Origin of the sequence: Aurantiacibacter sediminis, from assembly GCF_016019885.1 — a bacterium.
Lineage (GTDB): Bacteria > Pseudomonadota > Alphaproteobacteria > Sphingomonadales > Sphingomonadaceae > Alteraurantiacibacter > Alteraurantiacibacter sediminis.
In genome coordinates this window covers 115,344-225,761 of record NZ_JAEANY010000003.1, presented here as the reverse complement: position 1 = coordinate 225,761, position 110,418 = coordinate 115,344, and the positions used below count along the sequence as shown (strand labels likewise).

The following is a 110,418-nucleotide window of genomic DNA, read 5'->3' as shown; positions in this document are numbered from 1 at the left end:
ACAGTCCGTCCATCCAGTCCGGGATCACTGCACCGCATTGGCCAGCGAACTTGCGCGCCTGCGCGACATTTGTCACCGGAAGGATGCCCGGCACCATTGGTGCGTCGATCCCATTGGCTTTGCAATTGTCGGAGAAGTCGAAGAATTTCTCCGCCGAGAAGAAGAACTGGGTGATCCCGCGCGATGCGCCTGCATCGATCTTGCGCTTCAGATTGTCGAGGTCGGCCTGCGGGCAGTCGGCATCGGGATGCGTTTCGGGATAGGCGGCGACTGAAATCTCGAAATCGGCGACTTCCTTGAGGCCGCTTACCAGCTCTGCTGCATTGGTATAGCCATCGGGATGCGGCACGAAAGGCGCACCCGGCTCGCCCGCATCGCCGCGCAGGGCGACGATATGGCGCACGCCTGCTTCCCAATATGCTTCGGCGATTTTCTGCGTTTCGGCCTTACTCGCATCGACACAGGTCAGGTGCGCGGCGGCGGGAATGCCCGTTTCTCTGATGATGCGCGCGACAGTGTTATGCGTGCGTTCTCGCGTGGAGCCGCCTGCGCCATAGGTAACGGAAACGAACTCCGGGGCGAGCGGGGCAAGTTCCTGCACCGCATCCCACAATTTCTCTTCCATCTTCTCCGTCTTGGGCGGGAAGAATTCGAAACTCACGTCGATATCGCCCGGCAAGCCGGAGAATAGCGGCGTCTCGCGTGAGCGGCGCTTTTCGCGGGCTTCGTCCAGCGTGGCAGCACCGGGAAACGGCGCGATAGGAGGGGCGGCGCTCATCAGGCGATCTCTCTTTCTTTGGGGGCGGGGTGCGCGATACGGGTCGCGGACCAGATTTTGACAGTCAGTTCGCGGCCCGGCACTTCGACCGGGTCGGCCGGATCGAAACCGGCTTCGGCCAGCAATTTGGCCATGGTGGCATCGGCAAAGCCAAGGCGGGCATGAGCGTGGCGGGTGCGCAGTTCATCGAGCTCGTGGCGCGCCAGATCGACCACGGCGATGCGGCCACCGGGGCGCGTGACGCGCGCAGCCTCTTTCAGCGCAAGCGCGGGATCATGGGCAAAATGCAGAACCTGGTGCAGCAACACGGTATCGAAGCTGGAAGCAGAGAAAGGCAGGTTTGTGAAATCGCCTTGCGCCAGCTCCACCTTGTCCGGCGCGATAGCCTGCAGGCGGGCGCGGGCGACGCGCAGCATGTCGAGGCTTTTGTCGAGCGCGACGATATGGCTCGCATGGGGGGCCAGCAGTTCGGTTATGCGCCCCGTGCCGGTGCCGATATCGAGCAGATGCCCGATCGAAGCCTCGGCGAGGGCGGCAAGCAGGGCCTCCTCGCTCGCCTTCTCCGGCCCGTGGATTTCGCGCAAAGTGTCCCACTCATCGGCATGGCGAGCGAAGTAGCGGTCCGCCTCCTTCTCCCGTGCATCGCGAATGGTGGCGAGGCGGTTGCGATCCGATTTCGACTGCTCGGCAAATTCCGCATCCTCGCGTTCGGCGGTGGCGAGTAACCGGTTCACAGCATCGCTGATCGGGCAGGGCGCAGCTTCGCGCAGGAAGACCGAATTACCTTCCTTGCGCCGCTCCACCAATCCGGCATCCACCAGCCGCGCCACATGCTGAGAAACGCGCGGCTGGCTCTGGCCGAGCACCTGCGCGATTTCACCGACTGCCAGTTCCATCTGCGCAACCAACCGCATCACGCGCAGGCGCGAGCTGTCCGAAAGCGCACGAAGGGCAGGCTCGATCTGCATGGACATAAGCATATAACGAAATTGTTATATGGCGGAAGCGCGAATGTGATTTCTTTTGAAACTTCCCGCAGTTGGTGCGTCAGGCCTAAGCTCCTCTTGGCTCAATCGCGCGTGCAGGAATGCTCAGGGTCACGCTCGTGCCATCGCCGCTGGTTGTCACAGCGATTTCGGCATTCAGGCGCGAGGCAAGATCGCGCACGATCCGCGCGCCCAAATTGCCCTCCTTCGGCCACGATGAGCCTTCCGGCAGGCCGGCACCATCATCGCTGACGACAAGACACACTGTCTTTTCGTCCGATTGCCACAATCGCACTTCCACAATGCCGCGATCTTGCTCATCAAAGGCGTGTTGCAGCGCATTGGTCAGCAATTCGGAAACCAGCAAGCCCACCTGAGAAGACGCGTCCAGCGATGCATCGAGCCGGTCGGTCTGCATGTTGAGGCGAACTTCGCTTTTGCCATCGAGCATATTGAGCGCGCTGCATACGCGCGAAATGTAAGCGCCAAGGGCTATCGTACCGCCTTCAAACTTCCCGGTGCGGGTGAATTCGTCATACAGTAAGTTGAGCGCTTCGACCCGATTCGCGAGCACTTCCAACGCCGATTTGGCATCGCGGGTTTGCTTTGCTTCCATGCGGATGAGCGCCAGCAGCATTGCGAGATGGTTCTTCACCCGGTGCTGCACTTCGCGCAATGACTCATCGAGTTTTGCCGCGCGGGCGGTGGCGCTGCTATCTTCAGGGCAGACCGTCTGAATGCCAAGGAAGTGGGTTACATTGCCATCATCGTCATTGAGCGGAACGATCATCAGCCGATTGATGAATTTCTCACCATCCGAACGGTAATTGACAATGTCTGTGGTGATTTCCTGGCCGTCATCGAGGGCCTGGCGGATTTCCGCACGCGTTTCAGGATCGGTGTCTTCACCCTGAAGAAAACGACAGTTCCTGCCGATGATTGCATCACGGTTGAAGCCCGTCATCCGCTCAAACGCGCTGTTGACGTAAATCAGCGGCTGATCATCCAGCTGCGCATCGGCAATCACCAGTGATACAGGCAGATCCTGCATCGTACGGGCGGATATACCCGCAGGAAGATGCTCAGCAGCATTCTCCGCGCGCGCGACACGTTGCGACTTCTCTGACATTACGATCCCTCATTCGTCCGCCATGAAATCTAGGATGATCGGCTTCGAAACGAAGCATGGTCTTTAGACTATATTAGACAAAGCTGTAAGGGTCGATATCGACCCCCACGCGCACTCCCGGCGGATGATCCACCTGGCGCAGCCAATCGCGGATCACCGCCTGCAAATTCGCCGTACGCCGCGCGTTCAGCAACAGGCGGTAGCGGTAGCGATTGCGCAGCAGCGCGAGCGGCGCGGGGGCGGGCCCAAGGATCATCACATCATCAAGGAAAGGCCGCGTCGTGCCGATGCGATTGGCGGCTTCGCGCGCTTCGGAATCATCCTCGCTCGAGACGATGATAGCGGCCCAGCGACCGAATGGTGGCGCGCCCGCGTGACGGCGGGACTCTGTCTCGGCCTCGTAAAATGCATCGCGATCACCCGCTTCGAGAGCGGCGATGACTGGCGCATCGGGGTGGCGCGTCTGGATCAGGACTTCTCCGGGCTTTGAGCCGCGCCCTGCGCGACCGGCGACCTGCGCTACCTGCTGGTAGGTCCGCTCCGCCGCGCGCAAATCTCCGCCTTCGAGACCCAAATCAGCGTCTATCACGCCTACCAGCGTCAATTCGGGAAAGTGAAATCCCTTCGTGACCAGCTGCGTGCCGACGATAACATCGATGGCCTTTGCCTCGGCCTGGGCGACGAACTCCGCTGCTTTCTCCGGTGAATTGATCGTGTCCGACGTGACAAGTGCCACACGCGCATCGGGCAGGATTTCGGCGACTTCATCCGCAATGCGTTCCACACCGGGGCCGCAAGCGACGAGGCACTCCTCTTCGCCGCATTCGGGGCATCTTTCCGGCGGTTTGGTCTCATGCCCGCAATGATGGCAGGACAGGCGTCGGCTGAGCCGATGCTCGACCAGCCACGCGCTGCAATTGGGGCACTGGAAGCGGAAACCGCAATTGCGGCACAGCGTCAGGGGAGCATAGCCGCGGCGGTTGAGGAAGAGCAGCGATTGCTCGCCTTTCTCCAGCCGGTCCTCCAGCGCCGCGCGCAGGGGTGCAGCGATCCATGCGCCCCGGCCGGGCTGCTCCTCGGTCAAATTGACCAGCTTGATCGTCGGCAGAGTTGCCCCGCCATAGCGGCTGGGGAGCACGAGTTTTTCGTAGGTTCCGCTATCCGCCATATGCAGGCTTTCGAGCGCCGGTGTGGCGCTGGCGAGCACGACCGGGATCCTCTCGAAATGGCTGCGCATCACCGCGACATCACGGGCGTTGTAGCGCACGCCGTCTTCCTGTTTGAAGCTGATCTCATGCGCTTCATCGACCACGATCAGGCCGAGATTGGCGTAGGGCAGGAACAGCGCCGATCGCGCGCCGACAACCACCTGCGCCTCGCCGCTCGCAATCGCCCGCCACGCACGGCGGCGCTCGGTCGATTTCAGGCTGGAGTGCCAGACGATGGGAGCGGTGCCGAAGCGATCCTCGAAGCGGCTGAGGAAAGCTTCGGTCAGCGCGATTTCAGGGAGCAGAACGAGCACCTGCCGGTCCTGTCTCAGCGCCTGCGCCACAGCTTCAAAATAGGTTTCGGTCTTGCCCGATCCGGTCACCCCGTCGAGGAGGAATGGCGCAAACTCCTCGGCCTGCACCGCCTCCACCAGCCGCGCGGCGACGGCCTGCTGATCTTCGCTGAGTTCGACCACGGCATGACCCGGCGCGGCGCGGGGGTAGGGGCGGTCGACATCGACTTCGACCGGCTCCAGCACGCCTTGGTTGACGAGACCGCGCAGCACGCCTTCCGACACGCCTGCAATCCCTGCAAGCTCCCGGATAGTCGCCTGTTCGCCTTCGAGGGCTTCCAGCGCCGCCTCGCGCTGCGGTGTCATCCGCTCTGGCATGCCGCCGGAAAGGCGATATTCCGTCATCGTGGCCGGACCACGCAGCGCGCCGCCGCTGGAAATTACCATTCGCGCGACTGCTGCCATCGGGGCGATGTAATAGTCTGCCGTCCATTCGATCAGCCGTCGCAACTCTGCGCGGATCGGCGGAACGTCGACCAGACCCAGCAGCGGGCGCAGTTTTTCATCTGGCACCGAATGAGCCGGAAGTTTCGCCTCCTCCCATACAATGCCCATGATCTGGCGCGGCCCCAATGGTGCAACGACCACGCTGCCATATTCGACCGACATCCCCTCCGGCACGCGATAATCGAGCGGACCAAGCGCGGCGTTCATCACCAGTAGTCGGGCACGGTTTATGGACATTGGCGTTATATGGGCAACGCCCCCACGTGGCGGCAAGAAGAGGAATGGGATTATGACCGAATTCGACATCGACAATGCGAAAACCAGCCGTCGTCGCTTTATGGCAGGCGCGGGTGCGACTGGCCTGCTGCTGGCGCTGCCCGCATGCCAGGGCTTTGGCGGTTTCAGCCTTGTCGATGCGGTGCGCCGCTTGCTTTATCTCTCCAGCGAGCGCGCTTTCGCTCGCATGCTGCAGCCGGGCGGTTTCTGGGACGAACAGGTCGCTACGATTGGGCTGGAAAATCTGGTCGGATCGCGCGGCGGCGTTGTCGCCAACATACTCACCTCGACCCTTTTCAAGGACCGGCTCGAAGATGCCTTTGCCGATATCGCCATCGAAGGGGCGGAGCGCGCTGCGCCCATCGTCACCGATGCGGTACGGGTGATCGGCATTCAGAACGCCGTGGCGCTCATTAACGGCGGCCCGCGCGCAGCCACCAGCTTCCTGCGGGACGATTTAGGGCTGACACTGGTCGAAGCGATGATCCCGGAGCTCGGCCAGGCCATGCGCATCGCAGAGGATCCGCTGGTTGGCGAATTGCTCGCCGGCATCACCGGTGTCGACGTTCGCGGCGTGGCGCAGAATGTCTCCAACCGCATCGACAATGCGATCTGGAACGAGATCGGCTTTGAAGAAGCTGCCATCCGCGCCAATCCGCGCGAAACGAACGATCCGCTGCTGATTGGCGTGCTGGGCGGCGGCAGCCTGCTCTAAGGTCAGATCAGAAAGAGAATTCGATCCCGATGAGCGGCGCATGGCCGATTTCGTCCGGGCCGTCTTCAAAATCCTGCTGGCGGAGATAGGTGAGGCTCAGCTCCAGATTGTCGCTAACTTCATAGCCGACGCCCACCTGCGTGCGAAGGCCTGTAATGCCGGTATCGCTGGTGGGGCTGTTGCCGCGCAGGGTCCAGAACAGCTCTGCATCCGCGCCTGCGCTCCAGCGACCGTCATCGCTTAGCGGAAACGCCACACCTGCGCGGGGACGAAGGCGGAGGCCCATGCGCCCGTCATTGCCATCGACGAAGCGTTGCTCGAGCCGCAGCCGACCGCGAAATACGCCGTAGCTCGCCGAAAGCTGCTGCATGGTGCGCAATTCATCGCTGCCGCCATCGTTGAAACGCTGCTCGACAGCGCCGGCGAGCGTGAGGTTGTCGTTCAAGTCCTGCTTGATCCAGCCGCGAAAGAAATAAGTGTCGACCCGGCCATTTTCGGAATCGCGGAAACGCTGGGCAGTTTCCAGCTCGAAAGCGGTATCTTCATCGATGCCGACTTCGACCGATGGATTGAGCCACAGCTCAAAGTCCTCGTCCGCTTGGGCATTCGCTGCCGAGGGGAGAGCAATCACCGCTGCTGCGGCCATGAGGTAAGTCTTTTGCACAGTGATATCCTGTTACATGGTACAAGTTAGCCTATGATACAGTCGAGCGTGCGACCAGTTCCCGACTCACACGGACCACTGGCCCCTTGCGCAGCGCGCTGCGTGCTTTAGCTAGCCCCTGCACATGGCCGATGATTCACCACTTGACGATTTCAAGCTCGCCCTGACCGGCGCGGCACGAGCAATCGCGCGCGATGCAGAGGTGGAAGTGGGCTTCACCGCCGATGCCGCGAGCGAGCAGGGCAAGAGTGCGCGGGTCCCCATGCCGGGGCGCAATGTACCAGCCGCCGATGCCGAATTGGCGCGCGGCTATGCCGACAGCTTCGCGCTGCGCTTGCGCCACCACAACGCCGCGCTGCACATGCGATCCCGCCCTGCAGAGCCCGATGCGCGCGCCTGCTACGACGCCATCGAGCGCGCCCGGTTCGAGGCACTTGGCGAGCGGGATTTTGCGGGCATGCGCGATAATCTGGCCGCCATGCAGGATCGCCGCGTTGCCGCCAGCGAGATTTCCCGCGCGCAAAGTTTCGAAGATGTGCCGATGCACACCGCGCTCGGCCTAATGCTGCGTGAGCAGCTGACCGGCCAGCCGGTGCCTGAGGCAGCGAAGGCCGGTGTCGATCTGGTGCGCGAACATATCGAAAGCCGCACGGGCGACGATTTTGAACGCCTGTCCGAACTGCTCGACGATCAGACCGCTTTCCAGAGGCTCGGCCTCGACATGCTGCGCCATCTCGACATGGTGCCGCAGGAAGCCGACCCCGAGGACGGTTTCGACGATGACGAGGGCGACGAAAGCGAAGACGCCGACGAGGACGAAACGCCCGAAGATCAGGATGGCGATAACGACGCCTCCGACCAGCCCGAAACCCGCGCCGAAGGCGCCGATGGCGAAGAAGGCGAGGGCGAGGAGCAGGACGAGGCCACGGGTGACGAAAATCTGGCCGAAGGCGAACCGGGCGATGACGGTGAGGAGTTCATGCTCCCCCAACGCCGCAACGCGCCTTGGCAGGATCTGCCCGAAACCTTTGAATACAAGGCCTTCACCACCGAATTTGACGAAGTGGTTGAAGCCGAAGACCTGTGCGATGTCGAAGAACTGACGCGTCTGCGCGCGTATCTCGACAGCCAGCTCGCCGGATTGCAGTCCGTGGTGACCCGGCTTGCCAACCGCCTCCAGCGCCGCCTGATGGCGCAGCAGAATCGCAGCTGGGATTTCGATCAGGAAGAGGGTTTGCTCGATGCCGCCCGCCTTGCGCGCGTGGTCGTCAGCCCTGGCCATTCGCTCAGCTACAAAATGGAGCAGGAGCAGGATTTCAAGGACACGGTCGTCACCCTGCTGATCGACAATTCCGGCTCCATGCGCGGCCGCCCGATTTCCATCGCCGCGATCAGCGCGGATATCCTCGCGCGCACCCTGGAGCGGTGCGGGGTGAAAGTGGAAATCCTCGGTTTCACCACCCGCGCGTGGAAAGGCGGGCAGGGGCGCGAGAAATGGCTGGCCAATGGTCGCCCACCCAATCCCGGCCGCCTCAACGATTTGCGCCACATCATCTACAAAAAGGCCGACGAGCCGATGCGCCGCGCGCGCCGCAGCCTCGGCCTGATGATGCGCGAAGGCCTGCTGAAAGAGAATATAGACGGCGAGGCGCTGCTCTGGGCCCACGAACGCCTACTCGCCCGCCCGGAGGATCGCCGCATCATGATGGTGATTTCCGACGGCGCGCCGGTGGACGATTCAACGCTCAGCGTGAATACCGCCGGATATCTCGAAAGCCACCTGCGCAAGGTGATCGAATGGATCGAGAAGCAAAGCCCTGTCCAACTCGTCGCCATCGGCATCGGCCATGATGTCACCCGCTATTACAAACGCGCCGTGACGATCATGGACGCCGAGCAGTTAGGCGGCACGATAATCGAGCAGCTGGCGGATTTGTTCGAGGTGGAGTAATGCAGGCCCCGGATATCTCCCACCTTTCGCCGGACCTTGTAACGCAAATTAAGAAATATCGCAGGATGCGTCGAGAGACGAAGAATTCTGATACGCGATGGACCTTACTAATAAAGGAGCTGCGCGCGACCCATGGCTGCAGCATCCTTGAAGCGGAAACCATTGCGTTGTCGTACGACCACCTTCGTCGGTGGGTCGAAAAGTCGATCAACACGCGCCAGAAATGCCGCAAGCAAGCGTTGGCCCACATTAGCCTTAACGGTGATCAATCACTGATTCTGCGCGAAGGCGACAGTTTCGTGTTTCGAATCCCGAAGCCGTGAGTAACACTCTCCGTCATTCCCGCGCAGGCGGGAATCCAGCTTACTCACATATGCGCTCGGCATCGAAGGAAAGCTGGACCCCCGCCTTCGCGGGGGTGACGAAATGAACCGGGATAGGTCCATGAAGACCGGCACCATCTTGCAGACTGTGAATCTAAAACAATGAAAAAACTCCTCCTCCTCATCGCCGTCGTCGGTCTCACATTTCTCGGCTGGTATCTCGCCTCGCCGTGGTGGGCAATGAAATCGCTTGCCGATGCCGCGCAGGCGCAGGACATTGCCGCACTTGAGGAGAAGGTCGATTTTCCGGCCCTTCGCGCTTCGGCCAGTGAGCAGATGAATGAGGAGATTGCTCGCCGCCGTGGGCAGAACGGGGCGCTGGGCGAGTTGGGCGGCGCGCTGGCCGAGCGGATTGGCGATGCAGTGATCGATCGGACGATTACACCAGAGTCTGTCAGCGGCCTCGTCGCATCAGGCTCGCTCGTCGTCGGCGTCTTGCCGCAGCGGCTGCGCGGTCAGGAACTGAGCTGGGACATCGAACGCGAAGGCTTCCAGAACTTCCGGGCGATAGGCACTTTTGAGGACGGCACTGAGGGGCCGACGCTCATCTTCCGGCGTGAACAGCTTGGCTGGGTGGTGACAGGCTTCGACTTGCCTTAAGCCGAAGCGCGCATCCAGCGCTTGGGATCGCCTTTGGCAAGCTTGCTCTGGATCAGCCAGATCGCGACGCCGTAAATCGCTGCGTTGACCGCTGCGAAAGCAATCCAGAACTGCGTCATGGTTTCAAACGGCGATACCACCAGCCAGCGCGGGTTTGTGGCCATCTGGCTGAATCCGGCCATCAGCAGGCCGGCATAGGAATAGGCGAGATGGATCTGGTGTGCGCGCAGCCATTCGATGTCGCGGGTTGAGCGCCATTTCAGGATCGCCCGGATGCCGAAAGCCAGCGAAATAAAGCCGACCAACACGAAAACATGAAAGAAGCCAAAGCGCGTGCCGAAGAATGGCATGACTGTCGCTTCAACCGGCACGACGGAAACAACGGTAATGAACATGGCCGCTATATAGCTGGCGCCAATCGTGCGGTGGAGCTTTGTCCCCTTGCGCATCAGGAAGATCGCAGCGCCTGCCACGATGGCGTAGCAGGCCGTGACGAAGTGGATCAGAACGAGTGGCGACAGATCTGCGAGCATGCGGTCCTCCATGTGTATTAATAACCTAACACAGCGAGCCGAATGGCGCAAATTCTCTTTCCTACACGATGGAGCATCATCCAGTTCGGCCCAATGTCTGCGGCCTGCACCCATCCGGTTGAAAAGCTTCAAAACCTGCAGCAAAATTGGGCCGGCGCTTTTTGCTCTCAGGACACTGTCACACCTGTCACACCCTGTTGGATTACCCAGCCTGGTCGAGGTTCAGTTTGCTTCGCCCGGCCTTGTGTAAATCAGCCATGCCACCACGGCGAACCAGCCTACCATCAGCACGGCGAGGCCGCGTTCATAAAGGCCGTCCCAGCTGGTGGGGATCACGAACAGCAGCGGTCCGGCGATGATCCATACTACGGCGAGGATACGCATGGCGGGCTTGATCCAGTCGCGCCTGTCGGCAAGCCCGTCGGATGTCAGCCAGATGGTCGCAGGGAAGAGCGCCCCGATCGCATAGACCAGATAGCGGTGGATGTCCGGCAGCCCGAAGGGGCGATTATACGCCTCGTAACCGGCGACCAGAGCGATAACGATGGCGAGGGCGAAGAGGGTGAATTGGCCCAGCCGCCAGTCCCATCCATCCGCTTTCCAGCGCCACAGGCCTGCAGCAATCAGGATGGCAGATCCGGCAAAAGCATACAGCCCCGCATCGACCAGCCAGTCATACTCCCCACCGGCGGCGGAATCGCTGATCGTGTCGCGGATCATGCCGACATGGCCGCTCAGCAGCGTGCCCGACAGATCGGCGATGATGACGAGTATGCAGCCGAGCAGGCCGATCAGTCCAAGCCCCTTTGCAAGATCGTCGTCGCGCCTATCGGCTTCGGTCTGCTGCATGTACTATGTCTCCGGTTGAAATGGATGCGGTCATGGCGCAAGAGCGCCTGCATGAGCGACACTGACTTACGCCTGTTCAACTCCCTAACGCGCGAGATCGAGCCTTTTATCCCGGTCCATTCCGGGGAGGCGCGCGTCTATACCTGCGGGCCGACGGTCTACAACTACCCGCATATCGGCAACATGCGCGCCTATGTCTTCGCCGATGTGCTCGGGCGGACGCTAAGCTGGAAAGGCTACAAGCTCACCCATGTGATCAACATCACCGATGTCGGCCACCTGACCGACGATGCCGATGCGGGTGAGGACAAAATGGAGAAGATGGCGGCGGAGAAAGCGCAGTCGATCTGGGACATCGCCAAGCACTACACCGAGGCATATTGGGCCGATGTGAAGGCGCTGAACATCCGGCAGCCTGCCAAGTGGTCGGTCGCGACGGACTACATTGAGGAGATGCTGGGGTTCGCCGAGAGTATCGCCGACAAGCATTGCTACGAGCTAGAAAGCGGCCTCTACTTCGATGTGTCGACGGTCGAGGACTACGGGCGGCTGGCCCGCGCTGTCACGGAAGAGGGTGAGGGCCGGATCGAAACCGTCGAAGGCAAGCGCAATGCTGCCGACTTTGCGATCTGGCGCAAGACGCCTGCGGGCGAAACGCGGCAGATGGAATGGGACTCCCCCTGGGGAAAAGGCGCTCCCGGCTGGCATCTCGAATGCTCGGTGATGGGTGAGAAGCTGCTCGGCTTCCCTTTCGACATCCACACCGGTGGTATCGACCACCGGGAGATCCATCACCCGAACGAGATCGCGCAGAACCAGGCCTTCTGCGGCTGCGGCGGGCTATCCGAAGCGACCAATAGCGGCGCGAAGATGTGGATGCACAACAACTTCCTCGTCGAACGCTCCGGCAAGATGAGCAAGTCCAGCGGCGAGTTCCTCCGCCTCCAGCTGCTGATCGACAAGGGCTACCACTCGCTCGCCTACCGCATGATGTGCCTACAGGCGCACTATCGGAGCGAGCTGGAGTTCAGCTGGGAAGGGCTGGAGGCAGCGCTCGTACGGCTTAAGCGGATCGTTATGGCAGTCGAGCGGCTGTCCGATGCCGAAGCGCAGCCCGAAGCCGAACATCCCAAATTCGCGCCGATGCTCGCCAAGTTCGAGGAAGCCATGGCAGACGACCTCAACACGCCGATCGCGCTTACCGCGCTGGAAGAGGCGCTGGCGGTCAAGAAGGTGGATGCCGGGATCAAGCGCGCTGTGGTGGAAGCCATGGATGCCGTGCTTGGCTTCGACCTGTTTGCGCTCACCCGCGCGGACCTGCGCATCCGCCCCAAGTCAGCAGAGATCACCGAAACGGAGATTGAGGACATGCTCGCCCGCCGCAAGGAAGCGCGCGCGGAGAAGGACTTCGCCACTTCCGACGCGCTGCGCGATGAGCTTGTGGCCAAGGGCGTCGAAGTGATGGATGGCGACCCATTGGGCTGGGAGTGGAAACTAAGCTGATGAGAGAAGGTTGGTAGGCCATGAGTGAGACGTCAAACGCATCGCAAAAAGCCTCCGACCTGTTCATCGAATGCCTGGAGCAGGAAGGCGTGGAGTACATCTTCGGCGTGCCCGGGGAGGAGAATCTCGACTTCCTGCAGAGCTTGTCCAAGAGCGACAGCATCAAGCTGGTGCTCACACGGCATGAGCAGGGCGCAGGCTTTATGGCGGCGACCTATGGTCGGCATACTGGCAAAACCGGCGTCTGCCTCGCAACTCTGGGGCCGGGGGCGACCAATCTGGTAACGGCGGGTGCCTATGCCCAGCTCGGCGGCATGCCCATGCTGATGATCACCGGGCAAAAGCCGATCAAGACGAGCAAGCAGGGCCGCTTCCAGATACTCGACGTGGTCGAGATGATGGGGCCGATCACCAAATACACACAGCAGCTCGCCGCGGGTGACAACATCCCGAGCCGGGTGCGCGAAGCCTTTCGTCTGGCAGAGGAAGAGAAGCCGGGGGCCGTGCATATCGAACTGCCGGAAGACATCGCTGAAGAGCAGTGTTCGGCTCGCCCGATCCCCGCCTCTGTGGCGCGTCGTCCCTCTGCCGAGCACAAGGCTGTGCGGCAAGCGGTCGAAGCGCTCGAAGCGGCGCAGCGTCCGGTGCTGGTTATCGGCGCAGGCGCCAATCGCAAGATGACGAGCCGTATGCTTCGCCAGTTCATCGAGAAGACCGGAATCCCCTTCGTCACAACGCAAATGGGCAAAGGCGTGATCGACGAGCGCCATCCGCTGTTCCTCGGTTGCGCCGCACTCTCCTCAGGAGACTTCGTGCACCGCGCGATCGAGGCGAGCGACTGCATCGTCAACATTGGCCATGACGTGATCGAAAAGCCGCCCTTCTTCATGGAGCGCGGCGGAGCAACAGTCATCCATGTCTCTTACCGCACGGCAGAGGTGGACCCGGTGTACTTCCCGCAGATCGAGGCGATCGGCGACATCGCCAACGCCATTTGGCAGATCAAGGAAGACATCGTCCCGCAGGGCAAATGGGATGCGAAATCGCTGACCCACTATCGCCGCGCGGAGGAAGAACACGCGAACAAGCTGAAAGAGGATGATCGCTTTCCGATCTTCCCGCCGCATCTCGTTCGGCAAGTGCGCGAAGCCATGCCCGAAGACGGTATCATCTGCCTCGACAACGGCATCTACAAAATCTGGTTCGCGCGCAATTACACAGCCTACTTGCCGAATACAGTACTGCTCGACAATGCACTGGCGAGCATGGGTGCAGGGCTGCCGTCAGCAATGATGAGCGCCATGCTCTATCCCGATCGCAAGGTCATGGCGATCTGCGGCGATGGTGGCTTCATGATGAACAGCCAGGAACTGGAAACCGCTGTGCGGCTCGGCCTGAACCTGACCGTGCTGATATTGCGCGATGATGCGTACGGCATGATCCGCTGGAAGCAGGCGAATATGGGTTTTGAAGACTACGGCCTCAACTTCGGTAATCCAGATTTCGTCGACTATGCCAACAGCTACGGCGCGATCGGCCACCGCGTGGAGTCGACAGCGCATCTTGCTGAATTGCTGGCACATTGCTGCGAAACGCCCGGCGTGCACGTGATCGATTGCCCGGTCGACTATTCGGAGAACGACCAGATCCTCAATCACGACATCAAGGAACTCAGCAAGAAGCTGTGACTTGAAGGGGAGAGGAGTTCCCATGCCCCAGCTCAAAGACACTTACCCGCTCTATCTCAACAACAAGGCCGAGCAGCCGAACACCGATCTCGAAGTGATCGACAAATACACTGGCGAAGTCGCATTCCGCGTCGCGCAGGCTGATCCGGAGATCATCGACAAGGCCATTGCCGGCGCGGTCGCTGCGGCAGAACCGATGGCGCGGATGGCGAGCTATGAGCGCAAGGCTGTGCTCGATCACTGCGTAAAGAGGTTCCGTGAGCGGTTTGACGAGCTCGCCTATGCCCTGTGCGTCGAAGCGGGTAAGCCGATCGGCGATAGCGAAGGCGAAGTCACAAGGCTGATTGATACCTTCCAGATTGCTGCCGAGGAATCGACGCGCATGTATGGCGAAGTCATGCCGCTCGACATCAGCGAGCGGGCCAAGGGCTATCAGTCGATCTGGAAACGCTACCCGGTCGGCCCATGCAGTTTCATCTCGCCTTTCAATTTCCCGCTCAATCTCGCCGCGCACAAAGTCGCTCCTGCCATCGCAGTCGGTTGTCCCTTCGTGATGAAGCCGGCGAGCAAAACCCCTCTTGGCGCGCTGATTATTGGCGAAATCCTCGCCGAGACGGATTTGCCCGAAGGCGCATTCAGCATCCTGCCGGCAAGCCGCGATGGCGCAGCCCTGTTTACCGAAGACGTGCGGCTGAAAATGCTCAGTTTCACAGGGTCTCCCGCCGTAGGTTGGGAGCTTAAAACCAAGAGCGGCAAGAAGAAAGTCGTGCTCGAACTCGGCGGCAATGCTGCCGTGGTGGTCGATCATGATGCCGATCTGGAGGACGCGCTTGAGCGGATCGTGTTCGGTGCGTTCTACCAGTCCGGACAAAGCTGTATCGGGGTGCAGCGCATCCTGGTCCATGAAGATGTGTACGAACGGTTCAAGGAGATGCTGGTCGAGAAAACGAAGACGCTGAAATCGGGTGACCCGAAAAACCGTGACACCTTTATCGGCCCGATGATCTCCGAGGGTGAGGCACAGCGCCTGAAGGGCTGGATTGACGAAGCTGTGGCGAATGGCGCGTCACTGCTGTGCGGTGGCGGATGCGAAGGCAATATGCTCGAGGCAACGCTGCTCGAAGGAGTCGATCAACACGCGCAGGCGTTGAACGAGGAAGCCTTCGGCCCGCTCGCGATCCTCCAGCCTTTCGCCACGATGGACGAAGCGCTGGAAGAGGTGAATCGCAGCGAGTTCGGCCTGCAGGCCGGCATCTTTACCCGCGATCTGTTTCACATGTTCGACGCGTGGGACCGGCTCGAAGTCGGCGGGATCGTTATCAACGATGTGCCGAGTTACCGCGTCGACAACATGCCCTATGGCGGCGTGAAGGATTCGGGTCTCGGCCGCGAAGGGATCCGCTTCGCGATGGAAGACATGACCGAGATCAGGAATCTGGTGATCCGGCGGACTTGAGCCTCATTCCTCTCCCCCGCGGGAGAGGAGGGAGCCGCGAAGCGGCGGAAGGAGAGGGGGCGGCTAGGCAACATCCCCCTTTCAACTTTGACTAGGCAGCGAGCTGCCAAGTCTTCGTTTCTCTCCCGCAAGGGGAGAGAAGCCTGTTCATCCGTCCTCCAGCAGCAATATCTCGCACGTCACCACCATGCGCGGCGGATCGAGTACGTGATCGACTTCGGCAATGTCCGCGTCGGCCACCAACTGGCCGGGGATCGCGAATTCGTGTTCGGGCAGGAATGCGATGAAGCACTCACCCGCATCGACGGCCTCTTCACCGACAAACTCCATTTCCACCCGGTGGCGGGCACCGGCGAATGTAATGCTCGCCCAGCTTTTCTCCGAATGGGTGAGGATTGCCCCTTGATCCTTGGCGAGTGCGCACAGCGCAGCGGCCAGTTTCTCGCGCGGACCCTTGCGCGTGCGCGGTGGTTTTGGCGGCTTGCGATCAGTATGCACCTGTGGTCTCCCGATATTCGTTCATGAAATGTTCTACTCGTTTTTCCGTGCGAGAGCGGGGAATGCGCCCGTTGCGCAGATCGAGCACGAAGCGCGGATCGCGCGCGGCGAGGCGGCCGAATTTTGTCGGCGGCATTCGGGTGTGGCGGAGAAAGACTTCGATCTTGCGGATGAGCATGCGTGTGACCCCTCACAGCTGACATTGAACTACTCTGCCAGCGACTCAGCGCCGACTCGATGGATATAAAACAGCGCGTGAAATCCTACTTGTCTAGGAAAAATACATCGTGTAGGAAGAATTTGTTCATCACGATAGGAAATTGCCATGAGTTCACGCGAGAAACTGGCTGCCGCGGCCAAAGCGAAGGGCAGCAGTCTTGCGGCACTTTCCCGCATGATCGGGCGGAATGGTACGTATCTTCAGCAATATATTTCAAAGGGTAGTCCCAAGAAGCTGGAGGAAGAGGACCGGCGCAAGCTGGCTGAATTTCTCGGGATTCCGGAGAGCGAACTGGGGGCTCCCAAGGATAAATCCTATACACCAGCGAATCGCGGCGATTGGGTGGAAGTACCCCGGCTTGAGGTGGATGCATCCGCAGGGCCGGGCGCGGTCGCTTTGCAGGAAGATGCCTTCGACGCCTTCCGCTTCTCGAAGAAATGGCTGGCCGAACAGGGGCTCGACGGCGCACAGCTATCGGCGATCCGCGTAGTGGGGGATTCGATGGAACCTCTGCTGCGCGAAGGCGATGAAGTCCTCGTCGACTGCCGCGAACAGCCGTTTCGAGATGGTGTCCATGTCGTGCGCCTGGATGACAGCCTCCTCGTCAAACGCGTCGCTAACCAGGGGGCAGGGCGCTTCAGCCTGCTCAGCCAGAACCTCGCCTACCCGCCAATCCAGGTGAAGGCAGAGGATTTCGAAGTGATCGGCCGCGTGGTTTGGAAAAGCGGGCGGGTTTAATCAGGCTTCAGCTTAAACCCCGTGTGGCTCGGCTCGAATCCCAGCCGCTCGTAAAACCTGTGCGCGGCTTCGCGTTGGCGATCGCTGGTGAGTTGGACGATGCAGCAGTCGCGCGCTTCGCACTGCGCAATCGCCCAGCGCACCATTTCTTCACCAATGCCCTGGCTGCGAAATTCTGCGGCGACGCGGACGCTTTCGATCTGGCCGCGCCATGCACCGCGGCGCGAGACGCCCGGAATGAAGCTTAGCTGGAAGCTGCCTACACGGCCGCCATTTCGCTCGGCAATCAGTAGTCGATGGTTCGGGTCGGAAGTGATCGCCATAAACCCGTCGCGCATCTGTACTGCGTGATCCTTGCGAAGGGGATCGCGGGCCGCTGTAACCTCATCCGCATCGCCAAGCGCGGCGATGAATTGGAGGTCGTCCAGCGTGGCATCGCGAATGATCAGGGCGCTCATGACGATGCTTCTACGCTTGCAAGCGCGCCGCGTCACCGCCATTTGAACCAGCATGAGTAATCAAGCTGCCATCAATGCCGTTATCGTGCCTGTCACACCGTTTCAGCAGAACTGCTCGCTTGTCTGGTGCACCAAGACCATGCGCGGCGTTCTGGTCGATCCGGGCGGAGAGCTGGAGAAGCTCAAGGCGGCGGTCGCCAAGGCCAGCGTGACGCTCGAGAAGATCATCCTCACCCACGGCCATGCCGATCACTGCGGGCAGGCAGGCATGCTGGCGAAGGAACTGGGGCTGCCTATCGAAGGGCCGCATGAGGCCGATCGCTTCTGGATTAGCCGCCTCAATGAAGATGGCCCGCGCTTCGGCATGCAATGCGAGGTGTTTGAGCCGACGCGCTGGCTTGACGATGGCGACACGGTGAGCTTTGGCGAGGTGATGCTGGAAGTCATCCATTGCCCCGGCCACACGCCCGGCCATGTGGTGTTCTTCCACCGCCCGACAAATTTCGCCTTCGTTGGCGACGTCATCTTCAACGGCAGCATCGGCCGCACCGATTTCCCGATGAGCGATCACCAGAGCCTGCTCGATGCAATCACACAGAAACTTTGGCCGCTGGGCGACGCAGTGACCTTCGTACCCGGCCACGGCCCGACGAGCACCTTTGGCAAAGAGCGGGAGAGCAACCCCTTCGTCGGCGATTCGGCGATGGCCCGTCACTGACTAAGGCGTCTGACAGCAAGCTCCCACCCCTGATCGAAAGGCAATTTGCATTGCGCGAGCTTTTGATCTAGTAATTTCGGACATTACAGAAATTACTAAAGGGGCGGATCATGCGATCACTGAATGCAGCACAGTCAACGACGAGGGACAGGTGTGAGGTGAACTGCATTGCATCCGATGTCGGTGCTGACGCCGTGCAGGGCAGGGTGCGTTGGGATCCCGTGCATTCTTTGTGGAATGGCGGGATGCTGCTTGTCGCTTTGATGTTCGGCCCACAAACGTTCAGCTTGGGCGCCTTTGCCATTTTCGCCCTTCTTTCCGGCGCCTTCATACTACTTGGCCATTCGCTCGGCTTTCACAGGCTGCTCATCCATCAGAGTTTTAGGACGGTTGAGCCATTGCGGTATTTCCTGATTTGGTGCGGTGTGTTGGCAGGGATGAGTGGCCCGCATTGGATCATCAAGACCCATGATCTGCGGGATTGGGCTCAGCGCCAAGCGAAATGCCATCCCTATCTCTCGCACCGCTCACCAATCTGGAAAGACGCCTGGTGGCAATTACACTGTCGGCTCGAACTAGAAAGGCCGCCGCAATTCGATCTCGGCGAAGTCGGCAATAACCGTTTCCTGCGCTTTCTCGAAGCTTCGTGGATGCTCCATCAGCTACCGCTGGCGCTGCTTCTGTTCGCTATTGGCGGCTGGGGCTGGGTCGTTTGGGGAATTTGTGCCCGCGTTGCGATAACTGTCCACGGCCACTGGCTTGTCGGCTATTTCGCTCACCGAAAAGGTCCGCAACGCAACCTGGTGCGCGATGCCGGTGTTCAGGCTCACGATGTCCCGTGGGCGGCTATCCCGACGATGGGGGAGGCTTGGCACAATAACCACCATGCCTATCCGGGATCAGCAAGGATCGGGATTTATCCGGGCCAAAGCGATTGGGGGTATGCGTTGATTGCGTTTCTGCAAAAATGCGGTCTTGTCTGGGATGTGTGCCTCCCCAAGGATATGCCCGACCGGAAGCGCTCGCTCAAAGCCGTGCTCTAAATCAGCTTCACGCCCGCAAGAATTGCCGCGATCGCCAGCCCCAGCGTCGGGATGAGCGTGCATAGCATGCCGATCATCCGCAGCATTCCGGCCTTGTCAGAATTCAAACCGATCGCGTGAAACACGCGTCCGATTAGAAATAGGCCAGCCGCAACGCCGAGCAGCCAGCCCGAATGGGCGGTGATTTCCAGCACGAAGACCAAAAGCAAGAACAGCGGAGTGTATTCGGTGAAATTGCTGTGCGCACGCATGGCTCGCTGCAGGCTCACATCGCCGCCATCGCCGTGCGCGATACTGCCTTTCTGCCGCGCACGCCCGCAGCGCCAGAAATGCCAGAGATTGATCAGCGCTGCGATTCCCGCGCTCAGCAGGGTAATGTGAAGGTCCGGCATTGCGTGCTCCCGATTCGAACTCAATTGCAGCCTTAACGCTGTCCGCAATGCTTGCAACGCTCAGAAAAATCGGTATAGCGCGCGCCTTCGCCGTATCCTGCGAGATTGTTCTCCGCCGCGCTTGCGCGGGTGGAAGCCATCGCCTAGGGCGGCATCCAACAGTTTTAATCAGTTTACAGGAACAGGTGCCGCCATGGCTGTCCCTAAGAGAAAAGTTTCACCGCATCGCCGGGGCAATCGCCGGGCTCACGATTCGCTTAAGGTTGAGGCATTCCACGAATGCTCAAACTGCGGCGAGCTGAAGCGTCCGCACATGCTTTGCAATGCCTGTGGCCATTACAATGGTCGCCAGGTTATTGAGCCCAAAGGTCTTTAAGACTTCGGCATTGGATAGGAGCGTTAGCGCATGAGTCTGCCGCGTATCGCGATTGATGCGATGGGCGGCGATGAAGGCGTGCGCGTAATGGTGCATGGCGCTGCCGAGGCGCGGCGTGACCATGACAAGTTCCGATTCCTGCTGGTGGGTGACGAAGCGCGGATCAAGTCTGCGCTCGATGAGCATCCCGGCATGGCTGCGGCCAGCGAAATCCTGCATTGCGATGAGGTCGTGGAGGGCGATGAAAAGCCCAGCCGCGCCATTCGTCGTGCCAAGACTACAAGCATGGGCTTGGCCATAAATGCCGTAAAAGAGGGCAACTGCGGCGCTGCTGTCAGCGGCGGCAATACCGGCGCGCTGATGGCGATGAGCAAGCTCGCCCTGCGCACCATGCCTGGCATCGATCGCCCCGCGCTTGCTGGCCTGATGCCCACCCTCGGCGAGAATGACGTGGTCATGCTCGATCTGGGTGCGAATACGGATTGCGATGCACGCAACCTCATCCAGTTCGCCATCATGGGCGCTGCCTATTCACGCATCGTGACCGCCAAGGCAGAGCCGCGCGTGCGGCTCCTGAATATCGGAACCGAGAGTATCAAGGGCACCGACGATCTGCGCACCGCCAGCCAATCGCTGCGCGATGCGACGGGCCTCGCGCTTGAATTCGATGGATTTATCGAAGCGGACAAGATCAACCGCGGCGAAGTCGATGTGGTCGTGACCGATGGATTTTCCGGCAATATCGCGCTGAAAGCGATCGAAGGCTCCGCGCGCTTCGTGACCGATTTGCTGAAGACCGCCTTTACCAGCTCGTTGCGCTCAAAGGTCGGCTTCCTCGTCAGTCGCCCGGCGACCGAGCTGCTGCGCCACCATCTCGATCCCAATAATCACAATGGCGGGGTGTTTCTCGGCCTCAATGGCGTGATCGTGAAATCGCATGGCAGCGCCAATGCCAAGGGCGTGGCCAATGCCGTGCATGTCACCGCGCGCCTGCTGGAGGATGACATCACCACCCGCATCGCTGCCGATCTTGCCGAAATGGGCGAAGACGCCTTGCGCGAAACAGGCAATGGCCACAGCTCTGGCGACGAGCCAAAGGCATGATCCGCTCTGTCATTCTCGGGTCCGGTTCGGCGCTGCCCAAGCGCTGCGTCAGCAATGCGGAGCTTGCCGAGCAGGTCGACACGAGTGACGAATGGATCCGCGAGCGGACCGGCATCACCCAGCGTTATATCGCTGGCGAGGACGAAACGACCGGCACGCTGGCGACGGCGGCAGCGCAGGCGGCACTCGATGACGCGGGCGTTTCTATCGGCGATATCGACCTGATTGTGCTCGCCACTGCCACGCCTGATCGCACATTTCCCGCCACCGCCACACAGGTGCAGGCGGCGCTTGGCGGTAAAGGCTTCGCTGCGTTCGATGTTGCGGCTGTCTGTTCGGGTTTCCTATATGCGATGGGCACGGTGGACTCGATGCTGCGCTCCGGCATGGCGAAGTGTGCGATCGTCATAGGCTCGGAGACCTTCAGTAGGATCCTCGACTGGGAAGATCGCACCACTTGCGTTCTTTTCGGAGATGGTGCTGGCGCCATGGTGGTCGAAGCGCAGGACGTTGCGGAAGACGGGCCGGGCCTTCTCGCCACGCGCCTTCACGCAGAGGGTGAGCATTGCGACCTTCTCTATGTCGATGGCGGGCCGTCCACCACGGGTGAAGTCGGCAAGCTGCGCATGAAGGGGCGGGAAGTTTTCCGCCATGCCGTGACCAATCTCTCCAGCGTACTGGTCGAGGTGCTGGAGGATGCAGGACACGTTCCGGGCGACATCGACTGGGTGGTTCCTCATCAGGCAAACCAGCGAATTCTGGACGCCACTGCCAAGAAGCTTGGACTGCCGCTTGAGAAATTGGTGGTGACAGTCGGACAGCATGCGAACACGTCTGCAGCTTCCGTTCCGCTCGCCTATGACGTGGCGCGCCGGGATGGGCGGATCAAGCAAGGCGACCTAGTGATGCTGGAAGCCATGGGCGGCGGCTTCACCTGGGGCGCCAGCCTCTTGCGCGTCTAACCCTGCCGCGAGAGCAGAATTTTTCCCCATCATCACCTGCCTTTACCTTGCTTTCGGGCTGTGACCTGCGCATACGGAACAAGGGTCGCTAGTATTGAGAAGGAAATGTCATGGATACCATGCGCTCCGTTGGCACTTTGACGCGCGCCGATCTGGCTGAGACGATCAACCACAAGCTTGGCTTTTCGCGGGCCGAAAGCCTCGATCTTGTCGAAGCCATTCTCGCCAAAATGTGCGATGCCATGTCGGATGGCGAAAACGTGAAGATTTCCGGTTTCGGAAGCTTCGTTTTGCGTGACAAAAAAGAGCGTATCGGCCGCAACCCCAAAACGGGCGTTGAAGTGCCGATCACACCGCGCCGCGTCATGACGTTCCGTGCCAGCCACAAGTTAAAAGACAGGATCGCTGACGCCGGATGAGCGACAGCGCCTCCTCCGGTCCGCTGTTTGAGGACGGCAAGGCGGAAGGTGCGATGCGCACCATTGGGGAAGTCTCCGCCGCGTTCGGTATCAAACCCCATGTGCTGCGATATTGGGAGCAGCAATTCCCGAGCCTCAATCCCTTGAAACGCAGTGGCGGCCGGCGGCTTTACCGTGCTGAAGATGTGGCCATGGTCGAAACGATCAATCGCTTGGTCAATGAAGAAGGCTACACGCTGAAAGGCGCTAAAAAGGCGATTTCCGCTGCGAAAGCCGGAGCGACAGGCGCAATCCTGGAAACGTCATCTGCGCTGGCTACACCGCCGAAAGATCACGCAGTGAGTGATTTGGAAAAGGCGCAAGATCAGCAGCTGGACGTGAAGCAACAGCTCCGCCAGATCCGTGATCGGCTGGCAGCCGCGCTCGACTGAAATTTTCCGAAAACTCAGCCTGAGACAGCGTCCAGCATCGCCGCGACACTCGGCTGGGCGTGCAGGATTCGGCGATGGCCGAGCCCGTTGAGTGGCCTCAGCGTCACCTGCTCGCCAAGGCTTGCGAATTTCTCCGCCGCATCGAATGCTACCTCGCGATCGTCACGCGAATGCAGGATGGTGAGAGGATTGGGGCAATCCGACAGCAACAAGTTTCCATCCATCGCATCAAGATCGACGCCAAAGGGCTGCACCAATCGCTTCTCGAATTCGGCCTGCGCCTCGCGCGAAAGTCCAATCGCGCGGGAAAACTGTTCGGTCACATCCGCCAATCTGTTGGGAGAAGCGATAAAGAGCAGGCGCGTCTGGTCGGTAAGCCCTTTTGACAGGCCGCCAGCGATCGTCATCGTGGTGACAGGCCCACCGAAACTGTGCGCAATGATCTGGTCGATCGGGCCGTGCCGGTCTGCAACGGCAATCATAGCGAGCACGCAATCCATCAATTCCGCGCGCCGCCCGCTCGACTTGCCATGCGCAGGCATATCGAATGCGACAACATCGTACCCACGCTCGCAAAGGGCGGGGATCGGCGCAGTCATGAAGGCAGAGGCGCTCGTCCAACCATGCACCATCATGACGGTGCCGCGCGGCTTGGGTGTGGCTGCGGCGAACCGATAGCTGGCGATGCGATAGCCGTTGACCCACATGTCGGTCCGCTCCGCTTCAGTCAGTTTTGCCTGCGCCTTCCTCGCCAGCCTTTTCTCCGCCTCTGATCGGATGGCGGTGGGAAGTGGGTGCGTGAAGAGGAAATGCGCAGCCTTGCCGGCGGCGGCGGGGCTCGCCGCCGAGAGCTTTTGAAACAAGGGAGGGAGCTTGGCCTTCATATTGCACTCTGTGATAACAGCGTTATCGCATTGCGCATTCAAGTGTACTCGTCAAGAGCGGAGGCAGAGGTCGGCGAAATGCCGGTTAGGCGAAGGCAGGGAATGGAAAGCCGCAATACACTCATCAAAGCTGCGGCAATCGCGATCGAGGAAATCTCGATCGAAGGACTGACGGTCCGAGAAGTTGCCAAGCGCGCCAAGCAATCGACCATCGGGATTTATCGCAATTTCAACGGAAGGGCGGGATTGCTGGACGCGCTTTTCGTGCAGGGCTTCGAACGGTTGGGGACCGCTGCTCGAGAAGCGGGAAAACGAGAAAGCGATCCGCGAGAGGCCGTTTTGGCCGCAGTCCGCGAATACCTGCTGCTCGCGCGCAAGCAGCCGCAGCATTATCGCCTGATGTTCAATCCGCAAACGACGGGATATGCCCCCTCGTCAGAAGCGCGGACAATCGCGCTCGCCAATTACGAGTTTTTTGTTGCACTCGTGGCAAGGCTCGAAGACATCGGGAATGAAGCGCGCCGCATTGCTGCGGATCTCGTCGCGATGGTTCACGGCCATGTCGTGCTACGCGGCCAGAATTTCGGCCCGGATATGGAGCCGCAGGAATGGTCCGCACAGATCATGCGGCGGGTGGAGCGGCAATTGGACTTGCTGCAGTCGAAGACGGCCTAGCCCTGTGGGCCCAGTTCAGGATCCAGGTCTCGGGGACGGGCGAAATGCACCAGTTTCCCGCAACCGCTCTCGAGCTCCGACCAGTCATCGATGTCGAGCTCAAACACCGCAAAGGCGGCGGTCGGATATTTGCGCATAACCTCTTCGAACAGTTCATCCTCGCCTTCGGTCGGCACGAGTGTCAGCGCAAGTTCCTGCAGACCCGGATTGTGCGCCGCGACCAGCACGGCATCGGCGTCGCCCGCATTCTCGCTTACCAGTGCCATCAGCGTTGCGGCATCGCCCAGATAGGCTTTTTCTTTATAGGTCACGGGCATATCGAGCTCGCTAGCTTCAAGCGTTCGTTTTACGCGTTCAGCAGGGCTAGCAACCATCAGATCCCACTTCGCGCCGTGCTGGCGAATGTGATCGCCCATCAATTTTGCGCCCTTGCGCCCGCGATCGTTTAGCCCGCGGTCAAAGTCGCGCAGGGACAAATCGTCCCAATCGGATTTTGCATGACGCAGCAGGCCCAGGCGTTTCACGCTTGACGTTCCTCTTTCTCGATCCCTGCCTTGCACGAAACACCCGCTGCCACGCGTTGTAAAGCTTCATCTAGCGAAAGCCGGGTGATGGACACACCTACAGGAAAAGCGGTGAGCAGGCGGCTTGGGAAAGCGGGTGAGAGGACGATGAAGTGACCGCGATCATCCCGGCTGCGGATGAGCCGACCGAAAGCCTGTGCAAGCCGTCCGCGCATGATCCTGTCATCATAGGCGGAGCCACCTTGCGCTGCGCGGCGTGCGCGGTGGAGAATGCTGGGCTTGGGCCAGGGCACCTGCTCCATCACGACGCAGCGCAGCGATTCTCCCGGCACGTCGACACCATCGCGCAGGGCATCGGTGCCGAGCAGGCTGGCGCGCGGATCATCGCGAAAAATGTCGACCAGCGTGCCGGTGTCGATAGGATCAACATGCTGGGCGAACAGCGGCAATCCTGCGCGCGCCAGCCGGTCTGCGATGCGACCGTGTACGGCGCGCAGTCTGCGGATGGCGGTGAATAAGCCGAGCACGCCTCCGCCCGACGCTTCGATGATGCGCGCATATGCTCCTGCGAGGCCCGCCAGATCGCCTTTCTTGACATCGGTGACGATCAGCACTTCTGCGTTGCTGGCATAATCGAACGGGCTTTCGGCCTCGGCAACGCGCGGTTGCACTTCGATATGCGGAGCGCCGGAGCGGGCAATCGCGCTTGACCAGTCGCGACCCTCGGCGAGGCGGTCCGTCAATGTGGCGCTGGTGAGCATTACGCCATGAGCGCCTTCCAGCACGGTGTTGGCAAAGGGCTTCATGGGGTCAAGGAAGTGCCGGTAAAGCCCGATATCGAACTCGCGGGCATCGCCGCGTTCGACTGCCAGCCAGTCGACGAATTCAGGATCGGCAGGTCCGCCCAATCGGCCCAGCAAGGATTCCCACGCGGCGAGTGTGTCGATGCGCCAGCTGAGCGAGAAGCGCGCGCCTTCTATCCGCGCCCGTCCTTGTCCGTCGAGCCAATCGGGTGCTTCTTCCAGCATCGCTTCCAAGCGTACGCCCAGTCTGATGAGCGGATGGCGAATTGCGGCGAGAGCTTGCGCGGCGGCCTGTGCCAACTCGACGAAATTGCCTTCGAGCCCCGCGGCCTCTGTCTCGATGCCATATCCTGCATCCGCAGCGCCGCTTTCGTCGCGGGCATAGGTTATCGCGCGCACGGCTGCGAGCAGCGTTTCGATCTCTCCCGATGGCGCGTTTTCAGCGATGCGGCCGAGCCATCCTTCGGAGGGGAGGACGTGAGCGGCTTCGCGCGCCGCTTCGATCGCTTCACCGCCTGCCTCGTCATAGCTTGCCACGTCGGCGAGCCGGGCGGATAGGCCGCGCCGCCGCCCTTTTGAGCCGCGTTCGGGCCCGATGATCCAGCGCCGCAGTTCGATGGCTTCCTGCCCGGTCAGCGCGGCAGAGAAGGTGCTGTCAGCGGCATCGAAAACGTGATGGCCCTCGTCAAAGATGATGCGCGTCGGGCGCTGCGCATGGTCGCGCCCGCGCGCGGCATTGACCATCACCAGCGCATGGTTCGCGATCACAAGATCGGCCTGCGCGCTCGCCCTTGCGGCGCGTTCGATGAAGCATTTGCGGTAATGCGGGCAGCCTGCATACACGCACTCGCCGCGTTGATCGGTCAGGCTCTTGATGGCGCGGTTGCGAAACAGCGTACCCAGCCAGCCGGGCAGATCGCCGCCAATCATGTCGCCATCCTGCGTGAAGGCGGCCCACCTTGCGACCAATTGCGCGAGAATCGCAGCACGGCCGCCAAAGCCGCCTTGCACGGCGTCCTCCAGATTGAGCAGGCAGAGGTAGTTTTCGCGGCCCTTGCGCACGACGACCGGACGCGAGCCATCGGGCCGCTCTTCCGGCCACGCGCGGCGGCTTTCCGCCCGGAGTTGGCGCTGCAAATTCTTGGTGTAGGTGCTGACCCAGACAGTGCCCTGCGCCTCCCGCGACCAGAGAGAGGAGGGGGCGAGATAGCCCAGCGTCTTGCCAATCCCGGTACCCGCTTCTGCCAGCAGAACGTGCGGCCGCGCCTTCTTTTCGCGCGGCGCGAATATGTTGCCCACTGCGCTCGCATAGTCCCGCTGACCGTCTCGCCGCTCCGCAGCAGCGCCCGTAAGCTCCTCCAATTGGCCGAGGATTCGATCCTCGCCTAATGTCAGCTGGGCAGGCTGCGGCCTTTCCGGTGCTTCCTGCCACTCGGGCAATTTGGAAAAGAGCCATTTCTCTGCCGTTTTGGGCTGGCGGATATGCGGCGCGACCACGGGCGCCCATGCCCAGCGCAATTTGGCGAGCGATTGCAACACGCTACATGCCCCCTCGCGCTCTGCCCAGTCTTCGACTTCACAATGCTCAAGCAATTGTGCGGCGGCCAATTGCAGAAATTCGGGGACTTGCGCGCCGTCCTCCGGCTCCTCAAGGTCCAGAGCATGGGCGAGGCCCTTGGGCGTCGGAACGCAGAATTTCGCTGGATGTACAAAGGCGAAGAGCTCAAGCAGGTCGAGACCGGACAAATCCGGATAGCCAAGCCGTGTGGCGATCAGCGGAGCGTTCATGATCAGATGCGGTGTATCGGCAGCAGCCATCACCGCCTGGCCTTTGGACAGTCCTTCGGTTTCGCCATTGGCCGCACGATGCCAGCTGCCTGCGTGGCTGGCGTGCAAAGCGGGAAGGGGAAGCGGCTGTAGCGGCATCGGATCCACTATCGGCGATGAGAACGAATTGTAAACATTGCTCTGCCAGACAATCGGTGAACAGATGTGGCAAGGAGGGATTGGCCATGCGGAAATTCATGATGTCTTTGGGAGCCTTGGCTGTATTTGCTGTGCACACGGCGGCTCCTGCACAAGGGGATCAGCAACGATCACCCGAGCAGGTAATCGCCAGCGCCACGGCGGCCTATCAGGCGCGGGATCGCGCGCGCTTCGTTGCCCACTTTGCCGATGATGCGATTGTCGATGCGAACGGCTTCAGCTTTCAGGGCAGGGCGCAGATTGCCGAAGCCTACGCGCAGAACTTTCGCCCCGATGCACCGACCGTGCGGGTGGTCGATCGCGAAGCTTATGGGAACCGCGTGATCGACACGGTCGAATATACCGAACGCGGGCAAGTCTATTGCTGCACGGTCACCGCCTATTTCGTGGAAGACGGCCAGATCACCTACGCCCGGGTTACGATGTAAAAGCGCCGCCTGTCGCAGCGCAGACGCGATCCATCGCACCTGTGGGCGTCGCCTTCGGCGGATGAATATTCGTTCAGGATATTCTGCGCTCGCTGCGCTATGGCGGTTGCCATGAGTTTGCGACCAATATTCTGGGCCATGATCCTTGCAGTCCTGCCAAACGCGGCGACGGCGCAAGACGCGCCTCTTCCGCAGAGCAGCGCGACGCCTATCACGCCCGCAATTCCGAGCGATTTTCAATTGCCGCCGGGTGAGGGCGAGTCTCAGCAACAGCCTCAGGCAAGGCCGAGCGCAGCAGCAAACCCGATTGTCCAGGAATTGCCCGCCCAGCCGACACCAACGCCGACCGCGGCTCCCGAAGCCGGTAGTCCTGCGCGACAGGAGCCGGTCCAGCAAAGCGCCGATGAACCCGTGACTGCGTCGGAGCCGGTTCAAGTCACGCCGCCAGAGAGCGAGGGCTCCGCGCCGTCACCAGCACTGCCGCCGGAGACACCTGCGCCGACTGCCGACGCAGCTGCAAACCCAGCCACCGCCGAGGCATCCGAAGCGAGTGGCAATTCGCTCTGGTTTGCGCTGATCGGATTGATGGCGGTGTTGGCGCTCGTAGCTTTCGCATTCATGCGGCGACGGAGGACAGATAAACAAGTTCCCGTGAGAGAAGCTGAAGCGCCTTTAACCGAAACCCCAGAGCCTGCTTCCGCCTCTCGCAAGGACGAGCCAGCACCTCCGGTCAGGCGGGAATATGATCCAGCCACTCTGGTATCGATCAAGCCCCGGTCTTCGCAGCCTCCTCAAAGAGCTCCCGCGCCCACGACGAAGCCTACCTCAGATGGCTTGGTCTCCACTAATCTTGCAGCCAAGCTTCGCGAGCAGCGCGCAGCCTTGGAACGGGCGGAGAAAGCGCAGAAGGAGCGAGCAAAGCCCGCGCGCCATACGGTCAATCGGTCAATCTCTTTCGATTGGTAGCGCTCAGCCGGAACTCTTCTCATTGTCGCCCATCTGCTCGATCCGCAGGGGTTCCGGGAACATGTTGGTGACGATGGGGAAGGGGATCCCGATTTCTGCAGCGTCGAGGCTCTTTTTGATCGCCTTGATCGCCTCGCTCTTGGTCTGGCGCAGATCGCGTGCTGCCGATTGCGCATACCACTGGACGAGGAAGTTGATTGAGCTGCCGCCGAATTCCTGCGCGTAAACAATTACCGGGCGATCCTCGACCACGGCATCTACCGTAGCCATCGCATCGTAGATCGCCTGCTGCGCCTTTTCGAGATCGGCGTCGTAAGAAACACCCACCACGACCTCGTTCCGGCGCACCGTGTCATCGGTAAGAATTTCGACCGGGTTCTTGAACAGCATCGAGTTCGGCATCACGGTCAGCTCATTGGAAAGCTGGCGGATATAGGTTTCGCGCAGGGTGATCTTCTCGACCTTACCCGTGACGCCTTCGCATTCGATGAGATCGCCGATGCGCATCTTCTCGCGCAGCATGATCAGCACGCCCGCGAGGAAATTCTCGAAGATGTCCTGAAAAGCGAAGCCGATCGCCAGCGCGCCGATGCCTAGACCTGCGATCAATCCTGCGGGCGTGAAGCCCGGGATTGCGACGATTAGTGCAAGGACAAGGCCGCCAATCCAGATAAGCAACCGCACAAAAGTTTGGATCAGCTGGCGCAGATCTTCGCGAAGCTCTGTCTTGCCGATGATCGCATTGGCGATGCGCAAAGCAAACCGTGCCACGATCCATGTAATCAGCAGGACGACAATCGCGATTGCGAGATTGGGCAACAAGGCGACGGCACCATTCCACATGTCCATCACATTGCTGCGCAGAATTTCGATATAATCCAAAGGAGACCCCATTCATTATCTTGTTTTGCGATCAACGTGATTTTGCGGCGAGGGTTCCGAATCGTTTCGCACTTGCGAAATCGCTTCCTTTGGGCAATGCGCAAAGCATGACTTTCAGTACCGATCTCATCACCGCTGCTCGCAATTCCAAGGCCTGGCCCTTTCAGGAGGCTCAGCGGCTGTTCAAACGGTATCGTGACGGCAAGCCCAGTGGTGAACCGGTACTGTTTGAGACCGGCTATGGCCCATCGGGCCTCCCGCATATCGGCACATTCCAAGAAGTGCTGCGCACCACGCTTGTCCGCAAGGCTTACGAGATCGTCGCCTCTGATGAGGATGGCAATCCTGCGCCCACTCGGCTTGTAGCTTTCAGCGATGATATGGACGGCCTGCGCAAAGTGCCGGACAATGTGCCGAACAAGGCTCTGCTCGAGGGAAACCTCCACAAGCCGCTGAGCCGCATCCCCGACCCGTTCGAGAAGTATGAAAGCTTTGCCGCGCATAACAATGCGATGCTGCGCGAATTCCTTGATCGCTTTGGCTTTGACTATGAATTCATCGCGGCGAGCGACAAGTATAACTCTGGTGCTTTCGATGATGCCCTGCGTGGTGTGCTGCGCAACAATCAGGCGATTCTCGACATCATGCTCCCGACGCTGCGGGCCGAGCGCGCGGCAACCTACTCGCCGATCATGCCGATCAGCCCTGCGACAGGACATGTGTTGCAAGTGCCCGTCGAAGTCGTCGACGCCGATGCGGGCACGATCCGCTTCACCGATGAAGACGGCGCGGTGATCGAGCAGAGCGCGCTCGGCGGCATGGCCAAGCTGCAATGGAAAGTCGATTTCGCAATGCGCTGGGTGGCCCTTGGCGTCGATTACGAAATGTACGGCAAGGACCTGACCGATACCGGCATTCAGTCTGGTAAGATCGCCAAGGTGCTTGGCGGTCGTAAGCCTGAGGGCCTGATTTACGAGCTCTTCCTAGACGAGAAGGGCGAGAAAATTTCCAAGTCGAAGGGCAATGGCCTGACGATCGAAGAATGGCTGACCTACGGCACTGAAGAGAGCCTGGGCTTCTACATCTTCCCCAATCCCAAAAGCGCGAAGCAGCTGCACACCGGCGTGATTCCGCGCGCGGTCGATGACTATTGGCAGTTCCGTGAGCGCATTCCGGATCAGGATATCGACAAGCAGCTCGGCAATCCGGTGTGGAACCTGCTGCGGATCAAGGATCCCACCGGTTCGCAACCTCCGGTCGGGTCGGGCGATACGCTGCCCGTCACCTATGGCCTGCTCCTCAATCTGGTCGGCGTGCTGGGCGCAGAGGCGGACAAGGATCAGGTGTGGTCCTATCTCGGCAATTATGTCGAGAACGCCGATCCCGAAGCGCATCCTGCTCTAGACGTGCTGGTGGACCGTGCGCTCGCCTATAACCGCGATTTCATCGCCCCGACCATGGTCAAGCGCGCTCCGGAAGTCAATGAGGCAGAGGCGCTCAAGGCGCTCGATGCTCGTCTTGCCGATGTGCCCACCGATATGCCTTCCGAGGACTTGCAGACCATCGTTTACGAGATCGGCAAGGATCAGACATTCGGTTTCGACAACCTGCGAGACTGGTTCAAGGCGCAGTACGAGACGCTGCTCGGCTCCTCACAAGGACCACGGATGGGCAGCTTCATCGCGCTTTACGGTGTCGAGAACACGCGCAAACTGATCGCCGAGGCTCTCGCGCGCTAGGGGCGGCCTACGTCCAGGTTTTGGTGCGATACCACTTGGTAATGATGTATTTGCTACCCTGCTGAACGGGGCGGCCCGCATGCATTGTCATCGGATTGGTCGTTCCATCGGGCTTGGCGTTGTTCCATGCGAGCAGCACACCGGGTTTGGGCTCGATCGAGATGCCGATATCGATGAAATCGGTCGTCCCGCCGGCTTCGACATCATTGAGAAAGACCATGGTAGTATAGCTGCGCTGTCCGCCGCGGCTCATTTCGTGTTCCCAATAGCTGGTGTCCGGGTGGAACCAGTCATGATGCGGCTGGAATTCTTGCCCGGGCATATAGCGCTGGCCCTGGATCGTCTCACCGAATTCGGATTCTACGCCGATCAGATCGTCAATCCGGCGGCTGATCTTCTTTACGAAGGGATCGTAGGGATCGACATCGCCGGAATAGCTGGTGCGGTATCCTTCCGAATAGTCGATGTCGAACACGACGCTGGGCCGCGCGGTGGCATCGATCAGCTCCATCATCTTCGCGCATTCGGCAGGCGTCATGAAATCGCCCACGGCGTAAAGCTCAATGTCGTCCGCAGGCACTTTGTAGGCAGCCGGATTGTCCGACAGCCGTTCACGCACGCGCCTGCCGATGCTTTTCAGCCCCGGCTGATCGGCGTTGGGCGCAAATTTGCTTTGCTTCGTTTCGCTCATCTTGCTGACAGCCATTCCATTGCCGCCGTCTGTAGGCAAGCCTCAATTGTGGGATGAACGCGAAACCCCCCGCTGCTTGCGCAACGGGGGGCTCTTGCCGGCCACTCGCTCCGGCAATCAGTTGATAGGCCTTACCAGAAGAAGTCGTGGATCACGTCGACCACTTCACCGGTGTAAATGTCCACCAGCACCACATCGTCATAGTAGCGCACCCAGCGATAGGGGCCGTAGACGTCTGGCAGGCGATAGCTCCACGGATCGTTGATCCAGTAGCGATCACCGAAGAACAGGCGATCGAGGAAGAACCCGACATTCAGTCGGCGATAGCGATACCCGCGATAGGGCGCGTAATACCGGCCGAGGCTGAAGTGGCTGCGATTGTTGTAACGATACCGGTTCCAGTTATAGCGGCGGTTCTGCCGCCAATTATGCCTGTTCCACCGGCGATAATCGCGCCGAGCTTCACGGCGACCCGCACGGTAGCCATCGCGATAATTGTAGCGATCCCGGCGGTAGTCGCGACCATCGCGGCGGTAATCGCGACGATCCCGATAGCGGTCACGGCGGTAGTCTCCGCGCTGATCACGGTAGCGATCGCGGCGGTCCGCGCGCCTGTCACGGCGATAGTCTCCGCGCTGGTCGCGATAACGATCACGACGGTCGGCCCGGCGGTCCCCGCGGTTGTCGCGGTACCGATCACGACGGTCGGCCCGGCGGTCCCCGCGGTTGTCACGATAGCGATCTCGCCGGTCGGCGCGGCGATCCTGGCGAGCATCGCCGCGGTTCGAGCCGACGCTATCACGGACACGTTCGCCAACGGCGCGCGCCGGAGCGACAGCGGCAGGACGCCTCATGTCCGGCTCGGCATTGCGGCGGCGTCCACCACCATTGCTGTCTGCACGGCGCTGGCGGGGCGCAGCGCGTTCGCCGCGATCTCCTCGCCTGTCATTGCGGGCATCGCGATTGCCACGTCGGCCTTCACCGCGCGCACGATCGCGTCGCCTGTCCTGTCGATCAGCGCGATCCCCGCGCTGTTGTTCTGCCGCGCTCTCAGCGCCTAAAGCAGACGCCGCTGTGGCCGGAGCCAGAGGCGCCAGCATCATGACGCCGATCGCAGCAAGGCCGCTTGTTTTCAGTAAGTCAGCGAGTCGCATTGCAACATCTCCTCGTGTTGACCAATGCCGCTGCGAGTGTCGCGGCCCCAGTTCGTTCGTGTTGCTCACCTTTCTACAGGACCGGCCTGACCCGTAACTGAACCGCGCTGTTGGGGCTTTGTTCATGTTTAGGACTAGTTTGCTGAACCGAATGAAGCCTTGCCCTGCGCTCTCACAGCAGGCAGGTGTCGCCGGGTGCAGGAGACATTCGAACAGATCGCCGACGACATAGCCAATCGGCTGGAAGAGGCTGCAAGCAGCCGCCACAGCCCGATGCACACGCCCGTTGTCGCGACAGCGGATGCCGATGCGCGGGTGATGGTGCTGCGCGCTTTCGACCGCGCGACTGACACGCTGCGCTTCCACACCGATGCGCGTTCGCCCAAATGCTCTGTAATCGGCGATGGGGCGCCGGTCGGCGTTCTGCTTTATGACAAGGAGGCGAAGATCCAGCTGCGGTGCCGCGGCACCGGCCGGATCGAACGCGACGGCCCTATCGCCGATGCGGCATGGGAAGCGAGCACCAACTTCGCGCGCCGCTGCTATCTGGGCGATGGCCCGGGCACGCAATCCGATGAGCCATCGAGCGGCCTTCCCGACTGGATCGAAGGCCAGCAACCAACCAACGATCAGGTCGCCCCGGCGCGTGAACACTTTGCTGTGCTGCTGGTAACGCTTGCGGAAGTGGACTGGTTCTTCCTCAGCAATGATGGACACCGCCGGGCAGTCATCAACATGAACAGCGGTGTAGGACGCTGGATCACTCCTTAAGCGTGCCTTATCAACGGTTTGGAGCCAGGGGGTGTGACAGGTGTGACAGTGTCCTGACGGGAAAAATCGGAGCGGCGTGCTGGGAGCAAAATTCAGCTTTGTCGCTGGAGATTTGGGCGAGTGTTCTTTCATGAGGCCCTGCATTGAGTGCAGCAATCCTTCTGTAGGAAAGTGCGGTGTTGCAAATAGACGGGAGTTTCGCTGAGGAGCGGCAGGGGGTAAGCACCGCGCATATGGCAGGCGCTCGCACGACATGATCGATGAGGACGAAGGTGGCGGCTTTGGCCGGAAGGCCGCAGGCATTCTCGCTGCGGCTTTAGTGACGCTCGGCATCCTTTTTGCAGGTGCCTATTTCGTCGATCCGAGCGCAACGCGGGAGCGGCTGGGTCTTATTCCTGAGCTCGACGTGCCCTATGTGTCTTCCCGCCCGCCTACCGTGCAGGCCATGCTGGACATGGCCGATATCGGACCGGACGATTACGTTATCGACCTGGGCACGGGCGATGGGCGCATCCTGCTTGCGGCTGCCGTGGATCGCGGGGCAAGCGGGCTGGGCGTCGATCTCGATCCGGCGCTGGTGGAAGAGGCGCGGAGCCGGGCCGAGAGCCTTGGCGTTGCCGACCGGGTGAAATTCCGTGAGCAGGACCTCTTCGATACGCCGCTCGATCAGGCCGATGTCATCACCATGTTCCTGCTGCCGAGCGTTAATATGGATCTGCGCCCGCGCCTGCTTGAGCTGACGCCCGGCACGCGCATCGTCAGCAATCGCTTCGATATGGGGGACTGGCCTGCGGATGAGGAGCGACGGGTCGTGGGCTATCCGGTTTACTCATGGATTGTGCCCGCCGATGTGGCCGGACGCTGGCTGGTGAAGATCGGCGAGGGTGAGCTTACGCTTAATTTCGAACAGGACTACCAGACCGTGCGTGGCACGGCGCTGCTCAATGGCGAGAATGCCCCGATGACTGCCGAGTTGCGCGGCGATCGGTTGAGCATCCTGGTGAGCACCCCCGACGGTGAAATCTTGCTGGAAGGCCGCGTCGAGGGCGACGCCATATCTTTCATCGGCGGCGCGGATTGGACTGCGAGCCGCCAGCGATAGCCTGCGTCACGGACCCAAAACCTAACCTATGCGTAGAAATTGCAACTGTATAAGGAGGCGATTTTGGCAGCAACTCATCCCTATATTCCGCGCGTCACGCTGATTTTCGATTTCGACAAAACCCTCGCCAGCGACACTATCGATGCCATGTGCGCCGTCTGGGGGATGGAGCGCGAGGAGTGGGAAGAGACATACAACACGCCGCTCGGCGACAATTGGGACGGCATTCTGAAGCGCGGTCAGGCGCTGATCGATTGCGGGCGCGATCGCGGCGAATTGCTGAGCCGCAAATTCTTTGACAAGGCCGCAAACGAGATCGCGCTATATGACGGCGTGCTGGATGTGAAAAAACATCTCTCGGCCGTGGCTAAGGACATCTTGCCGGAAATCGAAGTGGAGCTCGTGATCCTGTCCTCCGGCTATATCGAAATGATCGAGCGGACCGAGGTCAACGACGTGTTCGATCGTAGCTGGGCAGGGAGCTTCTATTTCGATGCGGATGGCAATGCGGTATGCATGAAGCGGATTATCGGCCACCCGGAAAAGGCGCGCTATATCGAAGCGCATGCCAAGGGCCTCGCCCTGGATGTCGCCAATTCGCCGCAAGTCAACGATCCCGATTTCGAAGAGGCGGACATGCACGTGCCGCTCGATCAGGTCGTCTATATCGGAGATGGGTTGAGCGACCTCGACGCCTTCGGTTTCATCACCAATGCAGGCGGTCTGGCGGTAGCAATCAATGAGAGCGCCCGGTTTGATTTTGCGGAAGAGCAATTGCCCGATGAGCGGGTGGATAACCTAGCCGCGCCCGATTTCACCGAGGGATCGGAATTGCTCGAAACCCTGAAACAGGCGACGCGCAGCGCGGCCGCACGGGCGGCGCTCAGGCGATTATCCGAAGGTGAGTGAAGCATCGGCCTCGCGCGGGCCGAGATTTAGAATGCGAAAGGGGAGGCCCGAAAACCTCCCCCATCAGCTTGAAATCAGGCGGCAGCCTTGATCTCGCGCAGGGTCACATCGAAAGTGATGTCTTCACCGGCGAGCGGGTGGTTGCCATCTGCCTTCACCGTTTCCTCGCCAACTTCGAGAATGGTGAGGATCACCGGCTGGCCGTTGGGGCCCTGCGCCTGAAGCTGCATGCCGGGCTGCGGGGCGGGCTCTGCCGGAAGATTGGTGCGCGGCAGGTCGACGATCGCGTCGTCCCGGCGCGGGCCGAAGGCATTGTCGGAAGGGATGGTGACCGTCTGCTCGTCACCCACGCTCATCGAATTGAGAGCTTCTTCGACCTGCGGGAAAATCTGGTTTTCGCCGAGCTTGATGTCCTGCGGACCCGTCTGCTCGGTATTGCCGACGACGGTGCCGTCGGTCTTCTTCACGGTATAGTCGATGGTTACAGTGTCGCCGCTGTTTGGGGTAGTCATGGAATTCCTTCGGATTTGGCGTTCGCGATGCTGAAAAGCACCGACAGATACACGCACCCGCGAACCGGGCGCCTCACCACGCTATGTGGGGACGGGGGCGGGGGGAGTCAAATTTGCCCTGTGATGGAGTAAGTTCGTCTGAAAACCGGAGATTCGCAGCTTCTTGCGGTGAACTCAAAAGCCCATTGACGGGCCGTGCAGACGCGACCTACGTTTCTCATATTGCGTCACGAATGGAAGAACATGGAATTCGATTTTCTACATGCGGCAATCGCCGCTGTCTTGATCGCAGTCGCGGTCTTCTTGATCCGCCGGAATGACGAGCCTGGTGCTCATCGCAAATGGGATTGGCGGATTTTCTTCGCTACACTGGTAATCGTCGCCGTCCTCAACATCATTTGGCCCAATCTTCCGTGACGTGGTTTCTGGCGAAGGGTTTGCGGACAGGAGCGAGTTAGGTGGACGGGATGGTTCAGGCCACAATTACTCTGTTGGCGCTCGTAAATCCGGCCATGTGTCTTGCGCTTTTTATGAAAGGGCGAGACCCGCACAAGTCCGGACGAAATATATCCGAAGCGATTGGTGCCGTGCTGGCAATCGCGCTTATTCTGTGCGTTGCCGCTTTCGCCGGGCGAAACATTCTAGCGCTATTCGGCATCAGCTTGCCGGCATTTAGCGTTGCTGGTGGATTGGTGCTTGCGGCAATAGGCACGCGCATGATGGTGTCCGTTCAGGCGGCACCGGACTCCGAAACAAGCCATGCCGATGCGTCGATCACGCCACTAATCCTGTTCGCGGCCAGTCCGGGTACAATAACGGGCGTCATTACGATAGCGGCATCGAACCAGATCGGCAGTATTTCCTTGGTTACCCTGATTGCCATCGGGATTGTGATGGGCATCTTGCTGGCAGTTTTGCTTGCCGCAGCGAAATTCAGCAAAAACGCGAAGAACGGCGGGCTCGCGAGACAGGTGGTAACAAGTTACATGGGCCTAATCGTAATCGCTATGGGTGTGCAGTTTGCATTGACCGGCTTCAAGGATTTCATGCAAGCCTGACTGCCGCTTGTTCGTGTCAGCAATCGATGAATGCTCTCCCACCGGAAAATTCCAAGCGCGGATTGATGCAAATCTCACGCCTCTGGCCATCCTGCACAGTGAACCCCGTGAGCGGCCCTGCCGACCGGAAATCATAGTCCGGCCCTGTGATGTCGCTGATCGAACAGCGGATCGTGCGCCCTTCGATGACCGGATCGTCACACAACGGCGAGCCGGATACGCGCAGGACATACCCATTGAGCGTGCCCAGCCGACCGGCTGGCGTGCCGCTTCCAAGCTGGACCACGCGATTATCGGAACCGTAAACCGGGGCTTGGTCAGTCGCGCAAGCACTCAGGCCGAATGCGGCGACGACAATGATGCATTTTTTCATGCCGCGAGTATTCGCTGCTCATTTACAAAGATCAAGGCTTCACATTCAGCGAAATGCAATCACATCACAGAAAGGAGAGCCGAACAGGCAAGTCACCTAGTCAGCTTCTTATACTGCACCCGGCTCGGACGATCAGCTGCGTCACCCAGACGGCGCCGCTTGTCTTCCTCGTAAGCCTCGAAGTTGCCCTCGAACCATTCCACGTGTGAATCGCCTTCGAACGCAAGGATGTGCGTCGCGAGGCGATCGAGGAAGAAGCGGTCGTGCGAGATGACCACGGCGCAGCCGGCGAAGTTTTCGATGGCGTCTTCCAGCGCGGATAGCGTTTCTACGTCGAGGTCGTTGGTCGGTTCGTCCAGCAGCAGCACATTGCCGCCTTCTTTCAGCATCTTCGCCATGTGGACGCGGTTGCGTTCACCGCCGGACAGCTTGCCGACGTTCTTCTGCTGGTCGGGGCCCTTGAAGTTGAACGCGCCCACATAGGCACGCGTGCTGGTGTCGTGGCCGTTGACCTGCATGTAATCGAGCCCGTCGGAGATTTCCTCCCACACGTTGTTTTTCGGGTCGAGGTGGTCGCGGCTCTGGTCGACATAGCCGAGGCGCACCGTGTCGCCGATCTCGACCTTGCCTTCGTCAGGCTCTTCCTTGCCAGTGAGGATCTTGAACAGCGTCGATTTACCCGCGCCGTTGGGGCCGATCACACCGACAATGCCACCCGGGGGCAGCATGAAGGACAGGTCTTCGAACAGCAGCTTGTCGCCATAGGCCTTGGTGATGCCCTTGGCTTCGATCACCTTGCCGCCGAGGCGCTCTGGAACCTGGATGACGATCTGCGCCTTGCCCGGCTTGCGGTTGCCCATTTCGTCCTGCAGCTGGTCGAATTTGCGGATACGCGCCTTGCTCTTGGTCTGGCGGGCGGACGGGGTCTGCCGCATCCATTCAAGCTCGCGCTGGAGCGCCTTCTGCTTGCCCGATTCCTCGCGGCTTTCCTGCTCGAGGCGCTTGGCCTTCTTCTCGAGATAGGTCGAGTAATTGCCTTCGTACGGGTAGTAGGAGCCGCGATCCAATTCGAGGATCCATTCCACCACATTGTCGAGGAAGTAGCGATCGTGGGTGATCATCAGCACCGCGCCGGCATATTCCTTGAGGTGGTTTTCAAGCCACTGCACGGATTCGGCATCGAGGTGGTTGGTCGGTTCGTCCAGCAGCAGGATGTCCGGCTTCTGGATCAGCAGGCGGGTGAGGGCGACGCGGCGCTTCTCACCGCCTGAGAGGCTCTGTACGCCCATGTCCGATGGCGGGCAGCGCAGCGCTTCCATCGCAACTTCGAGCTGGTTGTCCAGCGTCCAGCCGTCGACAGCGTCGATCTTGTCCTGCAGCTCGTTCATTTCCTCGCCGAGCTTTTCATAGTCGGCATCAGGCTCGGCCATTTCGGCTGCCACTGCGTTGTAGCGATCGACGAGGTCGGCGGTCTCGCGCGCGCCGTCCTTGACGTTTTCAAGCACGGTTTTGCTTTCGTCGAGCTCGGGCTCCTGCTCGAGATAGCCGACGGTGATGTTTTCGCCCGGCCAGGCTTCGCCACTGATGTCGGTGTCGATACCTGCCATGATCTTGATCAACGTGGACTTACCCGCACCATTCGGCCCGACGATGCCGATCTTCGCGCCGCGATAGAATTGCAGATTGATGTTGGAGAGCACCGGCTTTTGCGCGCCGGGGAAAGTCTTGGTCATGTCCTTCATGACAAATGCGTATTGGGCGGCCATCGGGCGGGTCCTTAATTCGTATAATATGGTGGGATGTGTGTTGCAGCCGCAGATAGGGATAAGCGCGGCGGTGGGCAAGTTTGTTTGGAACGCATTTACAGCGGGGCGGGTTGCCTATGCATGTTCCTTGAAAACAGCACACTCGACCTGATCCTGCGCGGCCTCGTGCTGGGCATGATCGCCCTTGCATTTGTCGTCGTTCAGATCCGTTTTGTCGGCCTGAGATCGCTATCCAAGATGACGAGTTTCGACTTCGTGATGACGGTGGCCCTTGGCTCTCTGATCGCGGGCGCGGCGCAGGCGAGCGAATGGACCGGGTTTGCGCAGGCCATGCTGGCGATGGTCGGAATTTTCGTCTTTCAATTCATCGTCGCGCTGGTCCGCAAGCGCAGTGACACGGTGGAGGATGCGCTGGCCAATGAGCCGAAATTGCTGATGCGCGATGGCGAAGTGCTCCACGAGGTTCTGGCGACTACCCGCGTGACCGAAGAGGACCTCCGCGCCAAGCTGCGCGAGTCCAACGTGCTCGATAAGGGCCAAGTGCGCGCCGTGGTGCTGGAATCGACAGGCGATATCTCCGTGCTGCACGGTGATCATCTGGCCGATGAAATGCTGAAAGATGTGGCTGACCGCGACAATTAACGCTGCGGCGGAACACCCACCGCGCTGCGCGATTGGGTGGGTATGGATATTGCAATTATCGGGGCCGGAATGGCCGGTCTTTCCTGCGGCGCCGCTCTCAAAGAAGCGGGTCATCGCGTTTCGCTCTTCGACAAGGGGCGCGGCCCCGGCGGTCGCATGGCGACGCGGCGAGCTGAAGTGGATGGCAAAACTCTTCGCTTCGATCACGGCGCGCAATATTTCACTGCACGCGATCCACGCTTTGCGGCGCAGGTCGAGCGTTGGCAAAGCCAAGGCGTTGTCGCCCCTTGGTCAGCCGCCAAGGAAGGCGCGTGGGTGGGCACTCCAGGCATGAATGCGCCGATCAAGGCAATGGCCGCCAAGCAGGATGTGACCTTTGGCAAGCGGATCGAGGAGATCCGGCGCGAAGGGAAAGCGCTGTGGCTGCTGGACGAAGAGGGAACGGTGGGCAGCGCATTCGATGCGGTGCTGGTTGCCGTCCCGGCAGAACAGGTCGCCCCGCTACTTTACGCGCATCAGGGTGAATTCGCGCAGCTATCCGAGGACACGGTTTCCAAGCCTAATTGGACGCTGATGGCGACCTTCACCAGCCGCGTCGATCATGGCGATACCTTACATGATGCCGGTGCGATCGGATGGGCCGCGCGCAATTCCGCCAAGCCAGATCGCGCTGGCGAGACCGAATGCTGGGTAATCCAAGCCTCGCCTGAATGGAGCGAAGAGCATCTGGAAGAAGAGAAGGACGACGTGATCGATCAGCTTCTCAAAGCCTTTGCCGAGCAGGTCGGCACGCTGCCAGGCACGCTGCATACCGATGCCCATCGCTGGCGCTATGCGCGCAGCGGCGCATCTGGCGACAAGGCCCTGTGGGATGCCGATAAAAAGATCGGCGTTTGCGGCGATTGGCTGATTGGTCCGCGCGTCGAGAGCGCGTTTATTTCCGGCGTCGAACTGGCTGATCGGATTATCGAGGATGGCTGACGTTACCGTATGGTACGATGGCGCTTGCCCGCTTTGCCGCCGCGAGATTGCTGTCATGCAAAAGCTCGACAAGCGTCATTCCATTGATTTCGTCGATGTCAGCGAAGGTCAGCCTGAGAGCTGCCCGATATCGCAGGACGATTTGCTCGCCCGCTTCCATGTAAAAGAGAACGGCCGCATCTATTCAGGCGCGCAGGGCTTTGCCGCCATGTGGCGCGCGATCCCGATACTCAGGCCCTTTGGCCAGCTTGCCCGGCTACCGGGCCTTCGGCAGATTTTCGAGGTGCTCTACAAAGGCTTCCTGCGTGTCCGTCCGCGCCTGCAGCGACTTGTCAGCGACTAAACTTAAAGGGGAACAAGCATGCGTCATCCCGAACCCGATCCCGTCGGCCCTGGCCAGGAAAGCGTCTGGGATTATCCGCGCCCCGCCATCGCCGAAACGACGAATGCGCACATAGTCATCGAACACAATAACATCACCATTGCCGACACACGCAATGCCGTTCGCGTGCTCGAAACCAGCCATCCACCCAATTACTATATTCCGCCCGATGATATTGCCGAAGACGCGCTCCGCCGTGCAGCCGGTTCGTCATTCTGCGAATGGAAAGGGGCGGCCAAATATTGGGACGTGGTCGCCGGAGACGAAGTGCTGGAAAAAGTCGGCTGGTCTTATCCGAGCCCGACGCCCACATTTCAGATCCTGCGCGATTATCTGGCGTTTTATGCCGCACCATTCGATCAGTGCCTTGTCGACGGCGAGGAGGTGCGACCGCAGCCTGGCGAATTCTACGGCGGCTGGATCACGAGCAAGGTGGCAGGGCCCTTCAAGGGTATTCCCGGCAGCCGGTTCTGGTAGCGAGGCTCGAGCAAAAAATGCTGGTTTCGGCGTGGCTTGCGGGAAGACCTTAGAACCACATTAACCAATGGGCGATAAGGCCCCTTCGCAACGAGGGGGAAAAATGCGCGAACAAATCTTGGGATTGACGACGCCGATAATGGCGTTCGTGTTCGCAGCGCTATTCCTAGCTGTCTGGTGGCGCGCGGGGCTTGGCCGACAAGTGCTCGCTTTCGCAGCCGGATACGCCGCCTTTGCTCTTGGCTTCATTGTCACTCATCTGCTGCCCACCGGCGCGGCAGCGACGTTCTTTGTGACGCAGGCCTTCTATTCGCTCGCCAGCGTGCTGCTGATTTGGGGCGCTTGCCACAGGGCAGGGCGGCCAGCGCATCTTCGCACACTATTCGGCATATATTGCATAGCCGCTGTGTCATTGCTCGCTGCTGTGAGCATTTCTGATGATGCAGGGCCGCGTCTTGTCCTCATCAATGCCGGTTACGCAATGATGTTTCTGGTCGCTTTCGTGTCTCTGGCGGATGCTCCGCGACGCACGCTGGTCGACACAGCGATACTGATTGTTCTCGCGCTGCATACGGTCGATTTCATGGTGCGACCGGTGCTGACGTCCATGGCGGAAGGGGCAATACCCGCCGCCGAATATCGCGAGTCCCTCTACTATACGATCATCAACATGGTGCTGATGCTGAAGACGCTGAACACGGCAATCGTGCTGCTGGGCGCCTGCGTTTACGATGGCATCGTCAAAGTGCGTGAAGGCGCAAATATCGATCCGCTCACAAGCCTGTGCAATCGCCGTGCCTTCGAAGCGGAAGTCGCGCGTACCTTAAGTCAGAGCACACATACTGGCGAGCAGGTTAGCCTGGTGATTGCGGACATCGATCACTTCAAGCAGGTCAATGATCTGTGGGGGCATCAGGCAGGTGACAAGGCGATTGCCGGAATGGGTACGCTCCTTGCCCGGATGAGCCGTCCGCATGATTTGCTTGGGCGTGTTGGCGGAGAGGAATTCTGCATTCTGGTGCGCCATTGCGGGGAAGCCGACGCTGCGCAATTGGCAGACCGCATGCGACTTGCCTTCGCGCGCAGCACCTTTCCCGAGATTGGAGATCATATCAGCCTGACGGCAAGCTTTGGCGTCGCCGAACGCCGGCCGGGTGAAAGCTATGACCGGCTGTTCTCGCGGGCTGACGCGGCGCTTTATGCAGCGAAGAACAATGGCCGAAACCGGATCGAACGCGGCTCTCAGCCCGCTGTTCCTCTGTGTGAAGATGCCTGCAGGGCTGCTGCTTGAATACCCGTCTGGACAGCACGCATCGTGGCGCTTAGCACTTGCGCCCATGAAGAAACCGATCCTCGCGCTTGCTGCGCTTTCGCTCGCCATTCCCGCCACTGCCGCTGCCCAGCGCTACGATCATCGCTACGGGCTGGAGCCCGGCGCGCATGACGAAGTGGCTTGGGATTTCCTCGAAGGCATCACTACAGAAATCGGCCCGCGTCTTGCTGGCACGGAGGATGAAGCACGTGGGCGCGCATGGGCTATGGAATGGCTGATCGAGCGTGGCTTCGTGAATGTCGCGGATGAGCCGTTCATGCACAATACCTGGGTTCGCGGCGAAGAGCGCGCACGGCTGGTCGGGGCAGGGGCGCAGCCGCTGGTCCTCACCGCGCTCGGCTATAGCGGGGCGACTCTTGCCGAAGGTATCACGGCGGAGATCGTCCAGTTCGCCACCGTCAACGATCTGCGCGCAGCCGATCCGGCGGAAGTTGCAGGCAAGATCGTCTATATCGGAAACCCGATGCAAGCGACGCAAGACGGTTCGCATTACGGAATGTTCGGCTCGCCGCGTCGGCAGGGGCCGGGAATTGCCGCGCAAAAGGGTGCTGCGGGCATCATCATACGCTCGATCGGCACCGACAATGATCGCCTGCCGCACACCGGCGCGACAAGCTGGCCCGACGGTGTGGAGCCAATTCCGGCTGCCGCGCTCAGCAATCCCGACGCGGACAATGTCGAGCGCCTGCTCGAACGCGGTGAGACGCTGACGCTTGAACTGGTGCTCACCCCCCAATTCCTCGGTATGACCCAGAGCGGCAATGTCGTTGGCGAGATTATGGGGCGCGATCCTTCACTGCCGCCCGTGCTGCTCGCCTGCCATCTTGATAGCTGGGACAATGGCACAGGCGCGGTGGACGATGCTTCGGGTTGCGCCATTGCCGCCTCTGCCGCGCTGCACGCCGTCGAAGATGGCCAGCCGCTTCGCACTATTCGCGTGCTGTTCGCAGGCGCTGAGGAAACTGGCCTGTGGGGCAGCCGCGCATATTCCGAAGCCCATGCCGACGAAGAAATCGGCGTCGGTCTTGAAAGCGATTTCGGCGCTGGCCTCATCTGGCGGCTGGAGACGAATTTCACCCAAAGCAACCCGGCGCTGTTCCAGCAGCTGGCCGATGCCGTGATCCCCTATGGAGTGCTGCCCGCACCGCAGATTACCGCGACCGGCGGCGCTGATCTCAACATCTTAAGGGATCAGGGCGGCGCGATTATCGATCTGCAGCAGGATGGCCTGCGCTATTTCGACCTGCATCACACAGCGAACGATACGCTGGACAAGGTCGATCCGGGCGAGCTGGCACAGAATGTCGCCGTGTGGACGGCGGTGACACGGGTGCTTGCCAACCATCGCGGCAGCTTCCTCGGAGCGCCGATCATGCTGGAAGAGTAAGATTGCTTGAAGACGCGCGCGGCCCGGTTTAGGGGCGAGCGCGCACGAAGGATTGGTGCGGGCCTGTAGCTCAGTTGGTTAGAGCTGGCCGCTCATAACGGCTAGGTCGCGGGTTCGAGTCCTGCCGGGCCCACCATCCTTCGGGCATTAGCCTAGATACTTCTAGATGCGGCGAGTGCGGGGCAGTCTGCTGCCACCAGCCCCTCATCATCCCAGCGCGCGACGTAATAGGCTTGTCCTGCGGCGAGCTGCGCGCAGGCGATATTCTGCCCATCGGCGTAAACGACACCGAGCGTCCGGCCATACCGATCTTCTCCCAGCCGCACGATTGTTAGCGCGGTATTGGCGACGGTGGCCTCCATCGCGCGCGTCGAGGCGCGCCCGTCACCATCAACGCAGCGCCGCCCTGCGCGGCAGGCATGCGTTTCGGGAGCATCGATCCCTGTAATCCGAATCCGCTCATCTCCGCAGCGAATGGTATCGCCATCGGTGACGGTGCAATTCTCCAGCGGGGTGGAGATAAAGGTCAGGGCGGCGAGGACTGTAGAGAGATAAGGCATGGCGGCGGCCTAAAAGGCTTTCGGCATGCTCTACCTGCGTCACCATCTCCGTTTCGGAGACGTAGTAATACGCGAAATTACGCAGATTCTTCGGTGATACGGGTGAAAGGCACGTTTTGCACTTGCGCCGGAGTGGCGCAGAATCTAGGGGCCTCTGCGGTCCGGGGAGTGGCGCAGCCTGGTAGCGCACCTGTTTTGGGTACAGGGGGTCGCAGGTTCAAATCCTGTCTCCCCGACCAGCTTTCGGCCGGAATCACCTGCGTGGTGGTTCCGGCCGTAATTCTTTCCAGCTTAGGTCGCGGTTCGCACGCTGGCGCGCTCGACTAGACGCACCGGTGCGCGGCGGCGTTCACCGCTTTTGGTGAGGCCCAGCGCTGTATCGACCAGCAGTACGCCGGCGCGGGCAAAGTCCGGCTCCACCGTCGTGAGCGGCGGGCTAGAGTGTGCACCGCTGCCAAGCCCATCGAATCCGATCACACCCACATCTCTTGGAACGTCCACGCCGCTTTCGCGCAACACCTCGAGGGCGCCAAACGCCATCGCATCGCAAGAACAGAAGATGCCATCGAAGCCGCGGCCGCTGTCGATCAACGTGCGGGCAGAGCGACGGCCCTGTTGGCCGCGTGTCTCGCCATCTTCGAAGATGGCCTTTCCGCCATCGATTCCGGCTTCGCGCGTCGCATCGCTGAAGCTTGCAAAACGCTCCCGGAATTGCGGCTGCGTTTGGCGCGTATCGCCGATGAAGACGAGGTCTCGATGTCCGGCGGCGAGCAATCGCTCCACCGCCATGCGAGCGCCCGCGCGATTGTCCGAATCGACGCGGCGATGATCCACATAGGGCGAACCCCAGCTTGCTACATCCTCGCGCTCCAACAGGGCCCTGTGGTGCGCCCAGGCCGCATCATTGGTGCTGGTTCCGATTAGGATGACACCGTCGGCCTGCCGCGTCTCGACGAAGTCGCCGTAGAACTGTTCTTCAACCGACTGGAACGAAACCAGCGATTGATACCCTTTTTCAGAAGCTGCCGCGCAGACGCTGCCGAGCAGATTGTAATGAAAGGGATTGATCTGGGTGGCTTCGATATCGGGCTTGGTAATGACGACGATGGCGAGAGTGCGGGTCTTGCCGCTCCGCAGCCGCGCAGCGCGGGCATCGACACGGTATCCCAGCTCATCCGCCGCGCGGCGCACCTTTTCGCGCGTTGCATCGGTGATCGAACTATCGCCCGATAGCGCACGCGATACGGTGGACTGGTTGACCCCGGCTCGCTCGGCAACTTCGAAAGACGTCACCCGGTGGCTGGGCGTGTTCTGGTTCGGCATCCCTGATCCTGCATTGCTGTTTTCAGCTTCTGTCCGACTGCATAAGCCAGCTTGCGGAGCGAAGCGAGAACCTTGTGAAGTGTGGAATTTTAGCGTTCGACCGAATGCATCACATCCTTCACGCAGGACGGCTTCACACCGCGCTGCTTGAGATAGGCGAAGACCCGCCGCCACCAATCGTACAAATCGTCCAGATCCTCTTCGGTGCGGACGTAGGGCGTGTCGCCCGGTCGTAGCGAGGGACTGTGAAAGGAGAAGACGAGCATGGGCGCGCCTTCATCGAGTGCCATATCGATGCCGCGTATCGCCTCCTCCACAGTGACGCCTTCAGGCGTCAGCGGCACGCGTTCCAGCATGTTGAGGCGCGAAAGGACGCCGCGCATGGATGGCGCGCGCCAGAGCCGCGGATAGATGTATTCGCCTTGCTTGCGCAGCATGCCCCAGAATGTCGTCGTGAGAGGCAGTTCGAGCAGGGTGCGCTCGTCATCCAGCCAGTAAGGAGCAATCGGAAAAGTTCGGAAATTGGGCCCGCCAACCGATGAATAATCGAATTGCGGGCGCGCCGACGTGTCGATTGCGATGCCGTGCTCGGCCAAGATGCGAGCGGTGTTCTCGCCAACGCCATAGCGACCGGCGCGATAGATGAGCGGTGTCACACCGAACTTCGCCTCGATGCAATCGCGCAATTTGACGAACTTGGCTTCCTCCAAGTCGCGCGGCAGGTTCCCGGCAAAGGAGTTGTGCTGCGTGACATCTTCAGCAAAAGGCGGGTTCACCCAAGGGTGCAATTGCACACCGATTTCAGCGCGCCCGGCGGCAAGCGGTTCGCGCAATATTTCCGCGGCAAGACGAGAATTGGCGATGGGCCAGTCCACCAGATAGACCGGCACCACTTTCTGGTGTTCGCAAAATTCCTGGAACTTGGACAGCCGCCGCACATGATCGGTGCCGTGCGTTTCGCGGGTGAGCGGCTTCTCCCAGTCAAATTCCTCTTCGGTATCGACTGTCAAAATGAAACGCGGAATGCGGTCGCGAAAGCGGGCGCGACTGTCTTCCGGAGGCTGATCGAGCAGACTCCGCATTACACCGGTATCTCCAACTTCAAGCGGGCTGTTACCCGTTCGCGCGTCCCTGTTCCGGGCTATGATCGACATTCTTGGCGGTCAAGGCCGGAAGAACCAACGTTACCCGGTCTTGTTTACATTTTAGATAACCGCCTGCCGCTTCTGCCTCTGCCTGCGCCAGTTTGAACGAGAATTTTGGGCCGAACATTCCCGCACTAATCGCCTTTTCACGCTGTTGATCGGCGGGGGCGGCGAGATTTTTGGCTGTGCCATCGATTAGTGAGGGCGGGATCTTCATGCGCAGCCGCACCCGCTTTTCATTGCCCGCAAGACGCAGCGCAATCGTTTCGCCTGGCCCCATGGCGCCAGCCGCCGTGGCGAGAAGCCGCCAGCACAGCGCCATCGCTTCCGGCCGCGCCAGCCCGACATGGAAAGGCGAGCCCTTTACGCGCAAGTCGAAAGCGGCGTTGCGCGGGCGAAGAAACGCCTGCAAGCGCTGGACGGTGTCGGAAACCACGAGGCGCAGATCGCTTTCGCCTTCCTCCGGCTTCAAATCGCCGGAGTCGAGTTTGACCAGCCGGTCGACTTCATCGAACCCGGCAAGCAGCTTGGCGGCATCCACCGATATCCCGGCGGCATGCGCGCGGTATTCATGCGGGGCGGGGCCGAATAGCTGCTGCTGGATGATTTCGGCGAAACCCTGGATCGCGTTCACCGGAGTACGCAATTCATGCAGCACCTGCCGCATCGCATCGCCTTCGCTGTCATCATTGGCGGCATCTTCTGCAGAAACGATCGGACGCCGCAGGCAGCCGCGATAGCCGGTGAAGCGACCGTCCTTTGCATCGAAGAGTGGGGCTGCATCCATGCGCCATTCACCGCTGATGTCGGGCGCGGCAGCCAGATTGATGGGCGCGGTGGTGATCGGTTGATGCGCGGCCAGGCGAGCGGCAATCCGCTTGTCCACATCGATCAAAACGCCGGGCATTGGGGAGGTCAGGCGAAGGCCCACGGCCAGCGTTGCGATCGGGCCGCTCGCCCAGGTGACAGTGCCTGCCGTATCGGTGGCGAATTCGAAGCCGAGCAGGGGGCTTGCGGAAAGTTCCTCCTCTTCCAGCGGAAGGCGGGGGGCAACAGGCTTACCCTGGCGCTCTTCGCGAAATGCCTCGATACGGCGTAGGAGCGCGCCGATGCCTTCGGTCGTGTCGCTTGTTGGGCTCGCTGGAGATACGGGCGCCACTGCGGGAGTGGGGCTGGGTGGTACAGCTGCGGCGGAGCGATTGATCCCCGCATCAGGCAGGACGAGATCCTGCACGCCGAGGCGCGCCAGCAAATCCTTCACATCAGAGGACAGATCGCGTCTGTGCCTCAAAAAGCCGCGCGCATTCATCGGCAGTTCCGGGATTAGCGCGAGCCATTGCGCATCGCTAAGCCGTGCGGTCGCCATGGCGGAAGCGGCCGGTTTGGACTCGCCCCCGGCAAGATATGCGACGAGCTCTGGATTGCGCAGGCGCACGCCCGGTTCGCGCAGGATCGCAGCCTGCTCCTCTTGCGGAAGATGCGTCATCAGCTCCGAAAGCCGCGCATAGGCAGGCCTGAGCAATTCGCTCTCGGCAGTTTCGGGCAGTGTGCCCAAGAGGTCGATAAGCTGCCTGAATTGTGTTCGACGTACGCCATCACTGTCTACGCGCATACGCAGCACGGTGGTGAGGCGATCGTCGATTTGCATGCAGGCTCCGGCGAGAAAGGTTAAGAATTTCCAAAAATTCCAATAGCGAGGAGCAGCGCTGCGCACATGTGCGCTTCTGCGTGCGTTGCAAAAAGGGACAATTGCGTGCATATGGAACAATCAATCGGCCAGCTGTTAGAAAGCGTGCCGGATGTTGCCTGCTTGCGTAAGCAGGTTGCTCGAAACCATTGCAGGGGCACCGGTGATGTCGACGCTCGACTCAATTGATCGTAAATTGCTGGCCGAATTGCAGGCCGAAGGCCGGGTGACCAATGTCGACCTGGCGCGCCGCGTCGGCCTCACCGCGCCGCCATGCCTGCGCCGCGTGCGCGCACTGGAGGAAGAAGGCGTTATTCGCGGCTATCATGCCGATCTAAACGCTTCAAAGCTTGGTTTTGCGATTACCGTCTTCGCCATGGTCAGCCTCCGCAGCCAGGCAGAAGAAGACCTGAAAGCGTTCGAAGAGCATATCAACATGCTGCCCGAAGTGCGTGAGTGTCACATGCTGAACGGCGAAATCGACTTTATTCTCAAGATAGTCAGCCGCGATTTGCAGAGCTTCCAGGAATTCCTGACCAGCAAACTGACCCCCGCTCCCAATGTGGCGAGTGTCAAAACCTCGCTGACGATCCGCACGGCCAAGCACGAGCCGGGCGTTCCGCTGGGCTGAGACCCCTTCTTAGCGCCGGATTCACCCTGTCTGCTTCGCTACCAGTAACCATTCGCCGCAATATGCGCTCACTCGATCCGTAAACCGGGAACGGGTGTGCGAAATGTTCATCTGCGAGACAGTCATTCATGTAATGGCGCGGGGGCAATCCGCGGGCCGGTGGATTTTCGCATTCGGCTCATGGGACTGGATGGATAGCTTGGGGTCACGGTTTCTTTTCGAAGCCACGCCGCCTTTCGGAGGCAGCAGGCACCAAGCGAATGAAGGAGTGAGAACATGAATTTGGCGCGTAAATATTCCGCAGCTCTGGCGCTTGGTGCCGCAATGGTCCTGCCGTTTGGCGGCAGCGTATCGGCGCAGGAATTGCCGGCGGAGACCACGTCGCAGAACATCAACGTCTATGGCAATCTGCCTGCCAGTCTCGATGGCCTTGCGGAAGGCCCTGAGATCGACGGCTTTATCTCGGCCCGCACCGGCAGTGAAATCACCGTGACCGAAGCCAATGGCGCGACCACATCCGTCGCCGTAGGTGAGATCACCGATATTCGCGCGCGCGGAGGCTTTCTCGGCCTTGGCCGCACGGAGCTCAGCACCGCCTCGCTCCTCAACGGCATCCCGGTCACAGTGGAGACCGTGCGTTGGGAAGATGGCCTGCTTGCCAGCCGCATTCGCTTCTCGGCGGACGACCTCGAAACCGCGGAAATGATCCGCACCGGCACCGAACAGCGCTTCGCCCTGAATGAAGAGGCGATCGAAGAGAATGCCGCTGCGGCAGAGGCCTTGCGCGGCCGCGTAGCCAACATCGACCAATATAACGTGACGGGCGTCACCAATGTCTATTTCGACACCGGGCGCCATAACATCTCGCCTGTCGCTCAGCGTGAACTGTGCGACTTCGCAACTCAGGCAAGCGCCACCGACGGCGCGCAGCTGCTGGTTGTCGGATACACTGACTCCGTCGGCAATCAGGATTACAACCAGGTGCTGAGCGAACGCCGCGCGAGCGGTGTCGTGAACTATCTGCAGCAGCAGTGTGGCTGGGCGCCGTGGCGTATGATGACGCCGACCGGCATGGCCGAAGCTGATCCTGCGGCTGACAACACGACGGAAGCTGGCCGTGCGCAGAACCGCCGCGTGTCGGTCAACATCCTCGTCAGCAAAGCGTTGGATGAAGGTATGGGCGGCTAAACCGCTTCACTCCGCCAAAAGTGTGTGAGGGGCGAGCCAACGCGGTTCGCCCCTTTTTTGCCTATTCGGCTTCGGCATCGCGATCGGCAAGCCATTCTTCCAGCCATTTGATCGTGTAATCGCCGCTGATCACATCGGGCTGGCGGATCAGTTCCCGGTGCAGCGGTATCGAGGTCTTAACGCCTTCCACCACCATTTCCTCCAGCGCGCGGCGTAGGCGCATCAGGCAGCCTTCGCGATTGCGACCGTAAACGATCAGCTTGGCGATCATGGAGTCGTAATAGGGCGGGATCGAATAGCCGGCGTAAAGCCCGCTATCCACGCGCACATGCATGCCGCCTGCCGGGTGGTAATAGGTGATCTTGCCGGGGCTTGGGGCGAAAGTGAACGGGTCTTCCGCATTGATGCGGCACTCGATCGCATGGCCGGTGAAGCGGAGGTCTTCCTGCGCTACCGACAGCGCTTTGCCATCGGCGACACGGATCTGCTCGCGCACCAGATCGACACCGGTAATCGCTTCGGTAACCGGATGCTCGACCTGCAGGCGCGTGTTCATCTCGATGAAGTAGAACTCGCCATCTTCCCACAGGAATTCGATGGTGCCCGCACCGCGATAGCCCATTTCGGCCATGGCCTTGGCCACGATGCCGCCCATCCGGTCCCGCTCTTCAGCGGTAATCACGGGCGAGGGGGCTTCTTCGAACACTTTCTGGTGGCGGCGCTGGAGCGAACAGTCGCGTTCGCCCAGATGGATGGCGTTGCCCTCGCCATCGCCGAAGACCTGGAACTCGATATGGCGCGGATTGCCGAGGTACTTTTCCAGATACATCGTGTCATCGCCGAACGCGGCTTTCGCCTCGCTCATGGCGCGCTTGACCAGCGGCTCCATCGATTCCGCATCGGGAATGACCTGCATGCCGCGGCCACCGCCGCCCGCTGCAGCCTTCGCGATCACCGGATAGCCGATCTCGTCCGCAATGCGGCGCATCTCGTCATAGTCGGAGATGGCGCCGTCCGAACCCGGCACCAGCGGAAGGCCAAGCTTGCCCGCCGTCTGCTTGGCGGCGACCTTGTCCCCCATGGTGCGAATGTGTTCGGGCTTGGGGCCGATCCACTTGATGCCATGCGATTCGACGATTTCGGCGAACTTCGCATTTTCGGAGAGGAAGCCGTAACCGGGGTGGATCGCATCCGCATCGCTGATTTCAGCAGCTGAAATGATCGCCGCGACATTCAGATAGCTCTCCGACGCTGCTGGCGGACCGATGCAGACTGCGTGATCCGCCAGTCGCACATGCATGGCCTCGGCATCAGCGGTGGAGTGCACCGCAACCGTCTCAATGCCCATTTCGTGCGCTGCACGGTGGATGCGCAGAGCGATCTCTCCGCGATTGGCGATCAGTATGCGTGAAATGCCCATGCTGTCAGCGCGGCTTTACGAGATGACAACGAGTGGTTGGTCGAACTCGACCGGCGAACCGTTCTCGACCAGCATCTGCTTCACCATTCCATCGGCAGGCGCGGTGATCGGGTTCATCACCTTCATGGCTTCGACGATCAGCAGCGTGTCGCCCTTCTTCACCGTGTCGCCGACGGAGACGAAGTCCGGTGCATCCGGTTCCGGCGCGAGATAGACAGTGCCTACCATCGGCGATTTGACGGCGTTCGCTACGTCTTCCGTGGCTGCGCTTTCGCCCGGAGCGTCTGCAGCAGACGGCGTGGCAGGAGCGGTAGAGGGAGCTGGAGCCGGCGTAGGTGTGGGCGCCATCATTGCAGCAGGCGGCGGAGCGGCAGTCATGTTGCGCGCAACGCGGATCCGCTTATTGCCTTCTTCGACCTCGATTTCAGTCAGGCCGGTTTCGCCGAGCATTTCGGCCAGTTCGCGAACCAGATTGGGATCAACGGTCATGCCGCTTTTGCTGGCGGCGGAGGTCTTCTTGTCAGACATGCATTCCCCGATGCAGTGGTAAAGGATGGCTTGGGGGCTAGAACCAGTCCGCCCCCAAAGCAAGGGTTAGCAATCGCTTTGGCGGAATGCGGCTTTACAGCTTCGCTGCGGCTTCCAGCGCCAATTCATAGCCATATCCGCCGAAACCGGAGATGGTGCCGAGAGCGCCCATCGCGACATAGCTCTTATGGCGATAGGCTTCACGTGCGGCGGGGTTGGAGATATGCACTTCGATCACCGGCGTGCGGATCGCGCGGATCGCATCATATAGCGCTAGACTGGTGTGGGTGAGGGCACCTGCATTCAGGATGACAGCTTTCGCGCCATCGGCCTGCGCTTCATGCAGCCAGTCGCACAGATGGCCTTCATGGTTGGACTGGCGCATGTCGACTTCGAGGCCAAGCTCCTTCGCCTTAGCCTCGCACCGGGTGGCGAGATCATCCAGCGTGTCTGCGCCATAAATCTCAGGCTCGCGCACGCCGAGCAGGTTCAGATTGGGTCCGTTCAATACGAATACTGTGTCAGTCATGCGCGTGCCTTTAGCGGCAATCGGGGGCTGCCGCCAAGGGCAAAGGCACAGGTTTCGGTCAGGCTTTCTAGGCAGGGGTGTGACAGGTGTGACAGTGTCCTGGCGCTTATTTGTCCACGCCCTTCACCTTGCCCCACTGACGCGCGGCGGTATAGCCGAGATAGCCTGTGCCAAACAGCGCATAGAGCGGCTCGGGCAGCCCGCCGAGATAGGCGTTCATTCCTGCGCCGATATCGCGCGCGACCGTGGGATTGAACGCCGCAAGGACACCCATAGGCAAAGCGCACAGGATCATCGCATACATGACGTAAAGAAAGCTCGGCCGCGCGCGGCTGGTCCACGGATCGGTGCTTTCGGCTTCTGCAATGATGGCGGAAAGCCGTGCCTCGATCTGCGCCATGTCCTGCGTGCCTTCGAGCGCGATCAACTCCAGCTTCGCCCGCTCGCGCGCTTCCTTGTCCGGAATGATCTTGTCGATGATGGAAGCGATAGGACCGATAAGGGATTCGAGAATTGCCATGGGGGGATGCTCCGTTGCGGTTGGATTCGCAGACGGGCGTGGCGGAGAGGCAAAGCTGTAGGAAAGCATTTGCTTGGGCCTCACAAAGTGACCCGAGTGTAAAGTGATGCTTGACTAAATTGTAAAGCATGACTATACATTGCGCGTGGAAATCGAGAATGTCCTGCACAAGCACCTTCGCAAGTTTCTCGAAACGGGCAAGGCGAAGGGCGTGATCGAGCCCGAGCGTATCACGGATATGATCGCCTTTATTGCCAGTGCGCAAGCGTTCGACGAGCTTTCGGTGCCGCCCAACTTCGGCTTTCATGCCCTGACCGGCAATCGGAGGGGGACGTTTGCGATGACCGTCACCAGAAACTGGCGACTTACGTTTACTAAGGTCGACGATGCGACAATCGCCGACCTCAACCTTGAGGACTATCACTGATGGTTATCAAACTGCATGACAGCTTCGCGGTCCATCCGGGGCCATGGCTGAGGCGGAATTTTGTCTCTGCGTACAGGCTTAGCGTGAGTGCCACTGCCGAGCATCTGAAGGTATCGCGTGTTGGATTGAGCAATCTGCTCAACGGCAAGGCAGCGCTTTCTCCGGAAATGGCTATCCGGTTCGAAAAGGCTTTTGGCGTCGATGCCGGGACCCTGCTGCGGATGCAATCCGCGCATGATCTGGTTGTCGCGAAGAAAGCGGCAAAGTCGCTGAAGGTTGATCGACTCGCCGAACCTGCTTGAAGGTCCACTGGTCGGGAAGACAGGATTCGAACCTGCGACCCCCACACCCCCAGTGTGATGCGCTACCAGGCTGCGCTACTTCCCGAGACCAGTGGAAGCGCGCCTATAGAAAGGGTGGGGCGCGATAGCAAGCGCATAGCGGGGCAGAATTTCACGCGCGGCTGGTATGCGGATCTATTGCAAAACGGACCTCAATTGCCACCTCTCCGCAATGCTGCTACGCGCAGCGCCCATATGTCGGGGAGGAGGCTGGTGAATCGCGGTTTGCGCCGCGGGTTTGCCGGGTATTTTCTGACACATTCGGTTTTTTGACTCACCGCTCCTGAATGGAACGAACACATGCTTGATTTTCTCGCCCTGGCAGTCGGCCAGGCTCCCCCTCCAGGATGGGTGCAATTCCTGCCGATCATCGGCATGATCGCCATCTTCTGGTTCCTGCTTTTCCGCCCGCAGATGAAGCGGCACAAGGAACACCAGGCCAAGATCGCCAGCGTGAAAAAGAACGACAAGGTCGTGACTGCGGGCGGTGTCATCGGCAAGGTGATCAAGGTCGACGATGACTATGCCGAAATCGAGATCGCACAGGGCACGCGTATCAAGGTGGTGAAAAACACCATCGGCGATATCCTGCCGCCCGGCGGCAAGCCCGCGAACGACTGACACAGATAGGCAGCAGGTCACACCGCCATGCTCGATTTCCCGCTCTGGAAGCGCATTTCGCTTTGGGCAGTAACGCTCGCACTGGCCGTTCTGGCCATTCCTTCGATCCTGTCAATGACGGGCGTCGATGCGCCGGACTTCGTTGAGGAAGCGCCGCAGATCAATCTGGGGCTGGACCTTGCCGGCGGCAGTCACATCCTGCTCGAAGCGGATCCGGCGCAAGTGGCCGAACAGCGGCTGGAAACGATGGAGGAATCGGTCATCCAGCTGCTGGGTGATGCCGATCCGGAAATCGAATTTGGCGAGCTCAATACGCTCGACGGGCAAGTGTCCTTCATGCTCGAAAATGCGAGCGATATCGATCGTGCGCGTGAAGAGCTGCTGCCAGTTATCAACGGCACGGGCCTTGTTGCCGAATGGCAGCTGGAAGTGGTCGATGGCCGGCGCATCGTCCTGACCCAGACCGAGCAGGGTATCGACAATGCTGTCGACGATGCAATGGAAAGCGCGACCGAAGTCGTGCGCCGCCGTATCGATGCGCTGGGCACGCGCGAGCCTACCATCATCCGCCAGGGTCCCAATCGCATTGTGGTGCAGGTGCCGGGTCTCGAAGATCCCGAAGCGCTGAAGGCTTTGCTGGGTGAAACCGCGAACCTCGAATTCAAGCTGGTCGCCCCGCGCCGCCAGAATGAGATGACGGAAGAAGCCGCGCGCGCCGATCCGATCCCGGGCACGGAAATCGTGCCTTACGCTGAAGACAGCCCTTTTGCGGGCTCTGTGCTGGTCGTGAACCGGCTTGGCGGCATTAGCGGCGAAAGCCTTACCGGCGCGCAGCAGGGGTTCAGCCCCGATACCAATGAGCCGGTGGTGAATATCCAGTTCGATCCGCAGGGCGGCGCGACCTTTGCGCGCCTCTCGACCGAAAATGTAAATCGCCGCTTCGCTATCATCCTTGATGACGAAGTGATCTCCGCTCCCAATTTCAACGAGCCGATCCTTGGCGGTTCGGCACAGATTTCCGGCAGCTTTACGGTCGAAAGCGCAAACAACCTTGCAATCCAGCTGCGATCGGGTGCGCTGCCTGTCGACCTGACTGTGATTGAGGAGCGCACGGTTGGGCCAGACCTCGGTCGCGATTCCATCATCAAGGGTGGCATCGCGATGGGCATCGGCTCCCTGCTCGTCATCCTGCTGATGATGGCGACTTATGGCCGCTTCGGCATCTATTCGACCGGCGCGCTGATCCTGAACGTGCTGATGGTTCTCGGCATCATGGCCTTTATGAACACTACGCTTACCCTGCCGGGTATTGCGGGCTTTGTGCTGACTGTCGGCGCGGCGGTGGACGCCAACGTCCTGATCAATGAGCGCATTCGTGAAGAGCGAAGGCGAGGGCGGCGCGTGATCGCCGCGGTTGAGACGGGCTATAAAGAGGCCAGTCGCGCAATTTACGATGCCAACGTGACCAACTTCATCGCTGGCGTGCTCTTGTTCATGTTCGGCTCCGGTCCGGTTCGCGGCTTTGCCGTCGTCCTGATCATCGGCCTGTTCACCAGCGTGTTCACCGCTGTCATTCTCACCCGCATGTGGGTCGCCGGTTGGCTGAAAGCCAAACGCCCCAGCGACATCGCAATTTGAGCGGGAGGACAAACATATGAAACTTCTCAAGCTCGTTCCCGAAACGACAAATATCAAATTCCTGAAGCTGCGAATGCCGTTTTACGTCATCAGCATCCTGCTGATCGCGGCAAGCTGGGCGCTGGTGGCAACGAAGGGCCTTAATTACGGCGTCGACTTTGCCGGGGGTCAGGAAGTGCGCGTGACCTTTGTTGAGCGTGAGGAAGCCCCGATTGTGGAGCTGCGCGCTCAGCTTGGCGAATTGGGCTATGGCGAGCCGACGATCCAGCGTTTCGGCGATCCCAACTCGGTCTCGATCCGCGTGCGCCTGCCTGAAGGCGTGGAGGACCAGCCCGGTGCTGCCACGGCTATTGGCGAAGAAGTCGTCAGCACGATCCAGAGTGAATTCGAGAACGTCCGACAGGACGCCAACGAGACTGTGTCGGGAAAGGTCGCAGGCGAATTTCGTGAGAGATCGGTCTATGCGCTCATCTTCGCTATGCTGGCGATCAGCGTCTACATCTGGATCCGCTTTGAATGGCAATTCGGTGTGGGCGCGCTGTTTGCGCTGTTTCACGACGTCTCGCTGACGCTGGGCATGTTCGCGCTGTTCCAGCTCGAATTCAGCCTGCAGATCATCGCCGCGATCCTTGCCATCATCGGTTACTCGCTGAACGATACGATCGTGGTGTATGATCGCATCCGCGAGAACCTGAAGAAATTCCGCAAGATGCCGCTGCCCCAATTGCTGGACTTGTCGGTGAACGAGACGCTCGCGCGGACGGTGATGACCAGCCTGACGCTGTTTGTCGCGCTGATGCCGCTGCTGTTCTTTGGCCCAGCAAGCCTGTTCGGCCTTGTCGCGGCCATCGTGCTCGGCGTGTTCGTGGGTACTTACAGCTCGGTCTACATGGCCGCGCCGATCCTGATCTGGCTGGGCGTAACATCTGACAGCTTCGTGCCTGAAGAGACCCTGGCCGACCGTCAGGAAAAGAAAGCGCGCGGCGAAATCTAGCCGCCGATCAGGCCGCGATAGTAATCGGCCAGCGCCGCCGCATTCGCTTCCCAGCTGAAATGCGCGGCGTTGGCGGCGACATCGTATTGCGAATAATCGGCATAGAGCACTTCGCGGATTGCTCGGGCAAAAACGCTCGGCTCGTTATCCGGGTCATAGTCCACAATCCGGCCGGCGCTGTCGCTTTTCACCAGCTCGCGCGCGCCGCCGACATCGGTGATGACTATAGGCGTGCCGCAAGCGAGCGCTTCCACCCACGCATTCGCCAGGCCTTCGCTCGCGGAATTGAGCGCCATGGCATTGCTTGCCGACAGGACGATGGGAAGCTCTGTATGATCGAGGCTGCCGAGCATATGCACGCGTCTAGCAACGCCCAGCCGCCGCGCTTCCGAAGCGAGCGCCGTGCGATCATCCCCGCGGCCCACCAGCGCAAGGTGCACATCGGGCAATTCGACCAGCGCCTGAATGAGCAACGTCTGCCCTTTGCGCGGAATAAGCGCGCCGACGGACGTCACCAGCTTCTCATTTTCCGCGAGCTGCATGGCGTGGTTCTCCGCCATCCATTCGCGGCATTCCGCGCGGTTGAGCGGTTTGAAAAGCGTGTGATCGAGGCCCGTGTAATGCACGGTAATTGTCTCGACCGGCATGCCGAGATCGCCCATATCGAGCCGCAATGCCTCGCTCACTGCGAGCAGGCCGTAAGCCGAAGTGGCAGCCTCCAGCATCGCGTTTCGGGCATAGGGAACCGCGCCCCAGTGGGAGATGTCCGCCCCCCGGGCCTTGATGCTGAATGGCAATTGTAGCGCATCGGCAATCTGCGCAATCGCCGGTCCGTCGGGATAGAAGAATTGCGCATCGAGCAGGTCGAAGGGCTGATCTGCATGAAGTTTTCGCGCCAGGGGAAGCGCCGCACGCGCAATCATTGCCGGGTTAAAGCGCCCGCCGAATTTGGGAAACAGGGTGAAGCGCGGACGATAGACCTGCACGCCGCCTTCCACGCCATCCACAGCTGCCTTGGCAATCGGCTTGTACCGGCCCGCAGCTATCGGCGGCACTCCAACGGGGTTGATCAAGGTGACATCCCAATCGGGCGTCGCGGCAAGCGTTTCCATCTGCCGCGCGACGAAGGTGCCGAAGCGCGGCGTATGCGCATTGGGGAACAGGGTCGATAGCGATAGGATGCGGGGCATAAGCGGCAAGAAGGCTTTACAGTTTGCGGACCAGCATTTCGGCAACGGCCAGCCAGGCCGGGCTGTCGATTACGATCTGCCGCTTCCCGACTCCGGGCGGGAGCAGGCCGACAAGGCTCCCCTGCCGATCTATCAACCGGCCAAATGCGAAGCGCCCACCCGATCGCGGGGCGAGAACATCACGATTGATCAGATTTCCGGCATCCTCAGGCGCGACTTGCCGCATCCAGAGCTGGTCTCCGCCGCGATATTCACCTTGGCCCGTTTCGATCTCGAGGCACACGAGCGATCCCCCTTCGAGCAATTCGGTCGGCAGGATTGCATCGCGCGGGGAGGGCAGGCTTTCCGCTCCGGCATCGGTCAGCCGTGCGATGACTTGCGGCTGGCTCTCGCTCTCCGCTTTCACCAGCGTTTCCGGGTCGACACCCAGTGCAGCCCCGATGCGGTTCATCCAGACGAGCGAGAGATTGCGCATGCCGGTTTCCAACCGGCCAATCGTCTGCGCGGTGGTGGGCGGCTCACATGCGGCGGCCACCTCAGCCAGCGTCAGACCCTTTTGCCGACGAATATCGCGAATGCGATTAATCATCCTTCATCCCTCAATTAACCGAATTGGTTGCAAAAATAGCTTTCCTACAACCGATTCGATTTTGCAAGGGCTGCGCGTCGCCAGAAGGGAAAAAGCATGCAGCATCGCAAACTTGTCGAACGGGAACTGACAGCCGAAGGGCCTCGTCGCAAAGGCAGTGCCGGCCGCAGGGGGCGAAGCGCCACAGTCAATGTCGCAGAGAGCCCGCTAGGCTGGTTGCACGCGCACGGCCATCTTGATGATCGGCTTTTCGATGCCGGTGAACGCCTGCGCGCCGATTACGAACGCGCGAGCCTTGGCGCGAATGTAACGATGCGGTGGGACCCGGTGCGGATCAAGGGTTCGGGCGGCGATGGCCTTTCCCCCACGGAACGTCAGATCGCCGCGAAAGCCCGTTTCGATGGCGCGCTGCAACAGGCGGGTCGGGGGCTGGAAGACATCCTCTGGCGCGTGGTGTGTGCAGGCGAAACCCTGCCCGTGGCGGAAAAGACGCTACGCTGGCCCGCGCGCAGCGGTAAGCTGGTGCTGAAACTTGCGCTCGACCGGGTGGCGGATTTTTATCGGATCAGCTGATCAACCAAACAGACCGCGCAGCCAGTTCCAGAAGCGCAGGACCACTGAATTGCTTGCCCGGCTTTGGCGGGCGGCCTTTTCGGCGGCTTCACGCTCCGCATCGCGCAGCAGCTTCGCGCGAAGGGCACTCTGGCGACCTTGCGGAGTGGCAGTAACGGCAGAGCGGCGCGAGCGCGGATCACGCATAAAGGCATAGCCGTCCGTCTGATCGTCATCCGTCAGCGTGTAGCTTTCATCCGATATGTCTGCGGTGGCTGCGTTGTCCCCAGCAACTTCGGTGGACTCCGGCGAGATGTGATCGGCTGATTCCGCCATCGGCGCGGCAGGCTTCGCCTCTTCCCAACGATCCTTATCGCTTGCGACCGGCGTGGGCACGGCTGGCTTGGGCTGAGGTTCTGGCTCCGACTCAGCGTTCTGCGCTGGCGGCTGCATCTGTACCGGAGGCGGCGGCGCGAAATCGCTCGATTGCTTTGGTTCAGGCCTGGCAGGTGCGGGGCGCGGCTCCATTGGCTCAGGCGCAGTAGCGCGCGGCTTATCGGTCTCTCGCGCATCCACACGATTTTCCGACGATGCTGGTTTGTCATTCTGCCAGTTTTCGTCAGCCCATGCCTGCAATTCGCGCTTTTCGACATCGTCGCGGTCCAGCTCGAACCAGTCCTTGCTGTGGCGTTGCCGCAGCTCCTCGACATCCTCGCGCGACGGCGCAAAGTGACTGGCCCGGCTATTTGGCTTTTCTATCGCCCCGGGCTCGGTCGTTTCGAAATCATGCGATTGGTTTTCCGCGTCGCGTTTGGCCAAACGGGCCTGCAGGCTTTCGAGCGACGAGGTTTGTTGCGGTATTTCTTCCGCAATTTTCGGTTCGGCCGATGCCGACATTTCGGGCTCGGCAGGGACAACAGGCTGTGCGGGCGGCGTTTGTGCAGCTTCCGCTTCGGCAGGCTCGCTCTCGGTTTCGGCCAATTCCGGCTGGACCGGAAGCGAGGGGAAGATGCGATTTTCCAGATCGATATCGTCTTCGATGGGGCCATCGGGATCGGCGTAGCCGCCAAAATCATCGTCGCCGCTGATTGGATCGGTTCCGCTGGCCGCGATCTGGTCCGCGTCGGGCGTTTGCATGCGAAGGTCATTGGCAATCGCATCATCAAGGCCGTGATCCAGCACAGGCGCAGATTTGCGACGCGTAAGGCTAAGCACGTCCTCAGCATTGGGAACGGCGTCATCGTCTTCGGCATCGGGCTCGTCCGACTGACCCATTTCCTCAAGATCGTCATCTTCCATCGGCGCGAGGCCGAGGATTGTCGCCGGGCGCTGCGGACGCTCGACCTCTTCGCCCATCAGCTCTGCCGAGGCATCCTGGAACATGGCATGCGCCTGCGCGAGCTCGTCCGGATCCAGCACGAGCACAGGCTTTTTCTTTGGCTTCGGACGGGCGCCAAGCGTTTCGAGACTGCCATAAGCAGGCCCGTTGCCGGCGTTCTCGTCACGCAATGCAGATGAGGAGGCAATGCCCATGCCAAGGGGTTTGCCCGGCTTTGGTGCAAACGAAGTGAGGAAACGTGGTTAACGCGCCGCTAACGTTTGGCGCGCCGTTTTTACAGGGATTTAGCTCTCGGCTCGCTCTGCAAGATCCAGCCAGCGTTCTTCTGCCGCGTCCTTTTCGTCGCGCGCCAGTTCAAGCGATTTGCTGATCCGCGCGAATTTGTCCGGGTCTTTGCTGTACAGCTCTGGATCGGCGAGCGCGCTTTCGCCTTTGCCGATAAGGGTTTCCAACTCCTCGATCCGCTTCGGCAATTGCTCGTAATCGCGCTGGTCCTTGTAGGACAGTTTGCTCGATTTCGGCGGCGGGGGAGGGGGCGGCGCAGATTTTTCGTCGGTTGGTTTGTCTGTCCTGGCTTTCTTCGGGGTGCGCTGTTTGCGCTTCGCTTGCCAATCCTCGTAGCCGCCTGCGACGATATCGACCGTGCCGCTGCCGTCGAGGCCGAGTGTCACCGTCACCGTGCGATCGAGAAAGTCGCGATCGTGGCTGACGATCAGGACGGTGCCTTCATAGTCGGCGATAACTTCCTGCAGCAGGTCAAGCGTTTCGAGGTCGAGATCGTTGGTTGGCTCATCCAGCACCAGCAGATTGGAGGTGCGGGAAAACTCGCGCGCCAGCAGCAGTCGTGATTGCTCGCCGCCGGAGAATGTGCCGATCTTCGCATCGATAAGGCTGGGGTCGAAGAGGAAGTCCTTCAGATAGGCCTGAACGTGCTTGCGGCTGCCGCGCACATCCAGCCAGTCGCCGCCTTCCGCCAGCACCTGCCGCACGGTAAGTTCGGGCTGCAATAGCGCGCGTTGCTGATCGATGGAGACGCCAGAGAGAGTCTTGGCATGGGTCACGGTGCCCGTGTCCGGCTCGATCTCCTTGGTCAGCATTTTAAGAAGCGTCGTCTTGCCCGCGCCATTGGCGCCGACAATACCGATCCTGTCACCGCGCTGGATGCGCAAGGAAAAGGGCTTGATGACCTGCCGATCGCCATAGGTCTTGGAGATATCCTCCGCGACGATGACGGACTTGCTTTTAAAATCCTCATCGCTCGCCAGTTTGAGCTTGGCTGTGCCGCCGGGCGTGATCATCGCAGCGCGTGCGGCGCGCATTTCGAAGAGCTTTTCCAAACGGCCCATATTGCGCTTGCGCCGCGCAGTGACGCCGCGCTCAAGCCAATGCGCCTCGATCTTCAGCTTCGCATCGAGCTTTTCTGCCGCGCGCGCCTCTTCGGCATAGACCTGCTCTTCCCACGCCTCATAGCCGCCAAAGCCAACTTCCTTGCGCCGCATACTGCCGCGGTCCAGCCAAAGTGTGGCCCGGGTCAGGCGTTTCAGGAAGGTGCGGTCGTGGCTGATGACAATGAACGCGCCTTTGAACCGCTCAAGCCACGTTTCCAGCCAGTCGATGGCAGCAAGATCGAGGTGGTTTGTCGGCTCATCGAGCAGCAACAGGTCGGGCTCCTGCGCCAGCGCGCGGGCGATTGCGGCGCGGCGCTTCTCGCCGCCGCTGGCGGTCGCTGCCTCTGTCGTCATGTCGATGCCCAGCTGGCCGGCAATGGCCTCTACGCCGTGTTCAGGCGGCGCGTCATCGCCGGCAAGGGCGAAGTCCATCAGCGTCTTATGGGCGGAAAAATCCGGCTCCTGCTCCAGCCAGACGATATTGGCATGCGCTTTTACCTTGCGCACGCCGCGATCCGGCTCGATTTCATCCGTGATGAGGCGAAGCAGCGTCGTTTTGCCAACGCCATTGCGACCGATCAGTGCCAGCCTGTCGCGCGGGCCGATATGCAGGTCCAGCCCCTCGCCATCACCTGATGACGGATCACCGAACAGCCAGCGCCCACCTTGTTGCAAGCCGATGCCTTCGAGGCTGAGAATGGGAGGTTCTGCCATGCGCGCTGCCAATTAGGGGGGAGGGCGGTGTGTGGCAAGCAGTCCGCGAAGGAACAGCCAATAAAGCTGAACGCATGGATGGTGGCAAATTCACTTCTTGTTCAACGGCGTATCTTTAGGCAAACCACCATCATGTTGAAGCCGATCGCCATCTTTGCTGCTGCTGCCTGCGCCCTTTCGGCGTGGAGCACGCCTGCGTCTGCGCAATCTTTTGACCGTGAACGCGGTGACCAGAACTCTGCGCGTGCGGAAATGCAGGCTGGCCGCAACATGCCTATTCGTGAAATCGAACGCCGCATCATCCCGCAAATGCGCGAGGATGATGAGTATATCGGTTTCGAATATGATCCCATCGCGCAGGTCTATCGCCTTAAATTCATTCGCAATGGCCGGATGATCTGGGTCGACGTGGATGCGCAGACAGCACGCGTCCTGCGCGTATCGCGCTGAATATCTCCCCATTGGAAACTCGCTGCTTGCTTGACGCGTTCATGTTGTAGGCGCAACCACTCAGCGCGACACAGTACAGGGAATATTCGATGCGCATTCTGATTGTTGAGGACGAGCCTACTCTCGGCCAGCAACTCAAATCGACACTGGAACAGAACGGCTATGCGGTGGACCTTTCCACTGATGGCGAGGACGGCCATTTCCTCGGCAGCACGGAAGAATATGACGCTGCCGTGCTCGATCTGGGCCTGCCCGAAATCGACGGCCTGACGGTTCTGGGCATGTGGCGCAAGGAAGGGAGGAAATTCCCCGTGCTGGTGCTGACAGCGCGCGATAGCTGGAGCGACAAGGTCGCAGGGCTGGATGCAGGGGCAGACGATTACCTTGCAAAACCTTTCCAGACCGAAGAGCTGATAGCTCGCCTGCGCGCCCTGATCCGCCGTGCATCGGGTAATGCCTCTTCCGAGCTGACGGCAGGCGATGTCCGGCTGGATACACGCTCAGGCCGCGTCACGCTGAATGGTGAGCCGGTGAAGCTGACCGCGCAGGAATATAAGCTGCTCAGTTACCTGATGCACCACAAGGGCAAGGTGGTGAGCCGGACGGAGCTTATCGAACATATTTACGACCAGGATTTCGACCGTGACAGCAACACGATCGAAGTCTTCGTCACCCGCATCCGCAAGAAACTTGGCGCAGACGTTATAACCACCATCCGTGGCCTCGGTTACAGCCTCGACGACCCCGCAGACGCACCCCGCGAATAGCGGCAGCGATGATGGCGATGTCCCTGCGCCAGGCGCGGAAACGCTTCCGGGTGGAGCGGAGCACGAGCACGCCTATCATTACGAGGAAGAGCAGGGCGCCACGGTAACGCATACCGGCAGCCTGTCCCGCCGCATGATGATGATCGCGGCGGGATGGATTGTCATCTTGCTTTCGGTGGGCGGGTTCGCGCTCGACCGGGTTCTAACTAACCAATTGGAGCAAGAATTCGACAACCGCCTGCTGATCCCGCTCAATGCGATGCTGCGGTCGGCAGAAGTCGACCCTATCTGGGGTGTCCGTTTCAATTCGATCCTGGGTAACCAGTCCTATCTCGAACCGGGCAGCGGATCCTACTGGCAGATCAGCGGTGACGGTTACGATCCCTTCCCTTCCAATTCGCTCTGGGACGACCGGCTGGTAGTGCGTGAAGGCGAGTTCCTGGAGCCGGTATTTTACGATTCAGTTCAGTTTCGTGACGAGGCCTTGCGTATCGTCCAGCGCACCGTTCAGTTGCCCGGCAGCGATGTGCAATGGCAATTCGTGGTGGCGCAGAACCGTGAGGAGATCGACAACCAGATCGCGCAGGTCCGCCTGACGCTCATCTGGTCCTTCGCCATTCTCGGCATTGGCCTATTCCTAATGGCGATGGCGCAGACATGGTATGGCCTCGGCCCGTTACGCCGTGTGCGCCAGGCGATTGCTCGCATACGCACCACCGGAACCAACCGGGTGACAGAGCCGCTCCCGCTCGAAGTGCAACCGATGGTGGAAGAGCTCAACGCGCTGCTTGAACATTCGGAAAAGCAGGCGGAGGAAGCGCGCACCCATGCCGGCAACCTCGCCCATGCGCTGAAAACTCCGCTCACCGTCCTCAACAATGCCGCGCATGCGCAATCCCCCGATCTACCGGAAGCCGTGCTGCGCGAAGCCGATGTGATGCAGCGCCATGTCGACCACCACCTTGCCCGAGCAAGAGCCGTTGGTCGCCGCGCTACGGGTTTGTCGCGCGCGAGCGCAATGGAGAGCGCACAAGGCGTCGAGCGCGCGGTCTCACGCCTTTACCAGCACGTCCGCTTCGATATCGCGGGCAGGGATACGGATGTCGCGATGGAGCGGCAGGACCTTGATGAGCTGCTCGGCAATCTCATCGAAAACGCCGCGAAATATGGCGGCGGCAGTGTCTTCATCACCATCGATGCAGAGCCTGATGCAAAGCGCTGCGTCATCTGGATCGAGGATGATGGCATGGGTATTCCGGAGAAAGAGCGCGATGCCATTTTCGGCCGCGGCGCGCGGCTGGACATGAGCAAGCCCGGCACCGGCCTCGGCCTCGCCATCGTCCGCGATGTGGCGCAGATTTACGGCGGCACGGTGTCTCTGCACGAAAGCGAGGATCTTGGCGGATTGCTGGTAAAGCTGAAATTGCCGCGCGCAGGCTGAGCCGCCCACGCAAAGCTTTCTATCTCACAACGAGGCTGTTCAGATTTGATGCACAGCTCATCCTTCATAAAGCACGGGTTGAAGGATTTTGTGGGAGATCACCTATGTCCCCCCGCATTTTAGGGGCAATCGCCATCGCGGCGTCATCATTGGGCCTTGGGGCCTGCTCTACATATTACGACGATTATGGATATGGCCAATCCGGCGTCAGCGTCGGCGTGTCCGTCGGCTCATACCCGTATTACGGCTGGTATGACGACTATTATTATCCGGGCGTCGGCTATTACGTTTACGATCGCTGGGGCCGCGAATATCGCTGGTCTCGCCGCCATCGCGACTATTGGTATGGTCGCCGCCAGGGACACCGTGAATTCCGCCCGCACTGGCGTGAATATGGCTATGAAATTCCGCACCGCTATCGTGACCAGCGCCGCTGGCGAGACCGTGACCACCGCGACTATCGCGATGATCGCCGTTACCGGGACCGCGATGGGCGTCGCTATCGTGATAGAGATGGCCGCCGTTACCGCGATGACGATGATCGCCGGCGCGACCGCGCACGTGATCGTCGCCGCTATGGCGGGGATCGGTTTGAAAACACCGGGCGTGACGGGCGTATCGACCGCTCCGCTCCGGACCATGCAGGCGAAGTTAACAGGCGAGACAGGGCAGACCGCGATCGGCGCGGTGGCCGGGTAGACCGCAACCGTGATCAGCGACCCCGTGCCGAGCGGCCGCGTCGCAATGACCGCGCAGATCGGCCACGGCGTAATGATCGGGCAGATCGCCCGCAGCGGCCCCCGCGCGCAGAGCGACCGCAGCGTCCGCCGCGCGCCGAGCGTCCGCGTCGGGATGATCGGGTAGATCGTCCGCGCCGCAATGACCGAGCGGATCGGCCGCAACGTCCGCCACGGGCCGAGCGGCCTCGCCGAAATGATCGGGCAGAGCGCCCACAGCAGCCACCGCGCGCAGAGAGGCCCAATCGTCGGCAGAATGCGGATAGGCCACAGCGCCCAAGTCCGCAGGCCGAGCGTCCGCAGCGCCGCGAACGTGCCGAAAGGCCACGGCGCAGCGATCCGCAGCGGCCAGCGCGCAGCAGGCGCGACCGGGCCGATCCGGAACGTCGCGGTCCGGATTGATCGGCAAGTCAGACTTTCCCTTGGACGGGACAGGAAGCGCGCGGGTGGCTAGTCCCCGCGCGCTTTTCTGTGGTGGCGGATCACTTCATCGATGATGAAACGCAGCAGCTTCTCGCTGAATTCAGGATCGAGATCGGCTTCGACCGCCAGCGCACGCAGCCGTGCGATCTGTTTGGTCTCTCGCGCGGGGTCGGCTGGGGGCAGGGCGCTCTTCGCCTTATATTCACCAACAGCCTGCGTAATGCGAAAACGCTCCGCCAAGATGTGAATGAGCGCCGCATCGATATTGTCGATGCTTTTGCGAAAGGTGGCGAGCTGCGGATCGGTCGATTCAGTCATTGCGCAATGCTTAGCTGTCCTGAAACTATATTGCACGTGCGAATGCGGCTGAAATGCCGCCTTGCCAAGGCGAGCGCTTGCCCCCATTGAGAGCCGCATGAGCGACAACGTCGTCCCCCTGAAGCGCACGAATGGCGGAGAACAGCCTAGTCTTTCTCCCATCCTGTCGCTGACAGCCACGCCCATGAACCAGGTCAATTCGATCATTCTCGATCGGATGCAGAGCGAAATTCCGCTGATCCCTGCGCTTGCCGGTCATCTGATCGCGGGCGGCGGCAAGCGGATGCGGCCTATGCTGACGCTCGCCGGGGCGGAAGTCGTCGGCTATCAGGGCACGCGCCACCACAAGCTCGCCGCTGCGGTGGAATTCATCCACACAGCCACCTTGTTGCATGACGATGTCGTCGACGGCAGCGAGATGCGGCGCGGCAAGGAAGCGGCGAACATCGTCTATGGCAATCCCGCCACCGTCCTGGTGGGCGACTTCCTGTTCAGCCGCGCTTTCGAGCTGATGGTGGAAGACGGCAGCCTGAAGGTCCTGAAGATCCTCTCGAGCGCAAGCGCGATTATCGCACAGGGCGAAGTCGACCAGCTTGTTTCGCAGCGAAAGATCGAAACCTCGGAAGAGCGTTACCTGCATATTATCGGCGCGAAGACTGCTGCACTTTTTGCAGCGGCTAGCCGGATCTCCGCCGTGGTGGCCGAATGCGGTGAGGAGGAAGAGGAAGCGCTCGACAGCTACGGCCGCAATCTCGGCATAGCTTTCCAGCTGGTGGACGATGCCATCGATTACGATTCCGAAGCTTCCGAAATGGGCAAGGATCGGGGCGATGATTTCCGCGAAGGCAAAATGACGCTGCCGGTGATCCTTGCCTATCAGCGCGGCAATGATGAGGAACGCCGCTTCTGGCAGGATGCCATCGCCGGTTTCACGACCGAGGATGAGGACTTGGCTCATGCGGTCGACCTGATCCGCAAGCATGATTGCGTATCGGCCACGCGAGAACGCGCGCGCCATTTCGCCCAGCGCGCCTGCGATGCGCTCAACATATTCCCCGATTCCGCCGCGCGCCGCGCCATGGTGCAGGCCGCGCAATTTGCCGTCGCTCGGGGGTATTGAGGGCGGTCAAGGTGGCCGCAGAACTCCCCATCCATGCCGTATTGCCGGACCTGCTCGCTGCCTTGCGTGCGGGCAATTCCGCCGTCCTGGTCGCTCCGCCCGGAGCGGGGAAGACCACGGCGGTGGCTCCCGCTTTGCTCGATCAGGAATGGTGCAGCGGCCAGATCATCATCACATCACCCCGCCGTGTCGCAGCGCGCGCTGCGGCGGAGCGGATGGCGCAATTGCTCGGCGAGAAAGTGGGCGAGCGGGTCGGCTATCTGACCCGGCTCGACAGTCGCAAGGGCAGCCGCATCAATGTCGTGACCGAGGCGATATTGGTCAATCGGCTGCTCGAAGATCAGGAATTGGACGGCGTGTCAGCCCTGCTGTTCGATGAAGCGCATGAGCGCTCGCTCGATAGCGACCTCGGCCTCGCGCTCGCGCTCGAAACGCAAGGGATCCTCCGCGAGGACCTGCGCGTGTGCGTCATGTCCGCAACCATCGACGGCGCACGGTTTGCGCGGCTGATGGGCGATGCAACGCCGGTGATCGAGAGTGAAGGCAAAGCCTATCCGCTCGATATTAAATGGCTCGGCGCGTCGCCGGAAAAGCGGCTGAAGGATGCGATGACCTCGGCGATCCTGACGGCGTGGCGTGAGGAAGAGGGTGACATCCTCGCCTTCCTTCCGGGTGTTGGTGAGATCAGCCGGGTACAGGAGCGGCTGGAAGCGAAGCTGCCGAACACCCCCGTGCTGCCACTGCATGGCCAGGTGCAGCCCGCTGACCAGCGCGTTGCGATCCGTCGTGATCCTGATGGCAGGCGGCGCATTGTCCTTGCCACCAGCATCGCCGAGACTTCGCTAACGCTCGATGGCGTTTCGGTGGTCGTGGACAGCGGGCTTGCCCGCCGGGCCGAATTCGATCGCGCGGCGGGAACCACCCATCTGGTCACGACGCGCGCCAGCCAGGCCGCAGCAGCGCAGCGGGCGGGCCGAGCGGCGCGTCAATCGCCGGGTGTTGCTTATCGCCTGTGGGAAGAGGCCGGGCATGCGGGCAGGCCCGCCTATGACACGCCGGAAATGCTCTCCAGCGATCTGGCGCCGCTGGTGCTGGGGCTGGCGAAGTGGGGCGTTGGCGATCCGCTGAGCCTGCAATGGCTCGACCCGCCGCCAGAAGGGTCGCTCGCCAGTGCACGCTTGCGGCTGGAGAAGCTCGGCGCGGTCGACGCGGAGGGACGTATCACCCCGCGCGGCGAGCAGATCGCCAGCCTGCCGATGGACCCCGTTGCGGGCGCTGCTGTTCTGCTTGGCGCAGAGGCCGGTCAGGCGCTCGACGCCGCGAAGCTGGTCGCGCTCTCGCAGGAGCGAGGTCTCGGCGGGCGCGGTGAAGATCTGATGCAGCGCCTGTCCCGGTGGCATGGCGATCGCGGCAAGCGGGCCGACGGCGCGCGAAAGCTGGCAGAGCGATGGGCAAAGGCGGCTGAGCGGCTTGTTTCACCCCACGAAACCTCATCGCGCAATGCGGCTCTGTTCCTCGCGCTCGCGCAGCCGGACACTATCGCCCGCCGCCGTGATCCATCGGGTGAGAACTGGGCATCCGCCGGTGGGCGCGGCTTCACTCTTGATCCTGCGTCACCTCTGGCGCGCGCCGAGTGGCTGGTGATCGCCGATGCGCAGGGACAGGCCAAAGGGGCTCGCATCACAGCCGCAGCAGAACTGACAGCGCAGGAGATTGAGCAGTATTGTGCCAAACTGATTGAGACCCGCACTGTCGCGCGCTGGAATTCCGGCGAGAACCGTGTTGAGGCGAGGCGCGAGAAGCGGCTTGGCGCGATAACGCTTGCGAGCGGGCCGGACCCCGATCCTGATCGTCAAGCTTTTGTTGATATCCTTGTGGAGAAAGCTGTTGAGCGGCTGGGGAAATTGCTGCCGGCAGGGTTTCTCGCCCGCGCACATTTCGCCGGGATCGAAGCACTGAGTGAAGAGCAGTTGGGCGCGCGGGCTGAGGAATGGCTCGCCCCGCTGCTGTCCGGCAGGCGCGACCTCGACCTGCCACCGGGGCGCTATGCCGAGGCCGCGCTGCACCTCCTGTCGTGGGACGAACGCCAGCAGTTGGATCAGCGTGCCCCCCGACAATTCACCAGTCCCGCGGGTACCAGCCACGCTATCGATTATGCGAGTGAACATGCGCCGAGTGTCGAGGTGCGCGTGCAGGCGCTGTTCGGGCTAGACCGCCACCCGATGATCGGCACAACGCCGTTGCTCATACACCTCACCAATCCGGCCGGGCGACCTATCCAAGCGACCCGCGATCTCCCCGGTTTCTGGCGCGGCAGCTGGGCGGATGTGCAAAAGGATATGAAAGGCCGCTACCCCAAGCATCGCTGGCCGGATGAGCCTTGGACGGAAAAACCGAGCTTAAAGACCAAGAATGCTTTCAACCGGTAACTCCCCTCCCGCTAGCGAGAGGGGATTGAGCGTTGCGCAAATCGGCTTTAAGGGCTCTCCTATGGCAGACGCACGTATCTACAAGCGCCCGCAAAGCGCGATGCAATCCGGCAAGGCTCTCACCGATCAGTGGGTGCTCGATTTCGTTCCGGCAGAGGCGAAGAAGCCCGACCCGCTGATGGGATGGTCCGGCAGCGGCGATACGCGTCAGCAGGTGCAGCTGAAATTCCCCAGCTGCGAGGCAGCGCAGGCCTATGCCGAGAAATACGGCATCGCGGCCCGCGTGCATTCTGTCCCGCCCAAGAAGCTGAAGCTTCAGGCCTATGCGGACAATTTTCGGTAATCTAGTTTTGCGAAGCGGCATCCGCCGCTTCGTCCTCGCTAGATGCGCAGGCAAGCTGCGCCCGCTGCGGGCGGCCGTTCGGCCTTGCGGTTTCTGCGAAACCGATTTGTAGCGTTGCAATCGCGCTTGAATTTGTCGCCGACCGCGGCCATATGCGCCGCGGGAGTCGGGTGGACGTTCGCGTTTGCTCACCGGGTCAGGTCCGGAAGGAAGCAGCCCAGGTAAATGGCAGCGGGTCGCTCGGCTCCTTTTCACAACATCATCCGGCAAGCGCGATGACATTCGCGTGGTGAGCGCCTAGTCTTGCGCGCATGAGTGATTCCCCCGAGAATTCTGACACGCCGCCATGGATCGACAATGGCAATGATGCGCCCGCGCAGGAGGAGGAAAACAAGCCTTCCGCTGCGGAGCTTGAGGCTGCGGGGCAGAATTCCATGTTCGGCGAGGAGCCGTCCGAGGCAGCGCCGGAGCCAACGGCTGAGCAGGCGCCCGTTCCGGCCACTCCGGCTCCCGAAGAACCCTCTGCTATTGAAGCAGGCTCGACGGCCCCGCTGCCATCGGCCACCGATCCCGCGCAGCCATACCGGGTGCTGGCGCGAAAATACCGTCCGCAGACATTTTCTGAACTGATCGGGCAGGAGCCGATGGTTCGCACTCTGGGCAATGCCATAGAACGGGACCGGCTGGCGCATGCCTTCCTGATGACCGGCGTTCGCGGAGTCGGCAAAACCTCGACCGCGCGCCTCATCGCCAAAGCATTGAATTGTGTGGGGCCGGATGGGCAAGGCGGACCGACCATCGATCCATGCGGCCAGTGCGAGCCATGCCTCGCCATCGCAGAGGGGCGGCATATCGACGTCATCGAGATGGATGCGGCGTCTCACACAGGCGTGGACGATGTGCGCGAAATTATCGAGGCGGTGCGCTATGCGGCCGTGTCGGCGCGCTACAAGATCTACATTATCGACGAAGTTCACATGCTTTCGCGCAACGCATTCAATGCTTTGCTCAAGACCCTTGAGGAGCCGCCTGCGCATGTGAAATTCCTCTTCGCCACCACCGAAGTCGACAAACTTCCGGTCACCGTCCTCAGCCGCACGCAGCGTTTCGACCTGCGCCGCATCCCGTCCGATCTGCTCCACAAGCACTTCGCCTGGGTCTGCGAGCAGGAGGGCGTGGGCGCGGATGATGAGGCGCTGGCGATGATCGCGTCGGCTGCCGAGGGTTCGGTGCGAGATGGGCTTTCGATCCTCGATCAGGCGATTGCTCATGCCGATATGGAATCGGGCGATGGCTCCACCAAGGTCAGCGTGGACCAGGTCCGCGATATGCTCGGCCTGGCCGATCGCGGGGCGCAGCGGCGGCTTTTTCAGCATGTGCTCGAAGGTGAGCCGCAGAAACTTCTCGCCGCGATTGCAGATCAATATTCGCTGGGTGTGGAGCCGCTTTCGCTGATGCGCGCGCTGATGGAATTCACGCATCGCGTCGCCGTCGGCCAGATTGGCGAGCCTGACGCGCCGACGGAGGAAGAGCGCGCGGCAATCAGTGAATGGGCGCAGCGCTTGTCCGCCGGGCAAGTCCATCGCCTGTGGCAACTGCTTTTGAAGGGCCATGATGAAGTGCGCACCGCGCCCGATCCGCTGGTGGCAGCGCAAATGGCTCTGCTGCGCGCGATGCATGCGGCTGACATGCCGGACCCGGGCAAGCTCGCCAAACAGCTGAAGGATTTCGCTTTGACCGGCGGCGCGACCGGCACGCCATCCGAGGGCGGGGCACCTGCGGTAGGTGGCGGAAACCCGGCAGCGCATTGGCGCGATCTGGTCGAGCAGATCGAGAATTCAGGGATCGAAGGTGCGTGGACGATGGGCAGCCTGCTGAAAGGGCAGGTGCGGGTCATTTCGCTCGCGCCCGGTCGCTTGGAATACACGCAGCCATCCGGTTTCGACGATAACATCACGCCGCAGATCAGGCAGGCTTTCCAGAACGCCTTTGGCTCGAAATGGGAAATTATCCGGGGCGAAGGCGAGGGCGCTCCGACGTTGAGCGAGCAGGACGAAGCCGCGCGGCAGGCAGAGGCGGACAGGGTGCGCAACCATCCGCTGGTGCAGGCCGCCTTTGCTGCTTTCCCCGATGCAAAGGTGGTCGAAGAACAGAAGCCAGCCCGCCGCAGCGAGGATTGGAGCCGCCGCGCCTGACGCGCAACTGTGCTATCATACTTGAATAGCTGGCGATGATCCCAAGCTAGAATAGACAAGCCAATTACCGACTGATCAGCCGAGGAGCCCCCAGATGCAGAACATGGAAGAAATGATGAAAGCCGCGCAGGAAGCTGCCGGGAAGATCCAGCAGCAGATGCAGGATGCGCAGGTAAAGCTCGACACGATTGAAGTCGAAGGGACTGCAGGCGGCGGCCTCGTCAAAGTGCGGGCCAGCGCGCGCGGCCGGATGATCGGCGTGGAAATCGATGAAAGCCTCATCAAAACTGAAGAAAAGCAGATCCTCGAAGACCTTGTCACCGCCGCTTTCAATGATGCGCGCGACAAGGCCGACCGCAAGGCCGGCGAGCATATGGCCGAAATGCAGCAGGGCCTCGGCCTGCCGCCGGGCTTCAATTTGCCTGGCATGGGGTGAAATCTTGCTGGCATGGGGTCTTGATCCCAACTATATTGCCCCCCTGATCGTGATCAGAGGGTCTCACTGATGAAATTCATTTCGAAACAATCCCTCGCGGCAGCCGCTGCGATGTGCGTCGTGATGCCTGCCGGCGGGGCGCAGGCGCAGGATGACACACGGACGCTGGCCGCAAGCAGCCCATGGGTACTCGATTTGGCTGAGGACAGCTGTGCCTTGCGGCGGCAGTTTTCCGATGGGACCGACACCGCTTTCATGGAAATGCGGCAGTTTTCGCCTAACGGCGCTCTGCAATTCATAGTCTATAGCGATACGATGGAGACGCGCAGCCGGCGCTTCCGCTATCAGGTGATGCCGGACACCGAAGAACGCGAAAACCCGAACGCTTTCCGGATTAGCCTGAATGATGGCGGAACAGGCATGATGTTCAATGGCTCGCTTTCAACAGCAGCCATGGCCGAAGCCGCCAGCGATGGTGACATCGAAATCACGGACGAACAACGCCGTCAGCGTGAAGCGGAAGTTACGGGCATTCATTTCTCTAACTCATTTGAGCACCCACTGGTGCTCGAAACCGGCTCGATGGCGGATCCGATGGGAGCCATGCGCGGTTGCATGGACAATTTGCTTACCTTTTGGGGCATCGACGTCGACGCGCATCAAAGCCTCACTCGCGAAGTGCAGCCATTGCGCATGCGCCAATGGGTCCATCGATTTGTTCGTGAGTACCCTTCCGGTGCCCTTAGGGAGGGCGAACAGGCTTCACTGAATTTGCGGCTGATTATCAACACCGAAGGTGAAGTGGAAGAGTGCCACGTCCAATCTGCCGTCGGCCTTGAGGTATTTCATGATACGGCCTGCGACGGCTTGAGGCGGCACGCCCGGTTTGAGCCGGCATTGGATGCGGCTGGAAACGCGATCCGGAGCTACTGGACTACCTCGGTCCTGTATCAAATTGGCTAAGCGCCTCATCCACACTTACTCATCCGCACCGGTTGCGATGCGGCGGGGGTGGCCCCATATCTGATGCCAAGTGATTGTGGGCGCGTGAGCGCTCGCCAGACCAACGGATATTGATATGAACGCCTACCCCCTTCTTCCCCTGCGCGACATCGTCGTTTTTCCCGGCATGGTCGTCCCGCTGTTTGTCGGACGTGACAAGTCGGTGGCGGCGCTGGAGGCCGCGATGGAAGCCGATCGCGACATCTTCCTAGTCGCACAGCTCGACCCTGCAACGGATGATCCGGAGCGCGGTGATCTCTACGACATCGGCACTGTCGCGCAGGTCCAACAGATGCTGAAACTGCCGGACGGAACGGTACGCGTGCTCGTCGAAGGCAAGGTCCGCGCAAAAATGAGCGAGATGCGCGCCGACGGCGAGTCCGTCCTCGCGCAGACGGCAGCTCTGGATGAGACCAGCGCCAGCGGCACCGAGGTGGCCGCGATGATGCGCAGCGCTCTCGAGCAATTCGCCGACTACGCCCGCACCAATAAAAAGCTGCCCGAAGATATCGAAGCTGAACTGGCAGATATCGACGATGCCGGCCGCCTGGCCGATGCCATCGCTGCGGCGCTTTCCGCCAAGGTCGATACCAAGCAGCAATTGCTGGCTGAGACCGATGCGTTGAAGCGGCTGGAAATGGTCTTCTCCGTCATGGAAGGCGAGATTTCCGTCCAGCAGGTGGAGCGCAAGATCCGTGGCCGTGTGAAGCGGCAGATGGAGAAAACCCAGCGCGAATATTACCTCAACGAGCAGATGAAGGCGATCCAGAGCGAGCTGGGTGGCGGCGACGGTGAGGATGGCGATGAGCTTGCCGAATTGCAGAAGAAAATCGAGGAAACCAAGCTTTCGAAGGAAGCCAAGACCAAGGCTGAGAGCGAGCTGAAAAAGCTGAAAAGCATGCAGCCGATGAGCGCCGAGGCGACCGTTGTGCGCAATTATCTCGACATCCTGCTCGGCCTGCCATGGGGCAAGAAGAGCAAGCTGAAGAAAGATATTGCGAAAGCGCAGGACGTGCTCGATGCCGATCACTATGCGCTCGACAAGGTCAAAGACCGGATCATCGAATATCTCGCCGTGCAGGCGCGCACCAACAAACTGAAGGGGCCGATCCTGTGCCTCGTCGGCCCTCCGGGCGTCGGCAAGACCAGCCTTGGCAAGAGCATCGCCAAGGCGACCGGTCGCGAGTTCATCCGGCAGTCGCTGGGAGGCGTGCGCGATGAAGCCGAAATCCGCGGCCACCGCCGCACCTATATCGGCTCACTGCCGGGCAAGATCGTGTCGAACCTCAAGAAGGCCGGGACCAGCAATCCGCTGTTCCTGCTCGATGAAATCGACAAGCTTGGCCAGGACTTCCGGGGGGATCCCGCTTCAGCCTTGCTCGAAGTGCTCGACCCCGAGCAGAACAACAAGTTCCAGGATCACTATCTCGAGCTCGATATCGACCTCAGTGACATCATGTTTGTCACCACGGCAAACAGCCTCAACCTCCCGCAGCCGCTGCTGGACCGGATGGAGATCATCCGGCTGGAAGGCTACACAGAGGATGAAAAGGTCGAAATCGCCCAGCGCCACCTTATCGCCAAGCAGGTCGAAGATCACGGCCTGAAGGATGGAGAGTTTACGCTCACCGAAGAGGGGCTGCGCGACCTGATCCGCTATTACACTCGTGAAGCCGGCGTGCGTACGCTGGAGCGCGAGATCGCCAATCTGGCGCGTAAGAGCCTGCGCAAGATTCTTGAGAAAGAAGTCGAAAGCGTCACGATTACGGCGGATAATCTCGGCGACTTTGCCGGGGTGCGCAAATTCAAGCACGGCATGGGTGAAGAAGATGCGCAGGTCGGCGCGGTCACCGGTCTTGCGTGGACGTCGGTCGGAGGCGAATTGCTCACCATCGAAAGCGTTACCACGCCGGGCAAAGGCGAGGTGAAAACCACCGGTAAGCTGGGCGAAGTGATGAACGAGTCCATTGCCGCAGCATTCAGCTTCGTAAAGGCGCGGGCGCCTGCCTACGGCATCAAGCCGAGCATCTTCCAGCGCAAGAATGTGCACATCCACCTGCCCGAAGGCGCAGTGCCCAAAGACGGGCCGAGTGCAGGCATCGGCATGGTCACTTCGATCGTTTCGACGCTGACGGGCGTTTCCGTCCGGCCTGATGTTGCGATGACGGGCGAAGTTACTTTGCGTGGCCGCGTCCTCGCTATTGGCGGACTCAAGGAGAAATTGCTTGCGGCGCTTCGCGGCGGGATCAAGAAGGTTCTGATCCCCGAAGAAAACGAAAAAGACCTCGCAGAGATTCCGGACAATGTGAAAGAAGGCTTGGAAATCGTACCGGTTAGCCATGTTGATCAGGTGCTGGAGCACGCGTTGACCGCCATTCCCGCGCCCATCGAATGGACCGAAGCGGATGATCTCGCCAGCCAGCCGCAGGGCCAGGCGGGCGGCACGCCGCCCGCAACCACTGCGCATTGATTCGCTCTCGTAGCGATTAGCTACCGAAATTCGCCCGCGGCGGCCCTCACGTAATTTCCGTGATGGGCCGCTGCGGGCAATTTTTTGCCAGTGGAAAGGCCGATTGCTTCACACCCTCTTAAAAAAGAGCCATTTTTGCGATGAATGCCTTTGACAGCGGGGGAGAAAGTCGCTCAATTCGCCGCTTCGGCTGCCCGTGCAGCTTCACAAAATCCGACAAATTCCAGTGAGGGGGTTTTCCAGACAATGAACAAGAACGAAATGATCGGCGCAGTAGCAGACGCAAGCGGACTGTCGCGCAATGATGCGACCAAGGCTGTCGAGGCTGTGTTCGACACAATCACCAGCACGCTGTCCAAGGGTGATGAGGTGCGACTGGTTGGTTTCGGTACGTTCTCCGTCGCCAAGCGCAAGGCCAGCATGGGCCGTAACCCGCGCACTGGCGAACCGATGCAGATCAAGGCATCGACCCAGCCCAAGTTCAAAGCTGGCAAAGGTCTTAAGGACGCGGTCAACTGATCGCGAGAGAGGGGGCTTCAGGCAGCTTTTACGCTGCGTGAAGCGAGGAGGGCCACCCCGGGGGGTGGCCCTTTCCGTACCTGCTGAAGAAAAGCGTGGCGCTCAGCCGCGCGTCGCGATGGCGTATAGAGCGATGGCTCCGGCGTTGGAGACATTCAGGCTTTCCATCTCCTCACTGATCGGCAGTTTGGCGAGCGCATCGCAGTGCTGGCCAACATTGTGCCGCATGCCTTCGCCCTCTGCGCCGAGCACGATTGCGACTGGGCCGGCTGGGAGAGCTTCGGCAAGCGTCGCTTCTGCTTCGCCTGCGAGGCCAATCCGCCAGTATCCGGCATCCGCCATTTCTTCGAGCGCGCGCGCCAGATTGACGACGCGTACCCAAGGAACTGTCTCTAGTGCACCTGAGGCGCTCTTACCGATCACGCCGCCCTCAGGCGGGGCGTGGCGATCCTGAGTGACAATTGCAGCAGCATTGAACGCGGCAGCAGAGCGCAGGATAGCGCCAACATTGTGCGGATCGGTAACCTGATCGAGCACGATAATCGGCCGCGCAGCGTCAGCATCCATCACATCTGACAGGTGCAGATCATCCAGCGGCATGCATTCGAGCACCAGGCCCTGATGCGGCGCATCCTTGGCGACGAGCCGCGCAAGGTCGGCGACTTCGGCCCGCTCCAGCGGGAAATCGGGCGGCAATTCACCATCCAGCGAGTCGATCCCTTCCAGCGTCGCCCACAGCTTGATGTGCTGACGGCGCGGGTTTTTCAGCGCGGCTTCCACCGCATGGCGACCCCACAGGCGGACGTTGCCCTTCCCCGCGCGGCCAGAACCGCGCCCGCCCTGCATCCGGCCGGCGCGCCCGCGCAGACCCTTTTTACCTTTGCCTTTGGCCATAAATTCTCGCCTGCCGATCAGTTTCTGCGTGCCTCCTGCCAGCAGGCCTGTTGACAGGCAAGCGGTGCTTCGCCAAAGGGGCGCCTCTCGGCAGGAAAGTGCTCGTGACCAGGCGCTTCATCCTAGTGAGCCAAGGCTCACATCCGGCACTGTGTGGACAGGTGGCCGAGTGGTTAAAGGCAGCAGACTGTAAATCTGCCCGCGCAAGCGTACGCTGGTTCGAATCCAGCCCTGTCCACCACCCGCCATCTCTTGCTTCAGCGCTCCCTCAGCAAGTCTCGCAACGTAAGTCGCGAACCAGCGTTTCGTGCGCAACACGGACACGCTGGGGCGGAACGGAGCGAAGCAGAGACGGCCAGAGCGAAGCGGCGGCCAATCCAGCCCTGTCCACCACCGCCGCTCCGCAAATCATTTCAGCCGGCGCGCAAAACGTCAGGCAGCGCAGGCCGCCTTGGCTCGTGCGCGGGCGCGGTGAAGGACGGGTTCGGTGTAGCCGGATGGCTGCTGCGCGCCTGTAATGATCAACTCGCGTGCAGCGGCAACTGCTATGCTCGTGCGCATGTTGGGAGCCATTGGTGTGTAGGCGGGATCGGCTGCATTCTGGCCGTCGACCTTGGCCGCCATTTCGTGAAGCGCCTCATCGATCATTAGGCGATCGACAATGCCGTGCTCAAGCCAATTGGCGATGTGCTGGCTGGAGATACGCAGGGTCGCACGGTCTTCCATCAGTCCGACATCGTGAATGTCCGGAACTTTGGAGCAGCCGACGCCCTGATCGATCCAGCGCACCATATAGCCGAGGATGCCCTGCACGTTGTTGCGCAATTCTTCGGCGATGTCCTCGTCAGACCAATTCGTATCTTCGGCGAGTGGCACGGTCAGCAGCTTGCCGAGCGGTACCACGGTTTCATCCGCGCGCTTACGCTGGCGTTCTGAGACATCGCAAGCGTGATAATGCGTTGCGTGAAGCACGGCCGCCGTGGGTGAGGGGACCCAGGCAGTGCTGGCTCCGCTCGCAGGGTGGCCCGACTTTTCGTTGAGCATTTGCTGCATCCGGTCAGGTGCGGCCCACATGCCTTTGCCGATCTGCGCCCGCCCGGCAAAACCGCAGGCAAGGCCGATCTGCACATTGCGATCTTCATAGGCCGCGATCCATTCGGCCTGTTTGATCTCCGCCTTGCGCGCCATCGGGCCGGCCAGCATCGAAGTGTGGATCTCATCGCCCGTGCGATCGAGGAAGCCCGTATTAATGAAGAAGATGCGATCCTTCACCGCGTGGATGCAGGCGGCGAGATTGGCACTGGTGCGGCGTTCCTCATCCATGACGCCAACTTTTACGGTGTTGCGCGCAAGGCCGAGCATGTCTTCGACCGCGTCGAACAGGTCATTTGTGAAGGCGCATTCCTCAGGCCCGTGCATCTTGGGTTTGACCACATAGATGCTGCCCGCAGCGGAGCTTTGCAGCGGACCGAGCGCTTTTAGATCGTGCAGGCCGATTAGCGTTGTGATGGCCGCATCGAGAATGCCTTCGGGGATTTCGGATCCATCGGCAAGCAACACCGCTGGTGTGGTCATCAGATGTCCGACATTGCGGACAAGCAAAAGACTACGCGTCCGAAGGTCCCGAGCGTTGCCCTCCATATCGGTGTAGCTGCGATCCGCGGCCGGTTTGCGCAGCACCGTCTCACCGCCTTTGGTAAAGCGTGCGCGCAGATTACCAGTCATCGCACCGAGCCAGTTGCGATACGCTGCGACCTTGTCCTCCGCATCGACAGCTGCGACCGAATCTTCAAGATCGACGATGGTGGACAGCGCGGCTTCGAGGCGAATGTCGGCGATGCCAGCCTGGTCTGTTTTGCCGATGGGGTGTTCTGTGTCGATCACCACTTCGATATGCAGGCCATTGTTGCGCAGAATCAGATTATCCCCTGCCGTCCCGCGCAGTTGGTCTGGATTGGCGAGGGTGGGCACGCCGCCCGTCCACTCGGCCCAGGATCCCTCGGCCAGCGGCACTGAGTCATCGAGAAAAGCCTTGGCCCGCGCGATAACCTGCGCGCCGCGATCGGTGTCGTATTGACCCGCCGGAGGCGTGGAGCCGTCCAGCGCATCCGTGCCGTAAAAAGCGTCATACAGACTGCCCCAGCGCGCATTGATCGCATTCAGCAGAAAGCGGGCATTGAGCACTGGCACCACCAATTGTGGGCCTGCGATGGTCGCGATTTCTGCGTCCACATTGCTGGTGCCGATCGTGAATGGCTCCGGCTCGGGCACCAGATAGCCAATCTCGCTCAGGAAGCTTTCGGGCGCACCGCGATCCGCTTTGGGATTGTCGCGATGCCAAACGTTTACTGCGTCCTGCAGCCGCGCACGGGTGAGCAAAAGCTCGCGATTGCGCGGTGCATATTCCGCTGCGATGGCAGCAAGGCCCTGCCAGAATGCTTCGGTGTCGACACCAGTGCCGGGCAGCACTTCGTCTTCGACAAATACCGCGAGCTCCTCTGCAACCCTGAGGTCAGCGCGAAGGGTGTACCCCTCCGCGCTGTCTTCGGAGTGCTCGGGCCGATCCATTTCTGCCAGGGCCTCATTGCTCATCGTGCGAAACGTCCCAGCCGGTGGTGCAGGTTCACAAGCTTGCGTGTCTCTGCATTGTCTTCACCATTTCGAATGGCGACGGCGAGAGCGTTACGGATCAGTCCGAAATCCTCGGTGGAGAATACGGGGCGGGCCATTGTCGGTTGTGCCATCTTTCAGTCTCCTCAAAATCGATTGCACTATTGGGGGGTCGTTCGCGGCGCGGATTTACGCCGCGAACTGGTTTGCCGCAGCGACTAGGCTGCAAATTGGTTCATGGTGTTGTCCTTACCGCCTGCTTTCAGGGCAGCTTCGCCGGCGAAGGCTTCCTTGTGGTCATCGCCGATGTCCGATCCGGCCATGTTCTGATGCTTCACGCAGGCGATGCCCTGGCGGATTTCCTCGCGCTGGACCTGCTTCACGTAGCCGAGCATGCCTTCTTCGCCGAAGTAGCGCTTCGCGAGGTTGTCCGTGCTCAGCGCGGCCGTGTGATAGGTCGGCAGCGTGATCAGGTGGTGGAAGATGCCAGCTTCACGAGCCGCATCGGCCTGGAAAGTGCGAATGCGTTCGTCGGCTTCCTTCGCCAGTTCGCTGTCGTCATAGTGCTGGCTCATCAGGCTGGTGCGATCGAAATCGGTCAGGTCGCGGCCTTCTTCTTCCCACTTGTCATAGACTTGCTGGCGGAAGTTGAGCGTCCAGTTGAAGCTGGGCGAATTGTTGTAGACGAGCTTGGCATTCGGAATAACCTCGCGAATGCGGCTCACCATTCCGCCGATCTGGCCGATATGCGGCTTCTCGGTTTCGATCCACAGCAGGTCAGCTCCGTTCTGCAGCGCAGTGATGCAGTCGAGCACGCAGCGGTCCTCGCCGGTGCCGGCGCGGAACTGGTAAAGGTTGGAGGGCAAGCGCTTCGGGCGGAGGAGCTTGCCCTCGCGGCTGATCAGTACCTCTCCATTGCCGATCGCCGCAATGTCGACCTCTTCGCAATCGAGAAAGGCGTTGTATTGGTCGCCAAGGTCACCCGGCTCCTTCGTATAGGCGATCTGCTTCGTCAGGCCTGCACCGAGCGAGTCGGTACGGGCCACGATGATACCATCGGGAACGCCGAGTTCGAGGAAGGCGTAACGGATCGCGCGGATCTTCTGCAAGAAGTCCTCATGCGGAACGGTGACCTTGCCGTCCTGATGGCCACACTGCTTTTCGTCCGAAACCTGGTTCTCGATTTGGAGGGCGCATGCGCCCGCTTCGATCATCTTCTTGGCGAGCAGGTATGTCGCCTCGGCATTGCCGAAACCGGCATCGATATCTGCGATGATCGGCACGACATGCGTCTGGTGGTTGTCGATCGCCTGCTGGGCGCGGGCGGCGGCTTCTTCGTCACCAGCTTCGCGCGCTGCATCCAGATCGCGGAACAGGCCGCCCAGCTCACGGGCATCGGCCTGGCGCAGGAAAGTGTAAAGCTCTTCGATCAGCGCGGGAACGCTGGTCTTTTCGTGCATGGACTGATCGGGCAGGGGGCCGAATTCGCTGCGGAGAGCGGCCACCATCCAGCCCGACAGATACAGGTACTTGCCCTTCGTCGTGCCGAAATGCTTCTTGATGCTGATCATTTTCTGCTGGCCGATGAAACCATGCCAGCAGCCGAGCGACTGGGTGTAAGCCGCCGGATCATTGTCATAGGCTTCCATGTCTTCGCGCATGATCTTTGCTGTGTATCGAGAAATGTCGAGGCCGCTCTGGAAGCGGTTCTGGACACGCAGGCGAGCGGCGAATTCAGGATCGATAGCTTCCCAGTTCTGGCCGCTCTTTTGCTTGATGCCGGATTGGCGGTGAATTTCTGCAAAGTAAGTCATGTTGGCTCCATCCAAAGCGCGTGTTCGTGATGAAGCGGGTTTCGCAGGTGCGGATGGGTAAGTCGCGCCATTCGGTGTAACGTTGTCAAACTTTACAAGAAATGCTTGTAAGGCTGTAAAGGTGAGTAGGTTACGGAGGAAACCATGGCAGGCAAGGCGCTGTATCTGGGGCCACGATTGAAGAAGCTGCGGCGTGATCTCGGCCTGACGCAGGCGATCATGGCGACCGATCTGGATATTTCGCCAAGTTATATCGCTCTGATGGAGCGCAACCAGCGCCCCGTCACCGCCGAAATGCTGCTCAAGCTTGCCACTACTTATCGTATCGATGTGGGTGAGCTGGCGGATGAGGATGCGGATGAGACCGCCAAGCGCTTGCAGGGCGTTTTGAAAGATCCGATCTTCGCCGACATTGCAATCGAGCCGCTCGACATCGAGGATATCGCGACAAGCTATCCGGGCATGGCAGAGGCACTGCTGCGCCTGCATACCGCTTTTGGTGAAGAACAGCTCGCACTGGCGGAGCGGCAGGAAGGCAGCGCGGGGGCGACCAACGAAAGTAGCGATGCACCAAGCCGCACCGATCCCGTGGGGGAGGCGCGCGCGTTTCTGGCGGCGCGGCGCAATTGCTTCCCCGAACTGGATGACACAGCTGCACAGGCTGCGCGCGCGCTCGATTCCTACGAGGCGATGCGCGATCACCTCGCGCAGCAGCATGGGCTTGAGTTGCGGCTGACCGATGATGGCCTGTTGCGAGGCGCGTTGCGCTGGCACGATTACCACCGCCGCCGCGTTTACATTGCCGAGCGGCTCGATCACACGGCGCGGCGCTTTCAGGCGGCCCTGCAGATCGCCATCCTTGAACAGGAAGCGCCGATTACGGAGCTGGTGGCGGATAGTCGCCTCGCCAGCGATGACGGGAAGCGGCTGGTGCGTCGCGCGCTGCAATCCTATTGGGCGGCGGCTCTGCTGATGCCATATCGCGTCTTCAAACGCGCCGCTGAAGATCTTCGCTATGATGTAGAGGCGCTCGGCTCGCGCTTCACCGTCAGTTTCGAGCAGGTTGCGCATCGGCTTACGACTTTGCAGCGGCCCGGCGATGAAGGCGTGCCGTTCTTCTTTCTGCGCGTGGACCGGGCGGGCAATGTCTCCAAACGGCTGGACGGGGCGGGGTTCCCTTTCGCGCGGCATGGCGGAGGTTGCCCCCTGTGGAATGTCCACCGCGTGTTTGACCGTCCCGCAGAAGTAGACGCGCAGCTGATCGAATTGCCCGACGGCGAACGCTACGTCTCGATTGCTCGCATGGTGCGGGGTGGGGGCGGCAGCTTTGGCGCTAGCAGCGTCAATCGCGCCGTCGCGATCACCTGTTCGGCCAATCATCTCGGTAAGCTCGTCTATAGCGACGCGCTGCACGATGCGGAGCCGACCCCGATCGGCGTTGCCTGCCGCATGTGTCATCGCCCGCACTGTGTCGCGCGTTCTGCGCCGCCAATGGGCCGGGAAATCGTGCCCTCGCGCTTTCGCGAAAGCGGCGTTCCCTTCGATTTCTCGGTAGACTAAGCGTGGCGGCCTAATCCACGGCAGCGAGATGTATCGGGTTGTGAGGCCCTGCGCTTGCCCCTAGAATGCAGCGCATGGCTGGTGAATTGAAAGACAATCGCGGTCGCGGTGAGGCGGAATGGGGCCTACCTGCGATCCACCCCGAAGGGCGCAAATATGGCGTCATTGCGGTCGGCATCTCGCTGATCTTCCTGTTCCTTCTCGACTGGGAAATCATTGGTTGGCCACTGCTCTTGCTCTCGGCTGGCGTATTCGCGTTTTTTCGCGATCCCGAACGCGTTGTGCCGCAAGATGATAAGGGCATCATTTCCCCGGCAGACGGGCTTGTGACGCTTATTGCGCAAGTGCCACCGCCCAAGGAACTGCAAGGCAGCGATAGCGACGGCGCGGAAGGGTTGGGCGCGGAATCGGTTACCCGCATCTCCATCTTCATGTCGGTGTTCGACGTGCACATCAATCGCGCGCCGATTGCGGGCACGATCCGGCGTATTGTTTACGTGCCCGGCACTTTTATGAATGCCGATCTCGACAAGGCGAGCGAGGATAATGAGCGCCAGCACATGCTGATCGAGCAGGCTGACGGTACGCGCATCGGTTTTACGCAGATTGCAGGCCTGATTGCGCGCCGGATCGTGCCCTTCGTAAAGCCGGGTGACATTGTCGCTGCCGGCCAGCGTATCGGCCTTATCCGCTTTGGCAGCCGTGTGGATGTTTACCTGCCGGCGGGCACCGATCCAAAGGTGCTGCTTGGTCAGCGCGTGGTGGCGGGCGAAACTATCCTTGCAGAAATCGGGACCCAAGCTCTGCTGGAAGGCGTTAGCCAGTAATGGATACCCCAAAAAACGATTACGAAGAAGACGATACCGCGCCTCCGGGCCCTGCGTGGCTGGGCCCCAAAGCGAGCGAGCATGAGCATGTGACCCGGTCGCGAGGCGGCAAGGGCCTTTCCATGCGCGCAGTGCTGCCCAATGCAATTACGGCCGCTGCGCTGTGCTCGGGCCTCACGAGCATCCTGTTCGCTGTTGGTGGCCAGTGGGACCGCGCGGTTTTCGCCATGATCATCGCCGGTATTCTCGATATGATGGATGGCCGCGTGGCGCGCCTGTTGAAAGCGCAATCACGCTTCGGCGCAGAGCTGGACAGCCTTTCCGATTCGGCGAGCTTTGGCATTGCGCCCGCGCTAGTGCTCTATCTCTGGTCCTTAGTTGAAATGCCGCGCTTTGGCTGGCTGGCGGCGCTCGCCTACGCGATTTGCTGCGCCCTGCGCCTGGCGCGCTTCAATGCGCAGATCGATGTGGATGACCAGCCGCACAAATCGGCGGGCTTCCTTACCGGTGTTCCTGCACCGATGGGCGCGGGCTTTGCTTTTATGCCGATCTATCTCTGGCTGGCGACCGACGAGCCGATCTACCGCGATCCGCTGCTGGTCGGTCCGTGGCTCATGTTTGTCGCGCTGATGATGGTGTCCAATGTCGCGACGCCGAGCTGGAAGTCGCTGCGCCCCTCGGGCAGCATGAAACTCGCGGTCATCGCGCTTGCCGGTCTGCTGGTTGGGGCCTTGTTGATCGAGACGTGGTGGACGCTGGTTGCAATCGGCGTTGTCTATCTCGCGCTCATCGCCTGGGCGATCATGGCCTATGGCAAGGTAAAGCGCGCACGCCGTGCAAAATCGGCGCCTAGGCCGGACACGCCAGCGCCCGAGCGAAAGCCTCTTGCGGTTGACGAAGTGGAACGGTCACTGTCTGCGGAGCGCGATCAATCGTAGCAAGCTCTGCGCGGATCATCCGAAACTGACGCAGGGCAGCGCGAATGGAGGCATGACACGACGCAAGCGACACTGCGGCCACCAGGCCGAAGAAAAGCGAAATTGCGATTGCGAGTGTCATATCCGTAATTCCTCGTAGTGCTGCCAAAGCGCCAAAATGGGACATTTGTTCCCGTTTCCCGCTTTGATGCAGCATTTGTTCCACCTCTGTTCCGCCCCGTCAAGCATTTTGTTCCGCTTGTGTTCTCATTGTGCGCGGCGCACAAGATTTGGTGGCTCGCAGGGCAGATAGTGCTGGATTTTGCGCCAAGGCATCGCTAAATGCGCGCCCGTCGATGCGGAAACCGGCGAATCAACGCGTGGTGTTCCAAATCGGCAAATTCACATGGAAGGCATACATACCGGTGCCATCCGCGGCTGACTGAAGCCGAGGACGGTTCCCCGCTTTCCAGAGGAACAACCGGAAAGGAATTTACCTATGGCGGCTCCTACCGTCACCATGCAGCAATTGATCGAGGCCGGCGCACATTTCGGCCACCAGACCCACCGCTGGAACCCGCGGATGAAGCCGTATATCTTCGGCGACCGCAACGGCGTTCACATCATTGACCTGTCGCAGACCGTGCCGATGTTTGCGCGCGCTCTCGATTTCGTGCAGCAGACGGCCCGCGCAGGCGGCAAGGTCCTGTTCGTCGGCACCAAGCGCCAGGCGCAGGAGCCGATCGCTCAGGCAGCGCGTTCGTGCGGCCAGCACTTCGTTAACCACCGCTGGCTGGGCGGCATGCTCACCAACTGGAAGACGATCTCGGGCTCGATCCGCGAACTCAAGTCGCTGGAAGAAACGCTTTCGGGCGACACCAGCCTTCTCACCAAGAAGGAAGTCCTGCAGCTGACCCGCAAGAAGGACAAGCTGGAGCTTTCGCTCGGCGGCATCCGCGACATGGGCGGCGTTCCGGACGTGATGTTCGTGATTGACGCCAATAAGGAAGATCTCGCGATCAAGGAAGCCAACGTGCTTGGCATCCCTGTCGTCGCCGTGCTGGACACCAATGTCGATCCGGAAGGCATCGCTTTCCCGATCCCCGGCAATGACGATGCTTCGCGCGCTGTCCGCCTGTATTGCGATGCGATCGCTCAGGCTGCGATGAGCGGCAAGGGCGAAGGCGTTGTGGACTCGGGTGCCGATATCGGTGCCATGGACACGCCGCCGGCAGAAGCCGCTGCTGAAGAAGCGCCGAAGGCAGACGCCTGATCGCGTGAGCGGCACCGTCGCTCATACGTCAAAATTTGCGATTACGGCGCCGTCCCACGCTGCTCTTTCAGCATCGGGACGGCGCCCTTAATTCCATAAGAAGGATCAAAACCATGGCTGCATTTTCCGCATCCGACGTGAAAGCCCTGCGCGAGAAGACCGGCGCGGGCATGATGGACGCCAAGAAGGCGCTTGAAGAAGCAAACGGCGACATCGAAGCCGCAGTTGACGCACTGCGCGCCAAGGGCCTCGCCACCGCTCAGAAGAAGTCGAGCCGGACCGCTGCAGAAGGCCTCGTCGGCGTTGCCGTTGAAGGCACCAAGGGCGTTGCCGTCGAAGTGAACTCGGAAACCGATTTCGTCGCCAAGAACGACAAGTTTCAGGATTTCGTCCGCAAGACCACCGAAGCGGCGCTCAACGTGGACGGTGACGATGTCGAAGCGCTGAAGGCTGCTTCGTACCCCGATGGCGGTACGGTTGCTGACAAGCTGACCGACAATGTCGCGACCATCGGTGAGAACCAGCAGGTCCGCCGCATGAAGACCGTTTCGGTCGAGAACGGCGTCGTCGTGCCCTATATGCACAATGCTGCCGCTCCGAACCTCGGTAAGATCGGCGTACTTGTTGCGCTGGAATCGACTGCTGACGCAGCCGTTCTCGAAGGCCTTGGCAAGCAGCTCGCCATGCACATCGCAGCTGCTTTCCCGGAAGCCCTGACCGCAGACGGTCTCGACGCCGCCACGATCGAGCGCGAGCGCAAGATCGCTGCGGAAAAGGCTGCCGAAAGCGGCAAGCCTGCCGAAGTGCAGGAAAAGATGGTTGAAGGCGCGGTGAAGAAATTCGCCAAGGAGAAAGCGCTGCTCAGCCAGGTGTTCGTGATGGACAACAAGACGCCCATCGCAGACGTCGTTGCCAAGGCTGGCAAGGACGCCGGCACCGAAATCGTGCTGAAGGACTATGTCCGCTACCAGCTCGGCGAAGGCATCGAAAAGGAAGAAAGCGATTTCGCCGCAGAAGTGGCCGCTGCCGTCGGCAACTGATCGCTTACTCGAACAGATCGTAAGGGCCGCCGGGGTTTGCGCTCCGGCGGCCTTTTTTATTGGCCGGACAATTCAATCAGCCAAACCTCCGGCTTCGTGCCGAAACGGATCGGCAGTAGGCTCGTCCCCAGTCCGGCGCCGACGATTACGGTCCGCCCGCCTTCGATAGTCTCACCGCAAGCGTAGCGATCGCCATATTCGGAGAGGTAGGAGACCGGCCCCACGATCGGCAGGCTGATCTGGCCGCAATGGGTGTGACCGGCAAGAACGAGCGAAATGTTGGCCGGCACCTGCGGCGATACGTCGGGGCTGTGCGTCAGGATGAGCCGACCGCCGCGCAGACCTTCCATCTGCTGGAGCACGGCAGAAAGATCGTCCCGCCGCGTATAGGCGTCATCCACGCCGCCGATTGTCAGCGGGCCGACTTGCGCAGCTTCGTTCTGCAAAATGTGAATGCCGTGGCGGGAGAGGGCGGATTGCAGTCCCTCCCAATCGAACCAGTGATCGTGATTGCCGGGCACGACGACCACTCCCAACGGCGCGGTCAATGCGCCGAGCGGGGCGACGATTTCCTCTGCCGTGTAGATGTGCGTCGCGATCCGCTTCTCGCTTACCAGATCGCCGGCGATTAGCACGATGTCGGGGTTGAGCGCGTTGATCTGCGCGACGATGCGAGCAAGTCGTTCTGGCGGCATATCGGGCCCGGCGACGTGGATGTCCGAGAGCAGGGCGACAGTGATCGGGGGGGACTCGATTGGATATCCAGTCAACGATACTTCCGTCCGCAAGACATCTGGATCGGCCATTGTATCGCTCCACGCCTTTACTCCGAGTGCGATTGCAATCACGACAAGGGCGAGCAGGATCACTTTCCAGCGGCAGAGCAGGGCTGAGAGCAGCTTTGACATTGGCGGATGCTGGCGCGGCAGTGCCTGGCGCACAAGTGCACAAGGCAAAACCATCGTGGAACACTTGGCTTCGCCGCGCACTCACTCTAAAGCCGCGCAAACGCCCGATTGAGAGGACATTCCGAAACATGCTGCTACCCGACACCAAGCGCATCCTGCTGAAGCTTTCGGGTGAGGTGTTGATGGGGGAGCAGGAGTTCGGGATCGATCCCTCTTACGTCATGCGTCTTGCTGAAGAGGTGAAGGCGGCGAAGGAGACGGGTCTCCAAATCTGCCTTGTTATCGGTGGCGGCAATATTTTCCGCGGAATGGCGGGTGCAGCGCAGGGCATGGACCGTGCGCAGGCCGACTACATGGGCATGCTCGCCACAGTGATGAACGCGCTGGCGATGCAGAGCGCGCTTGAGCAGCTCGGCGTCGATACGCGTGTGCAGAGCGCCATCCAGATGGACCAGGTGTGCGAGCCGGTGATCCGTCGCCGGGCAGAGCGTCACCTCGAAAAGGGCCGCATCGTGATTTTTGCCGCCGGTGTTGGCGCTCCCTATTTCACGACTGATTCCGGCGCTGCCCTCCGCGCGGCGGAAATGCGCTGCGATGCGCTGCTGAAGGGAACTAGCGTGGACGGGATCTATGACAGCGATCCCAAGCGCAACCCCGATGCGACCCGTTTCGATACCGTCAGCTATGATCAGGTGCTGGCGAGCAATCTTAAAGTTATGGATGCCTCCGCTGTGGCATTGTGCCGCGACAACAATATCCCCATCGTGGTCTTCTCGATCCGCGAGCGGGGCAATGTTGCGCGCGTGCTGGCGGGTGAAGGCGTGCAGACCATTGTGAAAGAGGATCAGTAAGCGATGAAATACGACAAGAGCGACATTGAGCGCCGCATGGATGGCGCCGTCGAGAGCCTAAAGGGTGATCTTTCGGGCCTGCGCACCGGCCGCGCGAACACCGCGCTGCTCGATCCGGTCGTGGCCGAAGTGTACGGCGCAATGATGCCGCTGAGCCAGATCGCCACCGTCTCCGCCCCGGAGCCGCGCATGCTCAGCGTGCAGGTGTGGGACAAGTCGAATGTCAGCGCGGTAGAAAAGGGTATTTCCAAAGCCAATCTCGGCCTCAACCCGATGACCGATGGGCAGACTATCCGCCTCCCCATGCCGGACCTCAATGAAGAGCGCCGCAAGGAATTAGCCAAGCTCGCAGGCGAATATGGCGAGAAAGCCAAAGTCGCCATTCGCAATGTCCGCCGTGACGGCATGGAGGCGCTGAAGGAAGACGAGAAGAAGAAAGAAATCTCGGAAGACGACCGCAAGCGGATGGAAGACGAGGTTCAGAAAGCTACCGATGCTCACGTCTCGGAAGTGGATACCGCCGTCGAGAAAAAGGTTCAGGAAATCTTGACGCAATAAGCGCCGGAACCTGTCACCCGTGCCCAAAGAAAACTACCCCCGCCATGTCGCCATCATCATGGACGGCAATGGCCGATGGGCGAAGAAGCGCGGCCTGCCGCGTGCGCTCGGCCACAAGGCGGGCGGTGATGCGGTCAAGCGGGCCGTGCAGGCGGCTGAAACGCTGGGGCTGGAATGCTTGACGCTTTACGCGTTCTCATCCGAGAACTGGAAGCGTGAGGAAGAGGAAATCTCTGACCTGATGAACCTGATGCGCAGGTTTATCGAAGCCAACCTCAAGGACATGATTGAGCGCCGTGTACGGCTGAAGATCATTGGCGATTACAAGGCTTTCGCGCCCGATATTGTCGCCAAGCTTGAAGACGCGCTGGAGCGGACGAAGGACGGCGACCGGACACTCGCAGTGGCGCTGAATTATGGCGCACAGCAGGAAATCGCCCGCGCAGCGCGGCTGGCTGCTGAAGAGGGCTCAATCGACCCTGAAAGCATTTCAAAGCATCTCTACACCGCCGATTTGCCGCCTCTCGACCTGCTGATCCGCACCAGTGGTGAAGTTCGCCTGTCCAATTTCCTGCTGTGGCAATCAGCCTATGCGGAAATGCTGTTCATGGACCTGCTCTGGCCCGATTTCGACGAGGACTGTCTGCGCGATGCCTGCGAGACTTTTGCGACACGGGAGCGCCGCTATGGAGGGCGATAAGCTGACACCCCCTGAGCGCAAACGCGACCGGGTGAAACGTTACGCCAAAAAAGTCATGGCCGTGCCGTTTGCGGTTCGGACAGGCGATCTACCCAAACGCGCGGCGAGCGCGCTGGTCATGGTAGCGATTGCGGGCACAGCGTTGTGGCTGGGCGGTATCTGGTGGAGCACTTTTTGCGGCGCGGTTGCGGTTATCGGCATTTGGGAATTGCTGCGCATTTCCCGGCGCCTTAAAATCGACGGCTGGAAACAGGGCGCGATCTTCCTGATCGGCACTTTCTACATTGCGGCCGCCGGCTATTGCCTGGCCAATTTGCCTTATGAAGTGGTGCTGGGCGTCGTTGCGATTGTGATCGCGACCGATACCGGCGCCTATTTCTCTGGCCGGGCCATCGGTGGCCCCAAGATTGCCCCGCGCATTAGCCCATCGAAAACATGGGCGGGCCTCGCTGGCGGAGCCACTGCGGCGGCGCTGGTCTCTTTCGGCTTTTTCTATAGCAACGTCGGAGAGCGAGCCTTCTCGCTGATTGGCTTGGCTGCGCTTGGGATTGGTGCGGGGCTCGCTGTCGTCGCGCAGGCGGGCGACTTTCTGGAAAGCGGAATGAAGCGCAAGGCGGCAGTAAAGGATTCGTCCAACCTTATTCCGGGACATGGCGGCGTGCTCGATCGTGTGGACGGCCTGCTGCCGGTTGCCATTGTCGCGGCACTTTTGTGGTATAATGTGCATCCGTCATGACCCGCAGCATTTCCATTTTCGGGGCGACCGGCTCCATCGGCGATTCCACTCTCGACCTGATCCGCGGTGACCGGGACAATTGGAATGTCGTCGCGCTGAGCGCCAATTGCTCGGCAGAAAAGCTGGCGAAGCTGGCGATGGAATTCGACGCTGAGATCGCGGTTGTCGGCGACGAAAGCTGCCTTGGCGAACTGCGCGAGCACCTGTCCGGCACCTCCGTCGAAACTGCTGGCGGCACGCAGGCGCTGGTCGAAGCCGCGCGCCGTCCGGCGGACCTGACAGTCGCGGCGATTGTCGGCTGCGCAGGCCTCGCGCCTACCATGGCCAGCATCGAGCAGGGCAACACCGTCGCGCTCGCCAACAAGGAAGCGCTCGTCTCGGCGGGTGATGTCATGACGGCCAAGGTCGCCGAGCACGGCACAACGCTGCTGCCCGTCGACTCCGAGCACAATGCGATTTTCCAATGCCTGCAGGGCAATGACATTAAAGACGTGCGCTGGATCACGTTGACCGCGAGTGGCGGCCCTCTGCGCACCAAAAGCCTCGCAGAACTGGACGCTGTGACCCCCGCGCAGGCCATCGCGCACCCCAATTGGGACATGGGCGCGAAGATCAGCGTCGACAGTGCGACAATGTTCAACAAGGGGCTCGAATTCATCGAGGCGCATCACTTGTTTCCCGTCGGTCTCGACCGGCTGCGTATCATCGTCCACCCGCAGAGCGTCATCCACTCCATGGTCGAATACCGCGACGGCTCGACTCTCGCGCAACTCGGGCCGAGCGACATGCGGGTGCCAATCGCATCAGCCCTCGCGCATCCAAAGCGGATGGACACACAGTGCAAGCCGCTCGACCTGGCGGCCGTTGGCGAGCTGACCTTCTTTGCGCCCGATGAAGAGCGTTTTCCTTCGACCAAACTTGCACGCGAAGCGGTCTATGCAGGGGGCGGGGCGCCCGCTGTCCTGAATGCGGCGAATGAAGTCGCGGTGGCGGCTTTCCTTGACGGTCAGATCAGGTTCACCCAAATTTCGGCAATAGTGGCCAGAACTCTCGAAATGTACGCGCCCGAAGCGCCGAAGGATCTCGATGCCGTTCTGGCTGTCGATGCCGAAGCGCGGATGCGTGCGAAAGACGTGATGGAGCTAGCCTGAGTTGGAAATTACCTCGTTGCCATGGTGGATGTATGCTGTCGGCTTCCTGCTGATGCTGGGGCCATTGGTGGTGGTGCATGAGCTGGGCCACTATCTTGTCGGCCGCTATTTCGGTGTAGGGGCAGATGCATTTTCGGTCGGGTTCGGCAAGGAACTGGCGGGCTATACCGATAGGCGCGGCACGCGCTGGAAGCTGTCCGCCCTGCCATTCGGTGGCTATGTGCAATTTCGCGGCGACATGAATCCGGCGAGCATTCCCGATCCGGATAATCCGCCGCCATCCGATGCGTTTCAGACCAAGCCGCTGTGGCAGAAATCGCTGATCGTAGCGGCTGGCCCGGTGACCAATATCCTCGTCGCCATCGCCATTTTTGCAGCTTTCTTCATGGCCTTCGGTAAGCCGCTTGCCGCCGATCCGTCTCAGGAAAACTACATCGCTGCGATCTCTGAAGATTCGGGCGCCGAGGCTGCCGGGCTGGAAGTGGGCGATCGCATAATCGCGATCGATGGCGAAGAGTTAGCTGATTTTCGCGATCTGCAGCGCACCGTTATGCTCTATCCCAGCCGCACATGGGATATCACCATCGAGCGCGATGGCGGTGAGGTTATTCTGCCCGTCACCTCCCAGCCGTTCGAAATCACGGACGAGTTCGGCAACACCTCGATAATAGGGCGGTTGGGCGTGGAAACGCGGCCAACCGAGCGGACTTTCGAGGATGTCGGCATCATCCAATCCGTCGGTCTCGCCACCGCTGAGACCTGGGATATGTTCGAGCTCATCATCCTTGGTATCAAGCAGATTATCGTTGGTGATCGCTCGGTGGATGAGCTTGGCGGACCGATCACGATTGCCAAGGTTTCGGGAGAACGTCTCAGCCTTGGATGGCTGGAATTCGTCAGCTTCGCCGCCCTGATCTCAATTAACTTGGCATTCATTAACCTCCTGCCAATCCCCGCACTCGACGGTGGGCATCTGGCGTTTTACGCGGTCGAGGCAATCCGCCGTCGTCCAGCCAGTGCCCGCAGTCAGGAGCTAGCGTTTCGCGCCGGTGTCGCCGTTGTTCTGGCGCTGATGGTGTTTGTGACGTTGTTAGATGTCGCCAAATTGCCGCTCTTCGGCAGCTAGGCGGGGAAAGGGTGACAGTTTCAGCTTGAAATCCCGGATGGTCGCTTGATTGCCAAGCTGGCATGGGGCAAGGGCGCACTTCGCGCTATTGACCCTAGAGAGACGACCGGGTTTTGGCCCACATGGGGGTTGGGCTGTAAGGGCTGATCTTCAGGGCGCTGTTGTCGATTAGAGTGGACGGATAATGGGTTCCAAAACACGGACAATTACTGCATCGCATTATGCAACGGCTCTGCTGGGCTGCACCATGCTTGCCGGGCTGCCGATGGCCGCCGCCGCACAGGACACTGAGGTGCCTCAGCAGGACGCGGCGCAGCAGGAGCAGGATGCGGAAGCGCAGCCTACTCCCGCACCCGCTCCGCAGGCCCAGGCACAGATCATCCGGCAGATTTCGGTATCGGGCGCCCAGCGTCTCGAGCCGGAAACGATTGTCAGCTATATTCAGCTGCGCCCCGGCAGCGAGTATACGGCTGCTGCTGCTGACCAGGCGCTGATCAGCCTGGCCGAGACAGAACTGTTTGCCGATTACGCCATCGATTTTAATCCCTCCACCGGAGTGATGGTGATCAACGTGGTCGAGAACCCGATCATCAACCGGATCATCCTGGAAGGGAACAACCGCGTCGATGCAGAAGAAATTCTGCCTGAAATCAATCTTTCGCCGCGCCAGATCTTTACCCGCAGCCGAGTGCGCGCAGACGTTGCCCGCATTATCGAGCTGTATAAGCGCCAAGGCCGCTTTGCCGCGACCGTAGAGCCGCAAATGGTCATGCTCGACCAGAACCGCGTAGACGTGATTTTCGAGATTTCCGAAGGTCCGCGTTCGAAGGTTCGCCAGATCAACATTATTGGCAACGAGGTTTTCTCCGACGGAGAGCTGCGCGGTGCCATGGTGACGCGGGAAGACAGCCTGCTGGCCTTCCTCAGCTCCAATACCAGCTACGATCCCGATCGTATGGCGTATGACCAGCAGCTGCTGCGCGAATTCTACCTGACCGAAGGTTATCCCGATTTCCGCATCGTGTCGGCCGTTGCCGAGCTGACGCCGGATCGCCGTGACTTCATCATCACCTATGTCGTGGAAGAGGGTGAGCGGTTCCGTTGGGGCGACGTCGAGGTTGTCAGCCAGCTGCGCGATTTCTCCAGCGAAGCGCTAACGTCGCAGCTGACCATCGAATCGGGCGATTGGTTCAATTCGAGCCAGATCGAAGATGTCGAGGAAGGTCTTTCGGAAACGGCCGGTGCCTTTGGCTATGCCTTTGCCAATGTCGACGCGCGCGTGGTCCGCAATGCGGAAGATCGCACAATGGATGTGACGTTCACCGTGGCCGATGCGCCGCGCGTTTACATCGAAGCGGTCGAAATCAACGGTAATACGCTCACGCAGGACAAGGTAATCCGCCGCGAATTCCGTATTGCGGAAGGCGACGTTTTCAGCAGCTTGCAGGTGCGCCGTTCCACCGCGCGCATCAACTCGTTGGGCTATTTTCAGGAAAACTTCGAAGTCGAACAGGTTGAAGGCTCTTCGCCCGATCGCATCATCCTGCAGGCAAACGTGCAGGAAGAGCCGACGGGTGAGCTTTCACTTTCAGCCGGCTTCTCCAGCCTCGAAAGCTTTATCTTTAGCGGCTCGATCCGCCAGAACAACTTCCGCGGTCGCGGCCAGTCGGTCGGCCTGTCGGTCAATTATTCGCGCTTCTCGCAAAGTGCCAATATCAGTTTCACCGAACCCAAAGTGTTCGATCGCGACATCGCGCTCGGCTTCGATATCTACCGCCAGGATTTCAACAACGGCTTCTTCGACCGTGACCAGGCAACCTATGAGCAGACGACGACGGGCTTTGGCCTTCGTGTCGGCGTGCCGCTGACCGAATATATCAGCCTGCTTGGCCGCTACACGCTGAATTATCAGGAAATCACGTTGGATGAACGGCAGTTCTTCCGCGATTTCGATGGCGATGGCGTTGCCCAGTGTGAGCCGTTGGTGGCGGGCCGCTATCTTTGCGACGCGCTGGGTGATCGCCTGCAGTCGATCCTTGGTGTCTCTTTCAATTATAACACACTGAACAGCCGCCTGCGCCCGACGCGTGGCACCAACGCCAGTCTCTCGCTCGATTTTGCAGGGCTGGGCGGCGATACGCAATATGCCCGCGCCCGTGTGAACGCAGCACGATATTGGAACCTTGGCAGCGGGTTTATCGGTTCGCTGTCGCTCGAAGGTGGTTACATCTATGGTTGGGGTGATGAAGGCGTCCTGCTGAATGAGCGCTTTTTCCTTGGCGAAGGGCAGATCCGCGGCTTCGACATTCGCGGTGTAGGGCCGCGCGTCGTGCGTCGTTTCTTCAGTCAGGATGAAGACGGCAATCTCGTTCCAAATCCGATCGATGATGAGCGCAACCAGGACGATGCGCTGGGTGGCAATGCCTATTACCTTGCTCGCGCGGAAATCGAAATTCCGCTTGGTTCGGGCGCGCGGGAGCTCGGCCTGCGACCCTCCGTCTTCATCGATGTCGGCTCGGTGTTCGATGTCGAAACACCGCAATTGACGCAAAGCCCCGCACCCAACGGGCTGTTCATCCCGCAATTGCAAGATGGCCTGCCGACCTTCGCGCAGGCTCAGCGTGATGCTGCGGGTAATCCGCTGCTCAATGATGCCGGCCAGCCGCTGCCGCCGCTGGTAGTCACGTCGCCCATCGCTCCGGATGGCTCGCAAAACGCGCCGATCGGCACGCAATTGCCGCCATTCATCGAAGAATTCGTCGGTAACTCGGCGACCCCGCGTATTTCCGTGGGTGTGGGCGTTAACTGGAATTCGCCCTTCGGCCCGTTCCGGGTCGACCTCGCCACGACGCTGCTCGATCAGCGAGGCGATGAAACCAAACTCTTTACGTTCAATGTAGGAACACAATTCTGATGAAAACTCTTTTCAAGCGCGCGCTCGGCGCCGCTCTTCTCGCCGGTGCCGTGGCTGCACCGCATACCGCCGCTGCACAGGTCAACGGCATCGCAACTGTCGATCTGGCAGGCGCGGTAACGAGCTCGCAGGCCCTGCAGAATGGCTATCAGCAGATCGCCACGCAGTATGAAACGCAGCGCACCACGATCCAGCAGCGCCAGCAGCAGCGCCAGCAGCTGATCCTGACATTCGACACGAACGGCAACGGCCAGCTAGACGAAGCCGAAGCTCCTGCAACGCAGGATCCGAACAATGCGACTGTGCAGCAGATCCAGGCGATCGATCAGGAAGTTGCTACGCTGCAGCGCCCGATCAACCTGGCCCGCGTTTTCGTGGTGCAGCAGGTCGCCCAGCAATATGCCGCGTCGGTTCAGCAGGTTATGTCCGAACGCAACATCCAATTGGTTCTCGAACCGGCTGCAGTGGCTTTTGGTGACGCAGATGTGACCTCTGCCGTTGTGGAAGCGCTGAATGCGCGTGTTCCGGCTGTGAACATCATTCCGCCTGCCGATTACCAGCCGAGCGATGCGGCAGTGCAGCTGTTCCAGCAGGTTCAGCAATTGCTGACGCTCGCGATCCTGCAGCAGCAGCAGGCCGCCGCGCAGCAGACCCCTGCTCCGGCAGCTGAAAGCGGTCGCTAAAACAGGATACGGGGCAGGGCCATGAGCGAAACATACGACATTACGCGCGTGCTCAAGGCTCTGCCTCACCGCTATCCCATGCTTCTCGTCGACCGGGTCGAGGAGATCGTGAAGGGAGAGCGGATCAGCGCCATCAAGGCGGTGAGTTTCAACGAGGATTTCTTCCAGGGTCACTTTCCGGGGCGGCCGATCATGCCGGGCGTGCTGCAGATCGAGGCGTTGGCGCAGGCCGCGGGCATCCTCGGCATCGAGACCATGGACCTCGCCGATAGCGGCAAGCTCGTCTATTTCATGGCGATCGAGAACGCGAAGTTTCGCGCGCCCGTAGAGCCGGGATGCCTGCTCAAGCTCGACGTGGCCTTCACCCAGCAGCGCAGCAAGATCTGCAAATTCGAAGGCAAGGCAAGCGTCGACGGCAAAGTGACGTGTGAAGTCAACTTCACCGCGATGATCGCCGATCCGCCTAATTGATTGTTACGCTCGCCCATCCGGGCGAGCATCCTCGGTGCTATTCGCTCCGGCGGGACTGCGTTCCGCCTGCGCGGCATCTGTGGGCTTCGCGGTTGCTCGCTTTAGCTGACCTTTGGCCAGCGAGCCCAGCACTTCAATCAATTGGCGTTGCGGAGCACGGGCGACTAGCCCGCAAGGCCGAACGGCCGCCCGCAGCGGGCGCAGCTTGTCTGCGCATCTAGCGAGGACGAACCCGCGGAGGCGGGTTCGCAAAAGAGGGATTGCAAAATCCTCGCTACCACTCTATCCGCGCGCTTTCTCCGAACATTGCACGACCGGTCGGAACCGGTTTCACGCACAAAAGGATTTTGCCATGAAGGCCGATACGCATCCCGACTACCACATGATCAACGTCAAAATGACGGATGGCACCGAATTCCAGACCCGCAGCACGTGGGGCAAGGAAGGCGACACCATGAACCTCGAAATCGATCCGACCAGCCACCCGGCATGGACGGGCGGTCCGCAGCGCATTCAGGACGGTGGCCGTGTTGCCAAGTTCAACCAGCGTTTCGGCGGCATCAAGCTGGGCGGCAAGAAAGCCGACTAAGCCCGCGCTCTTCGCGACATTCAAAGGGGCGGTCCTGCTGGACCGCCCTTTTTGATTCAACTTTCGATGTGTTTCAGCGTCAGCACGCCGATATACTCATACTGACCGGTATCGGCAGGATGGTTCTGCCCGTCGAAAACTGGAACCTCCGGTAGCTCGTAAATCGAAACATCATCGATACAGGCATAGCTGACCGCGACGTTCTCAGGCTCGGAGCGCAGCTCCTGCAGAACATGGATGCCGCATTGCGAACAGAAGTGGTGCTTCGCCACGCCCGATCCGAAGGTGTAGGTGGATAACGCGTCTTCGCCCTGCGTCACTTCAACATCTCTTTTGGGCACGTCGAGCATCACAATGCCCTTCATCGCGCAGATCGAGCAATTGCAGCGGCGGATCAGCGGCTCATCCGGCATTGCGAAGGCAAACCGCACCGCTCCGCAATGGCAGCCGCCTGTCGTCCGCTTACTCATTCCCAGGCCCTCTCGCGATACCATTTGGTGATCACATATTTCACGCCTTTGCGCACTTTCATGCCGTGGTGGAGTGTGGCGGGATTGAGTGAGCCGTCTTCGCGGTGATTGTCCCAGCACACCAGCTTGCCGATTTCTGGCTGGAACATCTTTTTCAGCACTTTGAACCGCGTCGCGCCGCCAGCTTCCACATCATTGAGATAGATCATGAATGTCCACGTGCGATTGCCTGCGACCGAGCAAAAACGTTCGAAGTCAGCGCCGTTGGGCTCGAAGAAATCCGTATGCGCCTTGAATTCCTGCCCCACATCGTATCGCTGGCCCTGAACCGGCTCGCCATGCGCCGGATCAATGCCGTTAAGCTTGAAAAGCCGCGCTTCGAGATCCCGCACGGCTGGCTCGCTCGCTTCGAGATCGCAGGTTTCGCTCGTGCGGAAGTAATTATCGCCATTGGCATCGGCGATGGTAGAGGGGCGGCGATCCTTGTCGATCAGGCGGACAAGTTCCGCGCACAGGTCCGGCGGTAATAAATTCGGGCAGTGCAGCACGATCGCGCGCGGCGATGGTACACGGCGCACGCCCTTGTGCTGCAAGAGGTATTCGGGGCTGGTTGCGCCCGGATTCGCGGCGAGACTCGACATGGCTCCGGCATAGAGCGAGAGGCGCTCAGCGAAAAGGCCCACGAAATAATCTTGCGTGTCTGGCCCCGATGCACACTTTTTGCTTTGCATGAAAAGCAAGTTGTGCAATTGGCTCGCCCCCGCGTTGATAGCCGCTTGACCGGCCAGCGCAGGCCCGTAAAGCGCCAAGCCTTGGCATGCGCTTGCGTATAGTGTGGCGATCGTAGCTCAGTTGGTTAGAGCGCCGGTTTGTGGTACCGGAGGTCGGGGGTTCGAGACCCCTCGATCGCCCCATTTTCTCCCTGCTTCGCTGCCGATCATACGGGTGATGAGGGGCGCGACATGCCAGCATTGTGGAACGAAGCCGACTGGGACGAACACGAACGCGTCGAGGTCGTGCATGATCGCGCCAGTGGCCTGACCGCAATTATCGCGCTCCATTCCACCCATCTTGGCCCCGGCGCTGGCGGAACCCGCTTCTGGCATTATGCCGAGCCCGAAATGGCCATGCGCGATGCGCTGCGCCTGTCACGCGGCATGAGCTTCAAGAATGCGATGGCGGGCCTGCCCATGGGGGGCGGCAAGGCTGTCGTGGTGCTCGACAAGGACGGCACCAAGACGACCGAGATGCTCCACGCTTTCGGCGATGCGGTCGAGGCGCTGGGCGGCAATTATGTCACCGCAGAAGATGTCGGAGCAAGCGAAGCCGACATGGTCGAAATTTCAAAGCGCACCGCGCATGTTTGCGGACTTCCCGCCGATGAAGGCGATGCGGGCGGCGATCCCGGGCCGTTTACGGCGCACGGCATCTATCTCGGTATCAAGGCTGCTGTCGCCCACAAAATGGGCAGGGACAGCATGGACGGTGTGCGCGTTGCGGTGCAGGGCTGCGGTTCTGTGGGCGGCGGAGTGGCCCGATTGCTCGCCAAGGACGGCGCGCAGCTGATCCTGGCGGATATCCATGCTGAAAGCGCGCAGGATCTGGCGCAAGAGACAGGCGGCGAAGTGGTGGACGTGAATACCATCATGTCGACGCCGTGCGATGTGCTCAGCCCGAATGCGCTCGGTGCGGTCTTGCATGAAGACAGTATCGCAGCGCTCGATTGCGCCATCGTTGCAGGGGGAGCAAACAACCAGCTCGCACGGCCTGAACATGGCAAGCTGCTGCATGCGCGCGGCATCCTTTATGCGCCGGATTACGTCATTAATGCCGGCGGCATCATCAATGTCAGCTGGGAATATCTCTGTCGTCAGGCAGGCAAGAAATGCACGATTGAACAGGTGCATGAACGCATCGCGCAGATCCCGGGCCGCCTGCAGTCGATCTGGGAAAAGAGCGAGGCCGAAGGCCGCCCGTCCAACGAAGTGGCCGACGCGATGGCGCGCGAGCTGATCGGACGCGGGTGATTGTCCAGCCGTCTGGGCACTTGGACGGTAAAATTCCTCGGAGACGGTCTTTGGTTTGGCTTGCCGCCGCGCGTTGCAAGTGCCATTGATGCAGGCAACGGATCGTAACTGACGACACATGCATCTCTACGCCAATCCAGCCCGCTTTTTGCGGATCGCCAAGTGGCTGACGCCGCTGCTGCTCGTGTCCGGGCTCTTGGTCACCGGCGTCGCCCTTCTATGGGGCTTTTACAACGTCCCGCCCGATCGTCTGATGGGCGATACCGTGCGCATCCTGTTCGTGCACGTGCCCGCTGCATGGCTCGGCATGGGTGGATGGACGGCGATTGCGATTGCCAGCCTTGTAGAGCTTGTATGGCGGCATCCGCTGGCGGCGATTGCAGCGCGCGCGGCGGCTGTGCCGGGCGCAGTCTTCACTTTCATCTGCCTTGTCACCGGGTCCATCTGGGGCCGCCCCACATGGGGCACCTGGTGGGTGTGGGACGGTCGGCTTACTTCCATGCTCGTCCTGCTGTTTCTGTATTTCGGCTATATCGCGCTCTCCGGCTCGCTGGCGCGGGAAGGGCAGTCCAGCCGTATCGCTGCGATCTTCGGCCTGGTGGGCGCGATTAATGTGCCGATCATCAATCGCTCGGTGGTGTGGTGGAACTCGCTGCACCAGCCGCCTAGCATCACGACTGGCGGTAGTTCGATTGACGGGGTGTTTCTTACGCCTCTGCTGATCGCCGTTCTGGGCTTTTCACTGCTGTTCGGCGGTGTTGTCCTCGCCCGGATGCGCACTATTTTGGCCGAGGTACAGGCGGAGGCCCGCTTGCGGCGCAAGGCTCAGAAGGCGGAGTTTACCACCGAAGGAGCAACGGCGTGAGAGAATCGCTCGACCAGATGCTATTCGTTTACGCTGCGTTTGCGGTCACCATCATCGCGACGCTGCTGCTGGTCGGCCAGAGCTGGCTCACGATGCGCAAGGCTGAAGCGCGCAGGGACAAGGTAAAAGGCAAATGAGTGCTGACGGCGCCAGAGGCGGTCTGAAACCCAAGCATCAGCGACTTGTGCTGATTGTTCTCGCTGTCGCCGCGCTGATCGGCGCGACGCTCCTTGCGATGGTCGCGCTGCGCGATCAGGCGAATTATTTCTACATGCCCGCCGATATCGCCGCCAATCCGCCCGAGCCGGGGCAGGCAATTCGGCTTGGCGGCATGGTGGAGCAGGGCTCCATGCAGATGCAGGAAGACGGGGTCACCGTCGAATTCGTCGTCGCCGGCGATGGCGAGCGGGTGCAGGCGGTCTATACTGGGATCAAGCCCGATCTCTTCGTCGAAGGGTCCGGCGTGGTGGCGGATGGCCGGTTGAATACAGACGGCGTTTTCGTGGCCGATACGCTGCTCGCCAAGCATGATGAGAATTACATGCCGCGCGAGCTTGAAGGCATGAGCAGCGAGGAAATGCGCGCCGAATTGCAGGACAGCGTGGCGGGCACCGGTCAGTGATACCTGAAATCGGCCTTGCAGCCCTCTGGCTGGCAGCTGCCCTGGCTTTGCTGCAATTGTTCGCAGGTCTCGTGGGATCGCGAACCGAAACTGCAGAAATTGCCGCGCTCGCTCGGCCAGCGGCTGCATTGCAGGCGTTTCTCTGCACCGTAGCCTTCGGCGCATTGCTCTACGCTTTTGCGGTTACCGACCTCTCGGTGAAGCTGGTTGCGACCAATTCGCATTCGATGAAGCCGATGATTTTCAAGCTGTCGGGCGCCTGGGGCAATCATGAAGGTTCCATGTTGCTGTGGATCACCGTCATGGCGCTGGCTGGCGGTGCGATTGCGCTGATCGAGCGGCGCCTGCCCGAAAAGACGATGATGGCGACGCTGGCTGCGCAGGCCTTCGTCGGTTTGGGATTCTATGCCTTCCTGCTGCTCAGCTCCAACCCGTTTGAGCGGCTGGTGGAGATCCCGCCGGAAGGCAATGGCCTTAACCCGCTGCTGCAGGATGTCGGCCTGGCCTTCCATCCGCCCACGCTTTACATCGGCTATGTCGGCCTTTCGATTGCTTTCAGCTTCGCGCTTGCGGCTCTGTTGACGCGCAATGTGACTCCAGATTTCGCCCGCGTAATGCGGCCTTGGGTGCTGGCAGCGTGGATTTTCCTCACCGTCGGCATCACCGCAGGTTCCTACTGGGCGTATTACGAGCTCGGCTGGGGCGGCTGGTGGTTCTGGGATCCGGTGGAGAATGCTTCGCTTATGCCATGGCTGGCTGCGACCGCTCTGCTGCATTCGGCAAGCGTGCTCGCGGCGCGTGATGCTTTGCGCACATGGACCATCATGCTCGGCGTGATTGCTTTCTCCATGAGCATGGTGGGTACATTCCTTGTGCGATCGGGCATTTTGACGAGCGTCCACGCCTTCGCTGTGGACCCTCAGCGCGGCAGCTTCATCCTTGCACTTCTGGTGCTCTATATCGGCGGAGCACTGGTGCTCTTTGCCCTGCGCGCCAACACGATTGCGGAAGGCGAACGGTTTAGCGCGCTCAGCCGTGAAGGCGCTCTGGTGGTCAACAATATCGGCCTCACAGCGATCCTCGGCGTCGTGCTGATCGGCACGCTCTATCCGCTTTTTACAGAAGCGTTCGATGTCCGCGTCTCGGTCGGCCCGCCTTATTTCAATCCGGTGAGCGCGATTTTCTTCCTGCCGATGATGCTGGTGCTGATGGTCGGCCCGCTTCTGCGCTGGCGCAATGACAGGGCGGGGCGACTCACAAAACCGCTTGCGATCGTCGGCGTGGTCATGGTGGCGGTGCTCGCCTGTTCGCTTTTCTTCGACAATATCGGCCTGCTTCCATTCCTTGGCCTCGTGCTGGCCGCCGGTCTTGCGGTGGCAAGCTTTGCGCCGCTCTTTGGCCGCGCGCTGGGCCGTACGCCGCTTACCATCTGGGGCATGTGCATCGCCCATTTCGGCATCGCGGTCGCCATTTTCGGAATGTCGGCGGACACCGCTTTCCAGGAAGAACGGCTGGTCGCTGCGAATATCGGCGATGTCATCGAAGTCGGCCCTTGGACCGGCCAGTTGCAGACCGTGAACGCGGTCGCCGGGCCCAATTGGACGGCGATGCAGGCCAATTTACTGATGTCCTACGAAGGCGGCGCCGCGCAGGAGGCGCGCCCGCAATCGCGTAATTTCTGGACTCCCACGATGCAGACGAGCGAAGTCGCTCTGCTGACGCGCTGGAATGGCCAGCTCTATGTCGCTGTGGGCAATCAGGGCGATGATGGCCGCTGGCAGCTGCGCCTCTGGTGGAAGCCATTTGTGACATTCATCTGGTATGGCGGATTGCTGATTGCTCTGGGCGGGACCCTGTCGCTTGTCGGCCGCGTGGTGGGCGATGTTCGCCGTCGCCGGCAACAGGCATCCGGTGAAAAGGTGGACGAGGAATTGCCCGAAGGGGCGCTCGCATGAAGCAGCTGCGCATCACGCTCTGGATCATCGTCGCCATCGCCGGGTCGCTGTTCGCGCTGTTCGCGTATCAATTGTCCCAGCCCAAGGATGAATTTGTGCGCAGCGCCATGGTGGGCGAGCAGATCCCCGAATTCGACCTCGAGCCGGCTTTCGCAGATCGACCGGGCCTTTCCTCCGCCGATTTCGCCAATGGAGAGCCTGCGCTGCTCAACCTCTTCGGTAGTTGGTGCATCCCGTGCCGGGTAGAAGCGCCGCAGCTCGAAGCGCTTGAGCGGCAAGGAGCAACTATCCATGCGATTGCCCTGCGGGACAGAGAGGAAGACGTCGCGCGTTTCCTGAGCGCTTACGGCAATCCTTTCACCCGCATCGGGCGCGATGACATTTCCGAAATTCAGTTCGCGCTTGGCGCATCAGGCGTGCCCGAAACCTTTGTCGTCGATGGCAGCGGTCGCATTACTTACCAGCATATCGGCATAGTCGCCGAGGGTGACATCCCAGTACTGATGGAAGAATTACGCAAAGCGGGGAGCGGATCGTGAAACGCATTGCGCAGCTATTCGCATTCGTAATCTTGACTCTCTCTGGCATGGCCTCACCACTCGCCGCGCAGTCCAACATGCCGCCTGCGCCCTATGCCTATACCCAGCTCGATGATCCCGAACTGGAGGAGACCGCGCGCGAGTTGATGTATACGCTGCGCTGCCTGCAGTGCCAGAGCCAGTCCATCGCCGATAGCGATGCGCCCGTGGCAGGCGATATGCGACACCAGGTCCGCACGCGCCTTGCCGGCGGAGAAAGCCCGGAGGAAGTCCGCGCCTATCTGATTTCGCGCTATGGCGATTATATCAGTTATGAGCCGGAAATTAGCGCCACGACTTGGCCGTTATTCGTCCTGCCGGGCCTACTCGTCCTCATCGCCATTGCGGTACTCGTGCGCCGGGTCGGGAAGGCGCGCGCATGACCTGGGTCACTGCGATCGCGCTCGCTGTCATTTGCTTTGCTTTGGCGGTTCTGATTTTTCGCCCTGGCAGGTCGGTCTGGGCAAGCCTTGCCGCAGCGCTCACTTTCGGTCTGGTCGGCTATGCTGTTCAAGCGAGCCCCGACATGGCTTCAGCACCGAAAGAGGCCGCTGCGGGGCCGGATGCGGGGCAATATGATATTGTCGGCGCGCGCCGCGAATTTATCGGCGATAATGAGCGCAGCCGGGCCGATGCCATGTACCAGGCAGACGCTTATGCGGCGCGCGGACGCTATAGCGAGGCAGCGACAATCCTTTCCGGCATCACCAGCGCCAATGCCGGTGATTTCGAAGCGTGGATTGCACTGGGGAATGCGCTGGCCGAGCATGCCGATGGCGTGCTGACCGCCCCTGCGCTCTACGCTTACAACCAGGCTCGCATGGTGAAGCCCGACCATGTCGCGCCCAGCTATTTCCTTGGTGTGTCACTGGTTCGGCAGGGACGTTTGGCAGAAGCACAGCAAATCTGGCGCGGTGCTTATGATGCTGCGCCGGAAGGTGCGCCCGGCCGCGCGGCTCTGGGTGAGCGGCTTGAACGCATTGACGGCATGCTCGGCGCGATGGGCGGATTGCCCGCGCAGCATTCTGCGCCGCCGACGGAATAGGGACATATATGCGCCGCAGCATTGCCGCGCTCGCCACACGCTGCTAGTGGGCGCGCTTCGCCGGACGGGGGCGAAAAGTCACATTGGGCAAAAGCCGTTGATCAGGCCTGAATCCATATGAGCCAAACCGAGAATAAAACCGATTCCGCCAAGCTGAAGCTTGCTGCCGGCGCGATCGGTATCGTTTTCGGCGATATCGGCACCAGCCCGCTTTACGCCTTTCGCGAGACGTTCCGCGGCGCGCACACGCTGCCGATTGACGATCTGCACATTCTTGGCGTTGTCAGCCTAATCTTCTGGTCCATGACGCTGGTGGTGGCGATCCAATATGTCTCCATCCTGATGCGCGCCGATAATAACGGGCAGGGCGGCAGCCTTGCGCTGGTGGCACTGCTTTCCCGCAATATCGGCAAGACCAAATATGGCTGGCTGATTGTGTTGCTTGGCGTTTTCGCGACGGCGCTTTTCTACGGCGACAGCATGATTACGCCCGCCATTTCGGTGCTGTCTGCGGTGGAAGGGCTGACGGTGGTGGACCAGGGCCTGCAGCCGTATGTCATTCCCATCGCGCTTGTTCTGCTCGTCTGCCTGTTCGTGTTGCAGCAGCGCGGCACGGCAAAGGTGGGCGCGCTGTTCGCGCCTGTGATGATTATCTATTTCACAGTGATTGCGGTGCTGGGCATCGGCCAGATTTTCAACACTCCGGAAATCCTCTGGGCGCTGAACCCGTGGTACGCGATCCAGTTTTTCATCACCGACAAATGGTTTGCTTTCCTCGCGCTCGGCTCGGTCGTGCTGGCGGTGACGGGCGCCGAGGCGCTGTATTCAGATATGGGTCATTTCGGTCGCGGCCCGATGAAGCTGAGCTGGTTCGGCTTTGTCATGCCGTGCCTGCTGCTGAACTATTTCGGCCAGGGCGCGATGATCATGGGCCTGCCGACCGAAGCGGCCGAGCAGGCGATCATGAACCCGTTCTTCTTCCTGGCGGATGAGGCTTATCGCCTGCCGCTGGTGATCCTCGCCACCTGCGCGACCTTTATCGCCAGCCAGGCGGTTATTTCCGGCGCGTTCAGCATTACGCACCAGGCGATCCAGCTGGGCTTCGTGCCGCGCCTTTCCATCCGCCACACTTCGGACGAGCATTCCGGCCAGATCTATATCCCGGTGATCAATTGGGCGCTGATGGTTGCGGTCATCATCCTTGTCCTGACGTTCCAGAACTCGTCCAACCTCGCCAGCGCCTATGGGATCGCGGTGACGGGCGCAGTCACCATTGACACTTTGCTGATGGCGGTGCTCTTTATCGGCGTTTGGAAATGGCCAAAGTGGATCGCTATCCCGGTGGTGCTGGTCTTCCTGATTGTCGACGGCGCCTATTTCGCGGCCAACCTCACCAAGGTGCCCGATGGCGGCTGGTTCCCGCTACTGGTGGGCGCGATTGCCTTCACCATTCTCACCACATGGGCGAAAGGCCGCAAGCTCATGCGCGAACGCATGACGGAAATGAGCTTGCCGCTCGATATCTTTGCCAAATCCGCGCGGTCCAGCAGTGCGCGGGTCGAAGGCACGGCGATCTTTATGAATTCGGGCAGCAGTGGCACACCCTCTGCGCTGCTTCACAATATCAAGCACAATAAGGTGCTGCATGAACGCATAGTGGTGCTGACAGTCGATATCGCGGACGTTCCCTATGTCGACCCGTCGGAGCGATGCGAGATCATGGAACTCGGCGATGGCTTCTTCCGCGTCATCCTGCATTATGGCTTCATGGAAGAGACCGACGTGCCCAAAGCGCTCGCCAGCCGAGAGATGTGCGGCGGTCCGTTCAATATGATGAAGACCAGCTTTTTCCTCAGCCGCCAGACACTGCTGACTGCAGACAAGCCCGGCATGGCCGTGTGGCGAGAGAAGCTGTTCGCATGGATGATGCGCAACGCAGCCACGCCGATGGAATTCT

At 60.7% G+C, this 110,418-nt stretch carries 114 protein-coding genes, 5 tRNA genes and 1 other RNA gene (2 of these 120 running past the window's edge); 77 read left to right on the top strand and 43 right to left on the bottom strand.

Features of this window, described 5'->3' with window-relative positions:
- The 4 genes from metF to I5L03_RS10450 form a co-directional block, all read right to left on the bottom strand.
- A protein-coding gene (metF, locus tag I5L03_RS10465; RefSeq protein ID WP_197921718.1) for a methylenetetrahydrofolate reductase [NAD(P)H] crosses the window boundary here: on the bottom strand, positions 1-778 show its 5' portion. The gene continues 185 nt to the left of window position 1, outside the view; the window shows 778 of its 963 coding nt (coding positions 1-778); its start codon is at positions 776-778; its stop codon lies beyond the left edge, outside the window.
- Positions 778-1,746 carry an ArsR/SmtB family transcription factor gene (locus I5L03_RS10460; protein WP_197921908.1) on the bottom strand — a complete coding sequence of 323 codons (969 nt, stop codon included), beginning with the start codon at positions 1,744-1,746 and terminating at the stop codon, positions 778-780. Before I5L03_RS10460 ends, metF begins: the two co-directional genes overlap by 1 nt.
- Positions 1,747-1,831: 85 nt before the next feature.
- Positions 1,832-2,893: a PAS domain-containing protein gene (locus tag I5L03_RS10455; RefSeq protein WP_197921717.1), complete on the bottom strand. Its 1,062-nt coding sequence runs from the start codon at positions 2,891-2,893 to the stop codon at positions 1,832-1,834.
- Positions 2,894-2,966: 73 nt separating this feature from the next.
- Positions 2,967-5,132, bottom strand: coding sequence for a primosomal protein N' (locus I5L03_RS10450; RefSeq protein ID WP_197921907.1), 2,166 nt, complete (start codon positions 5,130-5,132; stop codon positions 2,967-2,969).
- A gap of 58 nt (positions 5,133-5,190) precedes the next feature.
- Between I5L03_RS10450 and I5L03_RS10445 the strand changes: the two genes are divergently transcribed.
- Positions 5,191-5,892, top strand: coding sequence for a DUF4197 domain-containing protein (locus I5L03_RS10445; protein ID WP_197921716.1), 702 nt, complete (start codon positions 5,191-5,193; stop codon positions 5,890-5,892).
- Between the two features lie 7 nt (positions 5,893-5,899).
- Here I5L03_RS10445 and I5L03_RS10440 read toward each other — a convergent pair whose 3' ends face one another.
- Complete coding sequence (locus I5L03_RS10440) at positions 5,900-6,556, bottom strand: DUF2490 domain-containing protein (protein WP_325100170.1); 657 nt, start codon at positions 6,554-6,556, stop codon at positions 5,900-5,902.
- Between the two features lie 124 nt (positions 6,557-6,680).
- Between I5L03_RS10440 and cobT the strand changes: the two genes are divergently transcribed.
- Positions 6,681-8,507, top strand: a complete 1,827-nt coding sequence (gene cobT, locus I5L03_RS10435; protein WP_197921715.1) for a cobaltochelatase subunit CobT — start codon at positions 6,681-6,683, stop codon at positions 8,505-8,507.
- A 485-nt stretch (positions 8,508-8,992) separates the two neighbouring features.
- Positions 8,993-9,490 (top strand): DUF2939 domain-containing protein, encoded by a 498-nt coding sequence (locus I5L03_RS10430; protein WP_197921714.1) that lies wholly within the window; start codon positions 8,993-8,995, stop codon positions 9,488-9,490.
- Here I5L03_RS10430 and I5L03_RS10425 read toward each other — a convergent pair.
- Positions 9,487-10,023, bottom strand: coding sequence for a DUF2306 domain-containing protein (locus I5L03_RS10425; RefSeq protein WP_197921713.1), 537 nt, complete (start codon positions 10,021-10,023; stop codon positions 9,487-9,489). The genes I5L03_RS10430 and I5L03_RS10425 overlap by 4 nt on opposite strands.
- 222 nt (positions 10,024-10,245) lie before the next feature.
- Positions 10,246-10,872, bottom strand: coding sequence for a DUF998 domain-containing protein (locus tag I5L03_RS10420; RefSeq protein WP_197921712.1), 627 nt, complete (start codon positions 10,870-10,872; stop codon positions 10,246-10,248).
- A gap of 51 nt (positions 10,873-10,923) precedes the next feature.
- On the opposite strand from I5L03_RS10420, the gene cysS reads away from it, so the two are divergent.
- The 3 genes from cysS to I5L03_RS10405 are packed head-to-tail and all read left to right on the top strand — an operon-like array spanning position 10,924 to position 15,519.
- Positions 10,924-12,375, top strand: a complete 1,452-nt coding sequence (gene cysS, locus I5L03_RS10415; RefSeq protein ID WP_197921711.1) for a cysteine--tRNA ligase — start codon at positions 10,924-10,926, stop codon at positions 12,373-12,375.
- A gap of 20 nt (positions 12,376-12,395) precedes the next feature.
- Positions 12,396-14,063, top strand: a complete 1,668-nt coding sequence (locus I5L03_RS10410; RefSeq protein ID WP_197921710.1) for an acetolactate synthase large subunit — start codon at positions 12,396-12,398, stop codon at positions 14,061-14,063.
- Positions 14,064-14,085: 22 nt separating this feature from the next.
- Positions 14,086-15,519, top strand: a complete 1,434-nt coding sequence (locus I5L03_RS10405) for an aldehyde dehydrogenase family protein (RefSeq protein WP_197921709.1) — start codon at positions 14,086-14,088, stop codon at positions 15,517-15,519.
- Between the two features lie 147 nt (positions 15,520-15,666).
- Here I5L03_RS10405 and I5L03_RS10400 read toward each other — a convergent pair whose 3' ends face one another.
- Entirely contained in the window at positions 15,667-16,017 is a 351-nt protein-coding gene (locus I5L03_RS10400; protein ID WP_325100169.1) for a hypothetical protein, read from the bottom strand.
- Complete coding sequence (locus tag I5L03_RS10395) at positions 16,007-16,195, bottom strand: hypothetical protein (protein ID WP_197921708.1); 189 nt, start codon at positions 16,193-16,195, stop codon at positions 16,007-16,009. The genes I5L03_RS10400 and I5L03_RS10395 overlap by 11 nt, the downstream gene beginning before the upstream one ends.
- Positions 16,196-16,342: 147 nt before the next feature.
- Here I5L03_RS10395 and I5L03_RS10390 point away from each other — a divergent pair, with 147 nt between their 5' ends.
- The gene (locus I5L03_RS10390; RefSeq protein WP_197921707.1) at positions 16,343-16,975 is read left to right on the top strand and encodes a LexA family transcriptional regulator; all 633 of its coding nucleotides are present in this window, start codon (positions 16,343-16,345) and stop codon (positions 16,973-16,975) included.
- Here I5L03_RS10390 and I5L03_RS10385 read toward each other — a convergent pair.
- The gene (locus tag I5L03_RS10385; RefSeq protein ID WP_197921706.1) at positions 16,972-17,433 is read right to left on the bottom strand and encodes a GNAT family N-acetyltransferase; all 462 of its coding nucleotides are present in this window, start codon (positions 17,431-17,433) and stop codon (positions 16,972-16,974) included. The genes I5L03_RS10390 and I5L03_RS10385 overlap by 4 nt on opposite strands.
- Before the next feature lie 52 nt (positions 17,434-17,485).
- Between I5L03_RS10385 and I5L03_RS10380 the strand changes: the two genes are divergently transcribed.
- Both I5L03_RS10380 and I5L03_RS10375 read left to right on the top strand, forming a co-directional pair.
- Entirely contained in the window at positions 17,486-18,151 is a 666-nt protein-coding gene (locus I5L03_RS10380; protein ID WP_199803257.1) for an MBL fold metallo-hydrolase, read from the top strand.
- 158 nt (positions 18,152-18,309) lie between these two features.
- Positions 18,310-19,194, top strand: coding sequence for an acyl-CoA desaturase (locus I5L03_RS10375; RefSeq protein ID WP_197921705.1), 885 nt, complete (start codon positions 18,310-18,312; stop codon positions 19,192-19,194).
- Here I5L03_RS10375 and I5L03_RS10370 read toward each other — a convergent pair.
- Positions 19,191-19,586, bottom strand: a complete 396-nt coding sequence (locus I5L03_RS10370; RefSeq protein WP_197921704.1) for an MAPEG family protein — start codon at positions 19,584-19,586, stop codon at positions 19,191-19,193. The two genes, I5L03_RS10375 and I5L03_RS10370, sit on opposite strands and share 4 nt — an antisense overlap.
- Before the next feature lie 193 nt (positions 19,587-19,779).
- Between I5L03_RS10370 and rpmF the strand changes: the two genes are divergently transcribed.
- The 5 genes from rpmF (at position 19,780) to I5L03_RS10345 (ending at position 22,878) form a co-directional block, all read left to right on the top strand.
- On the top strand, positions 19,780-19,962 hold the full coding sequence (rpmF, locus tag I5L03_RS10365) for a 50S ribosomal protein L32 (protein WP_197921703.1): 183 nt from the start codon (positions 19,780-19,782) through the stop codon (positions 19,960-19,962).
- A gap of 30 nt (positions 19,963-19,992) precedes the next feature.
- Positions 19,993-21,066, top strand: coding sequence for a phosphate acyltransferase PlsX (gene plsX / locus I5L03_RS10360; protein ID WP_197921702.1), 1,074 nt, complete (start codon positions 19,993-19,995; stop codon positions 21,064-21,066).
- Positions 21,063-22,028 (top strand): beta-ketoacyl-ACP synthase III, encoded by a 966-nt coding sequence (locus I5L03_RS10355; protein WP_197921701.1) that lies wholly within the window; start codon positions 21,063-21,065, stop codon positions 22,026-22,028. The genes plsX and I5L03_RS10355 overlap by 4 nt, the downstream gene beginning before the upstream one ends.
- Before the next feature lie 119 nt (positions 22,029-22,147).
- Positions 22,148-22,447, top strand: coding sequence for an integration host factor subunit alpha (locus I5L03_RS10350; RefSeq protein ID WP_197921903.1), 300 nt, complete (start codon positions 22,148-22,150; stop codon positions 22,445-22,447).
- Positions 22,444-22,878 (top strand): MerR family transcriptional regulator, encoded by a 435-nt coding sequence (locus I5L03_RS10345; protein WP_197921700.1) that lies wholly within the window; start codon positions 22,444-22,446, stop codon positions 22,876-22,878. The genes I5L03_RS10350 and I5L03_RS10345 overlap by 4 nt, the downstream gene beginning before the upstream one ends.
- 14 nt (positions 22,879-22,892) lie before the next feature.
- On the opposite strand, the gene I5L03_RS10340 is transcribed toward I5L03_RS10345, so the two are convergent.
- A complete protein-coding gene (locus tag I5L03_RS10340) occupies positions 22,893-23,762 on the bottom strand; it encodes an alpha/beta hydrolase (RefSeq protein WP_197921699.1) in 870 nt (289 codons plus the stop codon).
- A gap of 102 nt (positions 23,763-23,864) precedes the next feature.
- Between I5L03_RS10340 and I5L03_RS10335 the strand changes: the two genes are divergently transcribed.
- Positions 23,865-24,437: a TetR/AcrR family transcriptional regulator gene (locus I5L03_RS10335; RefSeq protein WP_197921698.1), complete on the top strand. Its 573-nt coding sequence runs from the start codon at positions 23,865-23,867 to the stop codon at positions 24,435-24,437.
- Here the strand turns inward: I5L03_RS10335 and I5L03_RS10330 are convergent.
- The gene (locus tag I5L03_RS10330) at positions 24,434-24,961 is read right to left on the bottom strand and encodes a SixA phosphatase family protein (protein WP_197921697.1); all 528 of its coding nucleotides are present in this window, start codon (positions 24,959-24,961) and stop codon (positions 24,434-24,436) included. The two genes, I5L03_RS10335 and I5L03_RS10330, sit on opposite strands and share 4 nt — an antisense overlap.
- Positions 24,958-27,690 (bottom strand): ATP-dependent DNA helicase, encoded by a 2,733-nt coding sequence (locus I5L03_RS10325; protein ID WP_197921696.1) that lies wholly within the window; start codon positions 27,688-27,690, stop codon positions 24,958-24,960. The genes I5L03_RS10330 and I5L03_RS10325 overlap by 4 nt, the downstream gene beginning before the upstream one ends.
- A gap of 116 nt (positions 27,691-27,806) precedes the next feature.
- On the opposite strand from I5L03_RS10325, the gene I5L03_RS10320 reads away from it, so the two are divergent.
- Positions 27,807-28,178, top strand: coding sequence for a nuclear transport factor 2 family protein (locus I5L03_RS10320; RefSeq protein WP_197921695.1), 372 nt, complete (start codon positions 27,807-27,809; stop codon positions 28,176-28,178).
- A gap of 431 nt (positions 28,179-28,609) precedes the next feature.
- On the opposite strand, the gene I5L03_RS10315 is transcribed toward I5L03_RS10320, so the two are convergent.
- Positions 28,610-28,798: a hypothetical protein gene (locus I5L03_RS10315; protein WP_197921694.1), complete on the bottom strand. Its 189-nt coding sequence runs from the start codon at positions 28,796-28,798 to the stop codon at positions 28,610-28,612.
- A 349-nt stretch (positions 28,799-29,147) separates the two neighbouring features.
- Positions 29,148-30,026: a mechanosensitive ion channel family protein gene (locus tag I5L03_RS10310; protein WP_234035200.1), complete on the bottom strand. Its 879-nt coding sequence runs from the start codon at positions 30,024-30,026 to the stop codon at positions 29,148-29,150.
- Positions 30,027-30,133: 107 nt separating this feature from the next.
- On the opposite strand from I5L03_RS10310, the gene I5L03_RS10305 reads away from it, so the two are divergent.
- Positions 30,134-31,765 (top strand): lysine--tRNA ligase, encoded by a 1,632-nt coding sequence (locus I5L03_RS10305; RefSeq protein WP_197921692.1) that lies wholly within the window; start codon positions 30,134-30,136, stop codon positions 31,763-31,765.
- Between the two features lie 7 nt (positions 31,766-31,772).
- Here the strand turns inward: I5L03_RS10305 and I5L03_RS10300 are convergent, their stop codons facing one another.
- Entirely contained in the window at positions 31,773-32,471 is a 699-nt protein-coding gene (locus tag I5L03_RS10300; RefSeq protein ID WP_234035199.1) for a prolyl hydroxylase family protein, read from the bottom strand.
- A gap of 116 nt (positions 32,472-32,587) precedes the next feature.
- Positions 32,588-33,610, bottom strand: coding sequence for an RcnB family protein (locus I5L03_RS10295; RefSeq protein WP_197921691.1), 1,023 nt, complete (start codon positions 33,608-33,610; stop codon positions 32,588-32,590).
- A gap of 195 nt (positions 33,611-33,805) precedes the next feature.
- Here I5L03_RS10295 and I5L03_RS10290 point away from each other — a divergent pair, with 195 nt between their 5' ends.
- The 3 genes from I5L03_RS10290 (at position 33,806) to I5L03_RS10280 (ending at position 36,392) form a co-directional block, all read left to right on the top strand.
- Positions 33,806-34,381 carry a pyridoxamine 5'-phosphate oxidase family protein gene (locus tag I5L03_RS10290; RefSeq protein ID WP_325100166.1) on the top strand — a complete coding sequence of 192 codons (576 nt, stop codon included), beginning with the start codon at positions 33,806-33,808 and terminating at the stop codon, positions 34,379-34,381.
- Positions 34,382-34,634: 253 nt separating this feature from the next.
- On the top strand, positions 34,635-35,483 hold the full coding sequence (locus I5L03_RS10285) for an SAM-dependent methyltransferase (protein WP_197921690.1): 849 nt from the start codon (positions 34,635-34,637) through the stop codon (positions 35,481-35,483).
- A 63-nt stretch (positions 35,484-35,546) separates the two neighbouring features.
- Complete coding sequence (locus I5L03_RS10280; protein ID WP_197921689.1) at positions 35,547-36,392, top strand: HAD family hydrolase; 846 nt, start codon at positions 35,547-35,549, stop codon at positions 36,390-36,392.
- 74 nt (positions 36,393-36,466) lie between these two features.
- Here I5L03_RS10280 and I5L03_RS10275 read toward each other — a convergent pair whose 3' ends face one another.
- The gene (locus I5L03_RS10275) at positions 36,467-36,904 is read right to left on the bottom strand and encodes an FKBP-type peptidyl-prolyl cis-trans isomerase (protein WP_197921688.1); all 438 of its coding nucleotides are present in this window, start codon (positions 36,902-36,904) and stop codon (positions 36,467-36,469) included.
- 243 nt (positions 36,905-37,147) lie between these two features.
- Here I5L03_RS10275 and I5L03_RS10270 point away from each other — a divergent pair, with 243 nt between their 5' ends.
- On the top strand, positions 37,148-37,321 hold the full coding sequence (locus I5L03_RS10270; protein ID WP_197921687.1) for a hypothetical protein: 174 nt from the start codon (positions 37,148-37,150) through the stop codon (positions 37,319-37,321).
- Between the two features lie 50 nt (positions 37,322-37,371).
- Positions 37,372-37,962 (top strand): MarC family protein, encoded by a 591-nt coding sequence (locus tag I5L03_RS10265; protein WP_197921686.1) that lies wholly within the window; start codon positions 37,372-37,374, stop codon positions 37,960-37,962.
- A gap of 16 nt (positions 37,963-37,978) precedes the next feature.
- Here the strand turns inward: I5L03_RS10265 and I5L03_RS10260 are convergent, their stop codons facing one another.
- Both I5L03_RS10260 and ettA read right to left on the bottom strand, forming a co-directional pair.
- Positions 37,979-38,335: a hypothetical protein gene (locus I5L03_RS10260; RefSeq protein WP_197921685.1), complete on the bottom strand. Its 357-nt coding sequence runs from the start codon at positions 38,333-38,335 to the stop codon at positions 37,979-37,981.
- 92 nt (positions 38,336-38,427) lie between these two features.
- On the bottom strand, positions 38,428-40,101 hold the full coding sequence (gene ettA / locus I5L03_RS10255) for an energy-dependent translational throttle protein EttA (RefSeq protein WP_197921684.1): 1,674 nt from the start codon (positions 40,099-40,101) through the stop codon (positions 38,428-38,430).
- A 120-nt stretch (positions 40,102-40,221) separates the two neighbouring features.
- Here ettA and I5L03_RS10250 point away from each other — a divergent pair, with 120 nt between their 5' ends.
- The 7 genes from I5L03_RS10250 to I5L03_RS10220 all read left to right on the top strand — a co-directional run bounded on the left by I5L03_RS10250 (position 40,222) and on the right by I5L03_RS10220 (position 45,439).
- On the top strand, positions 40,222-40,743 hold the full coding sequence (locus I5L03_RS10250; RefSeq protein WP_197921683.1) for a DUF421 domain-containing protein: 522 nt from the start codon (positions 40,222-40,224) through the stop codon (positions 40,741-40,743).
- Positions 40,744-40,785: 42 nt separating this feature from the next.
- On the top strand, positions 40,786-41,724 hold the full coding sequence (locus I5L03_RS10245; RefSeq protein WP_197921682.1) for an NAD(P)/FAD-dependent oxidoreductase: 939 nt from the start codon (positions 40,786-40,788) through the stop codon (positions 41,722-41,724).
- Positions 41,717-42,067 (top strand): thiol-disulfide oxidoreductase DCC family protein, encoded by a 351-nt coding sequence (locus I5L03_RS10240; protein WP_197921681.1) that lies wholly within the window; start codon positions 41,717-41,719, stop codon positions 42,065-42,067. Before I5L03_RS10245 ends, I5L03_RS10240 begins: the two co-directional genes overlap by 8 nt.
- Positions 42,068-42,085: 18 nt before the next feature.
- Positions 42,086-42,583, top strand: coding sequence for a DUF427 domain-containing protein (locus I5L03_RS10235; protein WP_197921680.1), 498 nt, complete (start codon positions 42,086-42,088; stop codon positions 42,581-42,583).
- A 139-nt stretch (positions 42,584-42,722) separates the two neighbouring features.
- On the top strand, positions 42,723-43,874 hold the full coding sequence (locus I5L03_RS10230) for a GGDEF domain-containing protein (RefSeq protein ID WP_197921679.1): 1,152 nt from the start codon (positions 42,723-42,725) through the stop codon (positions 43,872-43,874).
- Positions 43,875-43,920: 46 nt separating this feature from the next.
- Complete coding sequence (locus I5L03_RS10225; protein WP_197921678.1) at positions 43,921-45,303, top strand: M20/M25/M40 family metallo-hydrolase; 1,383 nt, start codon at positions 43,921-43,923, stop codon at positions 45,301-45,303.
- Between the two features lie 59 nt (positions 45,304-45,362).
- A tRNA-Ile gene (locus tag I5L03_RS10220) sits at positions 45,363-45,439 on the top strand.
- A gap of 16 nt (positions 45,440-45,455) precedes the next feature.
- On the opposite strand, the gene I5L03_RS10215 is transcribed toward I5L03_RS10220, so the two are convergent.
- Entirely contained in the window at positions 45,456-45,863 is a 408-nt protein-coding gene (locus tag I5L03_RS10215) for a thermonuclease family protein (RefSeq protein WP_197921677.1), read from the bottom strand.
- Between the two features lie 162 nt (positions 45,864-46,025).
- Between I5L03_RS10215 and I5L03_RS10210 the strand changes: the two genes are divergently transcribed.
- Positions 46,026-46,102: transfer RNA gene (locus I5L03_RS10210), tRNA-Pro, on the top strand.
- A gap of 52 nt (positions 46,103-46,154) precedes the next feature.
- On the opposite strand, the gene I5L03_RS10205 is transcribed toward I5L03_RS10210, so the two are convergent.
- The 3 genes from I5L03_RS10205 to I5L03_RS10195 form a co-directional block, all read right to left on the bottom strand.
- A complete protein-coding gene (locus I5L03_RS10205) occupies positions 46,155-47,186 on the bottom strand; it encodes a LacI family DNA-binding transcriptional regulator (protein ID WP_197921676.1) in 1,032 nt (343 codons plus the stop codon).
- A gap of 89 nt (positions 47,187-47,275) precedes the next feature.
- Positions 47,276-48,268 carry a polysaccharide deacetylase family protein gene (locus tag I5L03_RS10200; protein ID WP_197921675.1) on the bottom strand — a complete coding sequence of 331 codons (993 nt, stop codon included), beginning with the start codon at positions 48,266-48,268 and terminating at the stop codon, positions 47,276-47,278.
- A 31-nt stretch (positions 48,269-48,299) separates the two neighbouring features.
- A complete protein-coding gene (locus I5L03_RS10195) occupies positions 48,300-49,979 on the bottom strand; it encodes a sensor histidine kinase (protein WP_197921674.1) in 1,680 nt (559 codons plus the stop codon).
- Between the two features lie 205 nt (positions 49,980-50,184).
- Here I5L03_RS10195 and I5L03_RS10190 point away from each other — a divergent pair, with 205 nt between their 5' ends.
- Together I5L03_RS10190 and I5L03_RS10185 are read left to right on the top strand one after the other, a co-directional pair.
- Positions 50,185-50,649, top strand: a complete 465-nt coding sequence (locus I5L03_RS10190) for an Lrp/AsnC family transcriptional regulator (RefSeq protein WP_197921673.1) — start codon at positions 50,185-50,187, stop codon at positions 50,647-50,649.
- 276 nt (positions 50,650-50,925) lie between these two features.
- Positions 50,926-51,837 carry an OmpA family protein gene (locus tag I5L03_RS10185; protein ID WP_197921672.1) on the top strand — a complete coding sequence of 304 codons (912 nt, stop codon included), beginning with the start codon at positions 50,926-50,928 and terminating at the stop codon, positions 51,835-51,837.
- A gap of 61 nt (positions 51,838-51,898) precedes the next feature.
- On the opposite strand, the gene accC is transcribed toward I5L03_RS10185, so the two are convergent.
- From accC to I5L03_RS10165, 4 genes are all read right to left on the bottom strand, one after another.
- The gene (gene accC / locus I5L03_RS10180; protein ID WP_197921671.1) at positions 51,899-53,257 is read right to left on the bottom strand and encodes an acetyl-CoA carboxylase biotin carboxylase subunit; all 1,359 of its coding nucleotides are present in this window, start codon (positions 53,255-53,257) and stop codon (positions 51,899-51,901) included.
- A 15-nt stretch (positions 53,258-53,272) separates the two neighbouring features.
- Complete coding sequence (accB, locus tag I5L03_RS10175; RefSeq protein ID WP_234035197.1) at positions 53,273-53,785, bottom strand: acetyl-CoA carboxylase biotin carboxyl carrier protein; 513 nt, start codon at positions 53,783-53,785, stop codon at positions 53,273-53,275.
- Positions 53,786-53,879: 94 nt separating this feature from the next.
- Positions 53,880-54,314, bottom strand: a complete 435-nt coding sequence (gene aroQ / locus I5L03_RS10170; RefSeq protein ID WP_197921670.1) for a type II 3-dehydroquinate dehydratase — start codon at positions 54,312-54,314, stop codon at positions 53,880-53,882.
- A gap of 106 nt (positions 54,315-54,420) precedes the next feature.
- Positions 54,421-54,834 carry a holin family protein gene (locus tag I5L03_RS10165; RefSeq protein WP_197921669.1) on the bottom strand — a complete coding sequence of 138 codons (414 nt, stop codon included), beginning with the start codon at positions 54,832-54,834 and terminating at the stop codon, positions 54,421-54,423.
- A gap of 145 nt (positions 54,835-54,979) precedes the next feature.
- Here I5L03_RS10165 and I5L03_RS10160 point away from each other — a divergent pair, with 145 nt between their 5' ends.
- Positions 54,980-55,261 carry a type II toxin-antitoxin system RelE/ParE family toxin gene (locus I5L03_RS10160; protein ID WP_197921668.1) on the top strand — a complete coding sequence of 94 codons (282 nt, stop codon included), beginning with the start codon at positions 54,980-54,982 and terminating at the stop codon, positions 55,259-55,261.
- Positions 55,261-55,563, top strand: a complete 303-nt coding sequence (locus tag I5L03_RS10155; RefSeq protein WP_197921667.1) for a HigA family addiction module antitoxin — start codon at positions 55,261-55,263, stop codon at positions 55,561-55,563. Before I5L03_RS10160 ends, I5L03_RS10155 begins: the two co-directional genes overlap by 1 nt.
- 8 nt (positions 55,564-55,571) lie before the next feature.
- Here I5L03_RS10155 and I5L03_RS10150 read toward each other — a convergent pair.
- Positions 55,572-55,648 (bottom strand) — tRNA-Pro (locus I5L03_RS10150).
- Between the two features lie 254 nt (positions 55,649-55,902).
- On the opposite strand from I5L03_RS10150, the gene yajC reads away from it, so the two are divergent.
- From yajC to secF, 3 genes are read left to right on the top strand one after another with little or no spacing between them, the layout of a single operon-like run.
- The gene (gene yajC / locus I5L03_RS10145; RefSeq protein ID WP_197921666.1) at positions 55,903-56,223 is read left to right on the top strand and encodes a preprotein translocase subunit YajC; all 321 of its coding nucleotides are present in this window, start codon (positions 55,903-55,905) and stop codon (positions 56,221-56,223) included.
- Positions 56,224-56,250: 27 nt separating this feature from the next.
- Entirely contained in the window at positions 56,251-57,861 is a 1,611-nt protein-coding gene (gene secD, locus I5L03_RS10140) for a protein translocase subunit SecD (protein ID WP_197921665.1), read from the top strand.
- A 16-nt stretch (positions 57,862-57,877) separates the two neighbouring features.
- Complete coding sequence (gene secF, locus I5L03_RS10135; RefSeq protein WP_197921664.1) at positions 57,878-58,855, top strand: protein translocase subunit SecF; 978 nt, start codon at positions 57,878-57,880, stop codon at positions 58,853-58,855.
- Here the strand turns inward: secF and I5L03_RS10130 are convergent.
- Complete coding sequence (locus I5L03_RS10130; RefSeq protein WP_197921899.1) at positions 58,852-60,045, bottom strand: glycosyltransferase; 1,194 nt, start codon at positions 60,043-60,045, stop codon at positions 58,852-58,854. The genes secF and I5L03_RS10130 overlap by 4 nt on opposite strands.
- A gap of 16 nt (positions 60,046-60,061) precedes the next feature.
- Positions 60,062-60,634, bottom strand: coding sequence for a helix-turn-helix domain-containing protein (locus I5L03_RS10125; protein ID WP_197921663.1), 573 nt, complete (start codon positions 60,632-60,634; stop codon positions 60,062-60,064).
- Between the two features lie 96 nt (positions 60,635-60,730).
- Here I5L03_RS10125 and I5L03_RS10120 point away from each other — a divergent pair, with 96 nt between their 5' ends.
- A complete protein-coding gene (locus tag I5L03_RS10120) occupies positions 60,731-61,207 on the top strand; it encodes a DUF6456 domain-containing protein (RefSeq protein ID WP_197921662.1) in 477 nt (158 codons plus the stop codon).
- Here the strand turns inward: I5L03_RS10120 and I5L03_RS10115 are convergent, their stop codons facing one another.
- A complete protein-coding gene (locus tag I5L03_RS10115; protein ID WP_197921661.1) occupies positions 61,208-62,719 on the bottom strand; it encodes a hypothetical protein in 1,512 nt (503 codons plus the stop codon). It lies immediately after the preceding gene.
- Between the two features lie 90 nt (positions 62,720-62,809).
- Positions 62,810-64,627, bottom strand: a complete 1,818-nt coding sequence (locus I5L03_RS10110; protein ID WP_197921660.1) for an ABC-F family ATP-binding cassette domain-containing protein — start codon at positions 64,625-64,627, stop codon at positions 62,810-62,812.
- 132 nt (positions 64,628-64,759) lie between these two features.
- Between I5L03_RS10110 and I5L03_RS10105 the strand changes: the two genes are divergently transcribed.
- The 4 genes from I5L03_RS10105 (at position 64,760) to I5L03_RS10090 (ending at position 67,984) form a co-directional block, all read left to right on the top strand.
- Positions 64,760-65,077 carry a hypothetical protein gene (locus tag I5L03_RS10105; protein WP_197921659.1) on the top strand — a complete coding sequence of 106 codons (318 nt, stop codon included), beginning with the start codon at positions 64,760-64,762 and terminating at the stop codon, positions 65,075-65,077.
- An 89-nt stretch (positions 65,078-65,166) separates the two neighbouring features.
- Complete coding sequence (locus tag I5L03_RS10100; RefSeq protein ID WP_197921658.1) at positions 65,167-65,844, top strand: response regulator transcription factor; 678 nt, start codon at positions 65,167-65,169, stop codon at positions 65,842-65,844.
- Positions 65,795-67,285: a sensor histidine kinase gene (locus tag I5L03_RS10095; protein WP_325100161.1), complete on the top strand. Its 1,491-nt coding sequence runs from the start codon at positions 65,795-65,797 to the stop codon at positions 67,283-67,285. The genes I5L03_RS10100 and I5L03_RS10095 overlap by 50 nt, the downstream gene beginning before the upstream one ends.
- A 252-nt stretch (positions 67,286-67,537) precedes the next feature.
- Entirely contained in the window at positions 67,538-67,984 is a 447-nt protein-coding gene (locus I5L03_RS10090) for a hypothetical protein (protein WP_197921657.1), read from the top strand.
- On the opposite strand, the gene I5L03_RS10085 is transcribed toward I5L03_RS10090, so the two are convergent.
- Both I5L03_RS10085 and I5L03_RS10080 read right to left on the bottom strand, forming a co-directional pair.
- Entirely contained in the window at positions 67,937-68,431 is a 495-nt protein-coding gene (locus I5L03_RS10085; RefSeq protein WP_197921656.1) for a hypothetical protein, read from the bottom strand. The two genes, I5L03_RS10090 and I5L03_RS10085, sit on opposite strands and share 48 nt — an antisense overlap.
- A gap of 41 nt (positions 68,432-68,472) precedes the next feature.
- The gene (locus I5L03_RS10080; protein WP_197921655.1) at positions 68,473-68,763 is read right to left on the bottom strand and encodes a chorismate mutase; all 291 of its coding nucleotides are present in this window, start codon (positions 68,761-68,763) and stop codon (positions 68,473-68,475) included.
- Between the two features lie 97 nt (positions 68,764-68,860).
- Here I5L03_RS10080 and I5L03_RS10075 point away from each other — a divergent pair, with 97 nt between their 5' ends.
- From I5L03_RS10075 to I5L03_RS10035, 9 genes are all read left to right on the top strand, one after another.
- Complete coding sequence (locus I5L03_RS10075; RefSeq protein ID WP_197921654.1) at positions 68,861-69,883, top strand: polyprenyl synthetase family protein; 1,023 nt, start codon at positions 68,861-68,863, stop codon at positions 69,881-69,883.
- An 11-nt stretch (positions 69,884-69,894) separates the two neighbouring features.
- Entirely contained in the window at positions 69,895-72,312 is a 2,418-nt protein-coding gene (hrpB, locus tag I5L03_RS10070; RefSeq protein WP_197921653.1) for an ATP-dependent helicase HrpB, read from the top strand.
- A gap of 61 nt (positions 72,313-72,373) precedes the next feature.
- Positions 72,374-72,655, top strand: coding sequence for an ETC complex I subunit (locus tag I5L03_RS10065; RefSeq protein ID WP_197921652.1), 282 nt, complete (start codon positions 72,374-72,376; stop codon positions 72,653-72,655).
- 159 nt (positions 72,656-72,814) lie between these two features.
- An RNA gene (ffs, locus tag I5L03_RS10060) (signal recognition particle sRNA small type) lies at positions 72,815-72,909 on the top strand.
- Between the two features lie 57 nt (positions 72,910-72,966).
- Complete coding sequence (locus tag I5L03_RS10055; protein ID WP_197921651.1) at positions 72,967-74,850, top strand: DNA polymerase III subunit gamma/tau; 1,884 nt, start codon at positions 72,967-72,969, stop codon at positions 74,848-74,850.
- Between the two features lie 94 nt (positions 74,851-74,944).
- Positions 74,945-75,286 carry a YbaB/EbfC family nucleoid-associated protein gene (locus I5L03_RS10050; protein WP_197921650.1) on the top strand — a complete coding sequence of 114 codons (342 nt, stop codon included), beginning with the start codon at positions 74,945-74,947 and terminating at the stop codon, positions 75,284-75,286.
- A 216-nt stretch (positions 75,287-75,502) separates the two neighbouring features.
- The gene (locus I5L03_RS10045; protein ID WP_197921649.1) at positions 75,503-76,249 is read left to right on the top strand and encodes an energy transducer TonB; all 747 of its coding nucleotides are present in this window, start codon (positions 75,503-75,505) and stop codon (positions 76,247-76,249) included.
- Between the two features lie 115 nt (positions 76,250-76,364).
- Positions 76,365-78,758 carry an endopeptidase La gene (gene lon / locus I5L03_RS10040; protein ID WP_197921648.1) on the top strand — a complete coding sequence of 798 codons (2,394 nt, stop codon included), beginning with the start codon at positions 76,365-76,367 and terminating at the stop codon, positions 78,756-78,758.
- A 246-nt stretch (positions 78,759-79,004) separates the two neighbouring features.
- Positions 79,005-79,277, top strand: a complete 273-nt coding sequence (locus I5L03_RS10035; RefSeq protein WP_197921647.1) for an HU family DNA-binding protein — start codon at positions 79,005-79,007, stop codon at positions 79,275-79,277.
- 102 nt (positions 79,278-79,379) lie between these two features.
- Here the strand turns inward: I5L03_RS10035 and rlmB are convergent, their stop codons facing one another.
- The gene (gene rlmB / locus I5L03_RS10030) at positions 79,380-80,171 is read right to left on the bottom strand and encodes a 23S rRNA (guanosine(2251)-2'-O)-methyltransferase RlmB (protein WP_197921646.1); all 792 of its coding nucleotides are present in this window, start codon (positions 80,169-80,171) and stop codon (positions 79,380-79,382) included.
- Between the two features lie 155 nt (positions 80,172-80,326).
- On the opposite strand from rlmB, the gene I5L03_RS10025 reads away from it, so the two are divergent.
- Positions 80,327-80,412: transfer RNA gene (locus I5L03_RS10025), tRNA-Tyr, on the top strand.
- 191 nt (positions 80,413-80,603) lie between these two features.
- Here I5L03_RS10025 and I5L03_RS10020 read toward each other — a convergent pair.
- The 3 genes from I5L03_RS10020 to I5L03_RS10010 all read right to left on the bottom strand — a co-directional run bounded on the left by I5L03_RS10020 (position 80,604) and on the right by I5L03_RS10010 (position 84,595).
- Positions 80,604-82,739, bottom strand: coding sequence for a malate synthase G (locus I5L03_RS10020; protein ID WP_197921897.1), 2,136 nt, complete (start codon positions 82,737-82,739; stop codon positions 80,604-80,606).
- 20 nt (positions 82,740-82,759) lie between these two features.
- Entirely contained in the window at positions 82,760-82,915 is a 156-nt protein-coding gene (locus tag I5L03_RS10015) for a hypothetical protein (protein ID WP_197921645.1), read from the bottom strand.
- 84 nt (positions 82,916-82,999) lie between these two features.
- Entirely contained in the window at positions 83,000-84,595 is a 1,596-nt protein-coding gene (locus I5L03_RS10010) for an isocitrate lyase (protein WP_197921644.1), read from the bottom strand.
- 144 nt (positions 84,596-84,739) lie between these two features.
- On the opposite strand from I5L03_RS10010, the gene I5L03_RS10005 reads away from it, so the two are divergent.
- The 5 genes from I5L03_RS10005 (at position 84,740) to tsf (ending at position 90,212) form a co-directional block, all read left to right on the top strand.
- Positions 84,740-86,155 carry a helix-turn-helix domain-containing protein gene (locus I5L03_RS10005; protein ID WP_197921643.1) on the top strand — a complete coding sequence of 472 codons (1,416 nt, stop codon included), beginning with the start codon at positions 84,740-84,742 and terminating at the stop codon, positions 86,153-86,155.
- Positions 86,156-86,229: 74 nt separating this feature from the next.
- A complete protein-coding gene (locus I5L03_RS10000; protein WP_197921896.1) occupies positions 86,230-86,982 on the top strand; it encodes a phosphatidylserine decarboxylase in 753 nt (250 codons plus the stop codon).
- A complete protein-coding gene (locus I5L03_RS09995; protein ID WP_197921642.1) occupies positions 86,982-87,920 on the top strand; it encodes a CDP-alcohol phosphatidyltransferase family protein in 939 nt (312 codons plus the stop codon). Before I5L03_RS10000 ends, I5L03_RS09995 begins: the two co-directional genes overlap by 1 nt.
- A gap of 478 nt (positions 87,921-88,398) precedes the next feature.
- Positions 88,399-89,172, top strand: a complete 774-nt coding sequence (gene rpsB / locus I5L03_RS09990; RefSeq protein WP_197921641.1) for a 30S ribosomal protein S2 — start codon at positions 88,399-88,401, stop codon at positions 89,170-89,172.
- Positions 89,173-89,285: 113 nt separating this feature from the next.
- Positions 89,286-90,212, top strand: a complete 927-nt coding sequence (gene tsf, locus I5L03_RS09985) for a translation elongation factor Ts (RefSeq protein ID WP_197921640.1) — start codon at positions 89,286-89,288, stop codon at positions 90,210-90,212.
- Between the two features lie 56 nt (positions 90,213-90,268).
- On the opposite strand, the gene I5L03_RS09980 is transcribed toward tsf, so the two are convergent.
- A complete protein-coding gene (locus I5L03_RS09980; RefSeq protein WP_197921639.1) occupies positions 90,269-91,120 on the bottom strand; it encodes a metallophosphoesterase in 852 nt (283 codons plus the stop codon).
- A 128-nt stretch (positions 91,121-91,248) separates the two neighbouring features.
- Here I5L03_RS09980 and pyrH point away from each other — a divergent pair, with 128 nt between their 5' ends.
- The 10 genes from pyrH to rpmE all read left to right on the top strand — a co-directional run bounded on the left by pyrH (position 91,249) and on the right by rpmE (position 100,899).
- Positions 91,249-91,971 carry a UMP kinase gene (gene pyrH, locus I5L03_RS09975; protein WP_197921638.1) on the top strand — a complete coding sequence of 241 codons (723 nt, stop codon included), beginning with the start codon at positions 91,249-91,251 and terminating at the stop codon, positions 91,969-91,971.
- A 3-nt stretch (positions 91,972-91,974) separates the two neighbouring features.
- Positions 91,975-92,529, top strand: a complete 555-nt coding sequence (frr, locus tag I5L03_RS09970; RefSeq protein WP_197921637.1) for a ribosome recycling factor — start codon at positions 91,975-91,977, stop codon at positions 92,527-92,529.
- Between the two features lie 58 nt (positions 92,530-92,587).
- The gene (gene uppS, locus I5L03_RS09965) at positions 92,588-93,229 is read left to right on the top strand and encodes a polyprenyl diphosphate synthase (RefSeq protein ID WP_199803269.1); all 642 of its coding nucleotides are present in this window, start codon (positions 92,588-92,590) and stop codon (positions 93,227-93,229) included.
- Positions 93,216-93,965: a phosphatidate cytidylyltransferase gene (locus tag I5L03_RS09960; RefSeq protein WP_234035196.1), complete on the top strand. Its 750-nt coding sequence runs from the start codon at positions 93,216-93,218 to the stop codon at positions 93,963-93,965. Before uppS ends, I5L03_RS09960 begins: the two co-directional genes overlap by 14 nt.
- Entirely contained in the window at positions 93,962-95,116 is a 1,155-nt protein-coding gene (locus I5L03_RS09955) for a 1-deoxy-D-xylulose-5-phosphate reductoisomerase (protein WP_197921635.1), read from the top strand. The genes I5L03_RS09960 and I5L03_RS09955 overlap by 4 nt, the downstream gene beginning before the upstream one ends.
- Position 95,117: 1 nt before the next feature.
- A complete protein-coding gene (gene rseP / locus I5L03_RS09950; protein ID WP_325100159.1) occupies positions 95,118-96,242 on the top strand; it encodes an RIP metalloprotease RseP in 1,125 nt (374 codons plus the stop codon).
- A gap of 184 nt (positions 96,243-96,426) precedes the next feature.
- Positions 96,427-99,156, top strand: a complete 2,730-nt coding sequence (bamA, locus tag I5L03_RS09945) for an outer membrane protein assembly factor BamA (RefSeq protein ID WP_197921634.1) — start codon at positions 96,427-96,429, stop codon at positions 99,154-99,156.
- Positions 99,156-99,839, top strand: coding sequence for an OmpH family outer membrane protein (locus I5L03_RS09940; RefSeq protein WP_197921633.1), 684 nt, complete (start codon positions 99,156-99,158; stop codon positions 99,837-99,839). The genes bamA and I5L03_RS09940 overlap by 1 nt, the downstream gene beginning before the upstream one ends.
- Before the next feature lie 21 nt (positions 99,840-99,860).
- Positions 99,861-100,310: a 3-hydroxyacyl-ACP dehydratase FabZ gene (gene fabZ, locus I5L03_RS09935; RefSeq protein ID WP_197921632.1), complete on the top strand. Its 450-nt coding sequence runs from the start codon at positions 99,861-99,863 to the stop codon at positions 100,308-100,310.
- Positions 100,311-100,662: 352 nt separating this feature from the next.
- On the top strand, positions 100,663-100,899 hold the full coding sequence (gene rpmE / locus I5L03_RS09930) for a 50S ribosomal protein L31 (RefSeq protein ID WP_197921631.1): 237 nt from the start codon (positions 100,663-100,665) through the stop codon (positions 100,897-100,899).
- Positions 100,900-100,955: 56 nt separating this feature from the next.
- Here rpmE and I5L03_RS09925 read toward each other — a convergent pair whose 3' ends face one another.
- Together I5L03_RS09925 and I5L03_RS09920 are read right to left on the bottom strand one after the other, a co-directional pair.
- A complete protein-coding gene (locus I5L03_RS09925) occupies positions 100,956-101,369 on the bottom strand; it encodes a GFA family protein (protein ID WP_197921630.1) in 414 nt (137 codons plus the stop codon).
- Positions 101,366-102,010, bottom strand: coding sequence for a prolyl hydroxylase family protein (locus tag I5L03_RS09920; protein ID WP_197921893.1), 645 nt, complete (start codon positions 102,008-102,010; stop codon positions 101,366-101,368). Before I5L03_RS09920 ends, I5L03_RS09925 begins: the two co-directional genes overlap by 4 nt.
- Before the next feature lie 196 nt (positions 102,011-102,206).
- On the opposite strand from I5L03_RS09920, the gene I5L03_RS09915 reads away from it, so the two are divergent.
- From I5L03_RS09915 to I5L03_RS09870, 10 genes are all read left to right on the top strand, one after another.
- Positions 102,207-102,283, top strand: a tRNA-His gene (locus I5L03_RS09915).
- A gap of 48 nt (positions 102,284-102,331) precedes the next feature.
- Positions 102,332-103,396 (top strand): Glu/Leu/Phe/Val family dehydrogenase, encoded by a 1,065-nt coding sequence (locus tag I5L03_RS09910; RefSeq protein ID WP_197921629.1) that lies wholly within the window; start codon positions 102,332-102,334, stop codon positions 103,394-103,396.
- A 118-nt stretch (positions 103,397-103,514) separates the two neighbouring features.
- Positions 103,515-104,261, top strand: a complete 747-nt coding sequence (ccmC, locus tag I5L03_RS09905) for a heme ABC transporter permease CcmC (RefSeq protein WP_197921628.1) — start codon at positions 103,515-103,517, stop codon at positions 104,259-104,261.
- Entirely contained in the window at positions 104,258-104,398 is a 141-nt protein-coding gene (locus tag I5L03_RS09900) for a hypothetical protein (protein WP_197921627.1), read from the top strand. The genes ccmC and I5L03_RS09900 overlap by 4 nt, the downstream gene beginning before the upstream one ends.
- Positions 104,395-104,883, top strand: coding sequence for a cytochrome c maturation protein CcmE (gene ccmE, locus I5L03_RS09895; RefSeq protein ID WP_197921626.1), 489 nt, complete (start codon positions 104,395-104,397; stop codon positions 104,881-104,883). Before I5L03_RS09900 ends, ccmE begins: the two co-directional genes overlap by 4 nt.
- Positions 104,880-106,838, top strand: coding sequence for a heme lyase CcmF/NrfE family subunit (locus tag I5L03_RS09890; protein WP_197921625.1), 1,959 nt, complete (start codon positions 104,880-104,882; stop codon positions 106,836-106,838). Before ccmE ends, I5L03_RS09890 begins: the two co-directional genes overlap by 4 nt.
- Positions 106,835-107,377: a redoxin family protein gene (locus I5L03_RS09885; RefSeq protein ID WP_197921624.1), complete on the top strand. Its 543-nt coding sequence runs from the start codon at positions 106,835-106,837 to the stop codon at positions 107,375-107,377. The genes I5L03_RS09890 and I5L03_RS09885 overlap by 4 nt, the downstream gene beginning before the upstream one ends.
- Positions 107,378-107,424: 47 nt before the next feature.
- The gene (locus tag I5L03_RS09880; RefSeq protein ID WP_197921892.1) at positions 107,425-107,799 is read left to right on the top strand and encodes a cytochrome c-type biogenesis protein; all 375 of its coding nucleotides are present in this window, start codon (positions 107,425-107,427) and stop codon (positions 107,797-107,799) included.
- Positions 107,796-108,461 carry a tetratricopeptide repeat protein gene (locus I5L03_RS09875; protein ID WP_197921623.1) on the top strand — a complete coding sequence of 222 codons (666 nt, stop codon included), beginning with the start codon at positions 107,796-107,798 and terminating at the stop codon, positions 108,459-108,461. The genes I5L03_RS09880 and I5L03_RS09875 overlap by 4 nt, the downstream gene beginning before the upstream one ends.
- Before the next feature lie 117 nt (positions 108,462-108,578).
- A protein-coding gene (locus I5L03_RS09870) for a potassium transporter Kup (RefSeq protein ID WP_197921622.1) crosses the window boundary here: on the top strand, positions 108,579-110,418 show its 5' portion. The gene runs 53 nt beyond the window's last position; only the first 1,840 of its 1,893 coding nucleotides appear in the window; its start codon is at positions 108,579-108,581; the stop codon falls past the right edge of the window.

What these genes read in the sequence shown, in the direction of transcription:
- secD (WP_197921665.1), top strand. Translation starts at nt 56,251, where the DNA reads ATGCTCGATTTCCCGCTCTGGAAGCGCATTTCGCTTTGGGCAGTAACG.
- I5L03_RS10445 (WP_197921716.1), top strand. Translation starts at nt 5,191, where the DNA reads ATGACCGAATTCGACATCGACAATGCGAAAACCAGCCGTCGTCGCTTT.
- I5L03_RS10100 (WP_197921658.1), top strand. Translation starts at nt 65,167, where the DNA reads ATGCGCATTCTGATTGTTGAGGACGAGCCTACTCTCGGCCAGCAACTC.
- I5L03_RS10245 (WP_197921682.1), top strand. Translation starts at nt 40,786, where the DNA reads ATGGATATTGCAATTATCGGGGCCGGAATGGCCGGTCTTTCCTGCGGC.
- I5L03_RS10420 (WP_197921712.1), bottom strand. Translation starts at nt 10,872, where the DNA reads ATGCAGCAGACCGAAGCCGATAGGCGCGACGACGATCTTGCAAAGGGG.
- fabZ (WP_197921632.1), top strand. Translation starts at nt 99,861, where the DNA reads ATGAGCGAAACATACGACATTACGCGCGTGCTCAAGGCTCTGCCTCAC.
- accB (WP_234035197.1), bottom strand. Translation starts at nt 53,785, where the DNA reads ATGTCTGACAAGAAGACCTCCGCCGCCAGCAAAAGCGGCATGACCGTT.
- I5L03_RS10080 (WP_197921655.1), bottom strand. Translation starts at nt 68,763, where the DNA reads ATGACTGAATCGACCGATCCGCAGCTCGCCACCTTTCGCAAAAGCATC.
- I5L03_RS10105 (WP_197921659.1), top strand. Translation starts at nt 64,760, where the DNA reads ATGTTGAAGCCGATCGCCATCTTTGCTGCTGCTGCCTGCGCCCTTTCG.
- secF (WP_197921664.1), top strand. Translation starts at nt 57,878, where the DNA reads ATGAAACTTCTCAAGCTCGTTCCCGAAACGACAAATATCAAATTCCTG.
- I5L03_RS10130 (WP_197921899.1), bottom strand. Translation starts at nt 60,045, where the DNA reads ATGCCCCGCATCCTATCGCTATCGACCCTGTTCCCCAATGCGCATACG.
- I5L03_RS10300 (WP_234035199.1), bottom strand. Translation starts at nt 32,471, where the DNA reads ATGGCTGTCAGCAAGATGAGCGAAACGAAGCAAAGCAAATTTGCGCCC.
- I5L03_RS10075 (WP_197921654.1), top strand. Translation starts at nt 68,861, where the DNA reads ATGAGCGACAACGTCGTCCCCCTGAAGCGCACGAATGGCGGAGAACAG.
- I5L03_RS10065 (WP_197921652.1), top strand. Translation starts at nt 72,374, where the DNA reads ATGGCAGACGCACGTATCTACAAGCGCCCGCAAAGCGCGATGCAATCC.
- ccmE (WP_197921626.1), top strand. Translation starts at nt 104,395, where the DNA reads ATGAGTGCTGACGGCGCCAGAGGCGGTCTGAAACCCAAGCATCAGCGA.
- yajC (WP_197921666.1), top strand. Translation starts at nt 55,903, where the DNA reads ATGCTTGATTTTCTCGCCCTGGCAGTCGGCCAGGCTCCCCCTCCAGGA.
- I5L03_RS10020 (WP_197921897.1), bottom strand. Translation starts at nt 82,739, where the DNA reads ATGGATCGGCCCGAGCACTCCGAAGACAGCGCGGAGGGGTACACCCTT.
- I5L03_RS10350 (WP_197921903.1), top strand. Translation starts at nt 22,148, where the DNA reads ATGCGCTCCGTTGGCACTTTGACGCGCGCCGATCTGGCTGAGACGATC.
- I5L03_RS10260 (WP_197921685.1), bottom strand. Translation starts at nt 38,335, where the DNA reads ATGAAAAAATGCATCATTGTCGTCGCCGCATTCGGCCTGAGTGCTTGC.
- I5L03_RS10305 (WP_197921692.1), top strand. Translation starts at nt 30,134, where the DNA reads ATGACTTTCAGTACCGATCTCATCACCGCTGCTCGCAATTCCAAGGCC.
- I5L03_RS10410 (WP_197921710.1), top strand. Translation starts at nt 12,396, where the DNA reads ATGAGTGAGACGTCAAACGCATCGCAAAAAGCCTCCGACCTGTTCATC.
- I5L03_RS10115 (WP_197921661.1), bottom strand. Translation starts at nt 62,719, where the DNA reads ATGGGCATTGCCTCCTCATCTGCATTGCGTGACGAGAACGCCGGCAAC.
- I5L03_RS10270 (WP_197921687.1), top strand. Translation starts at nt 37,148, where the DNA reads ATGGAATTCGATTTTCTACATGCGGCAATCGCCGCTGTCTTGATCGCA.
- I5L03_RS10050 (WP_197921650.1), top strand. Translation starts at nt 74,945, where the DNA reads ATGCAGAACATGGAAGAAATGATGAAAGCCGCGCAGGAAGCTGCCGGG.
- I5L03_RS10295 (WP_197921691.1), bottom strand. Translation starts at nt 33,610, where the DNA reads ATGCGACTCGCTGACTTACTGAAAACAAGCGGCCTTGCTGCGATCGGC.
- cysS (WP_197921711.1), top strand. Translation starts at nt 10,924, where the DNA reads ATGAGCGACACTGACTTACGCCTGTTCAACTCCCTAACGCGCGAGATC.
- I5L03_RS09920 (WP_197921893.1), bottom strand. Translation starts at nt 102,010, where the DNA reads ATGTCGAGTCTCGCCGCGAATCCGGGCGCAACCAGCCCCGAATACCTC.
- I5L03_RS10125 (WP_197921663.1), bottom strand. Translation starts at nt 60,634, where the DNA reads ATGATTAATCGCATTCGCGATATTCGTCGGCAAAAGGGTCTGACGCTG.
- I5L03_RS10215 (WP_197921677.1), bottom strand. Translation starts at nt 45,863, where the DNA reads ATGCCTTATCTCTCTACAGTCCTCGCCGCCCTGACCTTTATCTCCACC.
- I5L03_RS09940 (WP_197921633.1), top strand. Translation starts at nt 99,156, where the DNA reads ATGAAAACTCTTTTCAAGCGCGCGCTCGGCGCCGCTCTTCTCGCCGGT.
- tsf (WP_197921640.1), top strand. Translation starts at nt 89,286, where the DNA reads ATGGCTGCATTTTCCGCATCCGACGTGAAAGCCCTGCGCGAGAAGACC.
- I5L03_RS10430 (WP_197921714.1), top strand. Translation starts at nt 8,993, where the DNA reads ATGAAAAAACTCCTCCTCCTCATCGCCGTCGTCGGTCTCACATTTCTC.
- I5L03_RS10000 (WP_197921896.1), top strand. Translation starts at nt 86,230, where the DNA reads ATGGCTGGTGAATTGAAAGACAATCGCGGTCGCGGTGAGGCGGAATGG.
- I5L03_RS10325 (WP_197921696.1), bottom strand. Translation starts at nt 27,690, where the DNA reads ATGCCGCTACAGCCGCTTCCCCTTCCCGCTTTGCACGCCAGCCACGCA.
- ccmC (WP_197921628.1), top strand. Translation starts at nt 103,515, where the DNA reads ATGCATCTCTACGCCAATCCAGCCCGCTTTTTGCGGATCGCCAAGTGG.
- pyrH (WP_197921638.1), top strand. Translation starts at nt 91,249, where the DNA reads ATGCTGCTACCCGACACCAAGCGCATCCTGCTGAAGCTTTCGGGTGAG.
- I5L03_RS09910 (WP_197921629.1), top strand. Translation starts at nt 102,332, where the DNA reads ATGCCAGCATTGTGGAACGAAGCCGACTGGGACGAACACGAACGCGTC.
- frr (WP_197921637.1), top strand. Translation starts at nt 91,975, where the DNA reads ATGAAATACGACAAGAGCGACATTGAGCGCCGCATGGATGGCGCCGTC.
- I5L03_RS10380 (WP_199803257.1), top strand. Translation starts at nt 17,486, where the DNA reads ATGAGTAATCAAGCTGCCATCAATGCCGTTATCGTGCCTGTCACACCG.
- I5L03_RS09980 (WP_197921639.1), bottom strand. Translation starts at nt 91,120, where the DNA reads ATGTCAAAGCTGCTCTCAGCCCTGCTCTGCCGCTGGAAAGTGATCCTG.
- I5L03_RS10405 (WP_197921709.1), top strand. Translation starts at nt 14,086, where the DNA reads ATGCCCCAGCTCAAAGACACTTACCCGCTCTATCTCAACAACAAGGCC.
- I5L03_RS10005 (WP_197921643.1), top strand. Translation starts at nt 84,740, where the DNA reads ATGGCAGGCAAGGCGCTGTATCTGGGGCCACGATTGAAGAAGCTGCGG.
- I5L03_RS10370 (WP_197921704.1), bottom strand. Translation starts at nt 19,586, where the DNA reads ATGCCGGACCTTCACATTACCCTGCTGAGCGCGGGAATCGCAGCGCTG.
- I5L03_RS10335 (WP_197921698.1), top strand. Translation starts at nt 23,865, where the DNA reads ATGGAAAGCCGCAATACACTCATCAAAGCTGCGGCAATCGCGATCGAG.
- I5L03_RS09925 (WP_197921630.1), bottom strand. Translation starts at nt 101,369, where the DNA reads ATGAGTAAGCGGACGACAGGCGGCTGCCATTGCGGAGCGGTGCGGTTT.
- I5L03_RS10110 (WP_197921660.1), bottom strand. Translation starts at nt 64,627, where the DNA reads ATGGCAGAACCTCCCATTCTCAGCCTCGAAGGCATCGGCTTGCAACAA.
- I5L03_RS10425 (WP_197921713.1), bottom strand. Translation starts at nt 10,023, where the DNA reads ATGCTCGCAGATCTGTCGCCACTCGTTCTGATCCACTTCGTCACGGCC.
- rpsB (WP_197921641.1), top strand. Translation starts at nt 88,399, where the DNA reads ATGGCGGCTCCTACCGTCACCATGCAGCAATTGATCGAGGCCGGCGCA.
- I5L03_RS10090 (WP_197921657.1), top strand. Translation starts at nt 67,538, where the DNA reads ATGACGACTATTATTATCCGGGCGTCGGCTATTACGTTTACGATCGCT.
- I5L03_RS09875 (WP_197921623.1), top strand. Translation starts at nt 107,796, where the DNA reads ATGACCTGGGTCACTGCGATCGCGCTCGCTGTCATTTGCTTTGCTTTG.
- I5L03_RS10285 (WP_197921690.1), top strand. Translation starts at nt 34,635, where the DNA reads ATGATCGATGAGGACGAAGGTGGCGGCTTTGGCCGGAAGGCCGCAGGC.
- I5L03_RS10240 (WP_197921681.1), top strand. Translation starts at nt 41,717, where the DNA reads ATGGCTGACGTTACCGTATGGTACGATGGCGCTTGCCCGCTTTGCCGC.
- I5L03_RS10165 (WP_197921669.1), bottom strand. Translation starts at nt 54,834, where the DNA reads ATGGCAATTCTCGAATCCCTTATCGGTCCTATCGCTTCCATCATCGAC.
- bamA (WP_197921634.1), top strand. Translation starts at nt 96,427, where the DNA reads ATGGGTTCCAAAACACGGACAATTACTGCATCGCATTATGCAACGGCT.
- I5L03_RS10010 (WP_197921644.1), bottom strand. Translation starts at nt 84,595, where the DNA reads ATGACTTACTTTGCAGAAATTCACCGCCAATCCGGCATCAAGCAAAAG.
- I5L03_RS10185 (WP_197921672.1), top strand. Translation starts at nt 50,926, where the DNA reads ATGAATTTGGCGCGTAAATATTCCGCAGCTCTGGCGCTTGGTGCCGCA.
- plsX (WP_197921702.1), top strand. Translation starts at nt 19,993, where the DNA reads ATGAGTCTGCCGCGTATCGCGATTGATGCGATGGGCGGCGATGAAGGC.
- uppS (WP_199803269.1), top strand. Translation starts at nt 92,588, where the DNA reads ATGGACGGCAATGGCCGATGGGCGAAGAAGCGCGGCCTGCCGCGTGCG.
- ettA (WP_197921684.1), bottom strand. Translation starts at nt 40,101, where the DNA reads ATGGCCGCCCAATACGCATTTGTCATGAAGGACATGACCAAGACTTTC.
- I5L03_RS10460 (WP_197921908.1), bottom strand. Translation starts at nt 1,746, where the DNA reads ATGCAGATCGAGCCTGCCCTTCGTGCGCTTTCGGACAGCTCGCGCCTG.
- lon (WP_197921648.1), top strand. Translation starts at nt 76,365, where the DNA reads ATGAACGCCTACCCCCTTCTTCCCCTGCGCGACATCGTCGTTTTTCCC.
- I5L03_RS10455 (WP_197921717.1), bottom strand. Translation starts at nt 2,893, where the DNA reads ATGTCAGAGAAGTCGCAACGTGTCGCGCGCGCGGAGAATGCTGCTGAG.
- I5L03_RS10190 (WP_197921673.1), top strand. Translation starts at nt 50,185, where the DNA reads ATGTCGACGCTCGACTCAATTGATCGTAAATTGCTGGCCGAATTGCAG.
- I5L03_RS10225 (WP_197921678.1), top strand. Translation starts at nt 43,921, where the DNA reads ATGAAGAAACCGATCCTCGCGCTTGCTGCGCTTTCGCTCGCCATTCCC.
- I5L03_RS10035 (WP_197921647.1), top strand. Translation starts at nt 79,005, where the DNA reads ATGAACAAGAACGAAATGATCGGCGCAGTAGCAGACGCAAGCGGACTG.
- cobT (WP_197921715.1), top strand. Translation starts at nt 6,681, where the DNA reads ATGGCCGATGATTCACCACTTGACGATTTCAAGCTCGCCCTGACCGGC.
- I5L03_RS09955 (WP_197921635.1), top strand. Translation starts at nt 93,962, where the DNA reads ATGACCCGCAGCATTTCCATTTTCGGGGCGACCGGCTCCATCGGCGAT.
- I5L03_RS09995 (WP_197921642.1), top strand. Translation starts at nt 86,982, where the DNA reads ATGGATACCCCAAAAAACGATTACGAAGAAGACGATACCGCGCCTCCG.
- I5L03_RS10205 (WP_197921676.1), bottom strand. Translation starts at nt 47,186, where the DNA reads ATGCCGAACCAGAACACGCCCAGCCACCGGGTGACGTCTTTCGAAGTT.
- rlmB (WP_197921646.1), bottom strand. Translation starts at nt 80,171, where the DNA reads ATGGCCAAAGGCAAAGGTAAAAAGGGTCTGCGCGGGCGCGCCGGCCGG.
- I5L03_RS10250 (WP_197921683.1), top strand. Translation starts at nt 40,222, where the DNA reads ATGTTCCTTGAAAACAGCACACTCGACCTGATCCTGCGCGGCCTCGTG.
- I5L03_RS10200 (WP_197921675.1), bottom strand. Translation starts at nt 48,268, where the DNA reads ATGCGGAGTCTGCTCGATCAGCCTCCGGAAGACAGTCGCGCCCGCTTT.
- I5L03_RS09880 (WP_197921892.1), top strand. Translation starts at nt 107,425, where the DNA reads ATGGCCTCACCACTCGCCGCGCAGTCCAACATGCCGCCTGCGCCCTAT.
- I5L03_RS10275 (WP_197921688.1), bottom strand. Translation starts at nt 36,904, where the DNA reads ATGACTACCCCAAACAGCGGCGACACTGTAACCATCGACTATACCGTG.
- aroQ (WP_197921670.1), bottom strand. Translation starts at nt 54,314, where the DNA reads ATGACTGACACAGTATTCGTATTGAACGGACCCAATCTGAACCTGCTC.
- I5L03_RS10155 (WP_197921667.1), top strand. Translation starts at nt 55,261, where the DNA reads ATGGTTATCAAACTGCATGACAGCTTCGCGGTCCATCCGGGGCCATGG.
- I5L03_RS10265 (WP_197921686.1), top strand. Translation starts at nt 37,372, where the DNA reads ATGGTTCAGGCCACAATTACTCTGTTGGCGCTCGTAAATCCGGCCATG.
- I5L03_RS09960 (WP_234035196.1), top strand. Translation starts at nt 93,216, where the DNA reads ATGGAGGGCGATAAGCTGACACCCCCTGAGCGCAAACGCGACCGGGTG.
- I5L03_RS10315 (WP_197921694.1), bottom strand. Translation starts at nt 28,798, where the DNA reads ATGAATGCGAAAGCTACGAGCGCCAACACCGCCATCAATCCGATCAGC.
- I5L03_RS10015 (WP_197921645.1), bottom strand. Translation starts at nt 82,915, where the DNA reads ATGGCACAACCGACAATGGCCCGCCCCGTATTCTCCACCGAGGATTTC.
- I5L03_RS10120 (WP_197921662.1), top strand. Translation starts at nt 60,731, where the DNA reads ATGCAGCATCGCAAACTTGTCGAACGGGAACTGACAGCCGAAGGGCCT.
- rpmE (WP_197921631.1), top strand. Translation starts at nt 100,663, where the DNA reads ATGAAGGCCGATACGCATCCCGACTACCACATGATCAACGTCAAAATG.
- I5L03_RS10390 (WP_197921707.1), top strand. Translation starts at nt 16,343, where the DNA reads ATGAGTTCACGCGAGAAACTGGCTGCCGCGGCCAAAGCGAAGGGCAGC.
- I5L03_RS10230 (WP_197921679.1), top strand. Translation starts at nt 42,723, where the DNA reads ATGGCGTTCGTGTTCGCAGCGCTATTCCTAGCTGTCTGGTGGCGCGCG.
- I5L03_RS09885 (WP_197921624.1), top strand. Translation starts at nt 106,835, where the DNA reads ATGAAGCAGCTGCGCATCACGCTCTGGATCATCGTCGCCATCGCCGGG.
- I5L03_RS10345 (WP_197921700.1), top strand. Translation starts at nt 22,444, where the DNA reads ATGAGCGACAGCGCCTCCTCCGGTCCGCTGTTTGAGGACGGCAAGGCG.
- I5L03_RS10340 (WP_197921699.1), bottom strand. Translation starts at nt 23,762, where the DNA reads ATGAAGGCCAAGCTCCCTCCCTTGTTTCAAAAGCTCTCGGCGGCGAGC.
- I5L03_RS10385 (WP_197921706.1), bottom strand. Translation starts at nt 17,433, where the DNA reads ATGAGCGCCCTGATCATTCGCGATGCCACGCTGGACGACCTCCAATTC.
- rpmF (WP_197921703.1), top strand. Translation starts at nt 19,780, where the DNA reads ATGGCTGTCCCTAAGAGAAAAGTTTCACCGCATCGCCGGGGCAATCGC.
- I5L03_RS10195 (WP_197921674.1), bottom strand. Translation starts at nt 49,979, where the DNA reads ATGCAAATCGACGATCGCCTCACCACCGTGCTGCGTATGCGCGTAGAC.
- accC (WP_197921671.1), bottom strand. Translation starts at nt 53,257, where the DNA reads ATGGGCATTTCACGCATACTGATCGCCAATCGCGGAGAGATCGCTCTG.
- I5L03_RS10395 (WP_197921708.1), bottom strand. Translation starts at nt 16,195, where the DNA reads ATGCTCATCCGCAAGATCGAAGTCTTTCTCCGCCACACCCGAATGCCG.
- I5L03_RS10235 (WP_197921680.1), top strand. Translation starts at nt 42,086, where the DNA reads ATGCGTCATCCCGAACCCGATCCCGTCGGCCCTGGCCAGGAAAGCGTC.
- I5L03_RS10355 (WP_197921701.1), top strand. Translation starts at nt 21,063, where the DNA reads ATGATCCGCTCTGTCATTCTCGGGTCCGGTTCGGCGCTGCCCAAGCGC.
- I5L03_RS10055 (WP_197921651.1), top strand. Translation starts at nt 72,967, where the DNA reads ATGAGTGATTCCCCCGAGAATTCTGACACGCCGCCATGGATCGACAAT.